Source organism: Heliobacterium chlorum (assembly GCF_014502795.1).
GTDB lineage: Bacteria > Bacillota > Desulfitobacteriia > Heliobacteriales > Heliobacteriaceae > Heliobacterium > Heliobacterium chlorum.
Window position 1 is genome coordinate 1 of the sequence record NZ_JACVHF010000010.1, and the last position, 115,343, is coordinate 115,343.

Genomic DNA, 115,343 nt, shown 5'->3' on the forward strand with positions numbered 1-115,343 from the left:
AGATCTCTTGGCAAATATCCTGCAAAAATACTGTCACACCACGCTTATTTTTGCCGTGTCGGTAATGGGGAAGGACGATCATCCCGTAGCCCGTATCGGGCCTCGTTCCTGGACTGTAAAAACCGTCTAATGGCATCATATCGCCGTAGACGGATTTCATAGCTTACACATATCCATTATGTTACAATGAAGAAAATTTTGACTAATGGATAAGGTAGGGGATAATTAGCGTGTTCTCGTTATCGAATGTTATCTCCAAGCCATTGCCTCCATTTGGTCTACATATCCGTTTATAATAGCGATTTTTCCTTCGTATTTAATTGCGTTAAATCGGATTAAGAAACAGGAGGTAAAATAAAAGAACCGAAGCCACCAACAACAAAGAACTACTTAAATTTCCAAGATGTATAAAAGCGGAGGTTTGCTATATAAAGAATCAGAGGAAGGATAGAGTGAGTTGCATTGTTCATTTTATTAATCATCATCTATGCCACGTTGTGCTTTGTTTTTCTACGAACTTTTATAGATTTACTAGTTAAAATATCAAACAAAGAGGATATTTACTACCAGAAATTATGGTTATCGGTTCTTTTCTCTTTGGTCTGTTTAATCCCGTTCGTGTTTTTTCTAATGATTACATTTTACGGGAGAGCTTAAATGGCGTACCCCCCCACTGGGCCTCATTATATCCCCATAACCCTCACCACAAAATTTTTAACAAAAACGCAAAAAACCGCCGTCAGCACACTGCCTTCGTCGGTTTCCCCTGCGTACCGGGCCATTTCAACCCCAAGGCTTCACCAGAGATGCCCCTCCGTAACTACGACCGTAACCACATTTTGGTTCCCTCTTCCACCTGGTGATCCTGCTAACCCGCATATGTAGTGGAGCCGGCGACAGGACTTGAACCCGCAACCTACTGATTACAAGTCAGTTGCTCTACCTGTTGAGCTACGCCGGCGAGTCAAGTTAAGTAATCTCCAATTTAGTGAGTTGCATTAATCAATAGTCATGGGGTATCTCCATGAGGCAATTAGGGGTCGTGGAAATTAGTGCATTCCCACATGGATGACAGTCTAGAGATGTATAGTCTCGGTGTAATGAACGTTGGAACAACTGATTACAAGTCAGTAGCTCTACAAGTTGAGCTACGCCGTCGAGTCAAGTCAAGTAATCTCCAATTTGGTGAGTTGCATTAATCAATAGTCATGGGGTATTTCAATGAGCAAATTGGGGGTCGTGGAAATTAATGCATACCCCCATGGATGACAGACTAGAGATGTATAGTCTCGGTGTAATGAACGTTGGAACAACTGATTACAAGTCAGTTGCTCTACCAGTTGAGCTACGCCGGCGAGTCAAGTTAAATTTTCATCTGTGATAAAGTGAGATAGAAGCCGTAAAATCATGAGAATAGTGGAGTAAACGGGAAATTCCGAACGTGATCCGCTTTGACAATCTCGGGAACGTGTAATCTAAGTCCAATATACGTTGATATACTGATTACAAGTCAGTTGCTCTGTTGGAAGACGGTCTTTCTCTGGGTAAGATTATAGCCAATTTTTGAAAGCTTGGACAGAGAGTAAGATATGGGATGTTAGGTCGGCGTTGCTTGGGAGAAGAAGGGATTGGGTTAAGGGGATATAGCAGCAAAAGGCCCGCTGGTGAAAGGCGAGGTTTTTAGATTGTTAGAGATTTTTAAGGGGGCAGCGTTAGGGGGAACTACAGTGGGACTACAGGGGTTTTGTCTTAATCGACAGAGGGGACATTATCTTCATTTGAAAAATACTGCGGAGAGTCCGGCTCAATACTAAGTAACTTGCCCGTATCGGGCGAAAACGAGTTCCATAGATACGTAATCAAATAATTCGTATTAACTTTTATCAAGTTATATTCATTTTTAGAGACTAATATTTTTTTATCCTCAATTACTAGATAGTAACTAGAACCGTCTTGTGATTTCTCTTTGATTTCAAAAATACCACTCAATAAACTTTCATTAAATTGATACACAACAGTTAGAGATATTGCAATAATGGAAGTGACAACTAGTCCTGTCTTCAATTTCGTAATAGAACTTAATTTTTCTCTGGGATGTCTTCGTGAAGAAATTATAACCAAATAAATATATATTAAAAATAATATTGGAACAAAATAAATAGCTAAATTAGCAGGTATATAGAACATTTCGTGCAATGTATAATTATAATCAGCGATGGATTGAATTCTACCTAACTGCAAACCAATGAAGGCAGTGTAAATAATTCCAAGTAACCAATATAAAATAACTTTTCTAATTTTCGTTATATTAGAAACCCTCTTATCTTCATCGTCGTCAAAATCTAATTGCTCTTTCATATAATTTCGACACCTCCAAATCGATACAATCATTCTCACGAATATTCCAAAACTCCTAAAAGAGAAACGGTCATAGACTGAATGAGCCGAATGATAGATATGATTTTCGAAGATATCGTTGAAATAATGAATCCGGTCCAGTCAGCCATAATAACCTCACACAATTGCCCATTTACATTGACTTCCCAAATACCACTGGTTGTCGGGAGCAGCGTGAATGGGCGGTTGTTTATAAACCGGTTCTAATGCTAGGGTTATCCTTGAGGATCAAGGGGATCATGTAACATCAGTATAGGAAAAAACTTTGGGGTGACCATAAAGCTAACGGTATTTCCGTTTTTATCTTCGTATGCTACGGTATAATTACCGAATTGAGATGAGAACTCTACATATTTGAAATTAAACTTCATTTCGCTATACTTTATTGATACATAAATTGCAGTGGACAGCCTTGCCGCGAAGTATTGAAGATTACCAGTTAGAGTTAAAATAAATATCAACAAAAACAAAGACACCTTAATTATTATTCTATTCTTGTGCTTAACTGTCAAATATTCATCTCCATTTATAGTATTGCGTACGACTTACCGATAAGCCCCGTTATTGGAAGACCAGTGGGGAGGTATTATTCAGAGTTAAAAGAAAATCGTTTTCTTCACACGGTCTTGAGGCATCTTCTTTTCAACCATCTTCGCAACATTTCTTCTATAGCGACGACGATTCAGCCAATATACGAATGCACTTGCTCTTAAACAAACACCGAATTTTTGACCATTACGGTACATCCAAAATTGATGATCTATAGTTCTGTCGTAAAGCCAGTTAAGGAATTCTTCTCGTAGCTTATTGATGTTTCTTCCAACCTTAGCTGGGCAAGAGATGTATTCTTTGTCTATGTTTAACCGAACTTCAATAATCAATTTAAGACCCCCACTAATGGTATCCCTTAGTTAAGCTAAGATTGATTATTTCCTCAAGTTCGGAAATACTTTTATCTCTAGTCGAACTAAACGCATTTTTTGCTATATCGCCTGATACAAGATATACGGTTTGTGGACCTCCGATCGACCAGTACTTGCCTGGTTCAGCGTCAGCTTTATTTAAGAAGAACAAATATCGATTACCGGGAGCAAGTATCTTATAATCTCCAATCTGGACTATAGAGCCAGTTTCTTCATCTAGTCCCCCGTCTTGAAGAAAAATGAATTCACTATTTAGGTCACCTTTGAAGTTTTTCTCAACTTCAACTAAGATTTCTGTTTTTGGATAGCCGTTATTATTTGTACCTAAAACCTTTTTAACTCTACCGATAACAACGCTATATGCCTTTTGTGTAGCAGTTTCATCACTGTAGTAATGTGCAAAACTTCCGAAGGTGATTGTCACTGGCGGTTCGGTCGCCTTATAAATAATTAAACTCACAATGCTCATTATGAATAGTAAGAGGAAGAATCGTTTCAATCGGTTCACTCCTTATGGTTTGGTTTACAGATATTTCAATTACTATTTCGACCTATATCTGAAATTTCCTCTTTAAAAAATGTAAAAACCCCCATCTCCCACCATACCCGCTGTTATGGCCCACGTTCGATTCGACCCCCGCTGTGGTATGAATGGTATGGTAGGTTGCGTTGTAGGGCGTAGGGGGGAACGTGGAGGGGCGGTTATTTGGAAGGTCAGAATCCAATTACTGCAATTGCCAGAAAAAGAAGGATTTTGTGATAACTCCTACGAAGTAATCAGCGAGTTCATGCGTAATGGAGGGGATATCATGAGATCCTTTCTCTTTAAGGCGATAGCTTCGACGATATTAGCGGCAGTCGTGATTTTGATAGCGATTGTGGTTAAAACCATACGTGGCAGTAAATCCAGTCTTGGCCACGGTGGTGGCGATGCTGATTTTGCAGTTATATCTGATGGTGATAGTTCTAGATGATTTTGCATAACGGATTTCGGAAATAACGACGGAGACTTTGGAGGAGACAGTGGCGATAGTTGACGAGCAAGAAGATATCTATATAAAGGATGACTGTGATTATGTCCGTTAAAAAGGTATTAGTTCCAATTTTTCTTGGGCTTTTGATGGTCTCTGTTTTTGGTTGTAATGGTAAGAATGTAAGTCCGTCTTTTACAAGTTTGACAGCCGACAAGATACAAAAAGTCGAAGTATTTTCTCCCCGAAAAGGAGTGACAAAATCCCTAACTGAAACGGAAATAGTATTATTAATTAAGTTGTTAAATAGCATAAAAAAAGATGATATAAGTGCATATTATGGTCCGAGCGTAAAGGGTGGTCCTACGACTGTTACGATATTTATAAATTCAAATGAAATCATTACAATAACATTAAATGGGGATAGTTTTCTTTGCAACGAACATAAATCCTGTTATCAAGTAAACACACGTGAAGTAAACGATTTTATAAATGCAATTTATTCTTCAAGTCCGTGAAGGGTCGGGTTTTATCTTAGCAGCCGTTCCAATCACGGTGGTAGATTTGATATCGATTGTGGTGTATCGGCAACGGCTGGGGCTCTTGTGATACTACTAGCGACTTTGAAGGAGACAGTGGCGAGGGCCACGGTGGGGGAGATGGTGGTGGTAAAGGACAAATCTCTTATAAAAAATACGATTATTCGCGAAGAGGAATTTTTGAATGCTTTCAGTATTGAATCTTATCATTCTGGAAATGAGATATATATTCCGTTTTCAAAACTAAATAAATTTGTAGCGTTCTGCTTGGACAATAGTGTCCTTATTGCCTCGGTAGAATTGTTCAAAGTTATAAATGGTAGAGTAATACCATATGCGGAGCTAATAGCTATTGATTCATATCGTTTATTTGATGAGAACGTAGAGTGGACATCTAATGTAAATAAATGCAATAGGTTCATTCTTGATTGTTATAAAAGAATAGGTGATAGAGTAAAAGATTTATATTTCAATCCAGTTATTCTGCTCGAAGTAAGAAAGTAATACAAGTCGAGTACTTTGCCTATAAGTCTTTTATGGGAGGCTCAGGGAGGGTAAATGCTGCTTTTTTTATAACCCTAACATCCCCCATCCCCACATAAGGCCGCTGTAATGGCCCACGTCTGATTTGACCCCCGTTGTGATATGAATGGTATGGTTGGTCGCGTTGGAGGGCGTAGGGGACGACGTGTGGGATCGGTTTTGTTGGGTGGAGGAAATAAATAGGTGGTCAAAGGTTTTTCGATAGCGAATGAAGAAAGCTAAAGCATAGCGAAGACGTAACAGGAGGAGAGGAAGCCCTATGCTTTACGAAATTATCAACCATCTTAATGAAGAACAGCTAAAAGACGTTTTTCATATGTGCAAGCAGGAATGGTGGGGAAAAGGTCGTGAGTACCCTGATTTCAAACGGGCTGTAGAGAATTCTAACTTCGTTGTGGCTTTCACGACACCCGAAACGAATAAGGTAATTGCCTTTGCCCGAGTGATTACGGACTTTGCTTACAAAGCAATTCTCTTAGATGTTATTGTAGAATCGTCTTATCGGAAAACAGGTCTTGGTCGTGAGTTAATGGAGTATATATCTAATCATCCTAAGTTAAAGTCCGTTTATATCTTTGACTTGTTCTGTATGCCGGATTTAGTTCCTTTTTATGAGAAGTGGGGATTTGTCGAGAGCCTTGGTGAAGTACGGTGTATGCGTCGGATAAGCAAACTGCATTAGTAAAGAGTAAACGGTATCAGCCCGGTCCACACGCAGGGCTGTTTTCTTTTTTTATCCCGGAACCCAGTTCTGTCGGCCTAACGTCGGCATAAATGCCGAAATAATGAAGTGAATTATCACCCAAAATCCCTCTTATCCACTTTAAGACCGCTGTAATGGCCCACGTTCGATTGAATCCCGTTGTGGTATGAAAGGTATCGGTGGTCGCGTTGGAGGGCGTAGGGGGGGTGTGGAGGGGCGGGTTTGGTGGAGTGAGAACGCATCCAGCTCAATATACATTTGATTCAAAAAAATATAACTTTTGCCGGGATTATCTTTGTCAATGTAGAATAATGTATCGATTAACTATCAAGAGGAGGTGCAATAAATGTCACGTGAGTTAGAAGCACAAATTGCTAAAGAACTAACACTTAAATTGCTAGAAAAAGCAAATATTAAGCATGTAGCTAAAATCGGTGGTGAAGAACAGTCTATTATTGGAGCGGCAGAAGGTATTTGCAATGTTTATAAAATTGTTTTAAGATCTGTAACTAAAGCTATCGAAGAATTGGACGAAGAAGAACAGGTAGATAGTGAAGAGAGCAATGATCCTTTAGACTATTTATTCATTTAATATCTTAGTTCCAGATAGTTACAGTAGGTGTTACTCTTAATGAAAAACTTCAAAATGAATATGCAGTCCCAGCATACGAGTTGGGACTGTTACTTTTATCTACACCGACGTTACCCGAACCCTAGCTTGAAATAACTAGATCAGAATACCGCATAAACTCCTAAAATCCCCCATTACCAACATAAAGCCACTGTAATGGCCCACGTCCGATTCGACCCCTGTTGTGGTATGAATGGTATGGTTGGTTGGTTTGAGGGGTAGGGGGCGATGTGGGGGGGCTTGTAATAATAATAATTAAGCAGGATATTTTATGCAGTAATAGAAATGATAATAAATAAATGAAATTTAAGTTTGAAAGAGGGTTGGATTTGAAAAAAAATATAGTTCTTCTCATGTCATTTATGATGGCGTTGTTCTTGGCATCTGGTTGTAATTACGGGGACTCTAGGGAGGCTGCCCAGGATGTTCTGGAGAAAAGTGGAAAAATAGATCTTCAAAAAGAACTACCTGATATTAGGAACGCTGCACCTAATTTAATAAAGAGTGAGTTTGATAAAACTTCTATGGTTACTATGAAAAAAGAAATAGTGGAAAACTCCATAAAAATACATGAAATAGGTATCATAAATAATAATGCATACATACTTTACTCATTGAATTATAACGTCACAACTTGTTTGGACAAAAATAGTCGTGAAGAATTCGAGAATATAAAAAATAAAACATTTTACTCGATGGGAATGCTAAAGTTAGAAAAAAATAATTCCTTTAGCTACAATGTCACTGAAGGTGCTAGTTGCGGTGGAGATATTGATTCATCCGCGATAACAGTTCAAGGTGTTGATAACGCGATATTTGGCTTAATTTGCGATCCGCGAGTAACAAGAGTGGTTATAACTTATAACGATGGGAGGAACACTGTTCTTGATACTATCAATAAGGATTACTATATACATTTTATAGAAAACGCAAAAGGAGATAGTTTCACAGAAGTCAAAGCTTTTGATAAGAATGGCAACATAATGTTCGGTTTCAATAAATAATTACCCAAAACCCCCACATCCCACTACACCCGCTGTAATGGCCCACGTTCGTTTTGACCCCCCGTTGTGGTATGAATTGGTATGGTTGGTCGCGTTGGGAGGCGTAGGGGGGGAATGTGGAGGGTCGAGTTTGATGGGTGGAGGAAATTATTAGGTAAAAAAATAGGTCTACGGTCCTTTGAACTCCAATATCGAGGCATGTTAATCTAAAAATACCTTCTTTTCAAATATCCATCTGCCTACCGAGAAGCCTAGCTCCCGGTATTTTTTTTGTCGTTTATCAGGTGGCTACGTCTATCTAAAAACGTATTTAATCGGCTGGGAGGAAAATCCTGGTATAATGTCGAAGGATATTTGAAAAGATTGAAAATAATGGAGGAAGTTATGAGGCAGATAACGATGACCAGGTTATTACGTTTAAGGGACGTAGAAGTATTTCTATTGAAAGACGGTTATTGCGGAGACTTGATAAGTTTCATGGTCTTGGTCGATTATCGTCGACCTAGTTCATTAGAGGATTATCCGTACCTTAAAGGGATAGAAGATGAATCTAATTTTAGCAGGGCCAATTACATAAAGGTGATCTTTATATCGGACAAACTACTTTCGAATGATTCACAGGATGAAATAATTACATTGGCTGGAGGTTTACTAGAGAATAAAGATAACTGCCATTGGAACTGTGATTTTCGAGTACTCAGCCCAACAGAAATAGAACAGATATTAGAGTCCAGGAAATACTTTTTGAGGTTTTTCGAAAGATTACTGGAGAGTAATGGATTGGGCATTAAGTTAAATATTGAAGATGATAGGTTTATCTTTTTATCACAGGACTAGGCGTTATCAGAGATTCCTTCGTTATCTCGCTAATGTTAAGCCATTAACAACCTCACACAATCGCCCATTTACACTGACCTCCCAAATACCACTCGTTGTCGGGAGCAGCGTGAATGGGCGGTTGTTTTTTGTAGGGGATTACACAACAGATCAACAGCGGCATATCTGCTATTTAATTATTGGAAAGTAAATATAAATAATTTATCAGTTGCAAATTTGAATTAAATAATATCGATTTTATCCTAACTTGTCCACCGAGAGCATACTCATGTAACGAAAACTACAGAATCATCCTATTCATTCGGGAGGATATAAAATGAAAGTCGTGTCAGCGATTATTGGTGGACAAATTGGTTCTGAGGGAAAAGGAAAAATCGCAGGATATATTGCTTGTAAAGATAATATAAAATATGCAATAAACAACTTTTTCCCAAATGCGGGACATACATGGAAGTTAGGTAAGAATAAAGTTGTTGTACACCAACTTCCAATTGCACTTGTAAATAAGAATACCCAATTACTAATTGGACCAGCAGCAGCGGTGGATTTAGATAAACTTATAGAAGAGATTAATACATATGATAGTCAGTTTAAAGTTAGAGAACGACTAAAAATTAGTCCAAGAGCCGTGGTAGTTCAGAAATATCATAGAGAACAAGAAAAAAAGGACTCTAATTTATTAAACATCTCTTCGACTCAAACCGGTGGAGCGGCTGCTTATATTGAAAAGATAATGCGAAAGTCATCAGTAAAACTATGTCGGGATGAGCCAGAACTTACTGACTTTATAGCCCAAAATGGAACCGATATTATTCTCCATAACGCAATTGACTCAGGGGAATCCATTGTAATCGAGGGTGCTCAAGGATTTGAGCTTGATATAAACCATGGATTTGATTTTCCTCATTGCACTTCTAGACAGACAAATTTGGCTCAAATGGTTGCTGATTGTGGAATTCCAATTGATGCCCTAAAAAATATTTATTGTGTTATAAGACCGTTTCCCATTAGAGTAGGCGGTCAATCTGGCCCTTGGTCCAAACAAGAATTACGTTGGGAAGATATCGAACAAAATGCCGGGATGCCAATTGGTCATCTTAAGGAAAAAGAATATTCAACTACGACTCATAAAAGGAGACGAGTGTTCGCTTTTGACTTTGAGCGATTAAAATTAATGGTAAAAATTTACACACCTTCAGATTTTTGCTTAAACCACGTGGATTATATAAATCACAAAGACTTTGGAATAAAACAATTTAAGCTTCTTTCAAACGAATCTCAACAATTCATAAAAAAAATCGAAAATGAAACCGACGTACCGGTTACATTAATTGGTACAGGACCAGACAATGAGCATATTATCGACCGCCGTAAAGAGCGATAACATTATCCGTTTAGTTAGGAAAGGTGGCTTTATGGATAAAATTGCGAATGTGGTTAAACTTTTCATTGGACGATATGCAAGTTTATACCATTATACTGATATTCAAAATCTGGAGTCGATACAATCCTCTAATACATTAATTTCATGTAACTCAGTAGACCCTAATTTATCAAAAGATAGACGTTCCAAACCGATTGAAACAATATATAATGAAAAAACCTTTATTGCTAATGACCAATTAGAAATCGTAAATAGCATGTTTGCAGATGGAATAACACCTCATGACTTTCGTAAGTTCCTGGATAGGCACGTTTTTTTCTGGTTAAATAAGGGCGATTGCTTAAGCATGTTTGGATCTTATAAACGAAGAATCCCACAAAAGAAAGCTGCTATCATAGTCTTTAATGCACAAACAATTCTATCAGCGTGTTGGGATTCTACAAAATTTTGCAAATATAACTCAGGTAGTAGCCCTCAGAATCCTTCTTCATGTACATACAAAAAAAACTTTGATATTTTTCTTCCAGCTAATTGTTTAGGTACTAACAGATGCCCTCACGTTCCTACAAAAGTATCAGAAATAAAAGAAGTGCTTGTGGAGTCTAAAGTTATGAATCTTTCTGATCATGTTGAAAAGGTTTTTACAGAAAGCGTCGACCAAATTCCAAGAGATTGGCAGGATTATTACTGTCCGATTTCTAACTTTGGGGAGGTTTAAAAGGTGACTAATATCGTAGCTTTTATAGGACCAAGTGGCTCTGGTAAGAGTAGTCTTCAAACGGTCATGGGTATTCCCAAAATACTAAGTCTAACTTCACGTCCGCCTCGTCCGGATGAGAGCAATGGAAGAGATTATATTTTTAAAACCAGGGAAGATATAATTGAAAGAAATAACAATGGTAAACTGTTAGAAGTTACCGAATATAACGGTCACCTATACGCAACTACAAAAGAATCCGTTGAAGAACTAATAACAAAAAATATAACTGCGTCTATCATACTTGATGAGCATGGGGTAAAAATGTTAAGAAAACAATACCCAAATCGTATTTTAGTAGTTGGTGTTTACGCATCCTTAAAAGACTGTAGAACTCGACTGGAACAAAGAAGTAATTATGCTATGAAACGGCTAGATAGTTATCGGAAGAAGTTCTCCGATTGTTTGCAACAAGTGACATAATTATCAATAACTCAGAAGATAATTATATACAATCAAAAAGTATTATTCGCTTTATTAAATCTAGTCTTATTAATTGTTGAATATCCAATTATTATATAACTTAAGGAATAGGCTATAATAACTGAGCAAATCGCTCATCTATACTGTACTCCCAAACTACACCCGTTATCGCGAGGGCAGTGTGGATGGGCTGTTTATTTTTCTCCTGGGACACACTAACCCCGGAGGTGATGCGTCTTCATCCAGAAATGGCTTGAATCTCGACGGCAGCGGAAGAGGGAAGAAGATGAGCTTGCTTTGGCTAACTTGAATGACAAGTGTAAGAGAAACGCCACCTTAGCCAAAGACCTTGAGTTTTTCCAACATCAAATCGAAGCCGCAGGGCTGACTGTTCCGAACAGCGTTCAGGAGTTATTAAAGGAAAGCCTTGAGAAATCGAGTAATCGGGCCGAACTGTTTTGTGATCAGCGTGAACAGATGAAGAAACGCGTTCATTAACCTCTAAGCGATCTCGCCGTTATTGGCGGGGTCGTTTTGTTTTAGTGGTCAACTGGGGTATCCTAAACCCGGAGGTGGGACTATTGTTTGAGTGGCTTGGGGAACGTCGTCAAATGCGTACGGCTAGGGAAAAGTCCATCATAACCAAAGAATCTGCTCGTTGTGAGAAGGCTTCAAATGAAATAGAAGAATTCCTACTGCGGGTTAATTCAGCTGGTATAGAAATACCAGAGATGATTCGAGAGCAAATTGACGAGGACTTAGCCACCTATAAAACTTTAGCTACCGCATTTCGAAAAGACCTCGAAAAACTCAACAACCATTGAACCTCCGACGATCTCACCATTATTGGTGGGGTCGTTTTTGCCTTTTACATAGAAGATGAGTTTTTCTTGGGATAAGGGAGGCTATTTTGTGGGGTTGGGAGGGGTAGATGGGTCAAAACTCGTCCTATGTGAGCCATATAAGAAGATAAGGCACGAGATCGAATTTCATAAAGTGTTGGTAATAAAAAAGGGTTGCTTTCCATTTAATTCAATTATGATAAAATATAAGTATTGAATTATTTGCTCGGATTTATCGCATTGGAGGTTTTTTGAATGAGGGCTATATTCGAAATCCAACCACATATAGAACAGATTAGAAAACGTTTATGGTGCGGGCGAGAATTCGGTCAAGCCGCTGTAATGATAGGTGCAGGTTTTAGTAAAAATGCAAATAAAATCTTACCTAGCACAAATTCGTATCCATTATGGTTAGATCTAGCCGATAAAATGTATTCATCATTGTATCCTAGTAATCAATTTACTGAAACGGAAAGAAAGGATCATAGACTAAGAACAATATCCGGAGGGGGTGCCTTAAAATTAGCTAATGAATATGAGACTATTTTTGGAAGAACTGCTCTCGACGAATTATTAATTAAAACGATACCAGATGAACATTATGTTCCTGGTTACATTCATAAGTTGCTTTTGTCTTTACCATGGTCAGATATTTTTACTACTAACTATGACACATTACTCGAGAGAACTCGCCCGGCGATACATGAAAGAAAATATGATCTAGTTCTTACTCCTTCAGATATTCCCGGAAGTATGAGACCACGAATAGTAAAGTTACATGGCAGTTTTCCCTCACAAAGACCGTTTATTGTTACGGAAGAAGATTATCGAACTTATCCAAATAAATTTGCCCCGTTCGTTAATTTAATTCAACAGTCTATTATGGAAAATGTTCTTTGTTTAATTGGATTTTCCGGAGATGACCCGAACTTCTTATATTGGACAGGGTGGGTTAGAGATAACTTGGGTAAAGCCACACCTCCAATATATCTATGTGGTCTGTTAAATTTATCTTCTTCCCAAAGACGAGTTCTAGAAGGTAAGAATATAGTTCCGATAGATTTGTCTTCGATTTTCAATGAGATAGAATGGCCGGATTATTCGGTCAGACATCAAAAAGCTATAGAATGGTTTTTATTAAATTTGGTATACGGAGAACCACCTAATTTACTTAGATGGCCAGATCTTACAAAATCTTATTTACGAAAAAAGACTGACGACTTACCTTTTATTCCACAAGGACCATCCTCAGAATCTTATCTAAACCCACCTAATCCCCAAAATGCCGTTGTTACAAGTAATGATTTAAGAAAAATATTTAGTATCTGGAGGCAAAATCGATTAGAATATCCCGGATGGGAAGTGGCACCAAAAGAAGTTAGGGAAAGATTATGGAAATATACTGAGAAATGGATCGAGCCAATAATTAATAATATTGATAAATTAGTTACTCCAGAAGATTTGTTGTTACTTTATGAGTTAACTTGGCGTTTGGAAAAATCTTTAGTCCCACTCTTTAGTGATTGGTGCGAGAAAATAACGGAAGTAATAGACGAATATAATCCATTCCCTAATTTAATTTCCTCTGAAAACGCATCAATAAGACCAGATAATAATATTTATAAAGATCTTAATTGGACAGATATATGCTCAAACTGGGTGGAGCTAGTTTTTGCATTAGTTCGTGAGGCAAGAAAGGATTTAGATAATACCCGTTTTCGCAAATTAATGGAGTTGATTAAACAGGTTGTAAAACAGAATACAGAATGGCAATTACGTTGGTTCTATGAGGAATGTCTTTTCGCAATCTATAGTTTAGACCAAAATAAACTTATAGAAACTTTAGAGTTATGGAATAGTACCCCAGAACTTCCTTTTTGGGAGGTAAAACGAGCTGCGATTCTCGCCGAAATAAATGAGTTTAAAGACGCTGAGAAAGTTACTCAGGCTGCTCTTAACACCATACGTACTCGGATTCAACCTTATACAGTTGACTATTCTTTATTGTCACAAGAAGGATGGGCGATGTTATTATTAAAGTCGATTAAAGATGGAAAAACTGCTAGTCAAGATAAGTATTTTGTTAATTACGGCGATAGATGGGATAAACTTGGGGCCTATAAGTGTAATCCTACTATAGAGATTCGGGAACTAGAATCAATATTAAAAAACTCTCCACCTACAACAGAAATAAAAACAAAACGAGAGTTCGATCCCGGAAGGATAGTACAGTCACTCAAGTATTACTCTAGACTTTCTTTAATAGACGAAATGAGACCGGGTTTTGCTTTTTTAAGGCTACAAGAGAATGGTGCAATGCCCATTAGTTGCGGAGCTGATATAGAGTTTACAAACTCTATGATTAATGCTGCTACATGGATTTCTTCTTCTTCACCGCTTTGGTCTTTAATTTCATTAATTAGAATAGATGCCGATGAAAGAATTAAAGAACAATTTGATAGAGTACAAGTTGCAACTTTATCAGAAGAAGATGTTCAACATCTCGGAGAGCTTTTTCTCGCTACCTTAAAACAGTCAATTCATCGACTATCAAAAAGTGCTCCTCAGTTCTCATTTGGATATAATTATTCTAAAAACAAGTTAAGCATTATATCCGAAATTATATCTAGGCTTTCCTTCCGATTTTCCACAAAGAAACTAGAAGAATTGTTAGAGCTAACAATAGAGATGTACAAAATGCCAATCGTAAGACAAAAACAATATTTACACGATTGTATTGGTATTCTGTTTCAAAGGATTTTTTTTGCTTTGCCTAAAGATAATATTATTAATAAAATTACGGAGTTACTCGCACTTCCTATACCGGATATTGACGATTTTGAGGTAAGATTTCCAGAAGGTTGGGTTGAACCGTTCGATCTTATTCATTGGTCTTCAAGTGATTTTAAGTTAGAGGTAATCCCGGATCGTTCTTCGTGGGATATTCCTATAAAAAAGCTAATTAGTATAGCGGAAAATGGAAATAAACTGTCTAGAATTAGAGCCCTTACGCGACTGGAAAAACTGTATAAATTAGGTGCATTGACGAACCTAGAACGTGAAGAATTTGCTAGAGTACTTTGGTCAAGAGTTGATGAGAATACTGGATTACCAATTCATACTGGATGGAAGAACAATGAATATCTTTTTTTACCGGAAACTGAACATGATAAAGCCGCATCTTTGTTTCGAAAATACATACTAAACACTGATCTTCTGCAAGAAATCAAAATGGTAGACAATGACTACGACGAAGACCAATTCTGGTTCAAAAACAAGTTCCTTGAAGAATTGTTATACGGAACTAAGAATATTATGTCATTAACTAATGATAGTAGTAATAGTCTAATTGATTGGAACTCAGAGGAGATATTCAAGATTGTTCAAAAAATTAAAGAATTATGGGAAACAGAAAAAGATAGTTTAAAAGACGTGTTAAATGAACCAAAAGAAGAATTTGAGTTCTTTAAGGACTCTGATAATGTTAAAGAAAGATATGAACTAGTTCTAAAAATAATGGTGAGAGTAGTATTACCTAGAATTATTGAAGCTGGTGAAAAACTACAAAAAATGGTTTATGATTTAATTAGAGAAATTCAAACTATAGGATTGAACATAAATCTGGCATTCCCTTTATTGCTCATTATTGATAAAAATTTATACGATGACATAAAAAATACATTAATTAGAGGTATCGATTCTACATCTGAGAATATCGTTTCGCATTCTATTTTTGGTATAGTTACTTGGTTTATTTGTAGTACAACCGACGTTATCCCTTCTCCCCCTGGTGAACTGCTAAACAAAGCAATTAATCGTCTCGTTGCTAGGAGTCAACCTTGTCTGGATATACTGATTGAACAACTTGGATATTTGTTCAAACATATACCGACCATCTTTACTACAGATAATATTAATTCATTGCTTACTGCATTGGAAAATTTATCCTTAGAGACTGAATTGCCAACTAAAAAGCGTAATGGATATTATTCTAGAAATACACCAATATCTATTGATGAACGACCAAATTACCGTAGTCTTGCAGCAAGATTGGCCTTTACATTATATCTTTATTGTATTAGAAATGGTGAGGATATACCGGACATATTGCTCAAATGGCAAAGGATATGCTTGTCGGACCCCCTTCCTGAAGTAAAAACGGCTTGGTTAATTGGCACCGACTCATTTGATAAGACTGATTGTTAAGTATTGCATACTATCTTAATTGTACCCCACCACCCACAGCCCACCTATTGAATAGGCAGGCAGTTCAGCCCATCGTGGCCGGACTGCTTTTATTTTTTTCAAGGACGGTGGCCAATGACAGCAAATATTGGCGAATTAACGTTAGACACAATCCACCACATGGACATCAACGATGGTCTCAAACTATTGCCGGGCAGCAGTATTGACCTCATCATCGCCGATCCACCATACGGTATTAATTACCGTAGCGGTAGCCGTAAGCGAAAGTTCACCGCAATCCAGAACGACGACATTATCATGGCCGATTGGTTGAGTGATGCCTTTCGAGTGCTGAAAGACGGTGGTGCTTTTTACTGCTATACACGATGGGATGTCTACGTCGAGTGGTACCACCGCATCTCCCAACACTTCACCATGAAGAACTGCATCGTCTGGCAAAAGAACGGCGGGGGAATGGGTGATCTTCGTGGAGCCTACAGTCCAGCCCATGAGTTTCTCATCTTCGCAGTGAAGGGCCGACATCTCTTAAATGGAAAGCGAATTTCCGACGTATGGGCTGTGCCTCGCGATCCGGCAGTAACCTACATCCATCCAACGCAAAAGCCGGTAAAGCTGGCCGAGATGATTATGGAGAAATCGTTGCAACCGGGTGATGTACTTTTGGTCCCGTTCTGTGGAAGCGGAGGAGACTGCGTGGCAGCCAAGCGGATGGGGCGAAGGGTCATTGCGTTTGATGTGGAGAAGCAGTACGTGGAAGCAGCGACTGAAAGGGTATTGAGAGCGGCTTGATTTGGATTTGTTATAAACAGTACGCCGCACCGCAACGGGCCAGAGTAAAACTAAATATTATTTTTAGTGATTTCCTCAATAGACTGATTTACATTACCTTGAAATAATCCTCCGTGGTAAGAGATTACCCTCTCGATATCAAACATATTAAGCTTTTTTAATGACTCAAAGGCTTCATTCACGTTATTTGTGTATTGAGGGTTAGGACCTGTTAATTGACCATCAATCAAGTTCATGGCGTCACCAGCGATTAGCGTCTTGCTTGGTTGGTGATACAGACAGACATGCCCAGGTGTATGTCCTGGAGTTAAAATCATTGTAATCCCGCCGCAATACGGCAGTATTTGGCCATCCTCTACAACCCGGTCAATTGTACCTTTAGGAGGATTTTCGAGAGTGTACTTAAATGCTTTACGCATTTCCTCCGGCAAATCTTTAGGTAACGACTCTACAGCTTTTTCGATAGCTTCAGGCTTCATCATTTTTACAAGTCGTTTCTCACCTTGAATAAAAGGCTTTTCTTGTTCGCTAGAAAAAACTTCTATTTGATAAGGTGACTCATTCTGAATGGCCGCTAAATTTCCGATATGGTCAATGTCCTGATGTGTGATGATTACTTTATTAAGTTTGGCATAAGGTATCCCAGCTTTTTCGATAGCTTCCCGAAGTAACGGCAGTTGACCCGGAAATCCTGTATCTACCAGTAGAACTGTTTCATTATCATAAAGTAATGTGGGGTATATTGTGTTAACCCTTCCCAGAACCATCGCCGAGATACTTAGCATTTCTATTCCATCGGCTATTTTCATATCAATCCCTCGCAATCATTGTCCAATAGTATCTGTATTTTACACTATTTTAGTAAACTAAAGTCTCTTGTTTAATGTTTGAAAAACCATTAACAGGCAATGAACGCGAAATCCTCTGTTCCGACTTCGTTGACATGCGGGAGTAAACGGCTTCGCCACGGCCACGCCTGTTACGCCACGTGTGCCAACAGAAGCCATTGCTAATGTAATTCCATTCATATAATGCCTGCGAGCCACACGTTGGGACACAGGAAGCGACGCAATGATCGAGTAATAATCGAGGACCGACTGCATATCTGATTGAACTGAAACATCCACCATTCATCATTTTGATGAGTCGTTGTCGACCACGACGTTGCCAACCCGGCCGTGCGGCAGCCGGGCGAGGCGAGTGCGGGCTGATTTGTGTTCCTAATTGTATTTAACGGCCATATCCCATAAGAACATACCGTGTCAAAAAACACCGTGTCGGTGATCTTTGACATGGTCACCGTGTCAAACACCTTTGACACTAACAAGACAACAGTCTCTATAACGCTATAGAGTTATCAAAGAACTACAAACCGGTAAACAGATAACAGTAACCACAGTACCTACAGTCTTCAGCTATATCATAACGACACAACTGAAGCTACACCGTAATAATACCAACCAGGCCGCAAAGACGGTATATGACGTTACTGGTGCACATCCCTGTAAGTCACCTGTCACATTACCGGAGAAAAAACGGAGTCAACGACAGCCTAGACCTAACCAGTCCAGGCTGTTATTATTTCGGTTATGTTTGTCTAATCAAGGGGGCTAGTGAATGTACGTCAATTACACGTATAAAGCAAAAGTGACCAGAGTGATCGATGGAGATACCTTTGAAGCGGAAGTGGACCTCGGATTCAATGTCATTGTAAAAGAGAAATTCCGGCTGTATGGCCTGAATGCTCCAGAAGTTCATGGTGAGGAAAAAACAGTGGGGGAGCTGTCTAAACAGTGGTTGGCCCACCAACTGGAAGGCCAACCCGTTACGATAAACTCTGTACGCAAAGAGAAATACGGACGTTGGCTGGCTGTCGTGAATGCAGCGGGGAAGAACGTAAATGACGAGATGGTAGCAGAAGGATTGGCAGTACCGTTTATGAAATAAACTCGACCCGCAGTAAATACCCTGTTATTATTATTTCAGTAAATAACAGGAGGTTAATACATGTTTAACATGGGTTTGCCTGAAGGCCTGATATTAGCCGGAATCTTCACCGTCTGGCCTTTCTGGAAGATATTCGACAGAGTTGGCTTATCGCCGTGGTTAAGTCTGCTGATGGTTATACCGGTAGTCAACATCATTACGCTATTTTACTTAGCCTTTACGGAATGGCCGTCAATGAATAATAAAAAGCGAATAATTAACTCTTGGGATATTGAGTAACGGAGAGCGACACGTGGTGAATGATGATTCATCGACGATGTCGCTTTTTTATTGCCCTTAATGTGACGAAATCTTGTAATCCACCAACTTCGCTCGGAATTAGATGTAGGCATAAAAATCTGAAATAAACGAGGTGACTGAATTAGTGTCAGATCAATCAAAGAAATACGCGTTGAACGGCTCGCAGAGACTTGCTGCGGAAATACTCGCCTCCAATGACGTCCACAAAATGACGTTGGCTCAAATCGCTGAGGAGGCTGGTATCGGCGAACGGACGTTATATCGATGGAAGCAGGACCCTGACTTTATTGCCTACCAGAATGAAGTGGCAGAACTGGCCATGAAGGACTTCCTTGCCGAAGCCTATAATAGCCTTAAATCCATTGCCCGTGGAAGTCAAAGCGAGAAGAACAAGTTAAAAGCCATCGAACTGGTGATGAAGAACCAGGGCCGCTTGACGGAAGTACAGAAGGTCGAGGCCAAGATTGAGGATAACCGTTCCAACGAAGCGATCGAGGCAGAAATTGATAACTTGAAGAAGATGTTGGCCGAGATGTAATCATTGACCCTAAGTTAAACGTAGACTCATTCGGTTTGCATCTGCAAACTCATCCTCTATCCTTGCAATAGAAGACGAAAAAGACGAGGAGTCAGTCGATCTAACCCAATAAAAAGCAATCTTATCCCTAAAAAAACTCATCATATATGTAGAACAACGATTACTCCAGTTACTTGGGTTCCAAGCCCAACACATTTACTTGTCACAGGATATCAGTGTATTCCGTCGAATTTAGATTAGAAAATAAAGCAAACAAAATCACTTTCACAAAATGATCGAAGGAGGGACTTTGAGCCGAAGGATGGCCTTCTATATCCAGTATTTGAAAAGCATAGACAAAAATACACAAAAGTTCACATCGAGTTCACCAGTAAGACACATTGCTTGGTTAGAATGAATTAACAGCGGACGCATGATAAAGAAAACAGGAGGCTTCCTATGCAAACGTTTCGAAATTTCAGTACGGCTACAAAAATTATCAGCCTTATCGTACTTATGAGTATTTTCATGCTTGGAGTAGAGTTAGTTGGCTACAGTTACACCCATGTAGTAAGCTCAAACATGCAGGCCATGTATCATGACAGCTTACTACCAGTAAAATGGCTTAATCAAGTACGGGCCGACAACAGATTGGTGGAAGAGTTAACATTGAAAATCATGTTGACCGACCAAGATAAAAATACAGAGAATGTGTCATTAAGCAAAATAAACGAACAGATTCAAGAAATTATGTCCCTTTTGAATGAATTTGAAACAACAAACCTCGATACTTTTGAATCTGAAAAGCTAACACTCATTAAAAAGAAACTGGATGATTATGGAGTGGAGCATCAAAAGGCGTTGAACTTACCTATAAATGGACAGAAAAGTATCGCCTATGCCGAGTTCTCTAAAAACGCAACTCCGCTAATGATGGATGTAAATGCTTCTCTCAATGAGTTAGCAGAATATAAGAGTAAAACTGACGAATCCGCCCAGAATGATAGCAAAGATCAGCGATGGTACTGCCAAACAGGCACAAACAGTTTCTGCTGCGACCCAAGAACAATCGGCCACAATGGAACAAATCGCGGCTTCAAGTCAAAATCTTTTAACCATGTCAGTGGAATTGGAAGCAAGCCTACATAAGTTTAGAGTCTAAATCTTGTACACAGGTCAGCCCGTTTGTAGTAACGGGCTTTTTTATGAAACCAATACAAAAATTCCTACGTAGGCTCATAAGCGAGACCGGTGGCGAAGAGACTCGTCCTGAAAAGGAGATAACGAAACGAGAGCTAACACTGAACCGACTAGACCTAAAAACATATCCCACTGGGCATCCCAAAAGTCCCCCTGCATCCCGACAAACTCAACGGACATAGGCAGCCTCAGTGCTGCCACAGCCCATTCAAAGATTTCATAGGACATACTCAATGCCATTCCTATCGATAGTACATAACCCGTGAGGAGCCATCCTGCCTTCATCGGCGTCAAGCGCAGTAACAACTCTCGCGCCACCATCGTTACCGTTGCCCCCTGGATGAAATGACCCACCCGATCAAAGTGATTTCGCTGAAGATGGTAATGTTCCCGTAACCAATCAAAAAAAGGAACGTGAGTAAAACCGTAGTGCCCACCGATAGCGCCCCAGATAAAACTAACCGCGAGCAGCCCATAACAAAGCGTAGTCAACGTCAAGCGTCGGTATGTCACCACCAATAGCACCAATCCCGCTAGCAACGGTGCAATTTCCATCATCCACATCAGATAACTCGCAGGTTTTATTGCCGACCAAAAAAACATTGCCACTACCGTTACGAAAAAACCGAGATGCCAAGGATCCAAGATCATCCCTCCCTTCATAGGGTTTACCCAGACAGAGTAAATTTATCCAGTTCCTATTCTTTTTTTGTAAATCGAGAAAGAAAATCACCCTAGCTCCTTACCAAATCGATAAAGAAAAAGGGTGACTGAAAAGGTGCCTATCGAAGTTTTACTGCTGTTCCACTTGCAGCGACCATCAGCATTCCTTCGCGGATGACCTCATAATCGAGATCGATGCCGATCACTGCATCAGCACCGAGTCGGGCAGCTCGTTCCTGCATTTCACGCATGGCGATATGGCGAGCTTCGTTTAGTTTACTTTCATATGCGCCTGACCTACCGCCAATAACGTCGGTGATGCTGGCGAAAAAGTCCCTGACCACGTTAGCCCCCATAATAGCTTCCCCAGCAACAACCCCGAGATAATCAGTGATTACCCGGCCCTCTACGTTATTTGTAGTGATAACGATCATCTTAATGATCCTCCTTTCATCAAGTAAGGCGGCTTACTTACATTTTAGTTATCTCACCAATACGTTGATTTACATTACCTTCATACAACCCACCATGAAAACAGATAACCCGTTCGATATCGTACGCGGTGAGCTTCCTGAGCGAAGTAAGAGCTTCCGTAATATTTTTGGTGTACTGGGGAGTAGGACCCATCAACTGACCATCCATCACAAGCATTGCGTCCCCGGCGATGAGAAGTCTTACTCGCTTGAATCCCTCGCGTTCATAGTCTAATTTATCTGTATTTTACACTATTTTAACCAAACGATCCTTAGGACATTTTATTGTAGAACAGTCCAGGTGATATAACCCTAGGTTTTTTTACCGCCTTTTGGTTGAACAGAAAAGCGAGTTTGGTCGTTCGCCTTACGCATAACTTAGCACTTGTAGTAATAAGATCGAGAAGGGTGACTTGCTTAAAATCTGTGGAGGTGGTAGGGATGCACGATTATGGCCTTTTTTCAGGACTCCTTGGATCCATCATGGGATTACTGGGGATTGTGATTGCCATCGTACCCTTTTGGAAAATATTCAGTAAAGCCGGATTTTCGCCGTGGTATAGTTTGCTGTTGATTATTCCTATCGTCAACATCATCGTATTATTCGTCTTAGCCTTTGCTGATTGGCCAGCCTTGAGACAGCAAAAACAGCCCTACGAATTCGGACCTCAATAAAAACATGAAAAAGGCGACCTGCGGTGAAACATCATTCACCGCAGGTCGCTTTTTTTGTGACCGAATCGTCCTGGAAGAAAATTTCTCCGCCTTTGTATTCTCTATCGCGTTCCGCTTAGGTATAATTAGTGCATAAAGTTCATTGGCTCAAGGCCTTCGGCCGATAAATAAGGTGCTTAGAAATGAGTGTGGTCGTGCATGAAAAAGTCATGGATGCTCTCTTTTTGTCTCATTTTTATGTTATTGTTGACGGGTTGCGGGCAACAGAAAGCTGCCGATTTTATATCCCAACACTATAGTCTCGAAGCGGCGCAACAAGATGGTACCGGTTCATCTTCCAAAACGTACCGAGCCGCACAGACGCCAGTCGGTGAAGTGGCCACAGCCATCGTCAGCGCAGAAAAGCCAAATGAACAATCGGCCTACAACGATGACAAAATGGTCTTGTTGTACAATAATAATTCGATCATCACCGTTACGAAAGATGCCAATCTCCCACAAGATAGTTTGGTGAATGTAAGCTCTGTTCAGTTTGTTAAAGAACACACGAGCAGCGGTTTTTGGCAGGGCTATTTACTTGGTAATACGCTGGAACGAATTTTCGGATCGAGCCCTTCACCATACAGTACGCCATCATACACGCCGAATAACAGCTACCCCTTCCCGACAAAAAGCAGTGTTTACGGTACTTCTAGTGACAGTTCAAAAGGAAAAATAGACGGAACGACCGTCAAACCGACCACATCGTCCGGCACAGGTACAGTGACACGAAAATCGACCGATACCACATCGACACCGGCAGAGTCAGTACCGTCAAGCGTAAGTGGATCTACATCATCGAAAAGCACTGTCTCCAGTCCTCCGAAAACCACTTCATCGGTTCCATCGAAACCGTCTACATCGAGTGGTGTCGGTTCTGTGAAACGAAAATGATTTGACACGGCTACAGCGTTTAAAGCTCGTCTCTAGGGGGTGAAGAATCAACTTCACTCCTTTTTTCATGCTCCTGAAAAACAATCCTAATATGGCTACGTTATCGGACACCCTCAACTAACCAACCGTCCTAACGAATGTTATAGATAACCTCCTTGTAAAAAGGAGCGTCAATTTAAAAAACGGAGGACGAGAATGAGAAAAACGATTACGACAATCATCACCGGTTTCATTGCGGTTTCTCTATTTTTGACGAGTGGGATCCACAGTGCCGATGCCTTTTGGGCGAGGTATTCTACATCCCAGGCGATTGCGAAGTACAAAGAGTACATTGATGACTACCAAAAAGATGAAGTAACCAAAGTGGCGAAATGGCGACAATCGTACGCTTCCATTGACGGCAGTTTAGCTGATCAGTTGGTCGAGCGGGCCATCTGGTACATGGACCAAGGCTATATGGTGTACGGACATCAATATAAAGGCTATAAAGATTATGGGATCGTAGACTGTTCCAACTTTGTATCCCTCATATATGGTGACTTCGGTTTCGATATTACGACGACTGCCAAAAACTATGGCACCGTAGGCAAACGAGTTACAGGCGTATATGCGGCCAAAGAGGGAAAGAACTGGACCATTAAAGGGACCGAAAATCTGCGACCGGGAGATATCTTTACCTATTGGAAAACAGACGCCAACGGTAAGAAATATATCAGTCATGTGGCTATCTACATGGGGATGATCGATGGACAACCTGCAGTCATCAGCACTGCCGATAGTAAGAACCCGACCGCCATCGGTATCGTCAATGATGTTCGATATTGGTGGGGGAGCAACTTGTTTACGGTACAACGAGTACTGCCGGAAGGCTCCTGGACACCTGGTAAAACTATCGCCGGACACACAGCAAAAGCGCCGGTGATCCCGAAGAAGTATCAACTGCCTCCACAAAAACCTGTGATCATGCCCGGCCAAGGCAGCACAGCCGCTATCCATTAACTGAATAAGAAGATCTTTTGTCAGCAATGAAAAAAGACCCGCCGCCTTTTCAAGAAAGGCTGGCGGGTCTTCGTCTAGGTGACATAGTGAATTAATCACGGTGGAGGGAAATGCTTACATCTTTCACCGTTGTAGTTACTTCTTGAATCGTCTTCGTCTGTGCTTCCTGACTGAACTTGTCTACGAGCACTTTTGCTTTCGGGGAATGATTTAAGGCTGCCGGACCTCCGATGCACCCGTTGATACATGCCATCCCCTCGATGAAGTTTTCTGGAAGTTTTCCAGCCTTGGCGATGCGTAGCGCTTTGATACACTCTTCGGCACCGTTACATTTGAGCGGCTTCACGGCAATATCTTTATGGGATTCCTTCAGAGACTGAATGACCGCTTGGGTCACCCCGCCGGAACGAGCGAAGGCACGTCCAAAGGGGGACGTTTCCTCCCGGTGATTTTCTTCACACTGAGCCGGATCGATCTCCGAAGCGGAGAGTATCGCTAGCAGTTCCTCAAAGGTCAGTGCATAATCAACGGCGCCGGCTACGTCTTCACGCACCGTTTCTGCCTTTTTCGCGATGCAAGGGCCGATGAAAACGACCTCGGCTTCCGGGGTTTTTGCTTTGAGGTACCGCGCCACAGCGATCATGGGCGATACGGCAGAAGAAACATGTTCCCTTAACTCGGGGAAGTGTTTCTCAATCATTTCAACAAAAGCGGGACAGCAGGAAGTGGTGAGAAAAGAACCTGCTTGAATTTTTTCTTCCAGTTCGGCAGCTTCCTCTGGAATGATCATATCGGCTCCCAGTGCCGCTTCATAGACATCGAAGAAACCGATTCTCTTCAACGCTGTCCGCAGTTGTCCCAAGGTGGCATCCTGAAACTGGGCGACCACTGCCGGAGCGACAATCGCATAGACAGGATGATCTTTCGCCTGCAAGCTTTGGATTACATGGGTGATGAAGGATTTTTCGGAAATGGCACCAAAAGGACAACGATAGGCGCACTGACCGCAATTGATACACTTCTCGGGGGCGATCTTGGCTAGGCGATCTTCCCCGGTCGTGATCGCTTTTACCGGACAAGCTTTGACACAGGGACGAAGTGTATCTGTAATCGCTCCATAGGGACAAGCTTGTTTACAACGGCCGCACTCGATGCATTTTTCTTGATTGATAATCGCTTTGCGATTGATTTGACCGATGGCGTTCACCGGACAAACTTCCATACAGGGATGGGCAATACATCCCCGGCAAGCTTCGGTGACGGTGAACCGTTCGACAGGACATTCATCACAAGCCGTTTCCATGACTTGAATGATGCCACCGGAAGAACCGCGAACATCATTGCCGCAAGCGAGGATAACTCGCTCTTTAAGGACAGCCCGCTCTTTATAGACGCAACAACGAAAGTGAGGCTTTTTTCCTTTTACAATCATGTAGGGAATCAGATCTTTATGCTGATCCAGTGTTTTTTCCATCGACAATTTAGCTACATGAGTCAGAACCTCGTGCCGCAGCAGTTGAACAGTCGTTTCAAATTTTCGTGGCATGATCCGGTCCTCCTTTGGTTCTGCATATATATATTTATCGTTAATCAAAAACAGTTTTGATAGTGCACGGATCATTATAAAGATGTATGTAACAAAGTACAATGATTTCTTCTTGGGAAAAAAGCAAAAAAAAGCCGCACGCCGTCACAATTGTTCACGGAATGTTAATCTTAATTATGGCAACGACGATCGGATATGGGCGATTGGTTTGATATAAGGGACGATTGGCTTTATCAGCAGGTAACTCCTTGAATGTAATTGGGAAGTTGCCGTCCAGCTTCTTTGATAGAACGGCAAGCGAAGTCGAGGTCTACTTTTGCTTTCTTTTGATACAAGTGGTAATTGGCTCGGTAAGTTTCCGGTGTATTGATCAGCATGATCGAGTTTGCACCCCATTCTAGCGCGTATCGTTGTCCGTCGGGATGCAGCGTCGCTAGAGAAGTGGTGGCAGGAATGAAGGCGCGGCCGCAGAGAAGACGGGTGACCGCGACGGCACGCAGAGTCAGATCTAGATCGCCAGGCGGGTGATTTTCTAAAGGAGTGTGCTCGGCGGGGAGAAAAGGACCGACACCGATCATGTTGGCACCCAGATCGCGCCAGTACAGGATGTCTTGGGCTATGCTGGCTACCTTTTGACCGGGCAGACCGACGATTCCGCCTGTTCCCAGCAAAAAACCTGCTTCCCGGAGCCAGAGGAGGTGCTGTTTTCGCTCTTGCAGATCGTCGTCAGGATGGACTCGTTCGAAAACTTCCGGATCGGTCGTCTCGATCCGGAGGAGGTAGTTGTTCGCTCCTGCCCGGCGAAAAGCCCGGTAATCTTCGAAGGAGCGCTCCCCCAAGCTTAAGGTGATCCTCAGACCGAACTGTTTTTTGATAGACTTGATCAGTTCTACCAGCGATTCTGTGGCCTCTGGCAGTTCTTCCCCTGATTGTAGGATGACTGTCCGAATCCCCAAGGCGTAAACGTCACCGACTGCAGCGAGAATGGCTTCGTTGTCCATACGGTAACGGGACAGTCTATGATTCTCCTTGCGGAGCCCGCAGTAATGACAGTTCTTGCGGCACCGATTGCCAAATTCCACCGCACCCCGAATGTCAACGACATCACCCAACGTTTCTTGGCGCAAAGCATCGGCGGCCCCTTGTAGGGCTCGATGATCAGCCGGAGTGGGAGGGGAAAGAAGCTGTACAACTTCTTCCAGGCTAGGAGCTTTCAGTTCCCGCGCTTGGTTCAACAGGTCGCCGTAAGCGGCTGTTTCCACTTGCTCCAGAGCTTTCTGCCAAGCCTCACCAGGAGGGACGGAACGCCAAGGTTCCAGCGCCTGTGGAGTTAATCGGTGGTTCGAAAGCAGTTCCTGCACTTCTGGACCGTGGAATCCTGAAAAGACGATGGCCGTCGTGCAGACAGGTCCGAACCCTTTTGGAGTGGGAATAAAGTCGCCCTGTACGCCGGAAGACTCCATCAGCTGATGGGCTTGCAAGGTTTGCTGCATCGAAGGGAAGACGACGATCCATCGCTCACCCGTTGGCTGCTTGGGTAGGATTTTATCTAACATGAATGTGGCAACGTCCTTTCCAAGCTAGATATAAATATCTCGTTCGCCGCACCGCAGTCGTTCCAATCCCTGCCGCAGCCGTTCCGCCGTTCCCGCTGGAAGACGGGCCAACTCTTGATCGATCAACACCAACCCTGTTTTCTGTAAGGATTCGTCTCCGTAATCGAGCAGGTATTCCTGTAACGTCAATAGGGCGTTCGGATCGCACATTTGAGCAATATGTCCGGTTTTAGCCAAGGCCATAAAATCCTCACCCGTCCGGCCGCTCCGGTAGCAAGCCGTACAAAAGCTGGGGATAAAGCCTTTTTCCATGACGGAAAGCGCTACTTCCGGCAGGGAGCGATGATCTTCCAGATAAAACTGGCTTCCTGTAGTTTCGAGGTTTTCTGCCTGTTTTGTCGGGTCGCTGTAACCGCCGGGGGTAGTGGAAGAGCCCGCACTGATTTGAGAGATGCCCAGATGGAGAAGTTCATTTCGAAGCTCTGCCGACTCCCGTGTGGAGAGAATAAGCCCCGTATAGGGAATTGCCAGGCGAAGAATGGCGACGATTTGTTTAAAGGATTCATCACTGATTGGATGAGGGACCGTGGTCAGGGCTGATTCAAAGGCTGGCTTCAATCGGGGAACAGAGACGGTATGCGGTCCGGCGCCATAACGTTCCTCTAAGAGCCGGGCCTGTTCCAAGAGGGCCAGGATTTCGAAGCGGTGATCATAGAGCCCGAAGAGAACACCAAGTCCCACATCGTCGATGCCGGCTTCCATGGCTCGGTCCATCGCAGTTAGGCGGTTGAAGTAATCCGCTTTTGGACCGGACGGGTGCAGGTAGGCGTACGTATCGGGATGATAGGTCTCTTGAAAGAGTTGATAGGTGCCGATTTGGGCATCCCTAAGGATCCGAAAATCATCAATGCTTAAAGGCGCACAGTTTACATTCAGTCGGCGAATATCGGTTGAACTGTAAATCGCCTCGACCATCTGGGCGATAATGGCGGCTGCGGCTTCCTTGGGATGTTCCCCGGCCACTAACAGCAACCGCTTATGTCCCATCGCTTCCAGCTGCATCGCTTGCAGACGAACCTCTTCGACAGTAAGGCTTTTCCGGACCAAGGCTTTATTGGTGCGACGAAAGCCGCAGTAAAGGCAGTCGTTGATACAACGGTTTGACGTATAGAGGGGAGCGAAGAGGACGATTCGCTTCCCATAAATCTCATCTTTAATTTTTCCGGCTTCAGCAAAAAGGGCAGACCGCCATTCGGGGTTCGATATCGATAAGAGAAACGCAGTTTCTCGGAGCGACAAACCCTTCTTTTCCCGAGCTTTCGCTAGCACCTCATCAAAACAATGCTGATCCAAGGGAAGAGGATGCTCAAGGGCGGCATGGATGGGGGTTAATGAAATACTCATAGAAAACCTCTTTTCTCCGGGGTCTTAAGATGCCCACGCTTATTATAAACCAAAGTGGAGAATCGCCATGAAGATTAATTTTTCTTGCTTGTTTTAACAATAAAAGCCGGGCGTCCGGGTAGCGAACGCATCGGCTTTTACTGTCTCTCATCTACTTCTAAATGATTTGAAAAACCCGGTTGAGTCGTGTCAACTCAAAAACTTCCTTAACAACCCCGTGGATTCCCTTGATGACCACGTCACCCCCGCCTTGTCGGGCTCGTTTTAAGACGGTGACAAGCACGCCAAGACCCGAACTATCGATAAAGTTGACTCCTTGCATATCGATAAGAAAATGGACGCCATGATGATTGGCATGTTGGAGAAGTCTTTCTCGCAATTCTGCCGCTTCGGTAACTAAAATACTTCCAGTCAAGGTGACTGTTACCTGATTGTTCGCCGCAACAATGTTCTGAATCATGATGCTCATCCTTTCATTATTTTGTCGTAATTTTTTGCGTCAGGCGGTCTAGTTTGTAGAGCACTATTTGGGAATGCCTATCCAATTGAAGGAGCATTCTCTTTGCTTCCTCGGGATTTCCTGATTGATAGGCTATGACGGCTTTCTTTGCACAATCATGGACTTGTTGGTGAGGGTCGTCGAGGGAAATAAAATCAGGATCGTTTTTTAGCGGGTTATTTTCATCGAAATACCATTTACCGAGGCGGCAATGGTGATGGGAAGTCACATCGTCCAAATTCAATCGCTCGACACCGTCGATCATGTTAGAAATACGCAGTTTCCAAAGCAAGTGATCTGATTTAGCGCGTACGAGCAGATCATGATCGGTCAACTTTTGCGATGAATCATCGACGGTAAAGCGCTGGACCGAGTCTAAGAGTGTAGCAGCCATAGCACTCGTCTCTTCGGAAGAAGCAGCGATCGTTTCCATCGAAGCCGAAGCTTCTTCTGTAGCCGCTGCTACCTGTTGCACATGGGAGCTTACATTTTCGATGTTGGTTGCAATGGAGTCGATCAATTTGACGATGCGATCGGAACTAGCCACGTTCTCATTCGTGACTTTGACAATTTCCCGAACGGCCCCTTCCGTCCGGTTGACAGCCGTCAAGATATTGTCAAGGGCATGACCCGCTTCTTGCACCACACGGAAGCCTTGTTCTACCTCATCGCGGCTGAGTCGGGTGGATGTCACTGCTGCTTCAGTACTTTCAGCCACTTTTTGCACCAATTGATCGACTTCCTGAGCCCCTTGGCTCGATTGCTCGGCCAGTTTGCGTACTTCGTCGGCGACAACGGCGAATCCTCGTCCTGCTTCGCCTGCCCTGGCTGCCTCAATTGCGGCGTTCAGTGCCAGTAGGTTGGTCTGATTAGCGATTCCGGTAATCGTATCGGTGATGGACTGAATTTGCTGGGAGTAACTGTTAAGAGTCGTGATCCAGTTTTCCGTTTCCGTCGTTTTCTCTTTTATTTTCGTCATCCGGGTTACCGTTTCCTCTACCGTCAGCTTACCTCTTTCCGCCGTCGATAGAGTCATCTTTGAATCTTTAGCGGCCGATTCAGCTTGATTCTTGGCGATCTGGATGAGCGACGATAGTTCGATCAATACTGCCGAAGCGTCTACGACGGACTGGCTGCCTTCTTCTGTTTCCCGGGCGACCTCCTGCATGCTGGCCGCTACTTCTTGAATGGATGCCGATACTTGCTGACTTGAGGCTGCCATCTCTTCCGAGGCGGCGGCCATTTCTTCGGACGTTTTCCGGATGCCTTTGACCACATCAGACTGGTGGTGCACCATCTGGTTGAAGGCGGCTGTCATGTTGCCAAATTCGTCGTTTGCCGCCACTTCGCCGTGGACTGATAAATTCCCTGCCCCCACTTGGGCCATCAGCAATTGGAGTTGTTGAATCGGTTTGGAGATGCTGCGGATCAGGATCGTACACAGGAAAACAGAAACAACGACGGCGAAGAAGGTAATACCAACCATGGTATTGATAGATTGGGAAATATCTTTGTCAATGTTATGATTCAATGTTTCGGCGACATCGGAATTGAAATCAGCGAGTTTTTTCCAAAGTTCATTTGCATTTTCAAAATCCGGTTTATTCGTGATCAATAATTTTAACGCTTCTTCTGTGTTTCCAGCCAGGGCGAGATCGATAATCTTCTTTTGATTGATATCGTTTCGTTCTTCTAAACTCTTTACCGAACGAAGCGTTTCCACTTCAAAATCGAGCAGGTATGTATTCTCGTAGTCCTGTGACAAATTGGCAGCTTTATTTTTATTGTCACTAATCTGCTTTGCCAGGGAAGAACGCTTATTGAAGTCAGAAGTTAAAAGCATCTCAAGCATTTTTGATTCGCTGTCATGCCGAAGATCTCGTATTTCATTGAGCCATTTGACAGGCAAGAGCCGATCATTGTACATTTGCTCGGCATAAACGTCGATTTTGCTCATGAAAAAATAGCTGACTGCTCCGGTACCGGCTAAAAGGAAAATGACACCTGCGATCAAAATCAGGATTTTTTTCGTAACACTTAGGTTGCGGAGCCAATTCACTGGATCAACCCCTTTCAAATAGTGAATAACAACGAAATCAAAGGCTTTTTCTTAAGTTTATCACAGGTTAAACCTCCCAGCCAGTGTGGGAGGTTTATTTACTTTATTAAACATTAATAACATGAACTACTTGTAGATTTATACTTTTACAAACATTACACTGGTACGGTGTCTTATTTGCACTATGGAGAGGGGGATAACGATGCAACTAAAAAGCTCTAGATTATATCCATGGCTTCTTTGCGCAGCTCTTTCGCTAGGGGGATTGGCTATGGCTCAACCGGCATTAGCGAATTACCCCGATATTTCTTTATCTGTCAATGGACATTTAATTCAATCAACACCAGCGCCAAAGGTCATCGGTGGATATATCGCCGTTCCCGCTCGTGGTTTGACCGAAAGTTTAGGCGGCAAAGTGTATTGGAATGGTTCCACCCAAACGATGACCGTAGTTCGTGGCGGTGCTAACGGCACGGTTGAAATCGGAAATTCTTGGGCTGTAGTGAACGGAAAAACGATCAAACTGGCTTTTGCTCCCTTCATATCGGGAGAGCGTTTGTACCTTCCGTTAAATTTCCTTGGGAAAGCCTTTGGTGCTTCACTGAACTGGGACGCCGTAGACCACGTCGCTTCTGTGAATACAACGGACCAAACGTTTCAGTGGGGAACGGGGATGCAATCGGTCGCTACACCGGATTATCAAATGCTGAAGCAACGTGTGCAAGGATATCTCCGTGAACGTCCTGGTCAAGTCAGCGTCTATGTGCAGGACCTGACGACTGGTGCTTCCTTTGATATTGGTGGAGATCAAATTTATATGACTGCCAGCACCCACAAATTGCCGACCGTATTATATTTATACACCTTGGCTGGTCAAGGAAAAGTGGATTTAAATTCGACGCTGACTTATACATCAGATTATTACCGTCAAGGAACTGGGATCATGCAGGGGGAGCCTTTTGGCAAAGAGTATAGCCTCCGTGAACTCGCCCGTTTGGCGATCGTCTATAGTGACAATGCCGCTTGGGCTATGCTGTTGGATTACCTCGGTGACGATAATCTAGGTCAATTTGAACAGTCTATCGGAGGAACGGTAACTTACTACGACGATAACAGCAATCCGCTGACCACTCCGCGGGATATGGGAAAATACTTGGCCTATCTGTCCGTTTTCCGAGACAATCATCCTACTCTGGGCAATGAGATTTTTGATGATTTAGAAAATACCATCTATAATAATCGTATTCCTGCTGAACTGCCTTCGGGTACTGTGGTAGCCCACAAAATCGGATCCCTCAATGATAAGTTTCACGATGTCGGAATCGTCTTCGCTCCGAACCGACCTTTTATCATTTCCGCTTACAGTAAAGACGGATGGGAAGCAGCATCTGTTCAGACACTCGCTGATCTTTCCCGTATCGTCTATGACTATCAGGTGGCATTACCCTGAACATTAATGCACTGATCGCGAATATTGAAAAAACCCTCGCCTATCCCTCGTGGAATCCTTCCGCGGCGGGAGGCGGGGTTTTTTATTGATGCATGTGGAATTCCGATTCATTACAACTATCCCGCCGAATCGAGTCCGACGAGGACAACGCCGAGGACGATGAGGGAGGCACCGCCGAATTTCAGCGGTGACATCGTTTCGCCCAAAAAATAATAACCGGCAAACACAGTGATAAGGGGAGAAGCAGCCAAAACTAACGCCGTTTGGCCGATATCCCCCCTCTTGATCGCTGCATAATAAGCTAAGTCTCCGGCAAAGGTGGCTAAAAAGGCCTCCATCGCTAGGAAGTACCAGCTCCTGGCGCTGATTTCGCTGATGCGGCCGATGTTCCCGCTGATTAAAACCCATAGCCCGACTAACAGAATCGTAATCAATGTGCGGGCGGCTAGGCCGTCGATCGTGGGAATCCCTCTCAATCCCACCTTTCCGAAGACGGGTGCCATCCCCCAGCAGACGGCACCGAAAAAAGCCAGCCAAAAGGCATACAATCGTCATCCCTCCGTCCGTGAATCAGGATATCCGTTCGACTACTCTTGGCATGGGCTGGTAATAGTCCATCCCGAGGTCTTTTGTAACTTTCTTCGAATCGCTGTATTCGATCGTCAGCCAAGATTTTACAGATAGGCCTTCCAAACCGGGAACGAGTACCTTCTCTTCGCCCTTGTTGAGCCCACTGTTTGTGCGGTAGACCGTCGGTGCTTTTTGTCGGTTGAGTATTTCATGGTGCCAGGTTACTGTCGGAGGGGTTACACTTCCGTAAAATCCCATATAGAGGGTGTTATCTTCTGTGTCCGCCCAGATGACGATAGGACTATCGGTGTCGTTTTTGATCTTAAAGTCTTGTACGCCATAAAAAACGGCAGCATCTTGACCCGGTGGCACATAAGGGACTTGCATCATATGGGGATGCCGCTCAATGATCTTCAGATTGGACAGGACGGTGGTGTTGTACAAGGTGGTGGCTACTTTGCAGACACCCCCTCCGACGGTCTTTACCACTTTGGCCCCCATATACGTGGGACCTTCCTGGAACCCTCGTTGCGTCGTGTAAGGTCCGATGGTTTTATTCATGGAAAAAATCTGATTCGGTTCGATGACCGTTCCGGCTAACATGTCAGCGGCCAAGGCGACATTATACTCTTCGCCGGGAAGAGGGTCGGGGAGGGTCGTCTGAAAGGCCCCCATTCGGATCGTCGCATGGTGCTTTGTGCAGAGTTCTTGAAAGCGCGGGTCACTTTCCCATTTGAGCGGTCCTTTGACCGGACGGCCATAGGGATGTTCCTGGGTTCCTTCCTCGGGCGAAGGAGATGCGTCGCTTGGCGATGAGTTTTCCGGTTGTGGCGGGGCTAGGGGGGGCTCATCTTGTTTCGGGCTGGAGTGACCAAGATGCAGGCCTTTCCAAAGGGGACCATCCCCAAAAGTATGATAGGCTGAAAAACCGATTCCTGCAGCGATAAGTGCTCCCATAAAAAGGAGCACTTTTTTTCTGCCGAGGGACAATTCGATCCTCTCCCTCCAAGAAGACAGTCAAGCAAACCTTTCGTGAAGCCTCTAGCATAATCCATACACCACAATCAGTGGATTTAGACCGTTCCTTCGGGAGAAACGGAGTTAATACGGAGATGATTACCAAAAAATAGTATATAGTTACAAAAGAAAAATGGGAAAAGAAGGAAATTATTATAGGTTTGTCGAAAAGCTTTGCCGGATAGTGCACTACGGAGGGGAAAAGGATGGATAATCGAAAACGCCTTTACTACATCTTAGGTGGGCTGATCATTGCCTTGGTGATTGGAATGGCGATTCAAGGCACGCGCTTGTACAACAAATCCGACGTGGAGGGGACCAAAAAAGCTTCTACCGAGAGCAAAGTGACGATTGACGGGAAGGGTACTTTATCAGAACGAGAAGGATCCAAAGAGAAGGGGCAAGAGAAGGAAATTCGTGTTCATGTGTCTGGTGCCGTCAATAAACCGGGAGTCTATCAGATGCCTGCTGGAAGTCGGGTCGATGATGCGTTGCGCTTAGCTGAAGCCAGCCCTAACGCTGACGTAGAGGCGATCAACCGGGCCGCGTTGCTGACGGACGGACGGCAACTCGTTGTCCCGGCGCTCCGGTCAGAAAACGGCAGTGCCGAATCACTTAAGAACGGTCAAGCCGCAGGAGCGACGACGAGCGGGGGAACATCGAGAGCTTTATCAAAAGGGAGCTCAGGCGGAAGTGGGTATGCCGCCGCAATCATCAACATAAACTCGGCCGACGCGTCGGAGCTGGATAAGCTGCCTGGCGTCGGTCCTGCCTTGGCCCAACGGATCCTTCAGTACCGGGAAACAAAGGGACCTTTCCAGCGTGTCGAAGATATCCAAAACGTGCCTGGAATCGGACCCAAGAAATATAACGATATGAAGGAGATGCTTTCGGTTTATTAAGTAAGTGTAAAGTCAATGGAATGAAGACGGAAGAGTGGGACAGGATAAAAAGGCGAACAGGAGGAGTGATGAAGAGATGATGCATGTAATCGTAGAGGGCTATGGAGACAATGAGGCCTACATCAAAACAGATGACGGGACTATGACCATTCCCAGACACCGGGTGCCCAAAGAAGCCAAGATTGGCGATTGCCTCGTGATGCGGGATGGTGCCTATTTCGTAGAAAAAAAGGGAACTGTCAAACCCGTTGACTGATTCAAATGACGTTCAGGCTGATCGGAAGTATTGTTCCGGTCAGTTTTTTATATATTTAAGATGAAAATCACAACCTCGATTTATATTGACAAGTGTCGACGGAGTGGTATATTAACCTGTATGGATAAAAGGTCGACACAGGAGATGACGCAACCGTGCTAAACAGTATCAAAGGGTATAACTTAAACTCACGTCTTTTTCTTTTAGGAATGGGCCATTTGGTGACCGATATCAACCAGGGAGCCTTGGCGTTAGTAGCCATCTTATTGAAGGACAAGTTCGATTTATCGTACTTTATGGTCGGTTTTACGATTTTGGTCGGAAGCGTCAGTTCCTCTGTCATTCAGCCCCTCTTTGGTATGCTCAGTGATCGCTACCGGGCAACCTGGTTGATGCCCGTCGGCACGCTCACGGCAGGTGCCGGTATGGCTTTGGCCGGGATTGCGCCGACATACGGCTTGGCCGTAACCGCTTTGCTGATTTCCGGTTTAGGCGTGGCTGCCTTTCATCCCGAAAGTTATAAATTGGCCCAAGCCGTTGCTGGGAAGAAGAAAGCTTCAGGTCTTTCTTTATTTTCCGTTGGCGGAAACTTAGGATTTGGTCTGGGACCGCTTTTGGCCGGTTGGTTTAACAAATGGTGGGGATTGACGGGACTAATCTGTTTTCTACCGATCGCTGCTGCCATGGCGTTTTTGTTGTATCGTTCTACCCAAGAGCTCTATGAGCAGCAAGCTGTCCTTCAAAAGGATCCGAACGGTGGTAAATCGGTCAATCGCATATCCGAGAGCCCGGCATCTGTCAAATGGATTCTAGCCATCTTGTTAGCTGTAGTCTTTATCCGCGCCTGGGTGACCTCCGGATTGACGACCTATGTGCCGTTGTACGTGGTAGATATATTAAAGGAGACGCAGGAGCAAAGCGCTGGTTTGTTGAGTTATTTCCTAATCATCGGTGCACTGGGAACGCTGCTTGGAGGACCGATCGCCGATCGCATCGGCGCCGGCAAGTTGATTGTTTTTTCCTTAACGATTACAGCGCCTCTCGTTTTGCTAATTCCCTTAACCCAAGGACTGTCTCTAAGCATACTGATGACGCTGATCGCGATCACCTTGTATGCAAGCTTTTCATCCACGATTGTGCTCGGACAGCAGTTGCTGCCGGATCATATGGGGACTGTTTCTGGACTGATTATCGGATTCGCCATAGGTATGGGCGGTGTAGGGGTGACGGTCTTAGGGAAAATCGCTGATGTTGTGGGCATACCGCCCATTTTTTACGGTATGACAGGTCTCCTTCTCGTGGCCGTCGCACTGACATCGGTCCTGATAAAACAATGGAAAAATAAAGAAAAAGCTGCAACGGTTCAGTGACCGGCAGCTTTTTTTATTCCCTGGGAATTCCTCGTGAGACCAAAAGGATAAATACCCTTTGCATGCATAAGCATAGAAGGTAAAATAAGGTTGAGAATATCTGGAGGGATGTGACTTGCTCATGGGGTGGCTACAAGGGGTCAATCAAAAAGTGGTAAGGGGAGTTCTCATATCTGCCGTTACGGCAGCGTTCATCGTCTCGGGCTGTTCGAGCGACTCGGACAAAGTCAACCAACCGAAAGAGGTTTCTTCTCAAACGCAATCGATCAGCAAAGAAGAAGCCCGTAAGCAATTAACTTTAGGGAATGAACGTTTCCAATCGGGAAAAGTAATCAACCATGATTTGAGCGAGCAGAAACACTTAGAGCTGGCGAAAGCGCAACATCCTTTCGCGATTGTATTAAGTTGTTCCGATTCTCGGGTTCCTCCGGAACTGGTCTTTGATCAGGGTCTCGGTGATCTTTTCGTAGTCCGCTCCGCTGGTCATGTTCTAAGCCCGGAAGCGATTGGCAGTATCGAATATGCCGTGGAACACTTTCACACGCCTTACCTCGTCGTTTTAGGTCATGAGAGCTGCGGTGCTGTCAAAGCTACCGTGGAAGGGGGTCATCCAGCTGGTAGTATCGGCGCTGTTACCGACCACATTAAACCAGTAGTGGAGAACGTAAAAACCAAAGAAATCGCTCAAGAAGAGCTGACGGAAAAAGTCGCCGATGAGAACGTGCGACAGACAGTAGCTGCACTGCGGAAAAGTCCTGTCATCGCCGACGCAATTGCCAATGGAAAATTGGCTATCGCCGGGGCGAAGTACCAGATGATTTCGGGAAAAGTCAATTGGTTGGATTAATGTCTAAGAAGATTCTTTGCCCATGGCTTCCCTCAAGTTTTCCAGCCATTGACTAATCTGTTTTTCACGTCCGTTCGTGGTGGGTTCGTAAAAGCGAGTCCCCTCAATGTCGGGCGGCAGGTAACTCTGTTGTACATAGCCCCCATAGTTGTGGGGATATTTGTAACCAACACCGCTGCCCAAGATCGAGCTTGCCTGGGAATGGGATGTATCGGCGAGATGGCGGGGAACAGAGATCCTTTTGGCTTCCTGGACAGTCCGAAGTGCTCTATCGATGGCGTCTTTCGCACGGTTGCTTTTCGGAGCACAAGCGAGATAAAGGGCAGCTTCGGCGAGCGGGATCCGGCCTTCCGGAAGGCCGACCAGTTTTACCGCATCGGCGGCGGCTTGCGCCAGGACAAGAGCCATCGGATCGGCCAATCCGATATCTTCGGCGGCGTGAATGACGATGCGGCGGGCGATGAAGAGGGGATCTTCACCAGCTTCCAACATCACGGCTAGCCAAAACAAGGTCGCATCAGGGTCAGAACCGCGGATGCTCTTAATAAAGGCGGAGATCGTATCATAATGACGATCTCCTTTTTTGTCATAATAAACAGCGATCCGACCAGTCACCTGCATCACTTCGTCGGGACCGATGGGCTTGTCCAAGCTGCCATGGGCAGAAGCCGCCATATCAAGGATCGTCAGTGCTGAACGGGCATCCCCTTTAGCTGCTTGGATGATCAATTCCAGCCCATCTTCTGTTACTGCATCGGCAGGTAAGCCCAAGCCCCGGTTCGGTTCGGTGACGGCCCGCTTTAACAATGACAAAAGGTCCTCTTCTGAAAGCGGATGAAGCATGTAAATACGGAGGCGGGAGAGGAGAGCCGAGTTCAACTCATAGAGAGGATTTTCGGTGGTAGCGCCGATCAAGACCAACGTTCCGTCTTCCACGATCGGGAGCAGCAGATCCTGCTGGGCTTTGTTAAACCGGTGGATCTCGTCGATAAACAGGATCGTACGCTGTTGCTCGAAAGATAGACGCGATTCAGCCTCTTTGGCCACTTTTTTGATATCACCCGAACCGGCTGTAACTGCCGACAAGGTCTCAAAGTGACTGCGCGTCGTCTGGGCGATGAGCCGGGCGATCGTTGTCTTTCCGGTCCCCGGCGGCCCGTATAAGATGAAAGAGTGCACTTTGTCTAGGTCCACCATTTTGCGAAAGAGGGACTCGTTATTTAAAAGATGTTGCTGTCCAGCCACTTCATTAAGGCTGCGTGGACGCATCCGAAAAGCCAAAGGGCCTTCCTTCGCCTTTAGGGCTTCTCCTTGATAGGAAAAGAGGTCCAATGGGCTCAGCTCCTAACGAATACTATTCAAAATCTATTTTAACCATCCTTATAGACAAACCCAATATGTAACCCAATAAAATAACGCCTCCAGCCATAGCTTCGCTATGCCTGGAGGCGTTTGCTCTTTCATTAACGCAGGGCTTGATTCTTTTTGGCCCGCTCTCGTTGGGTGGGGTCGAGAAGGCGCTTGCGAAGTCGGATGTTCAAGGGGGTCACTTCAACCAGTTCGTCGTCATCAATCCACTCCAAGGCGTCTTCCAAGGAGAGGATTCTTGGGGGTTCCAGCTTGATGGTACCGTCAGAACCGGAAGCCCGCATGTTGGTGAGATGCTTGGCTTTGGCCACGTTCACATCCATATCTTGTTCCCGGGCATTTTCGCCGACGATCATTCCCTGATAGACATCGGTGCCAGGGGTGATGAAAAAAGCGATCCGTTCCTGCAGATAGCCGAGTGCGTATGCCGTGGCAGTACCATGTTCGAAAGCGACAGCAGCGCCTTTGGTCCGCCCAGGGATTTCACCGCGGTGTTCGCCATATCCGTGGAAGAGGTGGTGCATGATCCCGAATCCCCGGGTATCAGTGAGGAATTCCGTCCGGTAACCGATGAGGCCCCGGGCAGGAATGACGAACTCAAGACGGACTTGACCAGTGCCGTTGTTGACCATGTTGGTCATCTCCGCCCGGCGCGTTCCCAGCTTTTCCATGACTACACCCATGTATTCTTCAGGAACATCGATGATCAACTGTTCCAGAGGTTCCAACAGGTTGCCTTCATCATCTTTGCGGAAAATGACGGAGGGCTTGGAGACGGCCAATTCGTAGCCTTCCCGGCGCATCGTTTCAATCAGAATGGACAGGTGCAGTTCGCCGCGGCCCGAAACAAGGAAGACATCGGGGTCTTCTGTTTCATGAACCCGCAAGGCTACGTTTTTCTCCAATTCCTTCAACAAACGGCTGCGCAGATGGCGAGAGGTGATGTAATCGCCTTCCTTGCCGGCAAAGGGGCTTGTGTTCGTTTGGAAGGTCATCTGTAAGGTCGGCTCGTCGACGTTGATCACCGGCAGAGGAGCCGGATTGTCGGGGTCAGAGATGGTTTCGCCGATGTTTACATTATCTAAACCGGTAAGGGTGATGATTTCCCCTGTGCTCGCTTCCTCGACAGGGACCCGTTTCAACCCTTGATAGGTGAAGACTTGCAGCACTTTGCCTTTGATGATGTCACCGTCCCGTTTACAGATAGAAACCTGTTGGCCTGTACGAATTTTTCCTTGATGGATGCGGCCAATGGTGACACGACCTGTGTAGCTGTCATAGTCGAGCGAAGAGATGAGCATCTGTAGAACGGCCGTGTCGTCCCCTTCCGGGCAGGGAACTTTTTCGATGATCGTTTGGAAGAGAGGCTCCAGCGTCGTTCCTTTTTCATCGGGATCGAGGCTGGCCCAGCCGGCCCGGCCGACGGCATATAAGACGGGGAATTCCAGCTGTTCATCATCAGCGCCTAGTTCAATGAACAACTCCAAGATTTCATCGAGCACTTCTGCGGGACGAGCATCTTGGCGGTCCATTTTGTTGATCACGACGATAGGCCGCAGGCCCGATTCAAGGGCTTTGCGAAGGACAAACTTTGTCTGCGCCATAACCCCTTCAGCGCTGTCTACCAGCAGAATAGCACCATCGACCATCGAGAGAATGCGTTCCACTTCGCCGGAGAAATCGGCGTGTCCAGGTGTGTCCACGATGTTGATTTTAATGCCGTTGTACGATACGGCCGTGTTCTTGGCCAGGATGGTAATACCCCGTTCCCGTTCCAAGTCGTTTGAGTCCATGACGCAATCCTGGACTTCTTCATTAGCCCGGAAGATACCGGACTGTCGCAGTAAACCGTCGACCAGTGTAGTCTTGCCATGGTCGACGTGAGCGATGATGGCGATATTCCGCAAATCCGTACGTTTCAAACTCGCATTCTCTCCTTAATTCATAAAAAAAAGATGCCCTCAGACATCAACTATTATCACTAATATTTAATGATAGGGCTACAGTCAGTGACTGTCAAGACATTTTTATAGTATGAATGACTTTTTTCTGTTGGTTTCATTTCAACCAGTATGCATTGTGCATCATAAGTCCCTCCTTGTTTAGGCACGGTTCCCATTGGGTAAAATTGGATTAGGTTGATCGAAAAATAACTACTTGTCGTCGAATGGAAGAAAGGTGTAATCTTAAATAAGAACGTTCCTAATTAAACAAAGTTCAGATACTGAACGTAGGAGGCTCATAGGGTGTTGAACATTGTTCGACCGTTCAAACGAGAAAAGGAGCGAAAGGGCGATGAATCGATCCTCGTGGAGGCTCGCCATGTGTCCTTTCGTTATGAGCAGCAGGAAACATTAAGCGATATAGATCTTAAAATCACTCGGGGAGATTTTCTCGGCATTATCGGACCGAACGGGTCGGGAAAATCAACCCTTCTCCGAATGCTCTTGGGACTATTACAACCGGAAAAAGGCGAGGTCTTTCTCTGGGGCGATCCGGTCAAAAAGTTTCGTCGTTGGCCCCTCATCGGCTATGTTCCTCAAAAAGCCATCGCCTTTAATACGGCTTTTCCTGCTACCGTTTGGGAAGTGGTCTATGCAGGTCGGCTCGGCCGAAAAGGCCTTTTCGGATGGAAGAATCATCAGGACAAAGAAATGGTAGATCAGTGCTTGGACAAGGTCGGCATGTCGAAATTTGCCCACCAACTGATCGGTAATCTATCGGGAGGGCAGCAGCAACGGGTATTTATCGCCCAAGCCTTAGCCGGGGAACCCGAAATCCTTTTCTTGGACGAACCGACCGTCGGTGTCGATGCGGAACAGCAAGAGTTGTTCTACAGCTTACTGGAGGACCTCAACCAAAACATGGGCCTGACCGTCGTCTTAGTCTCCCATGATATCGGTGTGATTACGGAGCGGGTGAACAAGCTTGTCTGTTTGAACCGCTGTCTCTTCTTTCACGGCGAGGTGGGCGGTTTTAAGGCGCGGCAGACGGAGATTTTCGCCAAGATGTACGGCCATCCTGTGCAGATGGTTCAGCACCATCATCACTAGGAGGTAGAGGAATATGTTCGGATTCTCGGAAATGCTCCAACATGATTTTATGGTTCGGGCTTTTCTGGCAGGTTTGATGGTGGCCATCATATGTCCATCGATCGGACTTTTTCTCGTCTTGCGCCGACTATCCCTCATTGGCGATACCATATCCCATATATCTCTCGCTGGTGTAGCTGGAGGGATGTTGTTAGGCGTCTATCCGCCTTTGATGGCGCTCACTTTTTCCATCATCGCTGTCTTAGGCCTGGAAAAACTACGCCGGAGCTATCAGAACTATGCCGAAATCTCCACCGCCGTCTTTCTCTCGGGTGGCGTAGCGTTGGCGGTGATTCTTCTGAGCGTCAAAAAATCGGCCTCATCAGATATTATCAGTTACCTCTTCGGAAGTATCATCGCTGTAAACCGTCAAGATCTAGTGATCTTATCGGCCGTATGTGCCATTGTGGTTATCGTCATCAGTTCTCTTTATCATCGTTTTTTCTACATCTCTTTCAGCGAAGAAAAAGCGCAGCTCAGCGGCCTTCCGGTCTACGGACTAAACTTAGTGCTCATGGTCCTAGCGGCTCTTGTCGTCGCATCGTCTATGCGCATCGTGGGCATCTTGCTCGTATCGTCGATGCTTGTTTTACCGGTGGCAGCTAGCTTGCAGATCGCCCGGAGTTTCCGGGAAGCTTTTTGGTTGGCCCAAGCTTATGCTTTAACATCTGTGACGATAGGTTTGATCGCTTCCTATTTTCTCGATCTGGCCCCTGGAGGATCTATCGTGTTGTTAGCGGCCTTTCTGCTCGTTGCGACGATCTTGGTAAAAAAGGCTTGGCTGCACGTGCGCCTGTTATGGGCCAAAGATCGCCTGTCAGAAAAGGAACTGGCGAAAATTCAATAAATAAGAATAATCTTAAATCGGAACAATATGATCTTTGGAGGGTTCATGGAAACGGAACAAGTGCTCAATTTATTAAAGGCGAAGGGATATAAGTGTACACCACAGCGCCGAGCTGTAGTTGAGGCGCTTGTCCGGGCTGAACATCCTTTATCCGTGAAAGACCTCGTCGACGAATTACGAGGCTTGTTTCCTGATATGAGTGCAGATACGGTCTATCGCAGTGTAAAGGTTCTCAGCGAGTTAGGGGTGGTCAATCTCATTCACAATCAGGGAAAAGAAGGTGCTCGGTTCGAACTCGATGGTCGTCCCCATCACCATCATCTAGTCTGTGTCACCTGTGGTAAATCGGTATGCCTACCCTACTGCCCCATGGAGGAAAAAGCCGAAGCCCTTGCCAAGCACGAGGATTTCAAAGTGCTCGGCCATACCTTTGAGATCTTCGGCCATTGTCGTGAATGCCGAGATAATAAGGAGGGAACATCATGATTCCAAAAGCCTTGAAAGGACTGCTGATCGGTTTACTTTCGGCAGTGGTCATTTCCGGTTGCTCCTCTAATCAAGACGATAAAAAATCAGTCAGCACACAAGACCATAAGATTCAGGTTGTATCCAGTTTTTACCCTATGTACGAATTTACCCAGCAAGTAGGCGGTGAAAAGGTTGAAGTGACCAATCTGGTTCCCCCGGGAGCCGAGCCCCATGATTGGGAACCGTCTCCTCAAGATATGGTCAAGGTTAGCAAAGCCCGGATGCTCATCTATAATGGCGGCGGTTTTGAAGGCTGGATTGAAAAAGTCAGCCAGGCTAGCAATAATCCTAACCTGGTTCTGGTGGATACGAGTAAGGGTATTGAAATGCTTCCTGGTGAGAACAGTGACGATGGCGATCATGAAGCCAGCCATCAACATGGAAAAAATGATCCCCATTTCTGGCTCGATCCGAATTTGGTCAAAATCCAGGTCGAAAACATCAAAAGGGCCCTTGTCGATCTCGATCCCGATAACAAAGATTATTACGAAGCTAACGCAAAGGCATACCAAGATAAGCTGGACCGGTTAGACGGGGAGTTTAAAGAGATTGTGAGCAAGGCTCCATCGAAAGAATTGATCACGACCCATAGTGCTTTTAGTTACTTAGCTCATCGTTATGGCTTACATCAAGTTTCCATTATGGGTATTTCACCTGATGCAGAACCCAAACCGGCCGAACTCGCTCGAATCGCCGCATACGCACGAGAACACAAGGTGAAATACATATTCTTTGAGACCTTAGTAAGTCCGAAAGTCGGGGAAGCACTAGCGAGGGAAGTCAAAGCGGATACACTGGTGTTAAATCCCATTGAGGGCCTGACGGAAGATGAGCAAAAACAGGGACTCGATTATATTACCGTGATGAAGCAAAACTTAGAGAACCTGAAAAAAGCTTTAGGGTACAATCCCTGAGAGGAAAAGTCCTCATGTAAGCCCCTTGTAGCCTCCTAGCAAAGGAGGCTTTTTTGATCCCAAGCCACTGCGCAATGTAACTGTCAATATTTAATCCTTTACCAGTAAGCTGTTTTAACTGTACTATATTTAAGAATCAAGGGGTCGATTGTTAAAATGTCAAAACAAAGGGTTGAGAATGACAAAAGATAAGAGTTAGGAGGATTAATTATTGCACCGGTACGCACGATTCATTAAAAAATGTTGCTCTTCCCTCCTCATCATGACGGCTTGGCTTTTGCTGTTTAATACATTTACGGCTGAAGCCGCGGAAGAGCCGTCAGAAATGAAAACGGTTAAGTTCTGGGTTGGAAAAAATGTCTATGAAGTGAACGGCAAAGAATACTTGATGGACTCGGCGCCAGTCATTGACAGCCAAGCGGGACGATTGCTCATGCCGTTACGCTATCTGGCTTACAGCCTGGGTATCACAGATAGCGACATCGAGTTCAAGAAAAATGCACACGGTTTGATGGACGAAATTATTGTTCGCCGCCCCTCCGAGGGTGGTTTTAAGGATACCTTACAGATGTTTATCGGACAGCCGGGCTTTATCGTCAACGGGGGAGAAGCAGGCAGTCTAGATGCCCTTCCCCGTATTGACAATGGTCGGACCTTGGTGCCCTATCGGTCAGCTGCTCAGGCGCTGGGAGCACTCGTATTTTGGGATGCCGATGAGCGAGCAGTGGTCGTGAAGACATGGAATAAGGTGCCGTCGCCAGTGAGCCCGTCATGGTCGAAAGTGATCCTCTATCCTGGACAACAGAAGGTCGATCGCATTGGAATAGAAGGTAATTCAGATTCGCTGAAATCGAAGGTACCTATCGCCCTGAATAGGAGCGATGGGATCACCCAATTCAACGTCAGCGAGTATTTGAACGCCTGGGGAGTGCCCCAACAAAATATCCTCTACGACCCACGGGGGGGTTTGATGGTTCGTGGTTCTGCCGGAACTAACATACCCGGACAACCCTATAGCGCTGGTTTCATCTACTTCTATGTGGGAGAAAGCTGTGGATGGATCAGCAACAATCACAAGACCAATCCCGATGAAGGCGTTTTAGCCAACGAGATCAAAAACGGTCAGTTATACAGCGCTATGCCCCTTTTTTATTCCATTGGGCCTTTATTTGGTAAACAGGTGGAAGGCAATGTCAGTACGGATTCCTTGTGGCTGCGTTTGATTTTATAAAGAAACGAAGAGAGAGTCCCCCTTGGGGGGGCTCTCTCTTTTTAAGTACTTTAGTAGTCTGGTTCGTAATGGGTCCTATGAACCTGCCAACTTCGCCCGTCGCTTTCGGCTGTGATCGCACCGCAGCGATCGGTCCGCAAGACCTCAGCGCCCACGTTGTGCCAAGCTTGCATAACCTCTGGACTTGGATGGCCGTAACGGTTTTTTCCGACGGAAATAACCGCTAGTGCTGGTTGGCCTGTAGAAACTAAAAAGTCTGGTTCTAAATTGTTCCGACTGCCGTGATGGGGGACTTTTACGATATCAGCCTGTAGACTACTGGTGGATGTCTTTGCATCAGCTACCATGGCTAGTTGCCCTTCTTTGTCTATGTCACCGGTAAGCAAAACCCGGCACTGACCGTGCTCCAGGAGTAGAACCAATGATGAATCATTCGTGTTTTGGGGCTTACGTTCCAAGCCGGGGTTCAGGACCGTTAGCTGCACCGACGGATCGGGGCTGATGTCCTTATCTAGTGGAGGTGTTTCCAGAACGGGGATGTTTTTTGCCGATGCTAGTTGAAGGAGTGCCTCATATTTTTCAGATGGTTCCGGCGGGGCAGATAGGATAAGTTTTCCGACGGGATAATTCTGCAGGATATAAAAGGCCCCTCCCATATGATCTTGATCAGCGTGGGTGACGACAAATGTATCCAGTTCCGTGATTCCCTTTCGATTGAGCAGAGGCGATAGCACCCTCTCCCCCGGGTCATAAGATTTGTTTTGTTGGTCGAGTTCTGAAGAGGGGTTAAACTCCGGCGGACCTGGTACATCGATGATTACCCTTTTGCCTCCCGGCGTCTGAATCAAGATGCAGTCTCCTTGACCTACATCGACAAAGGCCACTTGCAGTACCGGGGGGAACAGGAGTCGATAGAGAATAAAGAGCGACATAAGACCTGCCGTGACGGGAAGGGTCCACGTTTGAATCCGGATTGATACCTTGGGGCTCAAGTGGCCGAGGGCAAATTCTCGTACCAGGATGAGCAGGAGGTAAAATGCGAGGAGAAGTAAGGGAGGCGGGGTGGCTATCGTCAAAGCTGCACCGGGTAGCGTAGATAAACGGCGTAACAGTGTAGTCAAGAGGTCCACGGAAAGACCGGAAAAGAGGATCAGCGCCTTTGCACCACCGGTCCAGAACGGTATCAGGAAGAAGGTGGCAAAACCTAAGATAGTGACCAAGGCGATGATCATCCCTGCGAATAAGTTGGCCAAGAGGCCCGATAGAGAGAGCATATTGAAGTAATAGACGGTGAGTGGACCAACAGCCAGTAGAGCTGTAAGCGAGAGCAACAAGGCCTCGGCAGAAAGTTTTTGGAGTGCACTCCAGACGGGTGCACCGAAACGGTTGCGCGGTTCGGAAGTGGGGATAAATCCTTGAAAGATCGGCAAGAGGTAGAGGATACCCCAGGTTGCACCAAAAGAGAGCTGAAATCCAGGATCGGCCAGCATGAGAGGATTGACGATGAGGATGGGCAGGGCTGCAGCGGCCATGAGGGTAAAAGGTTCCGCCCTTTGCTGCATGCCATAGGCCAACAAGCTGCCGCAAGCCATCAGAATGGCTCGCTGTACCGAAGGGGGAAAGCCGGTCATCATTCCGTAAAAGACAATGACCAGGATGGTCACAGCGATGCTCGGCCAAAGAGGAACTTTCCAACGCTGGCCTCCCCGCAGGAGGAGCAAGAGGGTACTGGTGATGACCGCCACATTTGAACCGGAGACGGCAAAGGCGTGGGCCACGCCGGTAATTCGAAAAGCTTCCTGATCTTCTTCAGAAAGTCCTCCTTGTCCGCCAAAAATGATTCCGGCGATGATGCCGGCTGTGTCCGATGGCAAGGTGGAAGCTAAGATTCTCTCCATCGTTTGCCGCCAGTCGTAAGCTAACCGGTGCATTGTATCGATGAGACTGTAATTAAGAGGTATGCTATTTTTTTCGTCTATCCCTTCGGGAGATGGATCGAAACGAATCTGAGACGGTTGTCTGGTAAAAATCTCAACAGCGATGCCTTGCCTCCATAAATAAGCTTGATAATCGAAGTCGCCGGGATTGCGTCGGGGAGATGGGATTTGCACCTGACCGGTAACTTGGAACTCATCTGCCGGTTTCACTTCAAAGGGTAAGGGTTTTCCACGATGCTTGATCCGTACGGTTTCACCATCATCCAGAGAGAGGTCGAAGACGAAGGATTCTTTACTGTTGGTTACGATGGTTACTACTTTGCCCGTTAAGGAAACCGTCTCGCCGTTGTGCTCGTATAAGTGGGATACAGGCTGGGAAGTCATGTACGCGTAGAGCCAGCCGAGTACAGTAACGGTCAGGAACAGCGATAGCATTAACACACCGTGTAGATAGCTGTTTCGATGGTGAGAAGAGGGGACAGGGTGGCCGAAGAGATGCTTCTCGGAAAATCGAAACACCATAAGAGCGGCGATGATCAAGCAGAGACCTAACTGAACCGTATCACTTTGTAAGGGATATCGGACGAGTTCCCGGTGATAAAGCCCAATCGCGATGCCGAGCATGAATAAACATACAAAAACCACCAAAGGGCGCTTCATTACGACACCTCCGGTGGTCTATTTCTACAAATATCCATAAAAACCTTTATCTTACCTGAATGTTATTAGAGATTTTCGCCTAGTCAGCTAATACAGTCTTTGATACAAATCTAACCAGTGATAGTGATAACCCTCGGAATCTATGTGCTGCTCCTTACTTAATCGAACTCCATTGCGACACAAGAACCCCAAACAATACTCCTCGGCGAGGATTCGTAAAAAGCGCATTCTAGCTGCCTGTTCCGATTGCAGTGCTCGGAGGTTAGACAGAAAGTGAACAGATTCCAACGTACCACTCTCATAGTAGCGGTGGCAAAGGCGCCAAAAACGCTGAGGAAAATATAACAAACCGAGCAAGACCGGGTACTCTTCCGGGAAGATCGGCGTCATCTCGTCATAAGCTTCCAGGATACCCTGGGCGAGGCTAAAGCGCCAGCGGTGATTTCGCAGCGTTCGGTCTAAAAGCCGAGCTATGTCGACGAGGCGTATATCCCAGCGGCAGTAATCGAAATCGATGATTTTAGCCTGTCCTTTGTAATCGAGTACAAAATTTCGGGCGGCCACATCCCGATGGATGAATGTACTCATCTTTTTGGCCCTCTGGGCGATTGCACTGTATTGGGAGTTTTCCAGGATGGTTAAAGCCGTCTCGGCTTGAAGGATGTGCTCATCCAAGAGGGACAAAAGAGGTGACTTTTCCAGTTTTTCTCGATAGCGTCGTAAATCCTCTGTTCGTCGAAAAAGGGTCCGGATCCATCGCTCCCAGTGAGGACGACGGTAGAGGGAAGGCGGTGTTTCCAGCCCTCGGCTGTGTTGATGAAATTCGGCTAGAGTTACCGTCGCTGCAAAGATGTGTTCTCTCTCTCCGAAATCGCAAGGGATGTCAGCTACCCAATCGGTAAGAAAGTAGCTGTGACCTTGGTAAAAGGCATAATAGTCGCCTCGCAACGTCGGCAGGAGTTCCGGCGATTTTAAGAAGCCTTGCCGATTTAAGTGGGCCATGGCTAGGCAGATAAACTGCAGTTTATCTGCTTCATAACATACTTTTTTTAAGCAAAGTGGCCCGAGGTCGGTTTCCAATCGCCAAACTGGCGACAGATGCTGCACTGAACACAGGCGGTACCCGTATGTACGATGTAAAAAATCAGCTAACTCATCTAGAGTTAATTCTGTCATCAAGATTTTCCACCGCACTTGCATTCGATGGTATTCCTTCTACAATATATGTTACAGCGTGTCTGTAGGTTTATGAAAGGTAGGTTGCCGATGGACTATTCCGGGATGAAAGCGACGATTCAACGGGACGTTTACGCTTCAGTTTATGTGATATTTGGCGATGAACCTTTTTTAATGCAAGAACTGTTGGACGAACTGATTCGGAGTTTTATAGAAAAACCTGGCGGGGAGTTTAACATCGATCGATTGGAAGGTGACCTTTCGGCAGAGAGTGTGGTAGAAATGGCTCAAGCTCCGCCGTTCATGGCGGACCGGCGGTTGGTGATCGTTCGCGACTTTTCCCTGCTGAAGGCGGGAAAAGGCTCAGAATCAGCGGAAGGGGATAGTGTTCCCTCGAAAGGAAAAGGGGGAACTTCCAAATCAAAAGGGGTCGAACCGGAATCGTCATTGACCCATTACTTGCAAAACCCGAGCCCGACGACCTGTCTCGTTTTTTACTCGCCTTCCGGTGTGGACAAGCGAAAACGTCTTTACAAGGCTATCGAAAAAGCTGGACATACCGTTGAGATCAAAAAGCCAACTGGTGCAGAAGTCGAATCTTGGGCTGCCCAGCGAGCCCGTTCGATCGGACTGCCCTTTGAACCAGAGGCATTGTCTATGCTCATCGAACGTACCGGCGAAGACATCGGGCAGATCGCCTTGGAAATGGACAAGCTCTACACTTTTTTAGGTGAACCATCGGCACAGCGACGGGTCACTCGGGAACGAGTTCGACGTCTGGTGCCGGCGACACCGGACGATAATATTTTCGCGATCGCCGACTCCTTGGGAGACCGGCGTATCGATCGGGCACTGACGATTTCCCGAGACGTGATCCGCCAAGGGCAGCATCCCATCCCCTTGCTGTTCCTGATCCTGCGTCATGTGCGCCAACTGCTTCGATTGAAAGAACTGATGGCGTCGGGTGTGCGTAAAAACGATTGGGGAAAGGAACTGAAGCTTCCGCTTGGTGTCATTCGCAAGCTGGAGAACCAAGCGGGACGCTTTCAGACGGACGATTTATATCGCCTCTATCACCGATTGACAGAGGCCGATGTAGCCATTAAGACCGGCGCCGGTGAGGCGAAGCAGACATTGGAACTTTGCTTGCTCGCTTTCGGCAACGAAAAGAAATAAGCAAAAAAAGAGAGACCAGGATGGACCTGGTCTCTCTTAAGTAGCCATGAGGAAGTTTATGTTAAACAGCCTTGGCTTTGGAATTAAATCTTTTGGTGATGCGGGATTTTTTGCGGGAGGCCGTGTTTTTGTGAATCAGGCCTTTGGCAGAAGCTTTGTCTAGAGCTCGGACAGCCTTGGCAAGTGCAGCACGAGCATTGTCCATATTGGCGGAAGCCAGAGCTTCTTCAAAACGTTTCAAAGTCGTACGCAGGGCGGAACGAGCCGAAGCGTTTTTCAGGGTGCGCTCCCGAGCAATTTTAACTCGCTTCATCGCCGATTTGATATTGGGCATACTCTCACCTCCTTGCCACTCAACAAAGGATATTTTACCACGATGATCTTGCAGATGCAAGAAATAGTTTACCATTTCTGCAGGACTATATCAGGGCAAGTATGATTTTCTTTCCTTCGGCGATACTACAAAGGAATCCTGTCAAAAAGGAGGAAGAGCAAGCCGTGATAGGTTTAGTGGTTCGTTTTCTCGTCTCCGCCGTTGTATTGCTGGTGGCCAGCTGGTTTATTCCTGATTTTGTTGTCAACGGATTCACGGGTGCCGTCGTGGCCGCTTTGGTCATCTCTTTACTTGGCTATGCCGTGGAAGCTCTATTTGGCGACCGCATCACCAATATGCACCGTGGAATCGTGGGCTTCCTCGTATCGGCGGCGGTCATCTGGGTGAGCCAGTTGCTGGTTCCAAATGCGATAAAAGTGGGATTGTTCGGCGCTTTGTTGTCAGCCCTGGTTATCGGTATTGCCGATGCTGTCGTTCCGACGCCGCTCAGCCCAAAAGCGCTGCAAGGAAAGCGTTAAAACTGTTCCATTTCCCATAAAAAGTCATAGGAAAACGACCCCCGACATACCCATTTATATTGGGAGAGAAGGGGGTTGTTTGCTTTGTTATTTAAGAGGACAAACCCATGGGGGCGCAATCGACGCAGGCCCTTCTGGCTGGTCGTGCCTCTTGTGGTTTTAGTCGTGGCAGGATGGCTTTGGCAAGGTGTACGTATCCATTCATCGGCTTGGGCCATCATTTCTCCTGGTGAGATCCTCAATATCGCCCTTCCGCTGTTGCGATATAATTCTCCTTCGGTTCAACCGACAGGCACAGACAACCATTCTGGTACCCCTGGAGACCCCTCACAACCATCGTCTTGGTTTGAAAATAAAAACGACTATTTGAATCGGATTCTGGAGGGCCAAATCCCCCTGCTTGGCGGCAGGGTCGATCCGACGGGAGGAACCTTAGCGGCGAAGACAGCGCCGAATCGGGGAAATGTGTCGGAAGTGGAAGGGGAAGATTATCCCGATGTGGATATTCCTCGTGAAGATCCTCGCGGAGAGGGAGCAACAGAACCGTATCATGCCATGGTATCGGGAGAAGTAACGCCCACCATTTTGATCTACCATACGCATAACGCTGAATCTTATGCCGCCTCAGGCGGCGATGCCAGAAAAGAGGGGCAAAACGGCGGCGTTTTCAACGTAGGTACGAGAATGACCGCCCGCTTGGAACAATGGAAAGATAAATATGGTATCGTCGTAGAGCATTCGTCCCGGATTCACGATGCGCCATCGTACAATCTCGCCTATAACGAATCGAGAAAAACGGTGTTAGAGTATTTACAGAAATATCCCAATCCCCTCGCTTTGATCGATCTCCACCGTGACGCCCTGCCCATCCGAGAAACCGTCACGATTGGTAACAAGACGGCTGCTAAAATACTGTTGGTGATAGGTACCGATCAGCGGGCACCTCATCCCCGTTGGAAAGACAATCTGCGTTTTGCTGAAAAGATACAGAGCAAATTGGACGAGTTGTATCCCGGGTTGTGCAAGGGCGTCGTCACTAAGGCCGGTCGTTACCACCAACAAATGCATCCGCGTGCCATCCTCGTTGAAATCGGCAGCGACCAAAACTCGACGAAGGAGGCGGAGACGGCAGGGGATATGTTTGCCTCCGCCTTAATGGAGGTCCTTAAAGAGGAAAATCTGATAAAATGATCGGTTTGAGAAAAAAGGTTGCCAAAGCTAAAAATACTAATACAATAGGGAAGGGAAGTGGGACAACCGTTTCGTAAAGGAGAGTCGGGGAATGAACCAAAAACCGGAAGAAAGCCAGAAACCCGATGGCGGCGGTCAGCGAATTGCAAAAGCGGCCGGCTCGATCATGTTGGCGATGTTCATTTCCCGGATTTTAGGTTTTGTTCGTGAAGCGGTCATCGGGGCCAAGTTTGGTCAGAACGGAGTGACCGATTCATATATTGCTGCCTTCGCACTACCGGACTTTTTATATTTTCTCCTGGTTGGGGGTGCCCTTTCGACGGCTTTCATCCCTGTTTTTTCGTCTTATGTGGCGACAGACAAGGAGAGAGACGGGTGGGTGGTTGCGTCAACCTTTATCAATGGGATGATTTTGCTGTTGGGGATCGGGGTCATACTCGGAGAAATCTTCACGCCCCAGTTGATTCCCCTTGTCGCCTATGATTTCAAAGGTGAGACGCTAGAACGGACGATCTTTTTGACACGAATCATGTTCCCATCGGTATTGTTCACGGGCTTGGCTGGACTCGCGATGGGTGTTCTCAACTCATATCAACATTTTCTCATGCCTTCTATCGGAGCGATTTTATATAACGCCGTCATCATCCTCTGCGGATACTTTCTGTCGGATCGTTTTGGTATTGCCGCCTTCTCGATCGGCGTGGTGTTGGGCGCATTAACCAACTTTCTCGTGCAGGTTCCCATGTTGATGAAAATCGGCCTTCGTTACCAGATGACCATGGACTTGAATCACCCCGGTGTCCGCCGGATCGCCAAGTTGATGATCCCGGCTCTCATCGGTCTGTCCATCGGTCAAATCCAGGATATTGTGAACCAAAACCTAGCGTCGGCGCTGGAGCCCGGATCGATTACAGCGCTGCGATTTGCCAACCGGCTCATGCAGCTTCCTTTGGGTGTATTCGCCATAGCTATTTCAGTGGCCATATTTCCGACCTTGACGAGTACAGCCGCTCGACGGGAATGGACAGAGTTCCGGAATAACCTCTCCTTAGGGTTGCGTACGGTCATTTATATCACCTTGCCGGCCGCTGTAGGAATGACCGTTTTACGTGTGCCTATTGTGCAAGTCCTCTTTGAACGAGACAACTTCACCCATGAAGCCACCGTAGCGACGGCATCGGTACTGCTCTTTTTCCTCTTGGGACTTTTTGCTCAAGGGGCGAATCAGATGCTGCCTCGGGTATTCTATGCACTGCAAAAGCCGCAGATTCCAGTTCGAGTCAGTGCCATTGTGCTGGTAATCAACACAGCACTAAGCCTGATCTTGATTCCTTACATGGGCGCCGAAGGTCTTGCCTTGGCTTTTTCCTTTAGCGCATTCCTCGCCTACGGGCTTTTCTTAGTGCTTGCTCGAAGAGCCCTTCGATCCATCGATGGGAAGCATCTTCTCTTATCGTTGATGAAGACCACTGCTGCCTCGGTCATCATGGGGGCTGTCATTTGGGTTATCTTGCGGTTTGCCCCTCTGGTCGTCGATCTCTCCTCCAAGGTAGGCCAAGTGAGCTTGCTTACCGTGACGGTCCTGGTCGGTGCTGTTGTCTATGGCGCGTCTACCATGGCGATGCGGATGGAAGAAGCCCAGATGGTCTCTCGTGCCTTTTTGAGTCGCTTTACCGGTCGGTAAATGGGCATTGTTCGCGCTATGTCTATCGGTTATAATACATTGGATATGTCTTTTTATTGGGCAAGGGAGGAACCAGATCTATGGGAATGGCACAAGCCAACATTCGCAATTTTTGCATTATCGCGCATATTGACCACGGCAAATCGACCCTTGCCGACCGCATCCTGGAGTACACCGGTGCCCTTACGGCGCGGGAGATGGAAGACCAGGTGCTGGACTCCATGGATTTGGAGCGCGAGCGGGGAATCACAATCAAGCTACAGGCCGTTCGGTTGCAATATAAGGCGAAAGACGGACAAACTTACACATTGAATTTGATTGATACGCCCGGTCACGTAGACTTCACCTATGAAGTGTCCCGTTCCCTGGCTGCTTGTGAAGGGGCCTTACTGATCGTCGATGCGGCCCAAGGAATTGAAGCCCAAACGTTGGCTAACGTCTATTTGGCCTTGGAAAACGACTTAGAGATCATTCCGGTCATCAATAAGATCGATCTGCCCAGTGCTGAGCCGGAACGAGTTAAGCAGGAAATCGAAGATGTCATCGGCCTTGATGCTTCCGATGCTGTTCTGGCTTCGGCCAAGTCTGGCATCGGGATTGAAGAAGTTCTTGAAGCGATTGTCAAAAAAATTCCGGCGCCGAAGGGCGAACCGGAAGAGCCGCTGCAATGCCTTATTTTTGACTCTTTCTATGATATCTATAAAGGCGCTATCTCCTATGTCCGTGTCGTTCAAGGAAGCGTGAAAAAGGGTTCGAAGATTCAGATGATGTCCACTGGTCGTACTTTTGAAGTGACTGAGGTCGGTGTCTTCGCGCCGGCGCCTCGCCAGGTGCAAGAACTGTCCACCGGGGAAGTCGGTTTTATCGTCGCCTCCATCAAGAACGTGAAAGACACCCGTGTCGGCGATACGATCACGAACGCCGATCGCCCGGCGGCAGAACCGCTGGCCGGTTATCGCCAGGTGACCCCCATGGTCTATTGCGGTCTCTATCCCGTCGAAGGAGCCGACTATGAAGACTTGCGGGACGCCTTGGACAAACTTCGCCTGAACGACGCATCGCTGATCTACGAACCGGAAACATCGGTCGCCTTGGGCTTTGGCTTCCGTTGCGGTTTCCTAGGTCTTCTGCATATGGAGATCATCCAGGAGCGGTTGGAACGGGAATTCGACCTGGATCTGATCACGACAGCGCCGAACGTCATCTACCGGGTCAATCAGACGGACGGTGAAGTGGTTCTCGTCGACAACCCCACGAAATTGCCGCCGAACCAAAAGATCGAGTCGATTGAAGAGCCTTATGTAAAAGCCTCCATTATGGTCCCTTCGGACTACGTAGGCGCCGTGATGGAGCTCTGCCAAGAGAAGCGGGGTCTCTTCACCAATATGGACTACATCACGAACCAGCGGGTCATGCTCGTCTACGAACTTCCTTTGGCGGAGATCATCTTCGATTTCTTTGATCAACTGAAATCGCGTACTAAAGGATATGCCTCCCTCGATTATGAACTGATCGGCTACCGTGCTTCTGAGTTGGTGAAACTGGACATTTTGCTGAACGGTGATTTGATTGACGCTTTTTCGATCATCGTTCACCGTGACCGGGCTTATCATCGCGGCCGGGCTTTGGCGGAAAAACTGCGCGACCTCATTCCGCGGCAGATGTTTGAAGTTCCCATTCAAGCGGTCATCGGCAACAAGGTCATCGCTCGGGAGACGATCAAAGCGATCCGCAAGAACGTCTTGGCTAAATGCTACGGCGGTGACATCTCGCGGAAACGGAAACTGCTGGAGAAACAAAAAGAAGGCAAAAAGCGCATGAAGCAGGTCGGCAGCGTCGAGATTCCCCAAGAAGCCTTCATGGCTGTGCTCAGCATCGATCAGTAATAACAGTAGGAATAAAATGATGCGAACTGTACAACCTCTCAAACAAGGATGGGGAGTCTATATCCATATCCCCTTTTGCAGGAGCAAATGCGCTTATTGCGATTTTTATTCCCACCGGGCGTCGGAACAAGAACGGCGGGAATACGCTCAGGCGGTCATTCGTCATATCGCTACGGAAGCCAACAAATGGGATGGGGCTCAAGGTCCGACGACCATTTTTTTTGGCGGTGGTACCCCTTCTCTGCTTCCACCGGAATCAGGAAGGGCTATCTTGGAGCAGATTCGGCATACCTTCGGTGACCATCTTTTATCAGAGATTACCATCGAGGCAAATCCGGGGACGGTGACCGGCCCTGATTTGCTCCAGTGGGTGAGAGGAGGGGTTAACCGACTCTCGCTGGGGGTACAAGCCTTTCAACCACGCCTGTTGGCCTTTCTCGGCCGCAAACATTCTATCGAGGATGTTCGTGAAGCCATCAATGCAGCCAAGCAAGCGGGCCTGCTTAACGTGAACTTAGATTTGATTTACGGTATCCCCGGCCAGTCTATGGAAGACTGGCGGCTCTCTTTGGAATTGGCCCTCGATCTAGAGCCGGCGCATCTTTCCATATATAATCTCAAACCGGAAGCGGGAACACCTCTAGCCCTATGGCTAGAACGAGGTTTAACGGGGGTTTGCCCGGAAGACCTGGAGGTGGAGATGTATGAGGAAGCCCGTCGGCTTCTCCATTTGGCAGGTTTCGAACAATATGAACTGTCCAACTTTGCCCGGCCCGGAAGGGAATGCCGGCATAATCTAAACTACTGGCACCGGGGCGATTACCTCGGATTTGGCAGTAGCGCCGCCTCCGCTGTGGGGCTTCGCCGTTGGACCTGGGCGGCTGACAGTCGTCAGTATGTCGGGGCTCTTTCGTCCGGTTGTGACGTACCTATCGGAGACGAGGAGATACTGACTCCAGTCGTCGCTGCAGAGGAGGCAGTCATGCTCGGCCTTCGATTGACCAAGGGGGTAAACCTTCAGGAGGTCATTAGGGAATACGGTCTAGGAGAACGCCAGGGGTCAAATTGGCATAAACTATCGACAATCCTCCATGGCAAAGGTTGGGTTGATTATGATGGTTCTCGGGTGAAGCTTACGCCAGAGTCCTATCTTATCTCGAATGAAATTTTGGAAAAATACCTAGGAGAAGAGCCGGAGAATTGAGCAACAGGGACCTTTTTCACTCGGGAGCCCAAGTATTGACAAGCGGCTTTCCCGGTGGTATTTTTTTATCGTAAGACCATTAGCACTCGTCGGTCATGAGTGCTAACAACGGGAGGTGCTTCGGGGATGCAGATGAACGATCGTAAGCAAAAGGTTCTTTGGGCCATTATTCATGACTACGTATCCACCGCTGAACCCGTTGGTTCCCGAACGATTGCTCGCAAGTACAATCTCGGTGTCAGTCCTGCCACGATCCGCAACGAAATGTCGGACCTAGAGGAGTTAGGGCTCATTGAACAACCCTATACATCGTCCGGAAGGATTCCCTCAGACTATGGGTACCGCTATTTTGTCGATTGTCTAATGGAACGAAAAGTTCTTGCCGCAGAAGAACTTCGCATCATGCAACAGACCATGTCGGACCGTCTGCAAGAAGTGGATTATCTGATGCAGCAAGCGAGCGCGATCATTTCACAGTTGACCAACTATACGGCTGTCGTACTTGGTCCCCAAGTTGGCAAAACGACCTTTCAGCAGATCCAACTCCTCCCGATCATGCCGACTAAGGCTGTTGCCGTCATTATCACTTCAGCCGGAGTTGTCGAGAGCAAGATTCTCGACATTCCCGAATCGTTAACGCCGGAGGATCTACAGCAAGTCTCCGCTGTGATCAATGAATCTTTACGGGGATTGACCATGAATCAGGTGAGGGCTTCCCTCTCCCATGAACTGGCGGAAACGTTGAAAAAGCAGAAACAGGTGTTGAGCCAGTCTTTGGAGATCATCGACGAGGCTTTGCATGCAGATAATGATGAACGAGTCTACCTGGGTGGAACATTGAACATCTTTAAACAACCTGAGTTTAAAGATGTAGATAAAATCCAAACGCTTCTGGGTATACTAGAGCAGCATCATACCGTTCGAGAATTGCTGCATCACACCCCTGAAAGGGGTGTAAACATCACCATCGGTACAGAAAACAAACATGAAGGTTTTCGCAACTGCAGCATGGTGACAGCGACCTATCATCTTGACGGTGAAGTGCTCGGTGTGATCGGTCTTGTCGGGCCGACACGAATGGAGTATTCCCGATCGGTGGCGGTCATCGAAAGCTTGACGGAAAACTTATCGTTCGCTTTAAAAAGAATATTGAATCGATAGCGTTTTTGGGAAATCAGGGGCTTTTTGTAAAAAGAAAGTCCCTATTTCCCTGCCTATATTGACAATCTTTGATTTTCGCTTGGAGGAACCGTTTTGAGTGTCAAACAAGTAAGCAGCAATACGGAAGTGGACGAACGGCTCGCCGCCTTGATGACGAATGCCAATGCTATCCGGGCTATTTCCTCAGCCGTAGAAGGCACATTAGGCCCCAAAGGCTTGGACACGATGCTCGTCGACAAATTCGGCGATGTGGTCATTACCAACGACGGTGTCACCATCCTTCAATTGATGGAAGTGAACCATCCAGCGGCGCGCATGCTGATCAAAACGGCGAAAGCGCAGCAGTCTGAAATCGGCGATGGAACAACGACGGCGACGGTGCTCGCCGGTAGCCTGATCTCGGAAGGCGTCAACCAAGTGACCAAAGGCGTCCCTGTCTCCCGGGTCATCGAAGGACTGAAAGCCGGTGTGAAGAAAGCTATCGAGATGTTTCATCGTCATGCCCGTCCGATTCAAGGGGTTCATGATCCCATGCTGGAGCGGGTCGCTTTAGTGGCAGGCCGGGAACATCAGGATATCGCTCAGTTGGTCGTAGATGCCGCCCGGTTGATCGGGGAAGAGAAGCTGAAGGAATCAGGTTATAAGCTCTCCGATTCGGTCCGTGCCCGAGAAGGCGCTGACAATCAGGTCTTGACTGGAGTCATCGTCAACAAGAAGCCCATGAACGAGGATATGCCTAAACTGTTGGAAAATGCCTCCGTTCTGATTGTCGATGACGCCCTTGAACCCGAAGAGATGGGCGATGAAGCGCTCAGCACTGAAGCCGGATTCAACTGGTACCGTCAAAAGCAACAAGAATTCCTGGAGAATATACGCAAAATCATCGCATTAGATATAAAAGTCCTTTTAGTCGACCGCGGTGTGGAAGATATCGCCGAAGAGATGCTCACCGACGCCGGTGTGCTGGTCATCCAGCGCGTCTCCAGTCGAGAATTGAAAAAAGCAGCCGAACATACTGGCGCCCGTGCCGTCAAACGAACTGGTTTGAAACGGGAGCCCCAAGATCTAACCCGTTATCTCGGGAAGGCAGGCAAGGTTATCGTCGACGATAAGTTGGAACATGTCTGTCTGCTTCAGGGTTCCGGAAAACCGGTAGCCACCGTCCTCGTTGGTGCGGCCACGGAAGAGGTCGTCGGCGAACGGGAACGGATCGCCAAAGACGCTGCATCGGCCGTGCAAGCTGCTGTTAAAGGCGGCCTAGTCCCCGGCGGCGGCGCTGTGGAGTTAGCAGTGGCCCGGCAGATTGAAGAGGTCCGTAGAGAGACGAAAGGCATGGCTGCCTACGGCCTCGATTGTGTCGTTGGCGCTCTGAAGAAACCTTTCTCGCAGATCATCACTAATGCCGGCTTTAACCCCTTAGAAAAGCTGGGTGACGTGATCGCCGCCCAAATGGAGCAAGAGAGCGATAAACTTTCCATCAACTGCGATAATGGTGAAGTCTCCGATATGTGGGAACTGGGCGTCATCGACCCTGTTCTTGTCAAGGTACATGCCTTGAAAGCAGCCGGAGAGGTCGCCGAAGCGATTTTACGCATAGATACGATCATCAAAAAGCGTGAAGAACGAGCCGATGGCAAAGGAGAACATGGGGAGGGTAATTGGTGACAAAAGAAGAAAAATTGACCGTAGAAGAGCCTGTTGTCGACACTTCTGAAAAGACGGCTGAACCTGTGGATGCAGAATCGGCTGCAAAAACTGTGCACAGCACTGCAGATTTGCATGGCGAAGCAGGTAACCCTGAGGAGAACTCGGAAGAACAACAGGCGACAGAGGCAGCTGAACAGCTGGGCAAATTCCTGGCTGAAGTCGCTAAAACGCAGGAAGAGCTAGAAAAGACGAAAAAGGAATTGCAAGATGCGGAAAATCGCTATCTTCGCCTGCAAGCCGATTTCGATAACTTCAAACGACGGACCCGCCAGGAAAAAGAAGAACTAGGTACCTATGCAAATGAACAATTGATTAAAAAATTGCTCCCCGTACTGGACAACTTCCAGCGCGCCCTCAATGCGATGAGAAAAGCCGGGGCAGAAAACATCCTCTCCGGTGCGGAAATGATCCAACGGCAGTTGATCGACATCTTGACCAAAGAAGGCCTGGAAGCGATGATTTCCGTCGGTACAGACTTTGACCCCACCCGTCATGATGCGGTCATGTATGGCGAAGCTGACGGAGAGTTTGCCGATGGCATCGTCATGGAAGAGATGCAAAAAGGCTACCTGCTGAAAGAGAAGGTCATCCGTCCCGCTATGGTTAAAGTCGCTAAAGGTTAAAACATAAGGACTTCGAGCCAATTAAAACCTCAATTAGAAATGGTCATGTTTTAAATTTAACGGGAGGTATCATCATATGAGTAAAATTATCGGTATCGACTTAGGAACGACCAACTCTTGTGTAGCCGTCATGGAAGGCGGCGAAGCCGCTGTTATCCCTAACCGGGAAGGGGCTCGTACTACTCCCTCGATCGTCGGTTTTTCCAAAACGAATGAGCGCCTCGTTGGTCAAGTCGCGAAGCGCCAAGCGATCACCAACCCCGATCGGACGATCATCTCCATCAAGCGCCACATGGGTACCGATCACAAAGTGAAAATTGATGATAAAGATTATACACCCCAACAAATTTCAGCGATTATTTTGCAACGCTTGAAGGCGGACGCAGAAGCTTATCTCGGTGAAACGGTGACCAAAGCGGTCATCACCGTTCCGGCCTATTTCACTGATTCCCAGCGGCAAGCGACGAAAGATGCAGGCACCATCGCTGGTCTAGAAGTCATGCGTATCATCAACGAGCCGACAGCGGCGGCGTTGGCTTATGGTGCAGACAAAGAAGAAGACCAAACGATCCTCGTTTATGACCTCGGCGGCGGCACCTTCGACGTATCCATCCTGGAACTGGGCGACGGTATTTTCGAAGTCAAATCGACTTCCGGTAACAACCGTCTCGGTGGTGACGACTTTGACCAGCGCGTCATCGACTGGATGGTAGCAGAGTTCAAAAAAGAAACAGGTGTCGATCTGCGCGGCGATAAGATGGCTGTGCAGCGCTTAAAAGAAGCTGCCGAAAAAGCGAAGATCGAACTGTCTGGAGTCATGTCCACCAATATCAACCTGCCCTTCATCACGGCTACCGCCGAAGGTCCACAACACTTGGATATGACCTTAAGCCGGGCTAAATTTGACGAGATGACAGCCGACCTGGTCGAAATGACAATGGGCCCGACCCGTCAAGCTTTGGCTGACGCTAAAATGGAGCCGAAAGACATCGACAAGGTCATCCTGGTCGGCGGTTCCACCCGGATTCCTGCCGTTCAAGAAGCGATTCGCAAATACCTGGGCAAAGAACCATTCAAAGGCATCAACCCTGACGAAGTCGTCGCGATGGGTGCCGCTATTCAAGCGGGCGTACTCGGTGGGGAAGTGAAGGGTATTGTTCTCGCTGACGTAACCCCATTGTCTTTGGGCTTGGAGACCTTAGGCGGCATTTGCACCATCTTGATCCCGCGGAACACCACCATTCCCACCTCGAAAAGCGAAATCTTCACCACCGCCGCTGACAACCAGACTTCCGTGGAAGTTCACGTCCTGCAAGGTGAGCGGAAAGTGGCTGCCCAAAACAAAACGCTCGGCCGCTTTAACTTAGGCGGCATTGCACCGGCGCCTCGGGGCATCCCGCAAATCGAAGTGAAATTCGATATTGACGCTAACGGCATTGTTCACGTCAGCGCCAAAGACAAGGCGACCGGCAACGAACAAAAGATCACCATCACCGCCTCGACCGGTTTGTCTAAGGATGAAATTGACCAAATGGTCAAAGACGCGGAACTGCATGCCGAAGAGGACCGCAAGCGTCAAGAAGAAGTGGAGATTCGCAACCAAGCAGACGCCATGGTTTACCAAGCTGAGAAAACCTTAAAAGACTTTGGCGACAAAGTTGAAGCGGCTGACCAAGAAAAAATCAACGCTGCTAAAGAGGAACTGAAAAAGGCCCTCGAAGGTAATGACAGCGAAGCAATAAAACAAAAAACGGAAGCCTTAACGACAGCTGTGTATGAAGTATCCACCAAAATGTATCAGCAAGCAGGAGCTCCCGGAGCGGCTAATGATCCTGGAGCACCTGGTGCTGGTGGCTTTGGCGGAGAAGCGAAAAAAGATGACAATGTGGTCGACGCCGACTATACTGTCATTGATGACGAGAAAAAGAAATCCTAATTGGACGACGGGGGGCTTAGCCCCCCTGTCAATGCTTTTACCGGGGGGAGGGGACAAGTATGAGCAAACGGGATTATTATGAGGTATTGGGAGTCAGCCGTGAGGCCGGGGAACAGGAGATCAAAAAGGCTTATCGCAAGCTCCTGAAAGAATATCATCCTGACGTCCACCCGGATAAAAAACTTGCAGAAGAGAAGATCAAAGAAATCAACGAAGCTTATGAGGTTCTCTCTGATCCGGATAAGCGGGCTCAGTATGATCAATTCGGCCATGCTGGTCCCGGATCCGGCGGTTTTGACTTTGGTGGAGCCGACTTTGGCGGTGGATTCGGAGACATTTTTGACATGTTCTTCGGCGGTGGAATGGGCGGTGGACAGCGCAGGGGTCCTCAAAAAGGTGCCGATCTGCGTTTCAACATGTCCCTTTCCTTTGAGGAAGCTGCTTTCGGTGTGGAAAAAGAAGTGGAAATTCCACGGATGGAAGCTTGTGATGTCTGCGGCGGCAGCGGTGCCGAACCGGGAACGACAGCACAGACTTGTCCCACCTGTCACGGCTCAGGCCGGGTCGCTACCGTCTCTAAGACATTCCTCGGCAATGTGCAGACCGTTCGCCCCTGCAGCACTTGCGGCGGCGAAGGCAAAATCATCAACAAGCCTTGCCGTCATTGCGGCGGTCAAGGGAAAGTTCGCAAACACCGCAAGATCAAGGTGAATGTCCCTGGCGGTGTCGATTCGGGAACTCGTATTCGAGTGCCTGCCGAAGGGGAAGCGGGAGAACGAGGAGGCCCACCGGGCGATCTCTACGTATTTGTGGAAGTTCTTTCCCATTCCTTCTTTGATCGTGACGGCGATGACGTGACCTGCCAAGTCCCCGTCAACTTTGTCCAAGCGGCCTTGGGAACAGAAATCGAAGTTCCCACCTTGGATGGTAAAGTGCTCGTCAAAGTTCCCGAAGGGACCCAATCCGGTACGGTCATCCGGATTCGCGGCAAAGGCATCAAGCGGCTTCGAGGAACCGGTCGGGGAGATCAACGGATTGAGATCAAGGTTTCTGTACCGACCAAGTTATCGGACAAGCAAAAAGAACTTCTCCGGGAGTTCGGTAAAACGCTGAGCCTGGACAATATATCAAATGAAAAAGAAAAATCATTTTTTGATAAGGTGAAGGATGCCTTCATGTGAAGGCCGTTCTGAAACAGCGGGGAAGGGTGTGTCACCGTTGAAATGGCGTGAAATCGCCATCACCACCCGGCAAGAAAATGCCGATGCGATGGCAGAAATATTCGAAACCGTCGGAGCGATGGGGATGGTAATCGAAGATCCTCAATTGATCGCGGATTATATCGACAGCAATGTATGGGACCATCACAACGTAGAAATCCCCGACGTTCCCAAAGGCATGATTCGACTCAAAGTTTATTTGCCTGTCGATGAACGCATCGAAGAGCGCCTCAACCTGCTGCAGGAAGAATTGTCGGCCTGGGAAAGGTCCCAGGATGGCTCGTCAGCTCATGCCTGGACGATGACAGATATCCTAGAAGAAGACTGGGCCCATGCCTGGAAGGCTTTTTTCAAGCCTGAGAAGGTAGGGCGGCAGATCGTCATTCGTCCTTCTTGGGAACCTTATGATGCTTCTGACGACGATCTGATCATATCCATCGATCCGGGTATGGCTTTCGGTACGGGGACACACCCGACAACAGTAATGTGCATTCGAGCCTTAGAAGATTACATCTTTCCAGGTGCTCAGGTAATCGATGTGGGTACCGGTTCTGGTGTGCTATCGATCGCTTCTGCGCTCCTGGGCGCCGGTCATGTCATCGCTTTAGATAACGACTTGGTGGCGGTCAATTCAGCCCGAGAGAATATCGAACTGAATCACGTCGATTCGGTCGTAGAGGTGCGCCAAAATGACTTGTTGGCAGGTGTCCAAGAACCGGTAGATATCTTAGTGGCCAACATTGTAGCCGACGTAATCGTCCGACTTTCTCCCCAGGCTGCAGAACTGCTGGAACCTGGAAAGCTGATGCTTGCTTCAGGCATCATTCAGAACCGTTTAGATGATGTGGTCGACGCGCTCACCGCAAACGGTTTTGTCATTGAGGAATTGATTAGTCATGGAGAATGGGCGGCTGTGGTTGCCCGAAAAGAATAGTTCATGCACCGCTTTATTTTCGATCCCGCCCAAAAATTTGGCGATCAGGCCTGGCTTGATGGGGAAGAGAGTAACCATCTCACCCGGGTCCTCCGGTTAAAAACGGGGGATGAAGCTATCCTTTTTGATGGTCAAGGAAACGAGTATACCGCTCGTGTCGCTGAAATCACCAAAGATAAGGTGCTCATGACGGGCCTGCAATCCACGGGAGAGACTCGAGAATCGCCTCTGCAGGTCTGTCTCGTCCAAGCGGTAGCCAAAGGCGAAAAAATGGATTGGATCGTTCAGAAGGCTACTGAACTCGGCGTGAACCGGATACTACCGGTGCTGACAGAGCGGACGATTGTTAAACTTGATCGAGGGAAAGCCATAGAACGCAGGGACAGATGGCAAAAGATCGCTCGTGAAGCGACAAAGCAATGTCGGCGAACGATCATACCAGAGGTCATCGTCCCCATATCTTGGAGAGAACTGTTGACGCAATGGGACCGTTCCCAACCGCTGCTGATCCCGTGGGAACAGTTAAGAGGCATCGATTTGAAGACGGCTCTACGCCGACTGAAGCCTTCAGCTTCCCAAGGAACTGGCTTCCTTGGACTCGTCATCGGCCCTGAGGGAGGCCTGACAGAGGAAGAAGTGAAGGCGGCTGAAGAGATTGGCGCCCTGCCGGTTAGCCTTGGTCCCCGAATTTTACGAACGGAAACAGCCGGACTCGCCGCTTTGGCCGCGATCATGTATGAACTGGGGGATTGGGGATGACCGGAAAACAACCCACTGCCGCCTTCTATACGTTGGGTTGTAAAGTCAACCAAGGCGAAACCGATTCGATCGCGGGTATGTTCAAAGCACGTGGTTACCAACGGGTCGACTTTGATGAGCCGGCCGATGTGTACGTCATTAACACCTGCACGGTGACCCACCTCAGTGACCGCAAGTCCCGTCAAACGATCCGGCGGGCTTTGCGCTTAAACCCTGACGCTGTCGTCGCTGTAACAGGCTGTTACGCCCAGACTTCCCCCGATGAAGTCCGGGCCATTGAAGGCGTCGACGTGATTGTGGGAACGGATCAGCGCAGTCGAATCGTGGAACTCGTGGAAGAGCATCGGCTAGAGGGTAACGCCGTCGATCAGGTCAGTGATATTCGCGCCGTTCAGGTCTTTGAAGAACTGCCTGCTGTAGCCGAAATTTCCCGTGCTAGGGCTTCCATCAAGATCGAAGATGGTTGTAACCTCTTTTGCACATACTGCATCATCCCCTATGCCCGAGGACCGGTGAGAAGCCGCCCCGTAGAGAGTGTGATCCGGGAAGCCCAGCGGTTGGTTTCGGAAGGCTTTCAGGAAATCGTCCTCACAGGGATTCATTTGGGCGCCTATGGTGCCGATTTGGATACAGAGCTCTCCGATCTGTTAGAACGGCTCATCGAAGAGGTGCCCGAACTGCCAAGGCTGCATGTAGGTTCGGTGGAACCGCAAGAGTTTACGGCAGACCTGCTACAGATCATCCAGCATCCTAAAATCAACCCTCATTTCCATATTCCCTTACAGTCCGGCTCTGATTCAGTGCTGGAACGAATGGGACGGCGATACCGGAGACAGGATTTTATCGACGTCGTCGCGAAAATACGTTCGTTAATCCCCGGTGCAGCGATCACTTCTGACGTCATCGTCGGCTTTCCCGGAGAGACGGAAGGCGATTATTTGCTGACAGAGGAAACGTGCAAAGCGGCTGCTCTGGCAGGCTTGCATGTATTCCCTTTTTCTCCGCGCAAGGGTACAGCGGCCGCTTCTTTTACAGATCAACTGCCCGCCTCGGTGAAACAGGATCGGGTTAAACGTCTGATGGCGGTTGCCCAAGAACTGTCGCGAGATTACGCAGAGACTTTCGTTGGAAAAACCATGACGGTCCTCGTTGAGGAAAAATCGGGGGAATACTGGTCAGGACATACGAACAATTACTTGAAAGTACTCATCCCGTACCAAATGGGTGATCACAAAGGTTCAAGCTCCATCGACGACGCTGACGTAAAGGAACAACTTGTTCCCGTCCGGTTAGAACGACTTCTTTCCGACAATACACTTCTCGGACATCCACTGGAATCTCAGCAAAGGGGGTGAACTTGAATTGAGCGATTGTATTTTTTGTAAAATCGTTCGCAAGGAAATTCCCGCCCAGATCGTTTATGAAGACGATGTCGTTGTGGCTTTTAAAGATATCAATCCGGCAGCGCCTACCCATATTCTGATCATCCCCCGGGAACACATTTCTTCGATCGCAGTTGCTGAAGCCAGCCATCAAGCGATTTTGGGTCAGCTTTTGCTGGCCTCCCAAAAAGTCACAGCAGCCCTAGGGATAGAGCCTGATAACCATCGCCTGGTGATCAACACCGGTGCTAATGCGGGTCAAACTGTATTCCATCTGCACGTCCACTTGCTTGCAGGTCGAAACCTGGGTTGGCCTCCCGGATAAAATGGTATAATAACCACTGTTGACGCTTTCGCCCCCTGGAAGTATAATGTAGACTGTGTGTATCTTGTTTCAATCACACAAACGTTCACCGCACCGAGCATAGCCTGGACCCGGCATCATAGATACCAGCGGGGGGAGGGAAGCGGAATGAGCGAAGTACGAGTAGGTAAAAATGAGAGTTTAGATAGCGCCTTGCGGCGTTTTAAACGCTCCTGCCAAAAAGCGGGCGTATTGTCCGAATATCGCAAACGTGAACACTATGTCAAGCCTAGTGTGAAGCGCAAGAAAAAATCAGAGGCAGCCCGGAAACGGAAGACCACCTAAAGAAAGGTGAATCATCTATCCATGTCCCTAAAGGAACGTTTGATGGAGGACATGAAGCAGGCGATGAAGGATAAGGAGGCCGGAAAGTTTCGGCTCTCCGTGATTCGCATGGCTAGGTCCGCCATTCAGAAAGCGGAGATCGATAAACGGCGTGATTTGACCGACGAAGAACTCTTAGAGGTCTTAGCTCGGGAAGTCAAACAGCGCCGCGACTCCATGGTCGAGTACGAAAAAGCGGGGCGAACCGATGCGATTGACGCCCTGAAACAGGAGATCGACATCCTGACCGCCTATCTTCCCCAGCAACTTTCCGAAGAAGAGGTCCGCGCTTTGGTGCGAGAGGCTATGGCGGTGACCGGAGCCCAAGGTCCTCGGGATATCGGCAAGGTCATGGGGGTTCTGATGCCCAAAGTCAAAGGCCGTGCCGATGGCAAGCTGGTTAATCAGATTGTCAAGGAATCCCTTGGCTAGTTTGTATACTTCTGAAAATTGGTTTCGGAGAACCCTCGTCGAGAAAAGCTCGATGAGGGTTCTTTTCGTTTGTCGGCGGCATGTTAAGCCGCCTTTTCGCATATCTATGGACAGGAGTCCGGGAAGGGGGCTATTGTCCTTGGCTTGGGAACGTGGTAAACAGAGGCTTCAAAAAGCGTTGGCCGGCCTCTTGGAAATGCCGAAAGATGTGCTGATGGACTATCCCAAAGTCACTATGATCGGCAATGTGCAGTTGGTCTTAGAGAATCACCGCGGTATTGTCGAGTATACGGAAGAGCGCATCCGGGTTTTAGTCACAGGTGGCCAATTGGAGATATTTGGGGAAAAACTGGTCTTGCGAACGATCCTTCCAGAAGAACTGATGGTGGAAGGGCGGATTCACCAGGTTCATTTCCCGAAGTAGCACTTCAGGAGGGAAAAAGATGCTGCGCAACTGGTGGACCTTTTGGCTCGGTTTCTTACGCATCAACATCGAAGGAACTCAGTTAGAGAAATTTATCAATCTGGCTGCAAGCAGAGGGATCCCCTTATATGACTTACGCAGAACACCGTCAGGCCGGATGACGGCGCGAGTTCGTCTGGACGGCTTTCGCCTACTCCGGCATGTAGCTCGGAAAACAAACAGCCGGGTCCGTATCGAGGGGCGTTCCGGCTTTCCTTTTTTCCTTACCCGGGTAAAACGGCGCAAGGCTTTGGTCATGGGCGCCTTCACTTTCGTTTTAGCCATATATATGATGTCGACATTTATCTGGGATGTGGACGTAGTCGGCAATGAGCGCCTGGACAAGCCGACGATTTTACAAGCCGCTTACAATTCCGGTGTTCGTCCAGGCCGATGGCTTCCCATGGTCAATGTTCGGGAGGCGGAACAAAGGATCATCGCAGAAATTCCAGGACTTGAATGGGTGGGGATTCGAGATCAGGGGACACGACTTATCATCGAGGTACAGGAAAAGGTCCTGCCCAATCGACCGCCTGTGGCTGGTCCGAGCCACATTGTCGCTGCGAAAGATGGTGTGATTCAACGGATGATCGTTCTCGTCGGTGAAGGTAAAGTTGCCGAGGGAACGCGAGTGACCAAGGGGCAAGTGTTGATATCCGGGGTGATTTACGCACCTCAAAAAGAGGAAGAACCCCTAAAGAAAGCGGAGGACAAGCCGGCTCCGCCAAAAGTGCTCGAAAAGCTTCAAGCCAAGGGGGAAGCTTGGGCTCGGGTTTGGTATGAGCAAACTTTGGAAGAACCGACACAATTGGAGGGAACGATCCCAACTGGAGAAACATCCGGTCAATGGAGAATAAAATGGGGAAATCAGGAAATCATCATAAAAGGACCTTCTTCGAGTCCGTTCGCAAACAGTACTGAAGAGGTTTATACAAGAACACCTTCTTTATGGAGGAATCTCCAAATACCTGTCGAATTAATTAAAACGGAATATCATGAGTTACGCCCCTATCGCCAAAATCGCACTCCCCAAGAAGCGATTACAGCGGCTCAGGACAAGGCACGGCAAGCGCTTATGGGACAGTTGCCTCAAGGTGCAAAGGTTTTGCGAGAGATGGTGCTGCCCCAGCCTTCCTCTCCAGACAAGGTAAAAGTGAAGGTGTCTATCGAAGTGTTAGAAAACATCGCTTTGCCGCAATCTGTTGACGCTGTAGAACAAGGAACGTAATGAATGGGTGGCGTAAGTCACATTAGGAGGTTGGACGATACTGTCGGCATCCGACCGTGAGGTCCGAATAAATTTAGAAGACAATTGGGACGCCGTACGGCTTTTTGGACATCGTGATGAGAACTTACGGCTGATTGAACGGTTGAGTGGAGTTCGCGTCGTAGCTCGCGGCGGTGAAGTGATCATCACTGGAGAACCGGCGAATGTGGACCGTTCGTCCCGGCTTTTTCAACAGTTAGTCGCCATGGTCAAGTCTGGACAGTCCATCGGCGTCGGAGAGATCGAATACGCCTATGCTTTCACTGGTGAAGAAGACGGGGTCCTTCTGGCCGACTCGCTTTCGGAAGTGATTTTGACGACTGTCCGGGGAAAACAGATCAAAGCCAAAACATTAGGCCAACGGAAGTACTTGCAGTCGATCCGTCAAAATCAAGTCATTTTTGGCGTTGGGCCTGCCGGGACAGGCAAGACGTACCTTGCCGTCGTCATGGCTGTACTAGCTCTGAAAAACAAAGAAGTCAACCGGATCATCTTGACCCGGCCCGCTGTAGAGGCGGGAGAAAAGCTCGGGTTCCTACCGGGTGATTTACAAGAGAAAGTAGATCCCTACCTGCGTCCGCTCTATGACGGCCTTTTCGATACGATGGGGGCCGAACCTACCCAAAAATTTATGGAACGAGGGATCATTGAGATTGCTCCCCTCGCCTATATGCGTGGCCGCACCTTGGACGATTCATTTATCATCCTCGATGAAGCCCAAAATACGACGCCTGAACAGATGAAGATGTTCTTGACCCGTCTCGGCTTTGGTTCTAAAGCTGTCATTACGGGAGATATTACGCAGGTGGATCTGCCCCGCGGTTCGAACTCGGGGCTAATCACCATTCAAAAGATCCTGCAAGGTATTGAGGGAATCAGTTTTCATTTCTTCACCACCGGGGATGTCGTGCGCAACCCCTTGGTCGGCCGTATCATCCGTGCTTATGAAGAATTTGAAGGCCGAGGTGGACAGGGAAACAAATGAGGTGACATGGATTGGCGTATAGCCAGATAACAACCCTGTTGACGCTCGCCGTAAAAAAAGCCTGGCAATATAGCTTAACTCGCCGTGTCATCTTCGGCCTGGCCTTTTTTTTAACTATTACTACGATTTTATCTTATCCCTATCTGTCTCCATCGGAGACATTAGAAGCGGGAGAGGTATCCTCTAAAGACATCACATCGCCCATGACCAAAGATGTGGTCGATGAAGAAAAAACCCGCATTGCGAGGGAGCAGAAGGTCAACGCCACGCCTCCCGTCTATACTCATGACCCGAATGTAGCCAGTCGGGTAAAAAATGAGATCGGGCAAGATTTTAACGCGATCATAACGTATCAAAAGGCTCGTTCGACGAATGAAGGCGGGGCAGTCAACGGTAATGGACCCGATGAAAAGCTGGATACCTTGAAGAGCCGATTGACGGTGACCATACCAGAAGCTCTGTTGCAAAAGCTGATCGCTATGCGCCCTGAGTCATTGGCCTTTATTCAGAAGGAAACGGAAAATTTGGCCATTGAAATGTTGAATATGCCTGGACTGACGGAGGTCCTGACCGAATCCACCGATGCCGCTTCGGCGGTGCAAGGATCCAGTCGTGTCTTGCCCTACAGCATGGCAGAAGCTCGTTCGAACGTGCAAGAACGGATCAATCGATCCACTTTTTCTAAAGATGCCAAAGATACCCTGCAGTTCATTGTTCCGCTTTTTCTGCGTCCTAATGCCACCTATGACGAGGATGCGACCAAACGGTTGCGGAATGAGGTCAGACAGAGTGTAGCCCCCTATACGATCCCCGTTCGCAAAGGAGAGATCATCATTCGCAACGGGGAAGTGGTGTCAGAAGAACATATTCGGATTCTATCCCAACTGGATATGCTCCGAACTGGCGAAAGCTGGATGAAAACAGGCGGAATGGCGCTGCTTGTCCTGTTGAATATGTTCATCGTCATCTGGTACCTGCGTACATACCGCCGGGACCTATACAAGGACGAGCGTTTACTCGGCCTTTTGGGGTTAATGGCCACAATGACGCTGCTGACGGCTCGGATTATCACCAGTATTCGCCTTCATGACCAGCAAGACATCTATAATCAACTCTTGTATGTGATTCCTGTTGCCACGGGTCCCATGCTGCTGGCGATCCTCTTGGAAAGCCGAGTGGCCGTATTCATGTCATTCGTGCTAAGCGGTTTTATCGGTATCATCGCTGACTACTCCATTCCCCATGCCATCGTCGCTTGGATAGGCTCTATCGTCGGCGTATACAGCGTATCCCGCTTCAGTCAGCGCATGGACTTTGCCCGAGCCGGCTTTACCATCGCGGCAGCGAACATGGTCGCAATCTTCTCCATGGGTCTAGCGACAGGAGTTAAATTGCGTGTTCTGGCCACCTATGGAGTGCCGATGGGTGTGATCAACGGCATTTTGTCGGCCGTCTTCATGATCGGCTCGTTACCATACTTAGAATCTGCTTTTAAATTGACCACCTCTGTGAAGCTCTTAGAGCTGGCGAACCCGAACCGCCCTCTGTTGCGGCGCCTCTTGATGGAAGCACCAGGAACATACCATCATAGCTTGCTCGTCGGGAATCTAGGTGAAGCGGCTGCGGAGGCGATCGGTGCAGACACACTGCTCGTCCGGGTAGGCGCCTATTATCACGATATCGGCAAAGTGCGCCGTCCAGCCTTTTTCATCGAAAACCAATCCCAAGGGCAGAACCCTCATGATAAGATTGCACCGACTTTGAGTACGCTGATCATCACATCCCATGTCAAAGACGGTGTGGAGATGTGCCGTGAGGCAGGATTACCTCCACAAGTCGTTGATTTAGTGGAGCAGCATCACGGTGTAACCCTTGTATCATATTTCTATCATCGAGCCTTAGAAGCGGATCGTACTGAATCGGTTCAAGAAAAGGATTTCCGCTATGAAGGGCCAAAACCGCAGACGAAAGAAGCTGCCCTGGTGATGCTGGCCGATACGGTGGAGGCAGCTGTCCGTTCTCTTCCTCAGCCGACACCCGGTAAAATCGAAGGGCTCGTTCGCAAACTCATCAAAGAAAAACTCAACGACGGCCAATTGGAAGAGTCTGATCTGACCTTCAAAGACCTGGATCGGGTGGCGCAAGCTTTTTGCCGGGTCCTGAACGGAATCTATCATACACGAATTGAGTATCCTGAAGGCATGACGAAAGAATTGGAAGGAAGGAAGAACCGAAGTGGAACTGTATATAGTGGATGAACGAGATGAAATATCCTTAACTCCCGATGAGGAAGAAACATGGCAACTCCTCTTTGAACAATTGGCCTTACTATGCCTGGAGGAGGCCAACCATCCTGTCGAAGATACGGAAATCAGCCTCGTTCTCACCGATGACGAAAAAATCCGTACGATGAACCTGCAATATCGCAATATCGATGCACCGACTGATGTGCTATCCTTCGCCATGGAAGAGCAGACCGATGATGAGCCCGAATTTGAAGATCCTTCAGCCGGTCAAATCCTCGGGGACATCATCATCTCTGTAGAAACGGCGGAACGGCAGGCTAAAGAATACGGACACTCGCTGGAACGGGAGATGGGCTTCCTCTTTGTCCATGGTATGTTCCACCTGCTCGGTTATGATCATCAAGAAGAGGAAGATACTCGCGCCATGCGAGCTGTTGAAGAGAAAGTGCTACAGAATCAAGGACTCCTGCGAGGCTAACTTAGAGGATGAACTGGGCAACATTTTTTCGCTCCTTCGTCTACGCGGCCCGTGGAATCAGCTGGGTTGTCCAAACCCAGCAGAATATGCGTGTTCATGTCGCTGCCGCTGTGACGACCATGGCGATGGCCGCTTGGTTTCGATTGGGCGGTTGGGAACTGGCTTGGGTTGTCACAGCGGTTTTTCTGGTTCTTTCTGCGGAGGCTTTTAACTCCGCCATTGAAGCGGCGATCGATCGAATCGGACCGGAGCGGCATCCCCTTGCTGGCGCTGCCAAGGATGCTGCTGCGGGAGCCGTTCTCATCCTGGCGATTCACGCCGTCATCGCCGGTATCTTCGTCTTTGGGCCAAGAATCCTGCAGTAGTGGAAGGAAAGTGGCTTATGACCAGTCATCAGGAAGGCTTATCCACCATTTCAGAAGCACTTTTGTCAGAACTGATTGCACAAGCTCGAAAGGCTCGAGATAAGGCATATGCACCCTATTCCCGGTTCCGTGTCGGTGCGGCCCTGATCGGGGAAGACGGCAAGATTTATAGCGGCTGCAATGTTGAAAACAGTTCTTTCGGTTTGACCAATTGTGCTGAACGAACGGCTATATTTAAGGCTGTATCGGAAGGTTGTCAACAATTTCGGCTCTTGGTGCTGACTTCGGATGCAAAGGAGCCTGTAACCCCTTGTGGCGCTTGCCGCCAAGTGATGGCCGAGTTTGCTCCCCAGATGAGCGTCATCATGATCGACAACGAAGATCGCTGTCAGGTCTTGTCTGTAAGCCAGTTGCTTCCCGGAATGTTTACGTTAACGCAATAACCATCTTGTTGAGGTGACCTTATTTGGCAGAAAAATTCCGTGTTCTCCGGCGGTACAAGCGAGATAAAGTGAATCGTGAAAAATCGCCGAAATCCCCAAACGAAGAGGTACGTACCATACCTTCCGTGACCGAAAAAAAGAACCTCCGTTCCGGCTTTATCAGCATCATCGGACGGCCGAACGTCGGTAAGTCGACCCTGATGAATCAGTTGATCGGCCAAAAAGTGGCGATCATGTCGGATAAACCACAGACGACACGCAACCGAATCGTTGGAGTGCTCAATGACCCCCTCGGTCAGGCTGTTTTTCTCGATACACCAGGTATTCATAAACCGAAACATAAACTCGGCGAAATCATGGTCACGACGGCCCGGAAGACCTTAAACGAGGTCGATCTGATCTTATACGTCGTGGACGTGACCGAAGAGCCTGGCGGAGGGGAGCAGTTCATCAGCAATCTGCTGAAGGAAGTCAAAACACCGATCTTCTTGGTTGTAAACAAACTGGACGCTATCACCCGGGAAGAAGGCCTAAAACGGATTGCCCAATATTCGCAGCTCGTCTCCTGGCAGGAAGTTATCCCGGTATCGGCGAAGGAAAAGACGAACTTAGATACCTTAAGAGATCTGATCTTCGGACGACTGGAAGAAGGACCGCTCTATTATCCGGCTGATGCCGTTACCGACCAACCGGAAAGACAACTGATGGCTGAACTGGTCCGGGAGAAGGTTCTACTGGCGACCCGAGAAGAGATTCCCCATTCGGTGGCTGTTGTCATCGAATACTTGCAGGACACGCCTCGGGGCGGCTTAGTCGTTCACGCTACGATCTATACAGAACGTGATTCTCAAAAGGGGATTTTGATCGGAAAAGGCGGTTCATTGCTCAAGCAGGTGGGCCAACAAGCCCGCCAAGAAATCGAAGCACTTCTCGGTACGTCGATCTATCTAGAACTCTGGGTCAAGGTGAAAAAAGACTGGCGCCATCGCCCTGATGTTCTCCGATCCTTTGGATTCGACGACCGAAAAGACTAAAGGGGGCTGGAAGATGTCCAGCCAATGGACGAAAGATCAAGTGGCCCGTACTATCGATCATACGTTACTAAAACCGGATGCGGTGGAAGCGGAAATCGTCTCGCTTTGTCGGGAGGCGGTGGCAAACCGTTTTGCCGCTGTATGTGTGAACCCTATCTGGGTACCAACTTGTGCGAAACATTTAAAAAATGAGTCCGTCAAGGTGGCGACGGTGATCGGTTTTCCCCTCGGTGCAAACTGTACGGAGATCAAAGCGAAAGAAGCCCAAGCTGCCCTGCAGGCAGGCGCGGCCGAACTGGATATGGTGTTGAATGTGGGCTGGGCAAAACAGGGCCATTGGGATAAAGTACAAGAGGATATCGCCGCGGTTGTCGAAGAAGCGCGGCAATATCCCGGGGCTGTCGTTAAGGTGATCCTGGAGACGGCCTTCCTTTCCGACGATGAAATCGTGGAAGCTTGTCACCGCTCCGTCCAAGCCGGTGCCGAATTCGTCAAGACCTCAACTGGTTTCGGACCGGCAGGCGCCACTGTGGAACATGTGGCTTTGATGCGCCGGGCTGTCGGAGATCGGGCAAAGGTTAAAGCTTCAGGGGGCATCCGAACAGCGGAAAAGGCAGCGCAGATGCTCTCTGCCGGTGCCGATCGGTTAGGTACAAGTGCGTCCATCGCTATTTTGAACGGATTCGCTTGATAAGCGATTTTTTGGGCCGACGGGGGCGGAAACGTTGCGTGTATATCGTACAGAAGCGTTGATCTTGAGGTGCCGTAATTACGGCGAAGCAGACCGCTTGCTCACCCTGTTGACACCGGAACGGGGCAAGGTTTCGGCTATCGCCAAAGGGGTGCGTAAGCCCAAAAGTCGACTCCGTTCAGGAACGCAGCCGCTGACTCATTGTCACTTGGTTCTCTACGAAGGCCGCAATTTGCATACGATTACACAGGCTGAAGCGCTGGAGTCTTTTGCAGGACTGCAAGGGGACATCGATCGGTTCGCCCACGCCTCCTTAATGGCCGAACTGGTCGATAAATTCAGCCCGGAACAGGGCGGTTCTGACCTCTATCCGCTGCTGCTTACCTTTTGGCATCTCCTTATTGTCTTTTCTCCGCCTATCGTAACCCGCCTTTTTGAGCTGCGATTGTTGGCTCTGCTCGGCTATTGTCCCGAGTTATATCACTGTATCGATTGCGGTGAACCGTTAGATGAGAAACCCTCCTTCGCTGAAGGGAAGCCCGTTAACTACTCGCCTTCATTAGGCGGAATCATCGGCCATTGCTGTCGCCATCGCCACCCTGATGCACTTTCCGTCGCCGCCAGCACGATCGCACTTCTGCGCCATATGTTGATGATGGATCCCCGTCATATCGAACGAATCAAAGCCGGGGAAAAGGTGATGGGTCAAGTGACCAAGATGTTGCGAGACACGATTCGCTGCCGTCATGACGGCCATGTTCGCTCCTGGAGCGTATTGGAGGATTTATCGACGGGAAAGGCTGATTTCAGCAGGAGTAAAGAACCTTGATGCCCTGGAATCCAGAGTGGTTTCCAGGGCACGCCTTTGTTTGCAGATTTTAATACGACTGCATTTCGATTCGGAATCGTTTTATGTTAAAATGAAGTTTGTTCCACTCTGGATATTTCACCAAGAGTGTGCGTAAATATGGCATTTCCGTTCAAGGAGGGTACCCGGACGTGAATTTTCAAGAGATCATCTTATCACTGAACCAGTTCTGGGGTGAACAAGGGTGCATCATCCAACAGCCCTACGATATCGAAAAAGGGGCTGGTACGATGAACCCTGCCACTTTTTTGCGGGCTTTGGGACCGGAGCCTTGGAATGTGGCTTATGTGGAACCGTCTCGTCGTCCTACTGACGGTCGCTACGGCGAAAACCCGAACCGTTTACAACATTATTATCAATATCAAGTCATCCTCAAGCCGTCGCCCGATGACGTCTTGGAGATGTACCTGGACAGCCTGCGCCGCCTGGGCATTGACCCACTGAAGCATGACATTCGTTTTGTTGAAGACAACTGGGAATCGCCCACTTTGGGCGCTTGGGGACTCGGTTGGGAAGTATGGCTCGACGGAATGGAGGTCACCCAATTCACCTACTTCCAGCAATGCGGAGGCATCGACTGTAAACCTGTCTGTGCGGAAATCACCTATGGTTTGGAACGGATAGCGACCTTCATTCAGCAAAAAGATTCTGTCTTTGATATTGAATGGGTGGACGGCATCACATACGGCGATGTTCATCACCAAGGGGAAGTGGATTACTCTCATTACAATTTCGAGTTAGCCGATGTGGAGGCGCTTTTTACCTTCTTCGACATGTATGAAAAAGAGGCTCTGCGAGTGATTGAAAAAGGCCTCGTTCAACCCGCTTATGATTATGTATTGAAGTGTTCGCACACCTTCAACCTGCTCGACGCCAGAGGTGCCATCTCGGTAACGGAACGGACGGGTTACATCGCCAGGGTCCGTAATTTGGCCCGTGTCTGTGCCCAGGGCTATGTAAAACAGCGGGAAAAACTCGGTTATCCGCTGATCAAAGATAAGGCTCTGCGAGCAAAGCTCGGTCTGGATTAATTCTAAGGACGTTGAGGAGGATACCCGTGGAAACTCGCGATTTACTGCTAGAGATCGGTACAGAAGAAATCCCGGCGAAGTTTATGGCCCCGACTCTGGCTCAATTAAAAGATCTCGCCGATAAAGGTTTGCAAGAAGTCCGGCTTTCCTTCACTGAGACAAAAACATACGGAACGCCTCGACGCTTGGTGCTCATGGTCAAAGGCGTTGCGACCCGTCAAGATGATCTGGAGTTGGAAGTAAAAGGCCCTGCCGTCAAAGCAGCCTATGACAGTGAGGGAAACCCCACCAAAGCGGTGCAAGGATTTGCCCGTTCCCAAGGGGTCGACATTTCGTCACTGATCACGAAAGAACTTTCGGGCGTACCTTATGTATATGCAATCCGCAAAGAAACAGGGCGTTCCGCCCAAGAAGTGCTCCCTCAACTCTTGCGAAACTGTATATCTGGATTAAACTTCCCGAAACCGATGCGTTGGGCTTGGGGAGATACCCGTTTTGCCCGCCCCATCCGCCGGCTCGTCGCCCTTTTTGGGGAAGACATCCTGCCTCTCGAGATCGAAGGAGTCATTGCCGGACGGACGACTACAGGTCACCGCTTCCTCGGTGGCGGATCGATTACGCTGGCCAATCCTGGCGAATACCTGGAAAAGATGGAGCAAGCTTTTGTCGTCGTCGATCATGAGAAGCGTAAAGCTATGATCTGGCAGCAAATTACCGACCTGGCCGCTTCAGAGGGCGGGACTGTGGAAGAAGATCCTGGTCTGCTCGAGGAAATCAATCATCTCGTTGAATATCCAACGGCACTGTGTGGACAAGTCGATCCCTCCTTCATGCACTTGCCTGCGGAAGTGATCATCACGCCGATGAAAGAGCACCAACGTTATTACCCGGTCAAAGACGGGGAAGGAAAGCTGTTGCCTAAGTTCATCACCGTTCGCAACGGCAATGCCGACCATCTGGATGTGGTCCGCCAGGGCAATGAGAAAGTTCTGCGTGCTCGTTTGTCTGATGCTGCTTTCTTCTATGCGGAAGACCAAAAACAACCGCTGGCCGCTTTTGCCGATAAACTGAAAAAGATCGTTTTCCAAGAGAGTTTAGGAACCGTCTATGAACGGGTTGAACGGGAAATCGCCTTGACCGGCATCTTAGCTGACCATCTGGGCTTTTCCGGCGATGTGAAACAGCGGGCGATGCGGGCAGCCCAGCTAGCCAAGGCTGACTTGGTCACTCACATGGTCTACGAGTTCCCAGAACTGCAAGGCATCATGGGAGAGAAATATGCTCGTCTCTCGGGAGAAGAGCCCACCGTCGCTCAGGCTATCCGGGAACATTATCAACCTCGCTTCTCCGGAGACGAGACGCCGAAGACGACAGAAGGTACTCTCGTCGCTTTGGCCGATAAACTCGATGCTATCGTCGGCTGTTTTTCCATCGGCATCATTCCGACCGGTTCCCAAGATCCTTATGCCCTTCGTCGTCAAGCCCAAGGGATTTGCCAGATCATCCTCAGCGGGAACCTGTCCTTGTCGCTGTCGACGGCGATCGAGCAAGCGTATCACTTGTATCAAAAAGCGATAACTCCGGCTCGAAGCTTGGAAGAGGTCGAAAAAGACCTGGCCGAATTTTTCCGGCAGCGGCTGCGTTATCTCCTCGGCGAAGAAGGGATTCGATATGATGTCATCGAGGCTGTCCTCGCCGAAGGGATTGATCAACCCCTCGAAGTGTTTAAACGGGCCAAAGCACTGACGGCTTTGCGGAGTGTCGATGCCTTCTCTGCATTGATTACAGCCTATACCCGGGCCGCCAATCTGGCTAAAAAGGGCGGTCAAGAGCCGATTCGTCCCGAACTGTTCGAATCTCCATCGGAGAAAGAACTTTACGAGGCCCTCGAACAAGCGCAAGCGAAGATCGAACAGTCTCAAAGCGACTATGATGTGACTTTACGAGCGCTCGCTGAACTGCGTCCGGCTGTAGACCACTTTTTTGATGCGGTTATGGTCATGGCGGAGAAGGCTGACGTGCGAGAAAACCGCTTAGCCCTGCTGAATGAGGTCGTCGGCTTGACGGCAGGCATTGCCGATTTAAGTAAAATTGTCGACTAGAATAAAAGGGATGTTCAAATCGTAACAATAGGGGTGTATTGGCTTCTGCGAAGCCAATACACCCCTATTTACGTAGGGAAACACTGGAGAAAGATCATTCCGACACCGTAACTACACCAGCGAAGGTCTATTTTTGTGAAAATATAAGCAAAAATTGCTTGATCGCAGCAGGAAAAGGTCAGTGGATATAGTATATATCATTGTAGGTCATAATTAGATTTAGTATGTCATAATTATGGCGACCAGGTGAACTTTTCCATAGGGTGGTGACAACTATCGAACTGTCCGAACGTCAGGTCAAAATCGTACAGATTGTTAAAGAACGTGGTCCCATCACAGGTGAACAGATCGCTGATTTGTTGAATCTGACTCGTGCCACATTACGACCTGACCTGGCTATTCTCACCATGTCTGGTATTCTGGAAGCTCGTCCTCGAGTGGGCTATTATTACAACAGCCGCTCAGGAAATACATTAGTCGCTCGGGCTATCGGAAAACTACGGGTGAAAGACATCAAATCCCTGGCCATCGTCGTGAGGGAGTCGGCCAGTGTCTATGACGCTGTAGTCACCATGTTCACCGAAGATGTAGGTACCTTATCCGTGGTGGACGGGGAAGGGTATTTAGTCGGCATTGTATCCCGAAAAGATCTCTTAAAAATCGCCATCGGCGGGGGAGACGTTCATAAAATGCCTATCGGCATGGTGATGACACGGATGCCCAACATCGTTACCATCACTCCTGATGACACCGTTTACCTGGCTGCCAGACGGCTTATCGCTCATCAGATTGACGCTCTGCCGGTTGTCCGAACTTATGTGATGCCCAACGGGGAAGAGCGGCTGGAAGTGGTTGGCCGGTTGACGAAGACGAATATCACCCGATTATTTGTAGAACTTGGTGACGGAGAGAATTAAGGAAGTTCTGTGAACAGACGGTGAATGAAACCGGGGAGGGGAACAAAATCTCTACTGCCAATGGTGTAAAGCCCGTTGTCTATGTTGTCTCCGACTCCATCGGCGAAACGGCAGAGTTTGTTGTTCGTGCCGCCGCCAGTCAGTTTGACGGCAGCGGGGTGGAGATCAAGAGAGTGCCTTATGTATCAGAAAAGTGCCATATTGCAGATATCATCGACGAAGCAGCAGGCAAACCTTGCATCATCGCTTACACCCTGGTGATTCAGGAGATGAAAGAAGCGCTGCTGCAGATGGCCCAGGAAAAAGGTATTCAGACTGTGGACATCATGGGACCGATGATTCAAGGGATACAGAAGTTGACCAACTTGCAGCCGGCTCTGAAACCAGGACTGCTGCATCAACTGGATGAACAATACTTTCGGAAAGTCGAGGCTATCGAGTTCGCCGTCAAATATGACGACGGAAAAGATCCTCGCGGCATTCTGCATGCCGATGTCATCCTAATCGGTGTGTCCCGGACATCCAAAACGCCGGTCTGTATGTACTTGGCTCACAAGCGAATAAAAGCAGCCAACGTCCCCTTAGTCCCAGAAGTAGCGCCACCGGAAGAACTGTTCCAATTGCCTCGGCGAAAAGTCATCGGATTGACCATCTCGCCAAGTCTTCTCAATGGCATCCGTACAGAACGATTAAAGACACTGGGCTTGGCTGGCACAGCCGATTACGCCAGTTTTGAACGAATCATGGGTGAACTGGAATATGCCGATTCCATCATGAAGCGAGTCGGGTGTCCCATTATCAATGTCACGAACAAAGCGGTAGAAGAAACTGCCGCCAAAGTTTTAGAATATTACTATCGGGGGGAACGGAATGTCTAAGAAATGGGTCTATCTATTTGAAGAAGGGAAAGCGGAGATGAAATCCCTTCTCGGAGGAAAAGGGGCCAACTTGGCCGAGATGACCAATATCGGTCTGCCTGTACCTCCCGGTCTTACGATCACTACAGAAGCATGTAATGCTTACTATGATCATGGAAAAGACTTTCCCGAGTCTTTGATGAGCCAGGTGAAAGCGGCTCTCGAACAAGTCGAAGCGAAACTAGGGAAAAAATTCGGAGACCCGCAAAATCCTCTGCTCGTGTCGGTTCGCTCCGGTGCTGTCTTCTCGATGCCGGGGATGATGGACACGATCCTGAACCTGGGGTTGAACGATGAAACCGTAAACGGTCTGACCGAAGCGACCCAGAATCGTCGCTTTGCCCTCGACTGCTACCGTCGCTTTATTCAGATGTATTCTGACGTCGTTCTCGGAGCTTCCCATGCCGAGTTCGAACACATTTTAGAATCCTACCGAGACAAACAAGGCGTTCGTTTTGATAATGAACTGAGCCCTGAGTCGCTGAGCGCCATGATTGAAGACTTCAAAGTGATGGTCAAGAAGACAACCGGACAATTGTTCCCTCAAGACCCGATGGCTCAGTTAGAAGGAGCCATCCGTGCAGTCTTCTCCTCTTGGAATAACGATCGCGCCATCATCTATCGTCAAATCCACAAGATCCCCGATGATCTTGGCACCGCTGTCAATGTGCAGTCGATGGTCTTCGGTAACATGGGTAATGACTGCGGCACTGGTGTAGCCTTCACCCGCAACCCTTCGACCGGGGAAAAGACTCTCTACGGTGAATACTTGATCAATGCTCAAGGGGAAGATGTTGTCGCTGGTATTCGGACTCCTTTACATATCTCTCTTCTTCAAGAAGAAATGCCGGCAGTCTTCGATCAGTTTGTCAATATCTGCGGTATTCTCGAGAAACATTATCGAAACATGCAGGACATTGAATTCACCATTCAAGGCGGAAAACTTTGGATGCTGCAGACCCGTAACGGAAAACGTACTGCCGCCGCTGCCGTGAAGATCGCCGTAGACATGGTCGAAGAAGGTTTGATCAGCAAAGAGGAAGCGATCCAGCGAGTCGAGCCGGAACATCTGGATCAGTTGCTTCACCGCCGAATCGACCCGACGGCCAAACTGACCGTCATTGCCACCGGTTTGCCTGCCTCCCCCGGCGCCGCCTCTGGCAAAATTGTCTTTGACGCCGATGAAGCAGAAGCTCTCGGAAAAACAGGAGAAAAAATCATCCTCGTCCGGACCGAAACGACGCCCGATGACATTCACGGGATCGTTCAAGCCCAAGGCATCTTGACCAGCCGTGGCGGTATGACCTCCCACGCTGCTGTCGTCGCCCGCCAGATGGGCAAGACTTGTGTCTGCGGCTGCGAAAGCTTGCGCATCGACTATGCACGTCAAGAGTTCGTCGTTCCGACTGCTGCAGGCGATTTGAAAGCCTACAAAAAAGGCGATACCATCTCAATCGATGGATCTACGGGACGGGTGATTGAAGGCGTTGTACCGATGCTCGAACCGGAACTCACCAGTGAATTCCAGACCCTGCTGTCCTGGGCTGATGAAATCCGGACCATCGGTGTTCGAGCCAACGCTGATAAACCACAAGAGGCAGCACAAGCGCGGGCTTTCGGCGCTACCGGTATCGGTCTTTGCCGTACGGAGCATATGTTCATGGCCCAAGAGAGACTCCCTATCGTACAGGAAATGATCCTGTCCCAGAACTTAGAAGAACGGCAGGTCGCCTTAGCCAAACTGCTTCCCATGCAGCAAGAAGACTTCTATGGTATCCTCAAAGCCATGTCCGGATTCCCTGTTTGTATTCGTCTGCTCGATCCTCCTCTCCACGAGTTCTTGCCCAATGAGGAAGACCTAGTCGTAGAAGTCACGAAAATGCGCTGTGCTTTAGAATACGCTGACGATCAAAAAGAAGCTATTCTGTCTAAGCTGGAAGAGACGGAAGCACTGCTGAAAAAAGTCCGCACCCTCCACGAATTTAACCCCATGCTCGGTCACCGGGGATGCCGCTTAGGGATCACCTACCCGGAAATTTACGGGATGCAAGCGCGGGCTATTTTCCAAGCTGTAGCCCAATTGGTACAAGAGGGCTACGAGGTAGAGCCTGAAGTGGAAATTCCGCTGGTCGTTCACATTAATGAGTTGGCGTTCCTGCGTCAACTGGTTGTCGATACAGCCGAAGCGGTAATGGCTGAGACGGGTGTCAAATTTGAATACACTGTAGGTACCATGATCGAAGTGCCTCGGGCAGCCCTCACGGCCGATCAAATCGCCAAAGAGGCTCAGTTCTTCTCCTTCGGTACGAACGACCTCACCCAGACCACCTTTGGCTTCTCTCGTGACGATGCCGAATCGAAGTTCCTTGGCTATTACAGAGATCGTAAGATCCTCCCGGAAAACCCCTTCATCGTGCTGGATCGAGAAGGCGTCGGCCAACTGATGAAGATCGCCGTGGAAAAAGGCCGTGCGACCCGTCCCGAACTGCTTGTAGGTATCTGCGGTGAACATGGCGGCGAGCCTTCGTCCATCGAGTTTTGCCATCTCATCGGTTTGGACTTTGTCTCCTGCAGCCCCTACCGGGTTCCCATCGCTCGTCTAGCCGCAGCCCAAGCGGCCGTCAAAAACAGCTAATCAAAGGCTTATATTTTGATTTTATCCGGGCAAAACTAGGACCATGATAGAAGTATTTGATGATGATGAACTCTTTCAAACAGAAATGCCCGGTGAACTCATTCCGCTCGCTTCCCAGGTGGATCAAAAAACAGGAACGAAAAGAACCCAAAAAAATGGTCATAAAGACCCCAGTGAATTGCATAGACTATAATGGATTATATTTCCAACGCAGGTGTGGCAGCGGAGCCACTGCGTTCTGTGCCCTTGGCAGTATGCCAAGGGATTTTTCTTTTAAACAAAACATTTACACGTACTGAAATGATAAGAAGGAATTATTAAGTTTTCGTAGAATAAATTACCTAATTCGTAAAATCTAAGTCATAGATTTCCGTCGAATATAAGTTTATTAATTCGGTTTAAGGGTTCACTGCTATGGTAAAGTGGTGGGATCTTTCCTAAACTTTAAGGAGAGGTAACATATTCATGTTCGAAAAGAACAGTGAAGAACCGAACACACTTGAGATTGACCTTTTATACCTGTTGACTCTATTGCAGAAAAAAGTGGCTCTTATTCTTTCGTTAACTTTATTAGCAGTCTTTATTTCTGCTTTTATCAGTAAATATATCCTTACGCCGGTTTATGAGGCTCGATCGCTGTTAATGGTCCTTCAAGCCGATGACTCTAAACAGATCGGCCGTAAGATGGAACAATTGGATTTAGAAGACGTCATCTCATTGGCCTCGAAAATGCCCGATTATACCATGCAATCTTATGTGACTCAGATAAAAAGCGATGGCGTCTTACAGCGTGTCATTAATAAACTTGGATTGACAGACAACAATCCGTCTAGTCTCCAAGGGATGATCTCGGCTTCCCTGATCAAAGATACCAACTTGATCGAAGTTCGTGTCGATCATTCCGATCCTGTATTAGCGGCCAATATCGCCAATACGCTCGATTCCGAATTTGTTAACTTCATTACGGAAACTAACCTGGAAAAGTTAACGAAATCGGGAGCTTTGTTGGAACAACAAACGAACGAAGAAGAAAAAAACTATCAAAACGCCGTTTCTACATTAAATAATTTTTTAATTCAGCCTCGCAACCCAGATTTATTGTCCAAAGACATTCAAAACATTTCTGATCTCCTATTGGAGTATGAAAAAAACAAAATGCTCGCGGAAGTTGAAGTCGAGGAATTGAACGGCTTAATAAATGAACTCAACAATCGGATAGAAAATACTTCACCTATGATTTCAATCAAAGACGGAACTAAAGAAAGAACAATCGATAATTCCGATTATTATTCTTTACTGAGACAGCTACGGCAAAAGCAATATGAGTTGGAAGGAAAGAAAGCGAAGCTCCTGACCATTGAGAATGCCATCGCCGCATTACGAGCACGCTGGGAAAGCGTTCAGGAAGAATTAACGGTAAAACAGATGGAGCATGACCGACTAAAAGGGAATGTCGATCGTCTAGATAAAACACGTAATGTACTACATCAAAAACTGACAGACATACGCATCGCTAAGTCGGTGAATCAAGGCGAGACAACAGTCAAATTCGCTTCTCCGGCAAGCACCCCTACAGCTCCAATCAAACCGAACCTCTCTTTCAATGTAACTATTGGACTCATCCTTGGATTTACGATTTCGGTCGTAATTGCCTTCTCGGTGGAGTTGTTAGATAAAACGATCAAATCGAAAATGGATATCTTGCGTAAATTGAAGATCCCTTATCTGGGCAGTGTGCCTTACTGCTATAAAACTAAAAGTAGAGATAAAAAGCAAAACATCATCTGGTATCCGAGAAGAGAATATAAAAATGTCAGTTATGATGATGTATCGCCGGACATGCTGGAAATACCTAATTCCCCTGTCATAGAACTATACAGAGCCATCTGTACTGGTATGCGTTATCAAGCCTTAGACAAAGATAAAAAGGTGATTTTATGTACGAGTACAGAACCCAAGGAAGGGAATTCAAATATTACGGCGAATATGGCGGTTACATTTGCTCAAACCGGGTTAAGAACATTGCTCATCGACGGAGACTTACGTAGGCCTGTACAACACAAATTTTTTGGTATAAACAATCATTATGGTTTAAGCAACATCCTTTTAAACAACCTCCCCTTCCAAAAAGTGTTGACCCCTAGTTCTTATCCGGGACTAGATATCATGACGAGCGGTCCTTTGCCCCCGAACCCTCCAGAACTTTTATCGGGACAGTACATAAAAAACATGTTGAATGAAATTGTCGATAGGTATGACGTAGTACTTATCGATAGTCCGCCCATCGTATCAGTTACAGATTCCATCATCTTGGCAGGACTGGCTCACGGAACTGTGTTGAACGTGCGCACTCGTTATTGCCATATCGATACGGTGAAGGAAGCTATCTATCGTATTCATCAAGGAAAGGGAAAGATTATCGGAGCCATATTGATTGGAGTGGAAGGAAACAAGAAACATGTTCATTATCAGCGCCTCCAAAGAGAGTCTGATTAAAAAGCGGTGTCTTCTTCACCGCTTTTTTGTTTTATTCAAAAGCAGGAATCTTTCTAGCTGTTCACGAAGTAAAGGTTATAAAAAACACTAAGGGAGGCCAATCCGTGACTGTAGGTGACGAATACGAGTTATTCATAAAAAAAGTGCACGCCAAAAGCGGATTAGATTTAGGCAATTACAAACGTCCTCAAATGGAAAGACGGATACGTACGCTCATGCGCTCACAGGGAGTCAACGACCTGCTCAGCTATTTCAACTTAATCGACAAAGATGCTGAACAGTACCGCAAATTCATCGATCATCTAACAATTAACGTGTCAGAATTTTTTCGCAACCCCGGCCAATGGGACGTATTGACGAACAAAATACTTCCCCTGTTGTTAAAAGAAAATCCCCAATTAAAAGTTTGGTCTGCCGGTTGTTCCACCGGAGAAGAACCTTATAGCTTAGCCATGACGATGATGGAATCTCGTTGTGACTTGCGAAATAAGGTCTTGGCTACCGATATCGACAAAGAAGTACTGAGAAAAGCACAGCTAGGGATATATTCGGCCAAATCGCTGGCCAACATGTCTCCGGAAATGGTGAAGAAATACTTTGATGACCAAGGCGGCGGATTCTTCCGGGTAAAAGATGAAGTCAAAAGGCAGGTAAAATTTCAACAACAAAACCTGTTGAAAGATTCCTTTGAGTCTAATTTTGACCTCATTCTTTGCCGAAATGTCGTCATATACTTTACAGAAGAGACGAAAACCATGCTCTATAAGCGGTTTCATCAAGCCATGCGCAAAGGAGGGATTCTGTTTACCGGTTCAACGGAACAGATTTTCCAAGCTCGTGAACTTGGCTTAACTACGGCGGCCACATTCTTTTATCAAAAAACATAATCAAGGGGGTGGAGTCTATTTTTGCATTCGTCGTATTCCTACTCGTCTATATAGGAGCCGGTTACGCTTTTTGGTTTTGGATGAGAGCTGATGACGCTGTGGAGAGACAATGGAAAAGCCTCACGACTCATTCGAAATGGGTCATGTGGCTTGGCTGGCCTTTTGCAATGTTTGGAGTCATGTTCAACAGCTTCAAAACAAAGAAAACGAGCCGATAACAAAACGCCCCGTACGGGGCGTTTTCTCTAGTTACGCATAAAATAGCCACGGCTATCAAATAAATAATCTAGAGCGTAAAGGGTTGTAATGGAGGTCTGCTTAATGCCTATATTTACTATCGGTGTGCATACGCCCCAGATTGATCCAGACACCTACATTGCACCGACCGCTGTTGTGGGTGGTCAAGTGACGATAAAAAAAGGCAGCAGTCTTTGGTTTAACGTTGTCGCTCGTGGCGACTGCGGCCAGCCGATCATTGTTGGTGAGTATTCAAATGTTCAAGATAATGCGGTCCTACACACGGACCACTTTCATCCCATGGAAGTCGGTAATTGGGTCACTGTCGGTCATGGTGCCATCATTCACAGTGCCAAAATCGGTGATTATTCGCTGATTGGAATCGGCGCCATCATTCTGGACAATGCTCGCATCGGAGAACATTCTGTCGTAGGTGCTCATTCCTTAGTTCCCCCTGGTAAGGAATTCCCACCCTACAGTTTAATCATGGGAAACCCTGCAAAGCTTATCAAGACATTGACTCCCGAAGAGGCAGAGCGGTTCAAAGGGAATGCTGAACGGTACGTACAACTGTGGCAAGATAACTATAAGGGACGTATCGAGTAAGAGCTAATCGGACCCTTTCGTTGGCGCCCAAACCATCATATTCTGCGGAAGGTCTATCCGCTGTTGCTTTTCTGGCCCCGACAAAAGAAAGACTTGAAGAGGTTGTCTCCCGAAACTAATCGCCGATTCATGATCAGGCAGAAAAAAGTCCATTCGTCTACCACGGATTTTTCCCCCAATGTCTTGGGCTTCAAAAACCCTTCCAAAAGCAGGCACATAGACTTTAGTGCCTAGCGGAATGACATCGGGATCGACAGCCACCGTGTACCACGGTAGGGCTTTTTGTCCCGTTTTCGTAATGCCGTCGCTTTTTCCACAACAGTAAATACAAGCGTCATAAGCAGTGGCATCCACTTCCATAGGTGCTGTGATCCGATAGCCCAGCAAGGACAATTGAAGGATTGTTTTTCCGGATAAACTTTCGGGAATCGAAAGGGTATCTCTTTCTTGCTCGCCTTCAGTCTCTGTCGCTTCCGCAAAAACAGGGTGCAGTGCGAACAGAGCCAGCAGAAGAGGAAGCAAGTACCAGCGACGTATAATAGACCATCATCTCCCATAGGTGACTATCGCCGAATTACACTACTTCTAGGTTCTCGCAGTGGCCTTTTTTTATGCATGAGCGGTTCGAGATAATGATGGTAAAAAACTAAACTGGTAAAATGTGCGGAAAAGGAAAAACTACTGTTGATCCTGCTACACCTCCGGAGGAAACTGGAGGTGAACCTGTCTTGGGGATGTCCGGTCGATTACCTACAGTTTCTGGTCTAGAAGTAGCTAAGCTTCTTCACCGGGAAGGATTCGAACCGATTCGTCAGCGAGGCAGTCACCTTCGAATGGTGAAAGCCGGTTCAGGAACGGTTCTCTCTGTGACCATTCCGGGAAATCAAAAGGACCTAAAAAAGGGTACGCTAATGGGCATCTTACATCAAGCAGGCCTCAGTAAATCCGATTTTCTCGATCTTCTCTCCGCCTAGAATCTTTTCGGGGGTGTGAGTGAAGGAAACGAGGTGTAGCAGGTTCTTAGCCACGATTGCAGGAAATGAATGCCGCCGGGTCGAAAGAGGACAAGCGGCATTTTTGCATACCAGGAGGACTGCATTATGTCTACTAATGACTTTATTTTTGCTTTGGATATCGGAACCCGGAGTGTCGTCGGGATTATCGCGCGAGAAAAAGAAGAAGGATTGGAAATCTTACATACGGCGATGGAAGAACATCGCCACCGGGCCATGTTGGACGGGCAGATTCACGATGTGGTGCAGGTATCCAACGTAGTCCGCCGGATAAAACAGAGGTTAGAAAGCCAGTTTAACCAACCCTTAAAAGAGGTAGCTGTCGCGGCCGCCGGGCGGGCGCTGAAAATCGCCCGGGGCCGGGTGGGTCGTCAATCGCCCTCTTTGCAGGAGTATACGTCGGAAGACGTCTTTGCACTGGAACTAACGGCGGTACAGAATGCGCAGAAAGCATTGAAGATCGACGGCGGAGATTCTGTGAAGGACTACCATTGTGTCGGATATAGCGTAGTTAACTATTACTTGGAAGGGCAAACGATCGGAAACCTCGTCGGTCAACGGGGATTAAATGCCGAAATCGAAGTGATTGGTACATTCTTGCCTCGCGTCGTCGTAGATTCGCTTTTCTCGGTGTTGCAACGGGTAGATTTAGAAATGAAGAGCCTTACATTGGAACCGATTGCCGCCATCAGTGTGGTCATCCCACCGAATATGCGCCAACTCAACTTAGCTTTAGTCGATGTCGGTGCTGGTACTTCTGATATTGCGATCACTTCCGGTGGAACAGTTACGGCCTATGCGATGGTTCCTATCGCTGGCGATGAAATGACTGAACAAATCTGTCAAAAATACTTGCTTGAATTTGGCGAAGGAGAAAGAGCCAAACGAGCCTTGCAAGCGGTACTGCTGGGATACGATAAGTCTGTTAACATTACTATGATCAAGGATACGATTCAAATCTGTGATGTCCTCGGCTTTGAACAAGAACTGGATGTTCAGGAAATGATTACATCCTTAGGGCCCGCGGTGGAACACTTGGCTTGCCAAATTGCTGATAAGATCATTGACCTAAATGGAAAAACACCGCAGGCGGTCATCCTCGTCGGTGGGGGCTCGTTGACTCCGCTGTTGCCGGCTAAACTGGCCGAAGCATTAGGACTCCCTCGTGAACGGGTAGGTGTCCGAGGGCGGGAGAGCCTCCGGGACCTCAGCGGCAACTTAGAAGACATGAAGGGACCTGAATTTGTCACGCCTGTCGGTATCGCCTTTACCTCCGTAAAACATCAGACGTTGGGTTTCTATGAAGTGACCGTGAATGACGAACCCGTCCGGTTATTCAATATGCAATTAGGTTCTGTCGGTGACGCCTTAGTGGCCGCCGGAGTGAGTCTGCGACAAATCCATGGATTGCCGGGACTCGCCATGACGGTAGAGGTTAATGGTCAAGTGAAAATTCTGCGAGGTACTCTGGGAGAGCCGGCCAAAATCACTGTCAATGGGAATGAGGGCAGGTTGGACAGCCCCGTCAATCCCGGTGATAAGATACAATTCGAAGGTTCCAAGCGCGGAGCTGATGGGAGCGGTTGCATCGGTGACGTAGTTCCCAATCTCACTGCTTTAGATGTTGAGATTAACGGTCAACCGGTTCATATGGAACCTCAACTCAGCATGAATGGGAAGGCAGCGTCATTAGATACTCCTCTGCTAGATGGTGCGAGAATTCGCTTTCAACCCCTAGAGACGATCGCTCATCTGCTGGACGCTGTGGGCAATCTAGAGGCTTTAAATGAAGAACATTCTGTCCGGTACGTATTGAACGGCATAGAAAAGACGGTCCCCGTTTCGACACCGGAAGTGTTGCTCAACGATTCTCCCGTCAAACTGACAGAACCTGTCAAAAGTGGAGATCGGATTTCGGTCCGTTCTTCCCGTATAAGCGGTTTGGTCTTAAAGGATATCGTAGATCTGCCGAAGTGGGAGGGGAAACCTCTGCGGGTTTTTGTCAACGACAAGACTTGGACTTTTCCTGGTCAACCTGCTGCAATCTACCTTAACGGTCAACCGGCTACGGGTGATGAGATGTTGAACGATGGGGACAACATTATCGTTAAAGCCGGAAGATCAGCCGATCTGATCCTCTCGGAGTTATTGCTGCATATTGGTTTTGACCCCGCCCCTCCTGCCGGAAAAACCAAATTAGATATTTACGTCAACGGTTTTCTCAGCGATTTTGCAACACCTATCACGGATAATGCCAGGGTAGAGTTGAAATGGAGGTAAGTGGGATTTAGTGAAAAAAGAAACCCTGCCGGGCACTCCGGCAGGGAAAAAAGGTACCTTACACCTCCCAACAGAAAAGATGGTCGGATTAGGGATTGAGATGGGCCAATAACGGGCAAATCATTGCTCCTAGAAATATGATAGGGGATACGAAAAAATCAGACATCAGACCGCAGTCCTTCTGTAACTAGGACCTGCCCCTCATATTCGAAACCAGAAAATTTCTTTTCTGTGGATATATATGGTATGAGAACCCTTCTCCTAGGTAAAGCTACATTAGGGAGGGTTTTTTTATGAAAAGTTCCATTTTTTCCGTAATGGCCATTATTCTTCCGATATATTTATTCTTAACGGTGCTGTGGCCGGGAGGACCGGGACAACAGTATCTCTTAATGGTTATGATCGCTGTTCTTGCCGGCCCGGCTTTGTACCAATCCTGGCCTTTCGTAAAAGAGCGATTTTGGGGAACCAACTCAACGACTATAACCCCATCTGTAGACGATCAAATAGAACCAGCCACCCCGACGGCAGGGATGACGATGAGACCGTGGATAGTGAGTTTATCCCTGCTGCTGTTTGGATGGTGGTGGGACATGCTCTTTTACTACGGAATTGTCGCAGCTATCAATCTGGGAGTTGCTATCTATATCCTCGTGCAGAATCAGAGAGCTCGCCGTAACATTGTTTAATTTAAATCAAATATAAGGTATTAAGAGAGTCCGGAATAACATAATTCTGGATTCTTTTTTACTTTTATGAACTTAATTCACCAAGTGCTTTCAATCACAATCTAATTCGTGTTAAGATATGGGCATCGAATTACTTTGTTTGGATGAGTTCTGTAATATTAAGCTACGGAGGGTATTTTTCGTGGATGTACGCCACTTGGAATATTTTATCGAAGTCGCACGACATCGAAGCTTTACGAAAGCTTCTCAAGTGTTACATATTTCTCAACCTTCGATCAGCAAAACAATAAAGATTCTCGAAGATGAACTCGGTGTGACACTATTTCATCGCTCGGCTAAGCAAATTGAACTAACCGATGCAGGCAAAGCGGTGTTGGGACAAGCCCAACAGATTCTGGCCTCTTTTCAAAACTTGACCTCTGAACTTTCCGACGTTATGAATATAAAAAAGGGAAACATACGCATCGGCATACCGCCGAATGCTGGTTCGAGTCCATTTCCTCGTTTAATCGGAGAATTCAAAAAGGCGTTTCCGCAAATCACTATCCAGTTGGTCGAGATAGGATCAAAAAAGATTGAACAGGGAATTAGTGAGGGAACACTAGATATCGGCGTGGTCTGTACTATTCCTGAAAAGAAACAAACCCTTTCGATGTTTTCCTTCGTAAAAGAACCATTGATGCTGATCGTTCCAGGGAATCACCGATTGAGTAAAAAACAGGTCGTAGATTATTCCGAACTAAAAGATGAATCCTTTGTTTTTTACCGGGAAGATTTTTCGCTTTACGATCGAATTATTGAACGCTGTAATCTTTGCGGTTACAAGCCTAAAATCATCTGCCAGAGCTCTCAATGGGATTTTATGACCGAAATGGTGGCATCTCAATTAGGAATAGCCTTACTCCCCCAAAGGATTTGCGAGAAAGTGAATTCTGATCAAGTCAAAGTTTTACCCTTAAGAGATCCTCAGATCTACTGGAATTTAACAGTGATTTGGAATAAGTACCGCTATTTATCCCATGCCACCCGTCAATGGCTGATTTTTACCAGTTCACTCTTACGCATCGATACGGAATGCCAACTCATAAAAACGGGCATTTGAAATTATTGAATAAAAGCCATAAAATTTATTCCATAGATGGTCTCATCTTTTGTAAGACCGAGGAGGAAGGGCGAAACCAAATGAAAGTATCCTTCAAGAAACTACATGAAAATGCCATGATACCGAAGCGACAGACTTATCTGGCTAGCGGCTTTGATCTCCATGTGTTAGACATCGTAAACCCTGAAAATGCGAGTGATCCCTACTATGATTCCTTTGAACAATTGCGCATCTTTCCCGGAGAACGGGTGCTTGTTCGAACGGGTATCGCTATCCAAATGGGAGAAGGGATGGAAGCCCAGGTCCGTCCACGGAGCGGACTGGCTTTAAAACATGGAATTACACTCTTAAATTCACCGGGGACGATTGACGCTGATTACACCGGAGATATTGGGGTTATCTTGATTAACTTAGGACAAAGGTATGTGGACATTAAAAAAGGGGACCGGGTCGCGCAACTGGTATTTCAACCCGTTTTTCATCAAGTAACTTTGACTGAAGTGGAATCTTTTGAAGAAACTCATCGTGGATCCGGTGGTTTTGGTCACTCTGGAATATAAAAAAGCTTATGATTTTCCGCCGACGATAGCCGGCGGTTTTTTTGTAAAAGATTAGCGTCGTATTCTGTAACCGGACGGGTCATGAACGTTTTTTTGAAGCCTGCTATCTAAGATATTGGACAAGACTGTGAACGGTATTGTACATTCTGAAATAGAAGATTCGGAAGTGTATAGCTGTTGTTGACAGAAATACGATGTATTGTATACTGTATGCTAAGAGATACTTGTAGGCAAAATTCCGAATGTTTCAGCAATCGAAGGAGGATGTGCCGTGGTACAGCTGGTTGGAAATCAGGAGAGCTACCTTTTTACAGACTCTTTTTATGAGGACTTATCTCATCAAATCAAAGACATGCTTGAGCAAGAAAAAGAACAGTAACTAAATTGATGAAATTGAGTTGAAATAGGAGTCCTTGGTTCGTTGCCAAGGGCTCTTTTTTTATTGAACCCTTTGCATCGTAACCTTAACCGGACGGGTCATGAACGTTTAATTTGGAGGATTAAAGAGGTGGACTCAAAAATATGGAATATTTTCTAACTTCTACGGTATATTTATATAAAACCAGAAAATTTAAGAATATCGGGGGTCATCATGAGTTCAAAGGCTACATCTAATAAATTAAGGAATAATAGCCTCCTACCGCTAAGCAAAATTAGAGGTATCACTTCCTTTATCACACTCACATTCGGTATTGTGGTAGTTTTCTCTGGGATTGGGCTGTTAATGACCCCTCATGGACCCGGTTCCTCCTTGATATTTGCAGGAATGCCGATCGTTTTGTTCAAAGACCTTCATGTATGTTTAGGCTTTGGGATGATTGGATTTATTCTCAGTCATCTTATACTTAACTATAAAGTACTGATTAGCGAAATCAAACAGTTGTTTACCTAAAGGCGAATTCTTTAGCTTAAAACCGATCTAGTAGTTTGAGGACGGTAAAAATGGTAATTGTAACAGATTTCCACAAAGTGCCCTGATGGAACGTAGGTTCCTTCTAGGGCTTTTTCTATTCCCACGGTTATCGAACCTGTGACGAAACTATGCAAAAAGAAAGGATTTTTCGTTAATCTGGGGAATTATTAAGCTACAAAATAGGAAGAAGGGAATGAGGAGGGAATTCCATGGAGCGAATTTTTTATATTGTCGATGTTTTTGCAGAAAATAAGTATGCTGGTAACCAACTTTCTGTTGTCCGTCACGCCGGCAAACTGACTGAATTGGAAATGCAACAGATTGCCATCGAGATGAATTACTCTGAAACAACCTTTATCCTTTCCGACGAACCTCGTGATGGTGGCTTTGATGTGCGAATCTTCACCCCTCAGGAAGAAGTCCCCTTTGCAGGCCATCCCACTTTAGGGACAGCTCACGTAATTCGACGAGAACTTCTTGGCGGAGCCCCTTCAACGGTTACGCTCAATCTAAAGGCGGGTAAAGTTCCCGTTACTTTCGCCCGTCGTGAAGATGGGAAGGAAGAGGCCATCATGCGGCAGTTGCCGCCAGAATTTGGCACGGCTTTTTCAATAACTGAACTGGCTCAAGTTCTACAGATCGATGAGTCGAATTTTGATAACCGTTATCCGATTCAGGAGGTTTCAACAGGATTGGCGGCGATTATCGTACCCTTAAAGACGCTTGATGCGGTCAAGAGCTGTCAAGTCCATCGGGAGAAATATATGAAGCTGGTGAGACAGACCAACGCAAAACCGATTCTTGTCTTTGCCCCTCAAACGATCCGACCGGAAAATGATCTCCATGTACGTGTATTTGTCGATTATCTGGGAATTCCTGAAGACCCGGCTACCGGAAGCGCCAACGGTTGTTTAGCTGGTTATCTTGTTAAACATCGTTACTTCGATCAATCCTGCATCAATATTCGAGTTGAGCAAGGTTTTGCCGTAGCTCGTCCTTCTTTGCTCCGTCTGCAAGCAGAGGAAAAAGACGGTGAAATTCGGATCTGGGTTGGCGGACGAGTCATCGACATTGCCAGAGGGGTATTCGTCGATTAATCGACCTACGGGCTCTTCAACCACCGAAAAATCATGCGGTAAGGCGGTCTCAGTGAACGGGCATCCTATAGCCATGGAGGTGAGGCTGTTGTCCATTGAAGAAAGACCGAAACTCGTGGCAGGAAAAGATGGTGATGCCCTAGAAGCGACAATCGATGCGCAGAGTGCCGTTCCCTGGAACAATCAAAAAGGGTGGTACGATCTTTTAGCCCAAATCGCTAAAGATGATAACGACGATAAATCGGACAAAAAATAATCGCCCGGAAAAAGACTCTTGCTTTTTCGTAAGCTAGGGTCTTTTTTCTATTACGCTGAAAATGAAAAAGCGTGGGTAGTTTTCACCACCGCACGCGTAGGGAAAAAGCGCTTATTGTTTAATAGCCTACACCAAAACCCATGCCAAACCCGGTACCGAGGATAGCTATGATGATAATCAAGATGGCCAACGCAACAATGCTATTGCCGATATAGCCCCCGGCCACGCCGCCACATGCGCCCATTGTCCTTCCTCCTTTCGTAATTAACAGGGATTACCCACATACCCGACGCCGATAATAGCAGGATAAAATGCTCCAATCACGATGAGTGCGATAGCAAGACCTACTACGGTAGGGAACCCAACGTAACCACCAGCAACAACGGCCATACAAGGGTCCTCCTTTCAAATGAATTGAACAACTACAATACCATTTTATGGGAAATGGGGATTGGGTGTGAAAGAAAAAAGACCGTCGATGGGACGGTCACTACAGTACGGATGCCACTGTTATTCTATGTACAAGAAGGTTTAATAGCTTGTACATCTATTAGAAACAACTAAATTTACTATTACTGAATGCTAACGGGCTAATCCCATTTCCCCCAAACATCAGGCCGATAACCGACTGTTGCTAACTTCCCATTCCTCACGATCGGCGTCTTGAATAGCAATGGATTCTCCATTAAAACCTCTTCAATCTCATGCACCAGGTACTTGAGATTTTGCCTGGCATATTCTTTACCTTCCTTATCGATCAGATTTTCCAGCCCAACCGCAGCTTTAACGTTGCTAAACTCGCCTTTGCTCAAGCCTTTAACCGCTAAATCGATAAATTGGAATTTGATTCTGCGCTCCTTAAAATATCGTTCAGCCTTTCTTGTATCCTGGCACTTCTTTATACCCCAGATTTGTATGTTCAATTAGCTCACCTGCAACTAAGATTAATATCGAATTCCATTCTTCTTGCTGTAGCCTGTGCAGTCTCATGGCCGAGCAGTTTTTGAACCACGTAAAAGGACATATTTATACCAGCGGAGATTCCGCCGGAAGTGATAACTGAACCTTCATCCACATATTTTACGTCTCTAGTTACGGAAACGTTTGGGAACTCGGCTTCGAATCGGCTCATATCCATCCAGTGTGTGGTTGCTTTCTTACCATCCAGTATACCGGCTTTAGCGAGTAAAAAAGCTCCTGTACAAACTGAACAAATCAGTTCCACCCGTTCTTTCTGTTTTCGTAACCATGTAATAACATTTGGGTTATGAAGTTCTGTCTCTTCGGCTCCATAACCACCTGGAACAATTAAAATATCAAACTTTGGGGCATTTTGAAAATTATAATCAGGCTGCACTTTGAGTCCATTGCGAGCGGATATGATCATGCCTTTTTCAGAAACTGTTTCGACTTTAAACGGTCTTATATCGGTATTCGGTACAGTTGTAAGGGAAAACACTTCGAAGGGACCGGCAAAATCTAGCACTTCGACTTCGTCAAAAAGAAATATACCTACTGTCTTCTGAGCCATCATGATCAACTCCATGGGGAAGCTTATTTAGTTCAGCACCTAATAAAAACTAGGTTCGACCTATTTTCATATCTTCCTCTAGAATATGATGGATAATCCATTTTGACACATCGTAAAGCAAATCTTTTACAAATTCTTCTTGATTTTCATCAATTTTATATATCTCTACGGCTTTAAACTTTTCAATAAACATATCGTGTTCTTCTTTTTGAACAGAATAACCGCTAAAATGTATTTTACGCATGTATTCTTCTTCTGCCTTGAAGTGATAGACCGTGTATTGTTGTAGTTCTTCTAATACTTCAATAATATCATCGAATTTATCGGATTTATTTTTTTCCTTTAATAACGCATACACCTTGGAGGCAATTCGAAATAATTCTTGATGTTGTTCGTCAATCTGTTTAATTCCCACCCTATACTTTTCATCCCATTTAAACATGACGTTACCTTCCTTCTTAAAGTACTCTTCAGATTGTTTGATTGTCTTAACTAAACTATAACAATTTTGCGTAAAGCAGGATGTGATCAAAGTCAGAAACTAAACGAATTATCGATAATCCAATTGAAATCACACCGACTTTGGTTCTCCCTTTCCCCAGGAGCCGATTTCAATTAAGTTACCTTCTGGATCGGCCACGTAAGAGGTTCTCATTCCCCAAGGTTCATTTCTAGGTGATACAATGGGTTGAGCACCAAGACCAACGACTCTCTCGAATTCTTTATCTACATCGGAAAAAAGAGGTAAGTCAATTGCCAGTTCAAAAGTTCCGTTCAATCCGGTAGGGAAGGAAACTTCGGTACCCAAGTAACCCGGCAATAATTTTCGCTCATACATCATCACTCGGATTCCTTCATGTTTGAATTCCGCATGGGGACCTTCTTCGTTCCAGTCGATATCTAGGCCAAGTACATCACGATAAAAGGCAACCATTTTTTTGATATTACCAACGAAAATACCGATAGCATCGAACCTAATTCCCATTAAACCCCACCCGCCTTTCTAATTAATCCTACTGTTATTGTAACTTTACTTAGTAAGCTTTACTAGATAAGCTGTAGCTGCCTTGCAACAACAGCGGGGAGGATTACAGAAAATAAACAGGCCAATTCTTTTAAGGGCGAGTTTTTAGACAGGCTCTTCTAGACATCAGCAGGTTTTTTTCGTTTCAAAGCGAATTATGATTGTGACAATAAACACAGGTAAGACAGGTAAGACAGATAAGACAGGTAAGACGGTTTGAAGGGTTGATTAGGCATTTGAATTCACCCTGGAAAACCCTTTGGTAACCCCTTTATTTCTGACGGTTTTGATAAAACCAGGTGTCGTATTGGAGGACCGGAACATGCCCCTGTATGACGAGATTACCCAACGATTGCTCTTGTCCCTTCTGCTAGGATTCATTATGGGTTACCAACGGACCAAACACCACAAACCCGGTGGAGTACGAACCCATGCGCTAGTAGCTCTGGGCAGCTGCCTCATGACCCTTGTTGGCGGCTATGGTTTTACCGAAAATGAAGTCGTTCATGATCCCTTGCGTGTGGCCGCTCAAATTGTGAGTGGCGTGGGCTTTATCGGCGCGGGCATCATTTACCGTCAGGGGGCTAATTACATTGTCGGCTTGACAACAGCTGCCGCTATCTGGGTAGCCGCCGGTTTGGGGATTGCTTGCGGCGCCGGTTTATACTATCCAGCATTCCTCACGACATTCCTCGTGATGGTTCTTTTTCAGAGCCACCGGTGGTTAGAAAAATACGGTTGGATTGACGGTACAGAACCTGAGCCGGATTATAACGAACCGAAAAGGCCTGAAGAATAACCAAAAGAGTATTACAAGAGGGTTTTTGTTTTTTTTGGATTAAGAGGAAATAACAAGATTTGTAGAAATCCAATCGCGCTGTAAAAGGGTATTAAGCAGGTATGTTGAAAACTTAAGTATTACTAAAACGAGGGAGGGGTGGCTGTTTGTTTGCGAACAGTATTCAAGAGATCGTAGAACTAATGGATAGTGCTCTGAATAAGGGTGATATCGACACTTTACTAAGTTTCTACGATCACAACGCTATTGTAGTATTAGAGCCCGGTAAACAAGTTGAAGGTAAAGCACAATTACGAAAAGCTTTCGAAGAAATTATAAAATCGAATTCAAAAGCGAAGCAATTAAAAACTCATGTGATCGAATCCGATGGAATAGCTTTATTTATTTCGAAGTGGACGTTGAGTGGAGCAGATTCCGAAGATAGTTCCTACCCTCCGCAATTTATTGCTACATCGGTCTTTAGAAAACAAAACGGGCAATGGAAGTTAATTATAGATAATCCTTTTGGTCCAGCCGTCCTAGCGTAGTTACTAAAAAGGGGATTTTTATGGAACTTAAATTTGAAGATTATTTAATCAGCAGTGACAAGTCACTTATAAACCGTGAGACGATTTATAAGTTCTTGGCGTCGTCGTATTGGGCAAAGAATAGATCTTTTGAAACCATTAACAAATCGATTGAAACATCGCTTTGTTTCGGTGTTTATCACGGAAACAGACAAATTGGATTTGCTCGAATCGTTTCAGATTTTGCAACGATGTACTGGTTAGCTGATGTCATAATCGATGAAGAATACCGAGGTAAAGGTATTGGCAAAAAACTAGTAGAGGCAATTCTAGCTAGTGAAGATTTGAAGGGTCTAAACGGGATTTTAGGAACACTGGATGCACATGGACTGTATGAACAATACGGATTTGTGAAAAACGCAGATAGATTTATGGTAAAAAGACCGGTATAGCAACATATTCAACCAATAAATCCGAGAAAGAGCATGAACTGGTAGGACCGAGGTTCATGCTCTTTGCTTGTCTGCGTGGTCAATAACGATTATGGAAATGAAACTTCTCACAATACAAACAATGTTGTCATCAACCTCGAAGAACGGTGCCTTTCCCGTTCCACCATTCATGATGTTTCAAAATGAATGGTGCTATAGGTGCAAGATCCGGGGTAGAAAGAGCAATGTTATGTTAAAAATCAAGCTGTATATTCACCTTCTTTTTATAAGTGAAAAAGGAATACTGGTAGTCTTTATCGAAGATATCTAATTATTGCAATCAAAAAGTTTAAGCGTGGATAGTTTCTTAGGTTAGATTGCGAGAAGTATTCTAATCATAGCAAGGAAGTGTTTGCATGGCACTAGAACAAGGGGCAATAATCAATGTCTTAGACTGGGCGTACGAAAAAGCAGTGAATACGAAAGTTCCTGGATTAGAATCCGCACAAAGCTTAGCCGAAAGTTATCTTAAGAATGATCGTTCTATTCATGAACAGGTAGATGATCTGATCTTTTGGCAAAACACAAAGTGTGCTACTTCAGGATTTTTAAGTGGGCTAGGTGGACTTATTACATTGCCAGTCGCTGTTCCGGCAAATGTTTCAAGCGTAATATACGTCCAATTACGAATGGTTGCTGCGATAGCCCATATGGGGGGACATGACATAGTTGATGATAAAGTAAAAACATTTGCCTATACGTGTCTATGTGGAAATGCAGCAAAAGAAGTTTTCAAGGAAGTCGGAATCAAAATTGGTCAGAAGGTAACCGAACAAGCCATTCAAAAAGTATCTGTTGAAATTATCAAAAAGATAAATTCTGCTGTAGGATTTAGGTTAGTAACAAAGTTCGGTCAGTCTGGTATTGTGAATTTAGGGAAAGCTATTCCAATTGTTAGTGGTTTAATAGGAGCAACATTTGATGCCTATTCAAGTAATGTGGTAGGGAATACAGCAAGGGAAATATTTATTGGTTAAAGCGATAAATGCGAAAAACCGACAGAGGTTATATTTCCCGTCTTTTTTTTCATTGGACTATTTCAGCACATGGGAATTGCTTTATACCGACCAACCTTCCCGGTGTGATTGGCAAGAAATCGGCCGATTTTTGTTTGGCGAGCAGCCTACCTTTTCCACCGGGAAAAACGACAACTCCAATGAGCAAATAGCGCGAAAAGTGTTGGCTCCTTATATTTGTCACTTCAAATCCATGTTGCTTTTGCCTAATTTCGCATCCTCGTTCGCACGAATATCGCCCTCAACTGCCTATGGCGATGGAAGCCCAAGTGCGACTTGCAGTGGATTGGTGTTGAAGCATAATTTGAGGTCTCTTGGAGCAATTATTACGCTTAAAAACGTAACCCGGCCAAAGAAAACAGACAGACGCGCAATTGGTCGAAGCCATTAAAAGACAGCCATCAGGCCGGCGGTGGCGTTTATGGAGTGGACAAGATCTTGGCGGATGTACGGGAACAACAACCGTGCAGTAGAAAGCGTGTACACCGGCTCATGCGTGAAAATGTAGCCACCGTAAAAGACCTGTTTCATAAATGCATTGTGGGCTGGGTTATCGGGAGTACAATGACACGGGAATTAGTGATTCAGGCACTAAAGAGTGCGATTCAGAGATATCGACCCACTGCTGGCCTTATCCATCACTCCGATCGTGGCAACCAATATTGCAGCAAAGAATATCAAGCCCTGTTGAGCCAACATTACATGAAAGCCAGTATGAGCCGGAAAGGAAACTGCTATGACAATGCTTTCTATATCATTTACCCGCCGTATCAATTTCCTAAACGTGCTTTTTCTAAGGCATTTAAATCAAACTTTTTCATCTTCAAAAAGGCCTCAGTAACTCTTTGGATTTCATCCTTCGCTCCATTAAACAGGACCTCATTCATGGTTTCCGGAACAATCTGCCATGAAACCCCAAACTTATCTTGTATCCATCCACATTGCTCTGCCTCGGGTACAGATGAAAGCCTATCCTAGAAGTAATCAATCTCTTCCTGATCTTTACAGTTTACTATGAGTGAAAATGCCTCATTAAAGCTGAAGTCTACCTCAAATGCATTATCCATTGCTGAAAACTCAACATTACAAATTCTGAAAGCAACATAATTCACCTATGCCTCTGATGACGCTGCTTCGCCCTCTCCATATCTGCTAATTATACCTATTTCTGAATCCTCAAATATTTCGACGTAGTACTTTACTGCTTCTTCAGCTTTCCCACATGATTCATTTGAGAAAAGCAAATTTGGTGTAATCTTTTGAACAGTTTGCCTACTATCTATTAGCATCAACTGCCAAGACAAACCGTAACGGTCCTGAACCCAGCCATACAACTTACTAAAGGGGTATTCACCAAGTGGCATTAATTCAGTTCCGCCTTCTAATAAAGCTATCCATTTAGTATTAACTTCTTCTACGGAGTAGCAAGCTACCATCAAGGAAATTGAAGGGTTAAATCGGAAGTACGGACCTGCGCTAATTGCCCTAAATTGTTGCCCCGCCAATTCAAAACTTACAATTTCTGCATCTCCTGAAGGTGTATTTTCAATAATTGTTGTATTTAATAGTTTGGATTGCTCAAATAAACTGATATAAAACAAGGCGGCTTCTTTAGCTTCCTTGTTATACCATAAATGTGGAACAATTTTTTGCATAATGTCCTCCTTCTTTAAAATCTTGTATGTTTTATTTTAATCAATAATATCATGATTTAAACGGTATTGGTTGGGATCTTGAGGTGTTTTTTAAGTCGATATAATCCTTGTTAAAGCTCGGTTCTGAACTTTAGGGGGCAGCGTCGCGATATGCGAATCAGCCATACCAACATTGTATTCACGTTAAAAACCAAAAAGAAAGAATAACGCGGACGCAGTCCCACGGCAACGGGGGCTGTTTCACTCTTTGACAATAAAAAAGCCCACGCCAAACAAGCAACGGTCATGTGATTAGAATGCCCTCGCTTGATATGTAGTCGGACGTAGTCTCCGGTATGGATGGGCGGAATTCGCCCTCGGTCGTGAGGACAAACTGGTCTCCATAATTAGCGGTGGAATTCGCCTGTCGGTTTTTTCGGCAGACCGTACAATAGTAAGTTACTGTTATATATTCTAGAAAAAGGAAAGGCGTGGCCCCGACGAGGTCACGCCTTCCAATATTCTATAACTTGAAGGTCTGTACCCGACTCTGTAATTCTTCGGCTAAGTAAGTTAGGTTTTGAGATGCCGATGCAATCTCTTCCATAGAGGCTGTCTGTTCTTGGGAAGCGGCGGCAATCCCTTGAGTTTCGGCCGATGATTTTTCGGCCAAAGTTTTTATCTGTTTCATGGACGATTGCATGCCTTCGCTAGCAATAGAAACTTCTTCTATTGATATCGAAACATCGTGGATCTGTTGTGTAACCCCATCTACAAGTTTTGCGATTTTTTGAAACTGTTCTCCAGACTGACGAACCATATTCGTACTGTTTTTGACTTCTAAGGTTCCTTTATTCATAGATTCTACTGCTTTTTTTGTTTCTGCTTGAACTTCAAGAATTAAGGTACTGATTTCTTGAGTAGCTTTTGAAGATTCTTCGGCTAATTTTCGAACCTCTTCGGCTACAACGGCAAAACCTCTCCCCATCTCACCCGCTCGTGCCGCTTCAATCGCTGCATTCAGAGCAAGTAGATTCGTCTGGCTAGCGATGTTAGTAATAACATCAACAATTTGGCTAATTGATTGTGACTTTTCGCCTAAGTTATGTATGGTATTTGCCGAATCCTCTACAACAGAATTTAGTATATCCATTTGATTTGTTACATTTTTGATTGAGCATAGACCATTTTCTGTAGCCCTGAGCACTTCGGTCGAGGAAGAACTCATTTTCGCTGAATTAACGGTTATGGTTTGTATGGCGTCTCCAATCTTCTGTCCCACTATACTAGCGTTGTCTACAGCCTTTGATGTTTTTTCAACGCCAGAGGCCACCTCTTGAACGTTTTGTCCAATTTGATCGGCCGCTTTTGATGTTTGTTCTGCGGATGAAGATAATTCTTCTGAGGTCGCGGCTACCTGACCTGAGGCTTGAACAACTCCTTTTACGACATCAATTTGGTTACTAATCATTTGATTAAACGATATCATTAATTGTCCGATTTCATCGCTAGATTTAACTTCAGCTTGAACGGTTAAATCTCCACTTCCAGCTTTATTCATAAGTAATTGAAGATTTATAATCGGATTTGAGACTAGACTTGCTATCCAAAGAGCGATAATCACTCCTACAATACTGGCAATAACGCTGGATATTATAAGAAATAATTTTCCCCGCTGATAAGTTTCAATAGAGTTTTGGGCATCTTCTTTAGCTTCCTCTGCATTATATTCGGTAAGTTTTTGAACTGTATTATTTGCTCTCTCCCAAGTGGGTTGAATCTCAATTATCCGCTGGTTAGCCAGTTCGTACCGATTCGCCTTTCCCGCTTCAATAATGGAAGGAAGTTTACCTAGATAAATCGACCAATCCTTCATAAAGGAATTATATAACTTTATTTCTTCTTCACTATTTACGTATTTATCCCTATATATGGCTAGATGTGTATTAATTTTCGACAGTAAGGGGTTTAATTGCTCTGACTCAATTTTATTCATTTTTTGAGGATCAGTTTCTAAAGATATCATTAATACTATCCTAGGTATATCTGATACGGCACCATTTAACCATCCGCCGTCTTCTAAACTGGGAACGGATGTTTTTCGAATTTCTTGAGCGGCCAATCCCATATCGGCCATTTTCCATATTGCTACCGTACTCGTTACAATCAGTAATAAAATAATTGAAAGAAAACCAGCTAATAATTTCTGTCGTAAAGTCAACAAAAGTTCCCCTTTCTCAATTGCATTAATATGAGGTTGTTCGACAAAATTCGACCAGATCCTTTATTCTTAAAAACACAGAAAGGCCGAGTGAGAATTTTCTAATCTTAGGTTTAGTCCATTAAACTCTTTCACCGACTACTCAATAACTTTTCACTTCCCGCCCCACAAGAGATAACCATACACCTGCTTCCCTTGAAATCAGTCGATCTTGAACATCGAAAGGAGCAGGTGTTTCATTATCACCTAAGCCCGAAAAAAATATTCAAGCGTGGGCAGTTTCCGCCGCCGCACGCTTGAATTAAATTTATCGATTAGAAACTTGCACCGAAGCCCATTCCAAATCCGGTGCCGAGGATGGCTATAATGATAATCAAGATAGCCAAGGCAACAATGCTATTTCCGATATAGCCTCCGCTTGTGCCGCACCCACATGCACCCATGTTCATTCCTCCTCTTTTAACTAACAACCGTCACCGGCGTAACCGACGCCAATAATCGCAGGGTAAAAAGCTCCAATAACGATGAGAGTAATAATAAGTCCCACTACAGTCGGGAACCCCACATAACCACCTGCAAAAGTAGCACCCATGTGAACTCCTCCTTTCAAAGTCGAGTGAGGGTTTACTTACAATACCATTTTATGGTAGAGATGTCTTCGGTGTGAATGAAAAAAATGACCGCCGGGTTCATTCCCAGCGGTTAAGCACTGTAGCTTTGGCTATTTTGATCATCATTATAACGATCCTCGGTACCCACTATTACTTTATGAAAAATTGACCCATTTGTGTGTTCTGTTATAAGTAATTTAGCTGTTATGGTTTTTTATCCCTCCTAGGCAACATCAATGCTCTTTTATTGCAATTTGGGCACTTGACATAACGACGAAACCCTACATGGAACGAAAAAATATATTTCCAGAGTGGTACCTTAAACGACTGACCGCAGTATGGGCACTCAAAGTGCGTTATTCTTACTCGAACGGCAATAATAGCGAGCACAACGATAATAATTATAAAGGCTTTTGATCGAATCATACTATTTCCTTTCCTTCGGTTACTTTAATAAAATTATGCACAGCTTCGAAATCACACAAAAGGCCAAAATCCGACTCCATAGCTTTAACTTCCATTCACACCCCCACAAGAGATAACCTACACCTGCCTCCGAAATCAGTTGATCCAACGATATCTGGCTTGACCAATATGTGCAACCCAACGTGCGTCCCAAAACATGGGAGTTCTACGAGTATATACCCGGCTTCATTTGAAGCCGAAGTTGGGCAACGTGAAGGTCCAGTCATTGCAAACCACTCAGCTTCAGAAGCCTTGAATGATAAACGGTAGTCCGGCCTAGCCGCACGAACAGTCGAACTGATTCTCACCACCGCAAGAACAGCCCTTAAGCAAGCTGGTCATGATGGGCTGATCTCCAAGTACGCAGCTGACCACGTCCGAAACCCCAAACCTCCCCCAGCAGATCAGTGTATTCACCGTAGAACAAATGAAGGAATTTATGTTCATCGCCGAAGAAGACCGACTGTGGATCGCATTCAAACTACTGCTCGGAACGGGAATGAGGGTAGGGGAGTTACTGGCATTTGAAATGGGGCGACATTAATTTAGAACGTGGCCACATCGAAGTGACCAAGGGAACCGTACTGGTCAAAAACGAAAAAACGGGTATCGGAGGATACCGATAACCGAGGATGGTCAGGCAGTTAAAACGCTGGCAGGTTCTGCAATATACGAAAGGATGGGTGAGGGAGAGGGTTATGAAGATAACGGGTTGGTTGTCTCAACGAAGAAAGGCCGGATGGTTACGCAGCGGAATTTGGCCACGAAACTTCATCGTCTTCTGGCCAAAGCTGAGATTCCGAAGACCAATCTGCATTCTTTGAGGCATACGTACGCAATCCGGCTGCTTGAGGCCGGGTACATTCGAAAGTGGTTCAGGAATTGTTGGGCCATGGGAGCATTCGGATTACGCTGGATATCTATAGTCATGTGCTTCCTGACGTTAAGAAACCGATTAACAGTCAATACAATAAATATAACGCTATGATAAAGGAGGAAGTCGACTAATGGCGTCAAAGAACAAAATTATAAGCCAACGGGAAGGCTTAAGTCTCTTGTAATTTAATAAAACGGGGTAGTCGGGTTAGCTCCTCCTATGAAGATAGATTAATCGGAACTAATCATACCCGAATGTTAGAATTTGAATTCGGGGTATTGCAAAAAACAGGAACACAGGAGATGTGGGATATGAAGATTAATCGAATAGATCATGTGGGTGTAGTCGTAAATGATCTTTTAGTTACTAAAGCGTTTTTTCTCGATTTTGGACTTGAATTGCTAGGGGAAGGAGAAGTGGACGGAGAATGGGTGGATAGGGTTGTTGGACTTAATAACGTTAAAGCAAAATGTGTAGTTTTCAGGACACCAGACGGTCAGGCAAATATTGAGCTATTTAAATTTTATACGCCGTCGGACGATCAAGGTATTCTAAAACCCTCTGCAAATACGCTGGGTATCCGACATATTGCATTTGCCGTTGAAGATATTGAAGCTATTGTTGCCAAATTGAAAAAGAAGGGCACGGAAATCATTAGTGAGATACAGCAATATAAAGAAAGTTATAAGTTATGCTTACTTCGTGGGCCAGAGGGGATTATTTTGGAGTTGGCTGAGGAAATCAAATAAGAGCGTAACTATATTCCTTTGTGACACTTTACGATTATAAATTTAACGGTGGTCGGTTAGTTTCTCTTGAGACATAATTGAAAAGTAATTTCCCAAGAGGAGATAACCGACTACCCCGTTTAAATAACTTTAGAAAGGGCATTGAATATGTCACCAGCTAACTGGGATAATTACGATTTTGAGCCTTTAATTAGACAAATTCTATCAGGCGTAACATATAAACCAGACCGTCACATCATTTTGGAAGGCCCTTTATGACTGCATATCAGATAGCGATTGAATTTAATAAACTTCATCCTACGATGTTTCAAGCTTAGGACTTCAAGTCGGGGGGCTCGGAACTAATCAACACACTTCTTTAGCACAGTATATTGCACGTATGTTATCTAAAAGAATTAATGATGGAAGATTAGCAGATATCGAGGGTGCCTTTTTATATAATGACGATCTATTAAAAGCTCTCGCCAATGGTGGTCTTTCTATCAGCTGCCACCCAAACAACGCAAATAACCGCCCAACAGCCGAAACACTGCAAGCGGTTTTTCAAACGCATATATAAAACCGGCCCTGGCCCACAACAGCTTTCGCCGGTTTTTTACTTTTGCCGTGTCGGCAGTGGGGAGGGAGCGTGGCCCGTACCGGGCCTCGTTAATAACGGAAACGCAAAAAACCGCCGTCAGCACACTGCCTCCGTCGGTTTCTCCTGCGTACCGGGCCATTTCAACCCCATGGCTTCACCAGAGATGCCCCTCCGTAACTACCACCGTAACCACATTTTGGTTCTCTCTTCCACCTGGTGATCCTGCTAACCCGCATATGTAGTGGAGCCGGCGTCAGGACTTGAACCCGCAACCTACTGATTACAAGTCAGTTGCTCTATTGGAAGACCTGTTAATCCGGTTCCTGTTCAATGGCTAATTTTAAGCGATCTTCGTTGATTTGAACAGAGAGTAAGATATGGGATGTTAGGTCGGCGTTGCTTGGGAGAATGAGGGATTAGTTTAAGGGGGACAGAGCATTAAAAGCCCGCCAATTAAGGCGAGCTTTTTTGATCGTTAGAGATTTTTAAGGGGGCAGCGTTAGGGGGAACTACAGTGAGACTACAGGGGACTTTGAAGGGTGGAGAGTTGAGTGAAAATTTGATAGAGATTCGGTAAACTATTAAACAACGATTCCAAAAAAAGTTTAGATGAACCAAGGAAAATTTGAAGAAAAATTTAATAAGAAAAAGGATTTTATGTCTCCAAGGTATAACTAAGAGGGGTAATCCAATATGTGGAGGAATTAAAAATGCCACTACCTCGGGTTTTTGTGAGCTCTACTTTTTATGATTTGCGTTATATTCGAGAGAACATGAAATTATTTATTCGTAATATGGGTTTTGAACCCGTACTTAGTGAAGATGGAAATGTTTTTTATAACCCGAGACAACATGTTCAAGACGCATGTTTAAGCGAAGTTCAGACGTGCCAGTTATTTGTTCTTATAATAGGAAGTCATTACGGATCAAAGTATAAAGAAACCCCAGAATCGATTACTAATCATGAATACAAGACGGCTGTTGAAAATAAAACTCGAATTTTTGCTTTAGTTGAACAACAAGTTCTTAATGAGTATAATTTCTTTATTAAAAACCGAGAAAATCCCGAAGTGGATGAGACCAAAATCATTTATCCTTCCGTAAGTTCGACTAAAATATTTAACTTTGTAGAAGAGGTTAAAAGTAATGCAATAAATAACGCACTTGTTCCTTTTGCTGAATTTCAAGATATAGAAATATACTTAAAACAGCAATGGGCAAGTATGATGTACAATTTCTTAACAAAAGACAGTGAATCTGAACGGGTTAGTAATTTACTTAGTCAGATAAATGCAATGAGTCAAAACATTGAGTTTTTATCGAAACAAATCCTTTCAGCTGTTGGAAGTGATACGGCTAATATTATGGCTGAAATTTATGACATGATGCTACAACACGGATGTATTAGAGACTTAGCTTATGCGGGCATACGCCCATCACCAATACAAATATTAAACACTGATTCGTTTGAAGAACTGGGGAAACCTAAATTGCGTATAAATGAACGTGCAAAAGGCTATACGATCGGACCAGATGGTTACATATCTAGACTAAAATATAACGAAAACGCTGAAGACTACCTTAGATTAAGGAATAAAGTACTAAAAAGATTGGAACAAATAGGGAAACAACCCGAAAAATTCATAGAAGAATTAAAGCAATTAAACTCCCATTCGGAGACATCTTTGTAGTTTCAAGACCCTAATCCAAGCTCCATCTTAGTATCAAACTCTATAACCCATCCTACGACTCCAACACCACACCCCTTGGGCAACCTAACCCCAGGAGGTTACGGTAATGTGTAATGCCCAATAATTACGATCTGACTTCGGTTCCGGGTGGGCTAGCTGAAACAGAAAATAATCCGGCTAAAAAGAGCACCGAACTCGCGATGAGATTCCCGGTGTTAGAGTCGAGTGAGGGTGAAAGCATAGAGCTCAACTAGGCGAGTTCGAGCAGTCCGGCAAAAGCCGGGCTGTTGTTATTGTTGGCCGACAAGCGAACGTTGGCCCATTATTGGCCTTTTTTCCGTAAAAACACCACTAATAATCACCCCACATCCCCCACACCCCACATAAGGCCGCTGCGATGGCCGACGTCCAGTTTTACCCCCGCTTTGGTATGAATGGTATGGTTGGTCGTCTTGAGAGGCGTAGGGGGCATTCTAAGGGCTCGGGTTTAAAGGGTGGAGGAAATAATTAGGTGAAATCGCTCTATTCGTACCTATGGCCCACCGATCAAGCCATAAACTCGAAACCGGCCATCTTTACGTTTGAGATAAAGAACGGTTCTAGTCTGACCTTCGGCAATGTCACAGTGTGAATAAACTTCATATCCGTTAACGTGTTCCCCAGTTGGCTGACTAATCTTAAGCATATTAATGTGCTCAAGCGGTAGATACTCGTAAAAATCGTATCCCAACTTATATGCACGTCCACGGTACGTGACTTCCTCGGTATTACGATAATCTAACTCAATCCAAATCAAGACGTAAAGGATCAGCAGGACAGTTAGGATAATTGAACGGATGTTGGCTTTTTTCAAGATACTTCTCAAAGTTCAGATCTCCCAGGCGGATTCATGATTACCAGTATTATGCGATGTTGACCTGCAATTAAAACAGTGGACCATAGTAAAAATTTAACCGCCCGTCCTCAGATAATCCACGTTATTGGAGGCCAGTGGGGAGGGGCTGTTTTTTCTTTTACAACAAAGGAATACTGTGTTTTTGATGGAATTAATATACAACTATATTTAAGGGGGTACTATCTTGAAACATCGTGTTACTTTATCAACGTTCTTGATATTATTAGTTATTCTTATGATGGGCTGTAATTCACAAGATCAGTTGACACAAAGAGAAATACCTAAACCGCCACAACCTACAGTCACATATGAAGGTAACGTTGTTCCGGTAGCCCAAGGAACATTCGGGTGGACTAATGTTCAGGCAGATTATCCGTCTCCGACCGAAATCGCAAAATATATTGAGTCAGTAACTGTTAAACCGGGTGCTAAATTAAAAGTTAGCTTTGACGATAAGCCTTCTGATATTTCGGTTAATCATTGGAACAACAGTCATGAGTCCGTTAAGTACAATATCGAAAACGACACAATTACTGTTCCAAAAGAAGAAGGATCGTACATATTTGAAATTTATTGTTGGTGGATGGATGGTGACTCATCGTACGTCTTGAAAGTAGATGTTAAAAAGTAATTAAGTCTGATATTGGACGTCAGAAATCACCTAAAGATAGCCATCCCCCACCACACCCGCTGTAACTCCCCACATCCACTTCAACCCCCATCCTGGTATGAATGGTATAGCTGATCGTTTTCAGAGGCACAGAGGGCATTCTGTGGGGTAGGGCTTGAAGTGTGGAGGAAATAATTAGGTGATATTTCGTCAAGGGCAATTATATTTGTAAACTAGCGATCAAAATAACAGCAACTACCCTTTTTCACGTCCCTTGCCGGTAAGCCACGTTATTGGGAGGTCAGTGGAGAGGGGTGGTACTTTTGTTTTACAGCAGTCACGAAGCCCGGCTTCTCAAATCCTAAAAAAACGGAATAATTTTTCACCTCTATTACCAAAATATATATATAAAAGAACACTTAATGTTTGAAGGTACCCTCTGATGAAAAATCAGTCTCGCCGCCCTCTAGCCACTATAAGCGTATACGGAGTTACTCATTTACACCGCCAGAATCCTTATATGGTCGCGTGGTGGACTGCTGCTTTTCCAGGCTTTGGCCACTATTTATTAAATCAATATATACGAGGAACGTTCCTTACTTTAGTTGAAGTGATCATTAATAGTTTAACTAATCTTAATTTAGCTATCATCTATTCTTTTGGCGGCAAATTTGAGTTAGTCAAATCCGTAATTCAACCCCGCTGGGTTCTCGGATATGTCCTTGTTTATTTTATCCTAATATTGGATAGCTACCGTTCAGCCATAGTTCAGAACAAACTCTGTCATCTTGCTCAAATCGAAAACGAACGATTGCCAGCAGTAAATCTTCGACCACTTGAGTTTCAATATATAGAACCAAAAAAACCTTGGTTAGCTGCGTTATACTCTTTCTTCTTTCCTGGGTTAGGGCAGTTATATAATCATCAGTTCGCATTAGCGATCTATGCGATGGCGTGGTGGTGGATTTATTTAACATTATCACACGCACACGAGTCTTTAATTCTTCTTTTACTCGGAAAAATTCAAGAATCAATTGCCGTTCTACATCCTCAATGGCTGCTTTTTATGCCGTCCGTTCTCGGAGGGTCGATCTACTATGCGTATATTATAGCTAAAGAACATAATAGGCTTTTTCGAATAGAGCAACGCCAGTTTCTCGCTGAACGCTACCAAAACTCCGAAGTTCGGATGTTCCCTGAATAGGTGGGAATACGATTGTTGATTATCGGAACATTTGAGCATTCCTTTGAGCTAGAGCAGGCATTAGCCGTATTGGAACATAGCGGAATTACCAGAAAAAACATTATGGTAGTTCCGATGGATACTGTTCCTAAAAATCCTAACCAATTTTTAAGTAAACCACGTGATCTTTATTCCAATGGCATCGAGGTAGGTATTGCTTGTGCTACGGCTAGTGCTGTCCTTGGTACTACGTTGGGTTTCAGTTATACTTGGGGACCGATACTTTGGGGGCTATTTGGGGCATTTATCGGTTTTAGTGTAGGGTTTGGATTATACCTTTATATTAATAGGAGAATTCACAGAAGACATGCGGGAAAGTTACCCGATGTATCCGTAATTATTCAATGCACAGAAGGGCAGGCTGTCCTGGTAACGGAAACCATGTGGGAGTTTGGTGTACTAACAGTGGGAAGAACATTAGAACCGTCAAAGAGCGACACTTCCATCGGCAATAATTAAAACTCAACCACCCGTCTTCACGGTTTTTCCGATACGCCACGTCATTGGGAGGCAAGTGGGGAGGGTTGGTTATAATTTTATGACGGTGTGGTAATGGTAATTGCGTCAGATAAGATGCTTATGGATATAATTGAAATAATTCTCATTTTAACTTGGAGGCATCCCTATGCTGTTAGAAAGAGCAATCGAAATTATTTCAATGATAGTGACTATCGCTCTCTTAATCTGGTTAGTTCCAAGGAGTAAAAAAAGTGATGCCGTTCTTATTTTAAGCAAACTCTTACATGGATTTTCGGCCTTATGGTTGTTGAATGGAATCTTATCGAATATCCTACTCGTTTTTTGCCTAATGCAACTAAGTCCAGTATAACTTTTGAATTCATTGTATATCCTGGTATTTGTGTCTTGTTCAACTTGTTCTATCCAGAAAAAAGGGCACATTTAGACAATTAGTTCATTATGTGGCTTTCACCTCTGGAATAACCGGATTTGAAGCGATTCTCGAAACTTACACGAATTGTATAATCTATAATCATTGGACATGGTATTGGACTTGGATAACAATATTGTTAACATTCCTAGCTTCTCGTTGGTTTTACCGATGGTTTAGAGAAGATTTTTCTAACACGGAGTCAAATCTGCT

The 115,343-nt window shown here is 46.1% G+C and carries 113 protein-coding genes, 2 tRNA genes and 4 pseudogenes (1 of these 119 running past the window's edge); 87 read left to right on the plus strand and 32 right to left on the minus strand.

Annotated features, from left to right (window positions below; genetic code table 11):
• Positions 1 to 885 precede the first annotated feature (885 nt).
• The 5 genes from H1S01_RS10685 to H1S01_RS10705 form a co-directional block, all read right to left on the minus strand.
• Positions 886 to 961: transfer RNA gene (locus tag H1S01_RS10685), tRNA-Thr, on the minus strand.
• A 301-nt stretch (positions 962 to 1,262) separates the two neighbouring features.
• Positions 1,263 to 1,353: transfer RNA gene (locus H1S01_RS10690), tRNA-Thr, on the minus strand.
• Positions 1,354 to 1,749: 396 nt separating this feature from the next.
• Positions 1,750 to 2,358 (minus strand): hypothetical protein, encoded by a 609-nt coding sequence (locus H1S01_RS10695; RefSeq protein WP_188040442.1) that lies wholly within the window; start codon positions 2,356 to 2,358, stop codon positions 1,750 to 1,752.
• A gap of 635 nt (positions 2,359 to 2,993) precedes the next feature.
• The gene (locus H1S01_RS10700) at positions 2,994 to 3,278 is read right to left on the minus strand and encodes a hypothetical protein (protein ID WP_188040445.1); all 285 of its coding nucleotides are present in this window, start codon (positions 3,276 to 3,278) and stop codon (positions 2,994 to 2,996) included.
• A 13-nt stretch (positions 3,279 to 3,291) separates the two neighbouring features.
• Positions 3,292 to 3,819 carry a hypothetical protein gene (locus H1S01_RS10705; RefSeq protein WP_188040447.1) on the minus strand — a complete coding sequence of 176 codons (528 nt, stop codon included), beginning with the start codon at positions 3,817 to 3,819 and terminating at the stop codon, positions 3,292 to 3,294.
• A gap of 310 nt (positions 3,820 to 4,129) precedes the next feature.
• Between H1S01_RS10705 and H1S01_RS10710 the strand changes: the two genes are divergently transcribed.
• The 14 genes from H1S01_RS10710 (at position 4,130) to H1S01_RS10775 (ending at position 16,949) form a co-directional block, all read left to right on the plus strand.
• Entirely contained in the window at positions 4,130 to 4,294 is a 165-nt protein-coding gene (locus H1S01_RS10710) for a hypothetical protein (RefSeq protein ID WP_188040449.1), read from the plus strand.
• A 101-nt stretch (positions 4,295 to 4,395) separates the two neighbouring features.
• Entirely contained in the window at positions 4,396 to 4,809 is a 414-nt protein-coding gene (locus H1S01_RS10715; RefSeq protein ID WP_188040451.1) for a hypothetical protein, read from the plus strand.
• A 132-nt stretch (positions 4,810 to 4,941) separates the two neighbouring features.
• On the plus strand, positions 4,942 to 5,334 hold the full coding sequence (locus H1S01_RS10720) for a hypothetical protein (protein WP_188040453.1): 393 nt from the start codon (positions 4,942 to 4,944) through the stop codon (positions 5,332 to 5,334).
• A gap of 298 nt (positions 5,335 to 5,632) precedes the next feature.
• Complete coding sequence (locus H1S01_RS10725) at positions 5,633 to 6,055, plus strand: GNAT family N-acetyltransferase (RefSeq protein WP_188040454.1); 423 nt, start codon at positions 5,633 to 5,635, stop codon at positions 6,053 to 6,055.
• Between the two features lie 367 nt (positions 6,056 to 6,422).
• Positions 6,423 to 6,668 (plus strand): hypothetical protein, encoded by a 246-nt coding sequence (locus tag H1S01_RS10730; protein WP_188040456.1) that lies wholly within the window; start codon positions 6,423 to 6,425, stop codon positions 6,666 to 6,668.
• 368 nt (positions 6,669 to 7,036) lie between these two features.
• A complete protein-coding gene (locus tag H1S01_RS10735; protein WP_188040458.1) occupies positions 7,037 to 7,711 on the plus strand; it encodes a hypothetical protein in 675 nt (224 codons plus the stop codon).
• Positions 7,712 to 8,074: 363 nt separating this feature from the next.
• Positions 8,075 to 8,548 carry a hypothetical protein gene (locus tag H1S01_RS10740; protein WP_188040460.1) on the plus strand — a complete coding sequence of 158 codons (474 nt, stop codon included), beginning with the start codon at positions 8,075 to 8,077 and terminating at the stop codon, positions 8,546 to 8,548.
• 316 nt (positions 8,549 to 8,864) lie between these two features.
• Positions 8,865 to 9,932, plus strand: coding sequence for an adenylosuccinate synthetase (locus H1S01_RS10745; protein WP_188040462.1), 1,068 nt, complete (start codon positions 8,865 to 8,867; stop codon positions 9,930 to 9,932).
• A gap of 31 nt (positions 9,933 to 9,963) precedes the next feature.
• A complete protein-coding gene (locus H1S01_RS10750; protein ID WP_188040464.1) occupies positions 9,964 to 10,650 on the plus strand; it encodes a DUF7002 family protein in 687 nt (228 codons plus the stop codon).
• Positions 10,651 to 10,653: 3 nt separating this feature from the next.
• Positions 10,654 to 11,112 (plus strand): guanylate kinase, encoded by a 459-nt coding sequence (locus H1S01_RS10755; RefSeq protein ID WP_188040466.1) that lies wholly within the window; start codon positions 10,654 to 10,656, stop codon positions 11,110 to 11,112.
• A 297-nt stretch (positions 11,113 to 11,409) separates the two neighbouring features.
• Positions 11,410 to 11,610, plus strand: coding sequence for a hypothetical protein (locus H1S01_RS10760; protein ID WP_188040468.1), 201 nt, complete (start codon positions 11,410 to 11,412; stop codon positions 11,608 to 11,610).
• Positions 11,611 to 11,693: 83 nt separating this feature from the next.
• A complete protein-coding gene (locus H1S01_RS10765; RefSeq protein ID WP_188040469.1) occupies positions 11,694 to 11,936 on the plus strand; it encodes a hypothetical protein in 243 nt (80 codons plus the stop codon).
• A gap of 273 nt (positions 11,937 to 12,209) precedes the next feature.
• Positions 12,210 to 16,160, plus strand: coding sequence for an SIR2 family NAD-dependent protein deacylase (locus tag H1S01_RS10770; protein WP_188040470.1), 3,951 nt, complete (start codon positions 12,210 to 12,212; stop codon positions 16,158 to 16,160).
• Between the two features lie 114 nt (positions 16,161 to 16,274).
• Positions 16,275 to 16,949: a DNA-methyltransferase gene (locus H1S01_RS10775; RefSeq protein WP_188040471.1), complete on the plus strand. Its 675-nt coding sequence runs from the start codon at positions 16,275 to 16,277 to the stop codon at positions 16,947 to 16,949.
• 50 nt (positions 16,950 to 16,999) lie between these two features.
• Here the strand turns inward: H1S01_RS10775 and H1S01_RS10780 are convergent, their stop codons facing one another.
• Positions 17,000 to 17,758, minus strand: coding sequence for an MBL fold metallo-hydrolase (locus H1S01_RS10780; protein WP_188040472.1), 759 nt, complete (start codon positions 17,756 to 17,758; stop codon positions 17,000 to 17,002).
• An 808-nt stretch (positions 17,759 to 18,566) separates the two neighbouring features.
• Between H1S01_RS10780 and H1S01_RS10785 the strand changes: the two genes are divergently transcribed.
• From H1S01_RS10785 to H1S01_RS10800, 4 genes are all read left to right on the plus strand, one after another.
• Entirely contained in the window at positions 18,567 to 18,896 is a 330-nt protein-coding gene (locus H1S01_RS10785; RefSeq protein ID WP_188040473.1) for a thermonuclease family protein, read from the plus strand.
• 60 nt (positions 18,897 to 18,956) lie between these two features.
• The gene (locus H1S01_RS10790) at positions 18,957 to 19,175 is read left to right on the plus strand and encodes a hypothetical protein (RefSeq protein ID WP_188040474.1); all 219 of its coding nucleotides are present in this window, start codon (positions 18,957 to 18,959) and stop codon (positions 19,173 to 19,175) included.
• A 145-nt stretch (positions 19,176 to 19,320) separates the two neighbouring features.
• Positions 19,321 to 19,734 carry a phBC6A51 family helix-turn-helix protein gene (locus tag H1S01_RS10795; RefSeq protein ID WP_188040476.1) on the plus strand — a complete coding sequence of 138 codons (414 nt, stop codon included), beginning with the start codon at positions 19,321 to 19,323 and terminating at the stop codon, positions 19,732 to 19,734.
• 438 nt (positions 19,735 to 20,172) lie between these two features.
• On the plus strand, positions 20,173 to 20,862 hold the full coding sequence (locus H1S01_RS10800) for an MCP four helix bundle domain-containing protein (RefSeq protein ID WP_188040481.1): 690 nt from the start codon (positions 20,173 to 20,175) through the stop codon (positions 20,860 to 20,862).
• An 87-nt stretch (positions 20,863 to 20,949) separates the two neighbouring features.
• On the opposite strand, the gene H1S01_RS10805 is transcribed toward H1S01_RS10800, so the two are convergent.
• Together H1S01_RS10805 and H1S01_RS10810 are read right to left on the minus strand one after the other, a co-directional pair.
• Positions 20,950 to 21,558, minus strand: a complete 609-nt coding sequence (locus H1S01_RS10805) for a DUF2238 domain-containing protein (RefSeq protein ID WP_188040482.1) — start codon at positions 21,556 to 21,558, stop codon at positions 20,950 to 20,952.
• A gap of 137 nt (positions 21,559 to 21,695) precedes the next feature.
• The gene (locus H1S01_RS10810) at positions 21,696 to 22,010 is read right to left on the minus strand and encodes a YbjQ family protein (RefSeq protein WP_188040483.1); all 315 of its coding nucleotides are present in this window, start codon (positions 22,008 to 22,010) and stop codon (positions 21,696 to 21,698) included.
• Between the two features lie 480 nt (positions 22,011 to 22,490).
• Between H1S01_RS10810 and H1S01_RS10815 the strand changes: the two genes are divergently transcribed.
• From H1S01_RS10815 to H1S01_RS10825, 3 genes are all read left to right on the plus strand, one after another.
• A complete protein-coding gene (locus H1S01_RS10815) occupies positions 22,491 to 22,724 on the plus strand; it encodes a DUF805 domain-containing protein (protein WP_188040484.1) in 234 nt (77 codons plus the stop codon).
• Between the two features lie 198 nt (positions 22,725 to 22,922).
• On the plus strand, positions 22,923 to 23,657 hold the full coding sequence (locus tag H1S01_RS10820; protein ID WP_188040485.1) for a DUF4247 domain-containing protein: 735 nt from the start codon (positions 22,923 to 22,925) through the stop codon (positions 23,655 to 23,657).
• Between the two features lie 195 nt (positions 23,658 to 23,852).
• The gene (locus H1S01_RS10825; RefSeq protein WP_188040486.1) at positions 23,853 to 24,656 is read left to right on the plus strand and encodes an NlpC/P60 family protein; all 804 of its coding nucleotides are present in this window, start codon (positions 23,853 to 23,855) and stop codon (positions 24,654 to 24,656) included.
• A 91-nt stretch (positions 24,657 to 24,747) separates the two neighbouring features.
• On the opposite strand, the gene H1S01_RS10830 is transcribed toward H1S01_RS10825, so the two are convergent.
• From H1S01_RS10830 to H1S01_RS10850, 5 genes are all read right to left on the minus strand, one after another.
• Complete coding sequence (locus H1S01_RS10830) at positions 24,748 to 26,202, minus strand: 4Fe-4S dicluster domain-containing protein (protein WP_188040488.1); 1,455 nt, start codon at positions 26,200 to 26,202, stop codon at positions 24,748 to 24,750.
• A 233-nt stretch (positions 26,203 to 26,435) separates the two neighbouring features.
• The gene (hydE, locus tag H1S01_RS10835; protein WP_188040490.1) at positions 26,436 to 27,758 is read right to left on the minus strand and encodes a [FeFe] hydrogenase H-cluster radical SAM maturase HydE; all 1,323 of its coding nucleotides are present in this window, start codon (positions 27,756 to 27,758) and stop codon (positions 26,436 to 26,438) included.
• Between the two features lie 24 nt (positions 27,759 to 27,782).
• Entirely contained in the window at positions 27,783 to 29,162 is a 1,380-nt protein-coding gene (gene hydG / locus H1S01_RS10840; protein ID WP_188040492.1) for a [FeFe] hydrogenase H-cluster radical SAM maturase HydG, read from the minus strand.
• A 157-nt stretch (positions 29,163 to 29,319) separates the two neighbouring features.
• Entirely contained in the window at positions 29,320 to 29,622 is a 303-nt protein-coding gene (locus H1S01_RS10845) for an STAS domain-containing protein (protein ID WP_188040494.1), read from the minus strand.
• 16 nt (positions 29,623 to 29,638) lie between these two features.
• Positions 29,639 to 31,720, minus strand: a complete 2,082-nt coding sequence (locus H1S01_RS10850; RefSeq protein WP_188040496.1) for a methyl-accepting chemotaxis protein — start codon at positions 31,718 to 31,720, stop codon at positions 29,639 to 29,641.
• 271 nt (positions 31,721 to 31,991) lie between these two features.
• On the opposite strand from H1S01_RS10850, the gene H1S01_RS10855 reads away from it, so the two are divergent.
• Entirely contained in the window at positions 31,992 to 33,170 is a 1,179-nt protein-coding gene (locus H1S01_RS10855; RefSeq protein ID WP_188040498.1) for a serine hydrolase, read from the plus strand.
• A gap of 116 nt (positions 33,171 to 33,286) precedes the next feature.
• On the opposite strand, the gene H1S01_RS10860 is transcribed toward H1S01_RS10855, so the two are convergent.
• Positions 33,287 to 33,718 carry an EamA family transporter gene (locus tag H1S01_RS10860; protein ID WP_188040500.1) on the minus strand — a complete coding sequence of 144 codons (432 nt, stop codon included), beginning with the start codon at positions 33,716 to 33,718 and terminating at the stop codon, positions 33,287 to 33,289.
• Positions 33,719 to 33,740: 22 nt separating this feature from the next.
• The gene (locus tag H1S01_RS10865) at positions 33,741 to 34,730 is read right to left on the minus strand and encodes a VanW family protein (protein WP_188040502.1); all 990 of its coding nucleotides are present in this window, start codon (positions 34,728 to 34,730) and stop codon (positions 33,741 to 33,743) included.
• 233 nt (positions 34,731 to 34,963) lie between these two features.
• On the opposite strand from H1S01_RS10865, the gene H1S01_RS10870 reads away from it, so the two are divergent.
• The 4 genes from H1S01_RS10870 (at position 34,964) to H1S01_RS10885 (ending at position 38,132) form a co-directional block, all read left to right on the plus strand.
• Positions 34,964 to 35,659, plus strand: a complete 696-nt coding sequence (locus tag H1S01_RS10870; protein WP_188040504.1) for a ComEA family DNA-binding protein — start codon at positions 34,964 to 34,966, stop codon at positions 35,657 to 35,659.
• 76 nt (positions 35,660 to 35,735) lie between these two features.
• The gene (locus H1S01_RS10875) at positions 35,736 to 35,915 is read left to right on the plus strand and encodes a DUF3006 domain-containing protein (protein WP_188040506.1); all 180 of its coding nucleotides are present in this window, start codon (positions 35,736 to 35,738) and stop codon (positions 35,913 to 35,915) included.
• A gap of 155 nt (positions 35,916 to 36,070) precedes the next feature.
• Positions 36,071 to 37,285: an MFS transporter gene (locus H1S01_RS10880; protein ID WP_188040508.1), complete on the plus strand. Its 1,215-nt coding sequence runs from the start codon at positions 36,071 to 36,073 to the stop codon at positions 37,283 to 37,285.
• Positions 37,286 to 37,406: 121 nt separating this feature from the next.
• On the plus strand, positions 37,407 to 38,132 hold the full coding sequence (locus H1S01_RS10885; protein WP_188040599.1) for a carbonic anhydrase: 726 nt from the start codon (positions 37,407 to 37,409) through the stop codon (positions 38,130 to 38,132).
• A 3-nt stretch (positions 38,133 to 38,135) separates the two neighbouring features.
• Here the strand turns inward: H1S01_RS10885 and H1S01_RS10890 are convergent, their stop codons facing one another.
• Both H1S01_RS10890 and typA read right to left on the minus strand, forming a co-directional pair.
• Positions 38,136 to 39,464 (minus strand): replication-associated recombination protein A, encoded by a 1,329-nt coding sequence (locus H1S01_RS10890; RefSeq protein ID WP_188040510.1) that lies wholly within the window; start codon positions 39,462 to 39,464, stop codon positions 38,136 to 38,138.
• Between the two features lie 131 nt (positions 39,465 to 39,595).
• Entirely contained in the window at positions 39,596 to 41,422 is a 1,827-nt protein-coding gene (typA, locus tag H1S01_RS10895; RefSeq protein WP_188040512.1) for a translational GTPase TypA, read from the minus strand.
• A 324-nt stretch (positions 41,423 to 41,746) separates the two neighbouring features.
• Here typA and H1S01_RS10900 point away from each other — a divergent pair, with 324 nt between their 5' ends.
• The 5 genes from H1S01_RS10900 (at position 41,747) to H1S01_RS10920 (ending at position 46,112) form a co-directional block, all read left to right on the plus strand.
• Positions 41,747 to 42,553 (plus strand): metal ABC transporter ATP-binding protein, encoded by an 807-nt coding sequence (locus H1S01_RS10900; protein ID WP_341479080.1) that lies wholly within the window; start codon positions 41,747 to 41,749, stop codon positions 42,551 to 42,553.
• Positions 42,554 to 42,566: 13 nt separating this feature from the next.
• Positions 42,567 to 43,439 (plus strand): metal ABC transporter permease, encoded by an 873-nt coding sequence (locus tag H1S01_RS10905; RefSeq protein WP_243237230.1) that lies wholly within the window; start codon positions 42,567 to 42,569, stop codon positions 43,437 to 43,439.
• Positions 43,440 to 43,484: 45 nt separating this feature from the next.
• Entirely contained in the window at positions 43,485 to 43,925 is a 441-nt protein-coding gene (locus H1S01_RS10910; RefSeq protein WP_188040514.1) for a Fur family transcriptional regulator, read from the plus strand.
• Positions 43,922 to 44,881: a metal ABC transporter substrate-binding protein gene (locus H1S01_RS10915; protein WP_188040516.1), complete on the plus strand. Its 960-nt coding sequence runs from the start codon at positions 43,922 to 43,924 to the stop codon at positions 44,879 to 44,881. The genes H1S01_RS10910 and H1S01_RS10915 overlap by 4 nt, the downstream gene beginning before the upstream one ends.
• 211 nt (positions 44,882 to 45,092) lie before the next feature.
• Complete coding sequence (locus H1S01_RS10920) at positions 45,093 to 46,112, plus strand: stalk domain-containing protein (RefSeq protein ID WP_188040518.1); 1,020 nt, start codon at positions 45,093 to 45,095, stop codon at positions 46,110 to 46,112.
• 50 nt (positions 46,113 to 46,162) lie between these two features.
• On the opposite strand, the gene H1S01_RS10925 is transcribed toward H1S01_RS10920, so the two are convergent.
• Complete coding sequence (locus tag H1S01_RS10925; RefSeq protein ID WP_188040520.1) at positions 46,163 to 48,709, minus strand: DNA internalization-related competence protein ComEC/Rec2; 2,547 nt, start codon at positions 48,707 to 48,709, stop codon at positions 46,163 to 46,165.
• Positions 48,710 to 48,796: 87 nt separating this feature from the next.
• Positions 48,797 to 49,885, minus strand: coding sequence for a CotS family spore coat protein (locus tag H1S01_RS10930; protein WP_188040522.1), 1,089 nt, complete (start codon positions 49,883 to 49,885; stop codon positions 48,797 to 48,799).
• 90 nt (positions 49,886 to 49,975) lie between these two features.
• Here H1S01_RS10930 and holA point away from each other — a divergent pair, with 90 nt between their 5' ends.
• Complete coding sequence (gene holA / locus H1S01_RS10935) at positions 49,976 to 51,061, plus strand: DNA polymerase III subunit delta (protein WP_188040524.1); 1,086 nt, start codon at positions 49,976 to 49,978, stop codon at positions 51,059 to 51,061.
• Between the two features lie 61 nt (positions 51,062 to 51,122).
• Here the strand turns inward: holA and rpsT are convergent, their stop codons facing one another.
• Positions 51,123 to 51,395, minus strand: coding sequence for a 30S ribosomal protein S20 (gene rpsT / locus H1S01_RS10940; RefSeq protein WP_155477218.1), 273 nt, complete (start codon positions 51,393 to 51,395; stop codon positions 51,123 to 51,125).
• 164 nt (positions 51,396 to 51,559) lie between these two features.
• Here rpsT and H1S01_RS10945 point away from each other — a divergent pair, with 164 nt between their 5' ends.
• The 34 genes from H1S01_RS10945 to H1S01_RS11110 all read left to right on the plus strand — a co-directional run bounded on the left by H1S01_RS10945 (position 51,560) and on the right by H1S01_RS11110 (position 89,388).
• Positions 51,560 to 51,913 carry a phage holin family protein gene (locus H1S01_RS10945; RefSeq protein ID WP_188040526.1) on the plus strand — a complete coding sequence of 118 codons (354 nt, stop codon included), beginning with the start codon at positions 51,560 to 51,562 and terminating at the stop codon, positions 51,911 to 51,913.
• 84 nt (positions 51,914 to 51,997) lie between these two features.
• The gene (gene spoIIP, locus H1S01_RS10950; RefSeq protein WP_188040528.1) at positions 51,998 to 53,104 is read left to right on the plus strand and encodes a stage II sporulation protein P; all 1,107 of its coding nucleotides are present in this window, start codon (positions 51,998 to 52,000) and stop codon (positions 53,102 to 53,104) included.
• 91 nt (positions 53,105 to 53,195) lie between these two features.
• Positions 53,196 to 54,788, plus strand: a complete 1,593-nt coding sequence (gene murJ, locus H1S01_RS10955) for a murein biosynthesis integral membrane protein MurJ (protein WP_188040530.1) — start codon at positions 53,196 to 53,198, stop codon at positions 54,786 to 54,788.
• Positions 54,789 to 54,868: 80 nt separating this feature from the next.
• Positions 54,869 to 56,674, plus strand: coding sequence for a translation elongation factor 4 (gene lepA / locus H1S01_RS10960; protein ID WP_188040532.1), 1,806 nt, complete (start codon positions 54,869 to 54,871; stop codon positions 56,672 to 56,674).
• Between the two features lie 19 nt (positions 56,675 to 56,693).
• Positions 56,694 to 57,878 (plus strand): radical SAM family heme chaperone HemW, encoded by a 1,185-nt coding sequence (hemW, locus tag H1S01_RS10965; protein ID WP_188040534.1) that lies wholly within the window; start codon positions 56,694 to 56,696, stop codon positions 57,876 to 57,878.
• 126 nt (positions 57,879 to 58,004) lie between these two features.
• On the plus strand, positions 58,005 to 59,039 hold the full coding sequence (gene hrcA / locus H1S01_RS10970) for a heat-inducible transcriptional repressor HrcA (protein ID WP_188040536.1): 1,035 nt from the start codon (positions 58,005 to 58,007) through the stop codon (positions 59,037 to 59,039).
• Positions 59,040 to 59,132: 93 nt separating this feature from the next.
• Positions 59,133 to 60,704 carry a TCP-1/cpn60 chaperonin family protein gene (locus H1S01_RS10975; protein ID WP_188040537.1) on the plus strand — a complete coding sequence of 524 codons (1,572 nt, stop codon included), beginning with the start codon at positions 59,133 to 59,135 and terminating at the stop codon, positions 60,702 to 60,704.
• A complete protein-coding gene (gene grpE, locus H1S01_RS10980) occupies positions 60,701 to 61,369 on the plus strand; it encodes a nucleotide exchange factor GrpE (protein ID WP_341479081.1) in 669 nt (222 codons plus the stop codon). Before H1S01_RS10975 ends, grpE begins: the two co-directional genes overlap by 4 nt.
• Before the next feature lie 76 nt (positions 61,370 to 61,445).
• On the plus strand, positions 61,446 to 63,305 hold the full coding sequence (dnaK, locus tag H1S01_RS10985) for a molecular chaperone DnaK (RefSeq protein ID WP_188040538.1): 1,860 nt from the start codon (positions 61,446 to 61,448) through the stop codon (positions 63,303 to 63,305).
• 59 nt (positions 63,306 to 63,364) lie between these two features.
• Positions 63,365 to 64,486, plus strand: coding sequence for a molecular chaperone DnaJ (gene dnaJ / locus H1S01_RS10990; RefSeq protein ID WP_188040539.1), 1,122 nt, complete (start codon positions 63,365 to 63,367; stop codon positions 64,484 to 64,486).
• 37 nt (positions 64,487 to 64,523) lie between these two features.
• Positions 64,524 to 65,459 (plus strand): 50S ribosomal protein L11 methyltransferase, encoded by a 936-nt coding sequence (gene prmA / locus H1S01_RS10995; protein WP_188040540.1) that lies wholly within the window; start codon positions 64,524 to 64,526, stop codon positions 65,457 to 65,459.
• A gap of 3 nt (positions 65,460 to 65,462) precedes the next feature.
• A complete protein-coding gene (locus H1S01_RS11000) occupies positions 65,463 to 66,218 on the plus strand; it encodes a 16S rRNA (uracil(1498)-N(3))-methyltransferase (RefSeq protein WP_188040541.1) in 756 nt (251 codons plus the stop codon).
• Positions 66,215 to 67,573 (plus strand): tRNA (N(6)-L-threonylcarbamoyladenosine(37)-C(2))-methylthiotransferase MtaB, encoded by a 1,359-nt coding sequence (gene mtaB / locus H1S01_RS11005; RefSeq protein ID WP_188040542.1) that lies wholly within the window; start codon positions 66,215 to 66,217, stop codon positions 67,571 to 67,573. The genes H1S01_RS11000 and mtaB overlap by 4 nt, the downstream gene beginning before the upstream one ends.
• Before the next feature lie 7 nt (positions 67,574 to 67,580).
• On the plus strand, positions 67,581 to 67,925 hold the full coding sequence (locus H1S01_RS11010) for a histidine triad nucleotide-binding protein (protein WP_188040543.1): 345 nt from the start codon (positions 67,581 to 67,583) through the stop codon (positions 67,923 to 67,925).
• Between the two features lie 147 nt (positions 67,926 to 68,072).
• Positions 68,073 to 68,249 carry a 30S ribosomal protein S21 gene (rpsU, locus tag H1S01_RS11015; protein ID WP_155477231.1) on the plus strand — a complete coding sequence of 59 codons (177 nt, stop codon included), beginning with the start codon at positions 68,073 to 68,075 and terminating at the stop codon, positions 68,247 to 68,249.
• A 21-nt stretch (positions 68,250 to 68,270) separates the two neighbouring features.
• Positions 68,271 to 68,720, plus strand: a complete 450-nt coding sequence (locus H1S01_RS11020; protein ID WP_155477232.1) for a GatB/YqeY domain-containing protein — start codon at positions 68,271 to 68,273, stop codon at positions 68,718 to 68,720.
• A 139-nt stretch (positions 68,721 to 68,859) separates the two neighbouring features.
• Complete coding sequence (yqfC, locus tag H1S01_RS11025; protein WP_155477233.1) at positions 68,860 to 69,144, plus strand: sporulation protein YqfC; 285 nt, start codon at positions 68,860 to 68,862, stop codon at positions 69,142 to 69,144.
• Between the two features lie 19 nt (positions 69,145 to 69,163).
• The gene (yqfD, locus tag H1S01_RS11030) at positions 69,164 to 70,411 is read left to right on the plus strand and encodes a sporulation protein YqfD (protein ID WP_188040544.1); all 1,248 of its coding nucleotides are present in this window, start codon (positions 69,164 to 69,166) and stop codon (positions 70,409 to 70,411) included.
• A gap of 40 nt (positions 70,412 to 70,451) precedes the next feature.
• The gene (locus H1S01_RS11035; protein ID WP_188040603.1) at positions 70,452 to 71,435 is read left to right on the plus strand and encodes a PhoH family protein; all 984 of its coding nucleotides are present in this window, start codon (positions 70,452 to 70,454) and stop codon (positions 71,433 to 71,435) included.
• Positions 71,436 to 71,446: 11 nt separating this feature from the next.
• Positions 71,447 to 73,693 (plus strand): HD family phosphohydrolase, encoded by a 2,247-nt coding sequence (locus H1S01_RS11040; protein ID WP_188040545.1) that lies wholly within the window; start codon positions 71,447 to 71,449, stop codon positions 73,691 to 73,693.
• A complete protein-coding gene (gene ybeY, locus H1S01_RS11045; RefSeq protein WP_188040546.1) occupies positions 73,671 to 74,159 on the plus strand; it encodes an rRNA maturation RNase YbeY in 489 nt (162 codons plus the stop codon). Before H1S01_RS11040 ends, ybeY begins: the two co-directional genes overlap by 23 nt.
• An 8-nt stretch (positions 74,160 to 74,167) precedes the next feature.
• The gene (locus H1S01_RS11050) at positions 74,168 to 74,524 is read left to right on the plus strand and encodes a diacylglycerol kinase (RefSeq protein ID WP_188040547.1); all 357 of its coding nucleotides are present in this window, start codon (positions 74,168 to 74,170) and stop codon (positions 74,522 to 74,524) included.
• Between the two features lie 17 nt (positions 74,525 to 74,541).
• Positions 74,542 to 74,967, plus strand: coding sequence for a cytidine deaminase (gene cdd / locus H1S01_RS11055; protein WP_188040548.1), 426 nt, complete (start codon positions 74,542 to 74,544; stop codon positions 74,965 to 74,967).
• 116 nt (positions 74,968 to 75,083) lie between these two features.
• On the plus strand, positions 75,084 to 76,001 hold the full coding sequence (gene era / locus H1S01_RS11060; protein WP_188040604.1) for a GTPase Era: 918 nt from the start codon (positions 75,084 to 75,086) through the stop codon (positions 75,999 to 76,001).
• 13 nt (positions 76,002 to 76,014) lie between these two features.
• Complete coding sequence (deoC, locus tag H1S01_RS11065; RefSeq protein WP_188040549.1) at positions 76,015 to 76,692, plus strand: deoxyribose-phosphate aldolase; 678 nt, start codon at positions 76,015 to 76,017, stop codon at positions 76,690 to 76,692.
• Positions 76,693 to 76,726: 34 nt separating this feature from the next.
• The gene (recO, locus tag H1S01_RS11070) at positions 76,727 to 77,521 is read left to right on the plus strand and encodes a DNA repair protein RecO (RefSeq protein WP_188040550.1); all 795 of its coding nucleotides are present in this window, start codon (positions 76,727 to 76,729) and stop codon (positions 77,519 to 77,521) included.
• Between the two features lie 170 nt (positions 77,522 to 77,691).
• Positions 77,692 to 78,591, plus strand: a complete 900-nt coding sequence (glyQ, locus tag H1S01_RS11075; RefSeq protein WP_188040551.1) for a glycine--tRNA ligase subunit alpha — start codon at positions 77,692 to 77,694, stop codon at positions 78,589 to 78,591.
• A gap of 26 nt (positions 78,592 to 78,617) precedes the next feature.
• Positions 78,618 to 80,693 carry a glycine--tRNA ligase subunit beta gene (gene glyS / locus H1S01_RS11080; protein WP_188040552.1) on the plus strand — a complete coding sequence of 692 codons (2,076 nt, stop codon included), beginning with the start codon at positions 78,618 to 78,620 and terminating at the stop codon, positions 80,691 to 80,693.
• A gap of 275 nt (positions 80,694 to 80,968) precedes the next feature.
• Positions 80,969 to 81,610 (plus strand): transcriptional regulator CcpN, encoded by a 642-nt coding sequence (ccpN, locus tag H1S01_RS11085; protein WP_341479086.1) that lies wholly within the window; start codon positions 80,969 to 80,971, stop codon positions 81,608 to 81,610.
• A gap of 20 nt (positions 81,611 to 81,630) precedes the next feature.
• Positions 81,631 to 82,488: a pyruvate, water dikinase regulatory protein gene (locus H1S01_RS11090; RefSeq protein WP_341479082.1), complete on the plus strand. Its 858-nt coding sequence runs from the start codon at positions 81,631 to 81,633 to the stop codon at positions 82,486 to 82,488.
• Positions 82,481 to 85,162 carry a pyruvate, phosphate dikinase gene (ppdK, locus tag H1S01_RS11095; RefSeq protein WP_188040553.1) on the plus strand — a complete coding sequence of 894 codons (2,682 nt, stop codon included), beginning with the start codon at positions 82,481 to 82,483 and terminating at the stop codon, positions 85,160 to 85,162. Before H1S01_RS11090 ends, ppdK begins: the two co-directional genes overlap by 8 nt.
• 465 nt (positions 85,163 to 85,627) lie before the next feature.
• Positions 85,628 to 87,658 (plus strand): GumC family protein, encoded by a 2,031-nt coding sequence (locus H1S01_RS11100; RefSeq protein WP_279286987.1) that lies wholly within the window; start codon positions 85,628 to 85,630, stop codon positions 87,656 to 87,658.
• A 104-nt stretch (positions 87,659 to 87,762) separates the two neighbouring features.
• Positions 87,763 to 88,545: a CheR family methyltransferase gene (locus H1S01_RS11105; RefSeq protein ID WP_188040555.1), complete on the plus strand. Its 783-nt coding sequence runs from the start codon at positions 87,763 to 87,765 to the stop codon at positions 88,543 to 88,545.
• Between the two features lie 321 nt (positions 88,546 to 88,866).
• The gene (locus H1S01_RS11110) at positions 88,867 to 89,388 is read left to right on the plus strand and encodes a gamma carbonic anhydrase family protein (RefSeq protein WP_188040556.1); all 522 of its coding nucleotides are present in this window, start codon (positions 88,867 to 88,869) and stop codon (positions 89,386 to 89,388) included.
• Between the two features lie 3 nt (positions 89,389 to 89,391).
• On the opposite strand, the gene H1S01_RS11115 is transcribed toward H1S01_RS11110, so the two are convergent.
• Positions 89,392 to 89,910, minus strand: coding sequence for a 3D domain-containing protein (locus tag H1S01_RS11115; protein WP_188040557.1), 519 nt, complete (start codon positions 89,908 to 89,910; stop codon positions 89,392 to 89,394).
• A gap of 212 nt (positions 89,911 to 90,122) precedes the next feature.
• Between H1S01_RS11115 and H1S01_RS11120 the strand changes: the two genes are divergently transcribed.
• The 8 genes from H1S01_RS11120 (at position 90,123) to H1S01_RS11155 (ending at position 97,298) form a co-directional block, all read left to right on the plus strand.
• Entirely contained in the window at positions 90,123 to 90,362 is a 240-nt protein-coding gene (locus tag H1S01_RS11120) for a type II toxin-antitoxin system HicA family toxin (protein WP_188040607.1), read from the plus strand.
• 126 nt (positions 90,363 to 90,488) lie between these two features.
• Positions 90,489 to 92,681 (plus strand): cell division protein FtsA, encoded by a 2,193-nt coding sequence (locus H1S01_RS11125; RefSeq protein WP_188040558.1) that lies wholly within the window; start codon positions 90,489 to 90,491, stop codon positions 92,679 to 92,681.
• Positions 92,682 to 92,974: 293 nt separating this feature from the next.
• Positions 92,975 to 93,370 carry a hypothetical protein gene (locus H1S01_RS11130; RefSeq protein WP_188040559.1) on the plus strand — a complete coding sequence of 132 codons (396 nt, stop codon included), beginning with the start codon at positions 92,975 to 92,977 and terminating at the stop codon, positions 93,368 to 93,370.
• Between the two features lie 181 nt (positions 93,371 to 93,551).
• The gene (locus H1S01_RS11135) at positions 93,552 to 94,472 is read left to right on the plus strand and encodes a LysR substrate-binding domain-containing protein (RefSeq protein ID WP_188040560.1); all 921 of its coding nucleotides are present in this window, start codon (positions 93,552 to 93,554) and stop codon (positions 94,470 to 94,472) included.
• Positions 94,473 to 94,552: 80 nt separating this feature from the next.
• A complete protein-coding gene (gene dut / locus H1S01_RS11140; RefSeq protein ID WP_188040561.1) occupies positions 94,553 to 95,032 on the plus strand; it encodes a dUTP diphosphatase in 480 nt (159 codons plus the stop codon).
• 592 nt (positions 95,033 to 95,624) lie between these two features.
• Positions 95,625 to 95,924 carry a DUF4405 domain-containing protein gene (locus tag H1S01_RS22540; RefSeq protein WP_188040562.1) on the plus strand — a complete coding sequence of 100 codons (300 nt, stop codon included), beginning with the start codon at positions 95,625 to 95,627 and terminating at the stop codon, positions 95,922 to 95,924.
• 230 nt (positions 95,925 to 96,154) lie between these two features.
• On the plus strand, positions 96,155 to 97,042 hold the full coding sequence (locus tag H1S01_RS11150) for a PhzF family phenazine biosynthesis protein (protein WP_188040563.1): 888 nt from the start codon (positions 96,155 to 96,157) through the stop codon (positions 97,040 to 97,042).
• Between the two features lie 88 nt (positions 97,043 to 97,130).
• Complete coding sequence (locus H1S01_RS11155) at positions 97,131 to 97,298, plus strand: hypothetical protein (RefSeq protein ID WP_188040564.1); 168 nt, start codon at positions 97,131 to 97,133, stop codon at positions 97,296 to 97,298.
• Between the two features lie 118 nt (positions 97,299 to 97,416).
• Here the strand turns inward: H1S01_RS11155 and H1S01_RS21945 are convergent, their stop codons facing one another.
• The 6 genes from H1S01_RS21945 to H1S01_RS11175 form a co-directional block, all read right to left on the minus strand.
• Positions 97,417 to 97,542, minus strand: coding sequence for a hypothetical protein (locus tag H1S01_RS21945; RefSeq protein ID WP_279286988.1), 126 nt, complete (start codon positions 97,540 to 97,542; stop codon positions 97,417 to 97,419).
• A 20-nt stretch (positions 97,543 to 97,562) separates the two neighbouring features.
• Positions 97,563 to 97,688: a hypothetical protein gene (locus H1S01_RS21950; RefSeq protein ID WP_279286989.1), complete on the minus strand. Its 126-nt coding sequence runs from the start codon at positions 97,686 to 97,688 to the stop codon at positions 97,563 to 97,565.
• A 200-nt stretch (positions 97,689 to 97,888) separates the two neighbouring features.
• On the minus strand, positions 97,889 to 98,221 hold the full coding sequence (locus H1S01_RS11160) for an arsenate reductase family protein (protein WP_188040565.1): 333 nt from the start codon (positions 98,219 to 98,221) through the stop codon (positions 97,889 to 97,891).
• Positions 98,222 to 98,226: 5 nt separating this feature from the next.
• The gene (locus tag H1S01_RS11165) at positions 98,227 to 98,829 is read right to left on the minus strand and encodes a DJ-1/PfpI family protein (protein WP_188040566.1); all 603 of its coding nucleotides are present in this window, start codon (positions 98,827 to 98,829) and stop codon (positions 98,227 to 98,229) included.
• Positions 98,830 to 98,878: 49 nt separating this feature from the next.
• Positions 98,879 to 99,271: a bacteriohemerythrin gene (locus H1S01_RS11170; protein WP_188040567.1), complete on the minus strand. Its 393-nt coding sequence runs from the start codon at positions 99,269 to 99,271 to the stop codon at positions 98,879 to 98,881.
• Positions 99,272 to 99,400: 129 nt separating this feature from the next.
• Positions 99,401 to 99,814: a VOC family protein gene (locus tag H1S01_RS11175; protein ID WP_188040568.1), complete on the minus strand. Its 414-nt coding sequence runs from the start codon at positions 99,812 to 99,814 to the stop codon at positions 99,401 to 99,403.
• 361 nt (positions 99,815 to 100,175) lie between these two features.
• Here H1S01_RS11175 and H1S01_RS11180 point away from each other — a divergent pair, with 361 nt between their 5' ends.
• The 6 genes and pseudogenes from H1S01_RS11180 to H1S01_RS11210 form a co-directional block, all read left to right on the plus strand.
• Positions 100,176 to 100,652, plus strand: coding sequence for an MgtC/SapB family protein (locus H1S01_RS11180; protein ID WP_188040569.1), 477 nt, complete (start codon positions 100,176 to 100,178; stop codon positions 100,650 to 100,652).
• Positions 100,653 to 100,798: 146 nt separating this feature from the next.
• Entirely contained in the window at positions 100,799 to 101,179 is a 381-nt protein-coding gene (locus tag H1S01_RS11185) for a YybH family protein (protein WP_188040570.1), read from the plus strand.
• 20 nt (positions 101,180 to 101,199) lie between these two features.
• The gene (locus tag H1S01_RS11190; protein ID WP_188040571.1) at positions 101,200 to 101,610 is read left to right on the plus strand and encodes a GNAT family N-acetyltransferase; all 411 of its coding nucleotides are present in this window, start codon (positions 101,200 to 101,202) and stop codon (positions 101,608 to 101,610) included.
• A 395-nt stretch (positions 101,611 to 102,005) separates the two neighbouring features.
• Positions 102,006 to 102,626: an EcsC family protein gene (locus tag H1S01_RS11200; protein ID WP_188040572.1), complete on the plus strand. Its 621-nt coding sequence runs from the start codon at positions 102,006 to 102,008 to the stop codon at positions 102,624 to 102,626.
• 438 nt (positions 102,627 to 103,064) lie between these two features.
• Positions 103,065 to 103,157, plus strand: a pseudogene (locus H1S01_RS21955) (hypothetical protein); the annotation flags it as partial.
• 12 nt (positions 103,158 to 103,169) lie between these two features.
• Positions 103,170 to 103,412: pseudogene (locus H1S01_RS11210) on the plus strand (transposase); the annotation flags it as partial.
• A gap of 23 nt (positions 103,413 to 103,435) precedes the next feature.
• Here H1S01_RS11210 and H1S01_RS11215 read toward each other — a convergent pair.
• From H1S01_RS11215 to H1S01_RS21965, 4 genes and pseudogenes are all read right to left on the minus strand, one after another.
• A pseudogene (locus H1S01_RS11215) lies at positions 103,436 to 104,320 on the minus strand (VOC family protein).
• A 502-nt stretch (positions 104,321 to 104,822) separates the two neighbouring features.
• Positions 104,823 to 106,520 carry a methyl-accepting chemotaxis protein gene (locus H1S01_RS11220; protein ID WP_188040573.1) on the minus strand — a complete coding sequence of 566 codons (1,698 nt, stop codon included), beginning with the start codon at positions 106,518 to 106,520 and terminating at the stop codon, positions 104,823 to 104,825.
• Between the two features lie 314 nt (positions 106,521 to 106,834).
• On the minus strand, positions 106,835 to 106,963 hold the full coding sequence (locus H1S01_RS21960; RefSeq protein ID WP_279286991.1) for a hypothetical protein: 129 nt from the start codon (positions 106,961 to 106,963) through the stop codon (positions 106,835 to 106,837).
• 20 nt (positions 106,964 to 106,983) lie between these two features.
• Positions 106,984 to 107,112, minus strand: coding sequence for a hypothetical protein (locus tag H1S01_RS21965; protein ID WP_279286992.1), 129 nt, complete (start codon positions 107,110 to 107,112; stop codon positions 106,984 to 106,986).
• A gap of 1,672 nt (positions 107,113 to 108,784) precedes the next feature.
• On the opposite strand from H1S01_RS21965, the gene H1S01_RS11230 reads away from it, so the two are divergent.
• Together H1S01_RS11230 and H1S01_RS11235 are read left to right on the plus strand one after the other, a co-directional pair.
• The gene (locus H1S01_RS11230) at positions 108,785 to 109,222 is read left to right on the plus strand and encodes a VOC family protein (protein ID WP_188040575.1); all 438 of its coding nucleotides are present in this window, start codon (positions 108,785 to 108,787) and stop codon (positions 109,220 to 109,222) included.
• Between the two features lie 1,275 nt (positions 109,223 to 110,497).
• Positions 110,498 to 111,493, plus strand: coding sequence for a DUF4062 domain-containing protein (locus H1S01_RS11235; RefSeq protein WP_188040576.1), 996 nt, complete (start codon positions 110,498 to 110,500; stop codon positions 111,491 to 111,493).
• A 532-nt stretch (positions 111,494 to 112,025) separates the two neighbouring features.
• On the opposite strand, the gene H1S01_RS11240 is transcribed toward H1S01_RS11235, so the two are convergent.
• The gene (locus H1S01_RS11240; protein WP_188040577.1) at positions 112,026 to 112,358 is read right to left on the minus strand and encodes a hypothetical protein; all 333 of its coding nucleotides are present in this window, start codon (positions 112,356 to 112,358) and stop codon (positions 112,026 to 112,028) included.
• A gap of 214 nt (positions 112,359 to 112,572) precedes the next feature.
• On the opposite strand from H1S01_RS11240, the gene H1S01_RS11245 reads away from it, so the two are divergent.
• The 5 genes and pseudogenes from H1S01_RS11245 to H1S01_RS22335 all read left to right on the plus strand — a co-directional run.
• On the plus strand, positions 112,573 to 113,019 hold the full coding sequence (locus H1S01_RS11245; protein WP_188040578.1) for a hypothetical protein: 447 nt from the start codon (positions 112,573 to 112,575) through the stop codon (positions 113,017 to 113,019).
• Positions 113,020 to 113,440: 421 nt separating this feature from the next.
• Complete coding sequence (locus H1S01_RS11250; RefSeq protein ID WP_188040579.1) at positions 113,441 to 114,202, plus strand: DUF5683 domain-containing protein; 762 nt, start codon at positions 113,441 to 113,443, stop codon at positions 114,200 to 114,202.
• A gap of 12 nt (positions 114,203 to 114,214) precedes the next feature.
• Positions 114,215 to 114,700 carry a hypothetical protein gene (locus tag H1S01_RS11255; RefSeq protein ID WP_188040580.1) on the plus strand — a complete coding sequence of 162 codons (486 nt, stop codon included), beginning with the start codon at positions 114,215 to 114,217 and terminating at the stop codon, positions 114,698 to 114,700.
• A gap of 279 nt (positions 114,701 to 114,979) precedes the next feature.
• A pseudogene (locus H1S01_RS22330) lies at positions 114,980 to 115,153 on the plus strand (CBO0543 family protein); the annotation flags it as partial.
• Positions 115,099 to 115,343 carry the 5' portion of a CBO0543 family protein gene (locus H1S01_RS22335; protein WP_480035606.1) on the plus strand. 4 nt of this gene lie beyond the right edge of the window, so only the first 245 of its 249 coding nucleotides appear in the window; the start codon lies at positions 115,099 to 115,101; its stop codon lies beyond the right edge, outside the window. The pseudogene H1S01_RS22330 and the gene H1S01_RS22335, both read left to right, overlap by 55 nt.

What these genes read in the sequence shown, in the direction of transcription:
- H1S01_RS10845 (WP_188040494.1), bottom strand. Translation starts at nt 29,622, where the DNA reads ATGATTCAGAACATTGTTGCGGCGAACAATCAGGTAACAGTCACCTTG.
- H1S01_RS10695 (WP_188040442.1), bottom strand. Translation starts at nt 2,358, where the DNA reads ATGAAAGAGCAATTAGATTTTGACGACGATGAAGATAAGAGGGTTTCT.
- H1S01_RS10870 (WP_188040504.1), top strand. Translation starts at nt 34,964, where the DNA reads ATGGATAATCGAAAACGCCTTTACTACATCTTAGGTGGGCTGATCATT.
- H1S01_RS10910 (WP_188040514.1), top strand. Translation starts at nt 43,485, where the DNA reads ATGGAAACGGAACAAGTGCTCAATTTATTAAAGGCGAAGGGATATAAG.
- H1S01_RS10775 (WP_188040471.1), top strand. Translation starts at nt 16,275, where the DNA reads ATGACAGCAAATATTGGCGAATTAACGTTAGACACAATCCACCACATG.
- dnaK (WP_188040538.1), top strand. Translation starts at nt 61,446, where the DNA reads ATGAGTAAAATTATCGGTATCGACTTAGGAACGACCAACTCTTGTGTA.
- cdd (WP_188040548.1), top strand. Translation starts at nt 74,542, where the DNA reads ATGACCAGTCATCAGGAAGGCTTATCCACCATTTCAGAAGCACTTTTG.
- H1S01_RS10800 (WP_188040481.1), top strand. Translation starts at nt 20,173, where the DNA reads ATGCAAACGTTTCGAAATTTCAGTACGGCTACAAAAATTATCAGCCTT.
- H1S01_RS21965 (WP_279286992.1), bottom strand. Translation starts at nt 107,112, where the DNA reads ATGGGTGCTACTTTTGCAGGTGGTTATGTGGGGTTCCCGACTGTAGTG.
- holA (WP_188040524.1), top strand. Translation starts at nt 49,976, where the DNA reads ATGGACTATTCCGGGATGAAAGCGACGATTCAACGGGACGTTTACGCT.
- H1S01_RS11165 (WP_188040566.1), bottom strand. Translation starts at nt 98,829, where the DNA reads ATGGCTCAGAAGACAGTAGGTATATTTCTTTTTGACGAAGTCGAAGTG.
- H1S01_RS10730 (WP_188040456.1), top strand. Translation starts at nt 6,423, where the DNA reads ATGTCACGTGAGTTAGAAGCACAAATTGCTAAAGAACTAACACTTAAA.
- H1S01_RS10815 (WP_188040484.1), top strand. Translation starts at nt 22,491, where the DNA reads ATGCACGATTATGGCCTTTTTTCAGGACTCCTTGGATCCATCATGGGA.
- H1S01_RS11250 (WP_188040579.1), top strand. Translation starts at nt 113,441, where the DNA reads ATGAAAAATCAGTCTCGCCGCCCTCTAGCCACTATAAGCGTATACGGA.
- H1S01_RS10715 (WP_188040451.1), top strand. Translation starts at nt 4,396, where the DNA reads ATGTCCGTTAAAAAGGTATTAGTTCCAATTTTTCTTGGGCTTTTGATG.
- H1S01_RS11130 (WP_188040559.1), top strand. Translation starts at nt 92,975, where the DNA reads ATGAAAAGTTCCATTTTTTCCGTAATGGCCATTATTCTTCCGATATAT.
- H1S01_RS21950 (WP_279286989.1), bottom strand. Translation starts at nt 97,688, where the DNA reads ATGGCCGTTGTTGCTGGTGGTTACGTTGGGTTCCCTACCGTAGTAGGT.
- dnaJ (WP_188040539.1), top strand. Translation starts at nt 63,365, where the DNA reads ATGAGCAAACGGGATTATTATGAGGTATTGGGAGTCAGCCGTGAGGCC.
- rpsT (WP_155477218.1), bottom strand. Translation starts at nt 51,395, where the DNA reads ATGCCCAATATCAAATCGGCGATGAAGCGAGTTAAAATTGCTCGGGAG.
- murJ (WP_188040530.1), top strand. Translation starts at nt 53,196, where the DNA reads ATGAACCAAAAACCGGAAGAAAGCCAGAAACCCGATGGCGGCGGTCAG.
- hydG (WP_188040492.1), bottom strand. Translation starts at nt 29,162, where the DNA reads ATGAGTATTTCATTAACCCCCATCCATGCCGCCCTTGAGCATCCTCTT.
- H1S01_RS10810 (WP_188040483.1), bottom strand. Translation starts at nt 22,010, where the DNA reads ATGATCGTTATCACTACAAATAACGTAGAGGGCCGGGTAATCACTGAT.
- hemW (WP_188040534.1), top strand. Translation starts at nt 56,694, where the DNA reads ATGCGAACTGTACAACCTCTCAAACAAGGATGGGGAGTCTATATCCAT.
- mtaB (WP_188040542.1), top strand. Translation starts at nt 66,215, where the DNA reads ATGACCGGAAAACAACCCACTGCCGCCTTCTATACGTTGGGTTGTAAA.
- H1S01_RS11230 (WP_188040575.1), top strand. Translation starts at nt 108,785, where the DNA reads ATGAAGATTAATCGAATAGATCATGTGGGTGTAGTCGTAAATGATCTT.
- H1S01_RS10780 (WP_188040472.1), bottom strand. Translation starts at nt 17,758, where the DNA reads ATGAAAATAGCCGATGGAATAGAAATGCTAAGTATCTCGGCGATGGTT.
- H1S01_RS21945 (WP_279286988.1), bottom strand. Translation starts at nt 97,542, where the DNA reads ATGGGCGCATGTGGCGGCGTGGCCGGGGGCTATATCGGCAATAGCATT.
- H1S01_RS10875 (WP_188040506.1), top strand. Translation starts at nt 35,736, where the DNA reads ATGATGCATGTAATCGTAGAGGGCTATGGAGACAATGAGGCCTACATC.
- ppdK (WP_188040553.1), top strand. Translation starts at nt 82,481, where the DNA reads ATGTCTAAGAAATGGGTCTATCTATTTGAAGAAGGGAAAGCGGAGATG.
- H1S01_RS21960 (WP_279286991.1), bottom strand. Translation starts at nt 106,963, where the DNA reads ATGGGTGCATGTGGGTGCGGCACAAGCGGAGGCTATATCGGAAATAGC.
- H1S01_RS11200 (WP_188040572.1), top strand. Translation starts at nt 102,006, where the DNA reads ATGGCACTAGAACAAGGGGCAATAATCAATGTCTTAGACTGGGCGTAC.
- hydE (WP_188040490.1), bottom strand. Translation starts at nt 27,758, where the DNA reads ATGTTAGATAAAATCCTACCCAAGCAGCCAACGGGTGAGCGATGGATC.
- H1S01_RS11120 (WP_188040607.1), top strand. Translation starts at nt 90,123, where the DNA reads ATGTCCGGTCGATTACCTACAGTTTCTGGTCTAGAAGTAGCTAAGCTT.
- lepA (WP_188040532.1), top strand. Translation starts at nt 54,869, where the DNA reads ATGGGAATGGCACAAGCCAACATTCGCAATTTTTGCATTATCGCGCAT.
- hrcA (WP_188040536.1), top strand. Translation starts at nt 58,005, where the DNA reads ATGCAGATGAACGATCGTAAGCAAAAGGTTCTTTGGGCCATTATTCAT.
- H1S01_RS11050 (WP_188040547.1), top strand. Translation starts at nt 74,168, where the DNA reads ATGAACTGGGCAACATTTTTTCGCTCCTTCGTCTACGCGGCCCGTGGA.
- H1S01_RS11110 (WP_188040556.1), top strand. Translation starts at nt 88,867, where the DNA reads ATGCCTATATTTACTATCGGTGTGCATACGCCCCAGATTGATCCAGAC.
- H1S01_RS11190 (WP_188040571.1), top strand. Translation starts at nt 101,200, where the DNA reads ATGGAACTTAAATTTGAAGATTATTTAATCAGCAGTGACAAGTCACTT.
- H1S01_RS10770 (WP_188040470.1), top strand. Translation starts at nt 12,210, where the DNA reads ATGAGGGCTATATTCGAAATCCAACCACATATAGAACAGATTAGAAAA.
- H1S01_RS10930 (WP_188040522.1), bottom strand. Translation starts at nt 49,885, where the DNA reads ATGACAGAATTAACTCTAGATGAGTTAGCTGATTTTTTACATCGTACA.
- H1S01_RS10750 (WP_188040464.1), top strand. Translation starts at nt 9,964, where the DNA reads ATGGATAAAATTGCGAATGTGGTTAAACTTTTCATTGGACGATATGCA.
- H1S01_RS10725 (WP_188040454.1), top strand. Translation starts at nt 5,633, where the DNA reads ATGCTTTACGAAATTATCAACCATCTTAATGAAGAACAGCTAAAAGAC.
- H1S01_RS11100 (WP_279286987.1), top strand. Translation starts at nt 85,628, where the DNA reads ATGTTCGAAAAGAACAGTGAAGAACCGAACACACTTGAGATTGACCTT.
- H1S01_RS11180 (WP_188040569.1), top strand. Translation starts at nt 100,176, where the DNA reads ATGCCCCTGTATGACGAGATTACCCAACGATTGCTCTTGTCCCTTCTG.
- H1S01_RS11000 (WP_188040541.1), top strand. Translation starts at nt 65,463, where the DNA reads ATGCACCGCTTTATTTTCGATCCCGCCCAAAAATTTGGCGATCAGGCC.
- H1S01_RS10820 (WP_188040485.1), top strand. Translation starts at nt 22,923, where the DNA reads ATGAAAAAGTCATGGATGCTCTCTTTTTGTCTCATTTTTATGTTATTG.
- H1S01_RS10830 (WP_188040488.1), bottom strand. Translation starts at nt 26,202, where the DNA reads ATGCCACGAAAATTTGAAACGACTGTTCAACTGCTGCGGCACGAGGTT.
- H1S01_RS10825 (WP_188040486.1), top strand. Translation starts at nt 23,853, where the DNA reads ATGAGAAAAACGATTACGACAATCATCACCGGTTTCATTGCGGTTTCT.
- dut (WP_188040561.1), top strand. Translation starts at nt 94,553, where the DNA reads ATGAAAGTATCCTTCAAGAAACTACATGAAAATGCCATGATACCGAAG.
- H1S01_RS22540 (WP_188040562.1), top strand. Translation starts at nt 95,625, where the DNA reads ATGAGTTCAAAGGCTACATCTAATAAATTAAGGAATAATAGCCTCCTA.
- H1S01_RS10855 (WP_188040498.1), top strand. Translation starts at nt 31,992, where the DNA reads ATGGCTCAACCGGCATTAGCGAATTACCCCGATATTTCTTTATCTGTC.
- H1S01_RS10925 (WP_188040520.1), bottom strand. Translation starts at nt 48,709, where the DNA reads ATGAAGCGCCCTTTGGTGGTTTTTGTATGTTTATTCATGCTCGGCATC.
- H1S01_RS10710 (WP_188040449.1), top strand. Translation starts at nt 4,130, where the DNA reads ATGAGATCCTTTCTCTTTAAGGCGATAGCTTCGACGATATTAGCGGCA.
- H1S01_RS10905 (WP_243237230.1), top strand. Translation starts at nt 42,567, where the DNA reads ATGTTCGGATTCTCGGAAATGCTCCAACATGATTTTATGGTTCGGGCT.
- H1S01_RS11170 (WP_188040567.1), bottom strand. Translation starts at nt 99,271, where the DNA reads ATGTTTAAATGGGATGAAAAGTATAGGGTGGGAATTAAACAGATTGAC.
- H1S01_RS11175 (WP_188040568.1), bottom strand. Translation starts at nt 99,814, where the DNA reads ATGGGAATTAGGTTCGATGCTATCGGTATTTTCGTTGGTAATATCAAA.
- H1S01_RS11150 (WP_188040563.1), top strand. Translation starts at nt 96,155, where the DNA reads ATGGAGCGAATTTTTTATATTGTCGATGTTTTTGCAGAAAATAAGTAT.
- deoC (WP_188040549.1), top strand. Translation starts at nt 76,015, where the DNA reads ATGTCCAGCCAATGGACGAAAGATCAAGTGGCCCGTACTATCGATCAT.
- H1S01_RS11125 (WP_188040558.1), top strand. Translation starts at nt 90,489, where the DNA reads ATGTCTACTAATGACTTTATTTTTGCTTTGGATATCGGAACCCGGAGT.
- rpsU (WP_155477231.1), top strand. Translation starts at nt 68,073, where the DNA reads ATGAGCGAAGTACGAGTAGGTAAAAATGAGAGTTTAGATAGCGCCTTG.
- H1S01_RS10745 (WP_188040462.1), top strand. Translation starts at nt 8,865, where the DNA reads ATGAAAGTCGTGTCAGCGATTATTGGTGGACAAATTGGTTCTGAGGGA.
- H1S01_RS10790 (WP_188040474.1), top strand. Translation starts at nt 18,957, where the DNA reads ATGTTTAACATGGGTTTGCCTGAAGGCCTGATATTAGCCGGAATCTTC.
- H1S01_RS10785 (WP_188040473.1), top strand. Translation starts at nt 18,567, where the DNA reads ATGTACGTCAATTACACGTATAAAGCAAAAGTGACCAGAGTGATCGAT.
- H1S01_RS11020 (WP_155477232.1), top strand. Translation starts at nt 68,271, where the DNA reads ATGTCCCTAAAGGAACGTTTGATGGAGGACATGAAGCAGGCGATGAAG.
- H1S01_RS10915 (WP_188040516.1), top strand. Translation starts at nt 43,922, where the DNA reads ATGATTCCAAAAGCCTTGAAAGGACTGCTGATCGGTTTACTTTCGGCA.
- yqfD (WP_188040544.1), top strand. Translation starts at nt 69,164, where the DNA reads ATGCTGCGCAACTGGTGGACCTTTTGGCTCGGTTTCTTACGCATCAAC.
- H1S01_RS10885 (WP_188040599.1), top strand. Translation starts at nt 37,407, where the DNA reads ATGGGGTGGCTACAAGGGGTCAATCAAAAAGTGGTAAGGGGAGTTCTC.